Raw genomic sequence first — 115,343 nt, 5'->3', positions numbered from 1 at the left:
AAGCGAGACTGCGCGAGCATGCGGTGCAGTACGGGCACTGGACGTTCCTGCGCATCCTGTGGCAAACGGACGGCCTCACGCAGCGCCAGTTGAGCGAACAGGCGGGCGTCGCCGAACCCACCACGTTTTCAGCGCTGAAAGCGATGGAAGCGCTCGGATATGTGACGCGCCAGAAGCTGCCCGACAACCGCAAGCAGGTCCGCATCTTCCTGACGCCGAAGGGCGCGAGCCTGCGCGCGCTGCTTGTGCCCAAGGCGATCGACGTGAACCGCATCGCGCTCGCGGGCATCTCGCCCGACGACATCGCCGCGACGCGCCGCACGCTTCTCGCGATGATCGAGAACCTCGCCAACGACGAAGTCGCCACAGGCCGCAGCGAAGACGGCGACGCGACCAACACGCGCGCAGCGAACGGCAGCGCGAACTGGTCGGGCGATGCCGCAAACGGCGACGCACCATGAACATGTCCGCACACGATCGCGCCGTGCGCCCCGTACGCGTGGGCATCGTCGGCTTCGGCACGGCCGGCCGCGCGTTCGTGCCCGCCATTCAAGGGCATCGCGGTTTCGAACTGGCGGCGATCGTCGATCCCGCTGAAACCGTGCGCCGCGCGGCCATCGCTGAATTCGGCGTCGTCGCTTACGACAGTCTCGACGCGCTGCTCGCGCAAGCGCAGGCGAGCGTCGATGCGATTTACGTCGCGTCGCCGACGGCATTGCATCGCGAGCATGTGTTGCGCGCCTGCGCCGCTCGCAAGCATGTGCTCGTCGAAAAGCCGATGGCCGCATGTCTCGACGATGCGCGCGCGATGGTCGATGCCGCCGACGCTGCGGGCGTGGTGCTGCTCGTCGGTCATTCGCACAGCTACGACGCGCCGATCCACGCGATGCGCGAACTGATCGACGGCGGCGAGCTGGGCCGCGTGCGCATGGTCAATACCTGGTGCTTCACGGACTGGATCTACCGCCCGCGCCGTGCCGACGAGCTCGATACGCAACAGGGCGGCGGCGTGACGATGCGCCAGGGCTCGCATCAGTTCGACATCATCCGTCTGCTGTGCGGCGGCGAAGCGCGCAGCGTGCGCGCAAAAACGTTCGACTGGGACCCCCGGCGCCGCGCTACGGGTGCGCATAGCGTGTTCATCGAGTTCGCGGACGGCGCCGCCGCCACCGCGATCTACAACGGCTATGGCCGCTTCTTCAGCACTGAGCTGTGCGAGGGCGTCGGCGAATGGGGCTTCATGAGTCCGGGACGCCCCGCAGCCGATGCGTCGATGCAGGCAGCCGCCGGCAAGCCCGCGCGCACGCCTGAAGAAGAATTGCTCGCCAAACAGGCGCGCGCGAGGCACGCGATTCCCGGCGATGCGCCGCATCAGCCGCACTTCGGGCTGACGATCGTCAGTTGCGAGCGCGGCGAGATTCGCCAGTCGCCGCAAGGCCTGATCATCTATACCGACGCGGGCCGCGCGGAGCTGCCGCTGCCGACGCACGCGTCGCCCCGCGCGCGCGTGATGGCCGAGTTTCACGACGCGATCAGCACACGCGGCATTGCCGTGCACGACGGGCACTGGGGTCTTGCGAATCTCGAAGTCTGCGAGGCGGCGATTGCTTCGTCGGCAAGCGGGCGCGATGTCGAATTGAAGCATCAGGTAGCGCTGCGCGCGCGTGGATGAATGCGCGGGAGACGGCGCACCTGATGGCGAACCAGCCGGATTTTTCCAGAGGCGGCAGCCTGCGCTGCCCGATTGACGATGACCGCTACCTTGACGCAAACCGCCTTCGCAGGCGAAGAAGACACTGACGACGTCGCCACGCTCGACGACCAACGCGCGCGCGCGGACGCCGCCGGCTTTCTGTCGCTCGAAGTCACGGCCCGCAGCGAGATCGCTGAAGACATTCATCTGTTCGAACTGCGCGCGTCGGACGGCGCGCCGTTGCCACCGTTCTCGGCAGGCGCGCATGTGCTCGTGCGCACGCCTGCCGGCATCGAGCGTCGCTATTCGCTGTGCAGTTCGCCCGTCGAGCGCGACCGCTATCTGATTGCCGTCAAGTTCGACGCGGATGGACGCGGCGGCTCGGCCAGCATGACACGCGATGTGCGCGTCGGCACGCGCCTGAAGGTCGCGCCGCCGGAAAACTACTTCGCGCTGACGGGCGACGCTGCGCGCTATCTGCTGATCGCGGGCGGCATCGGCATCACGCCGTTGCGCGCGATGATCGCAGAGCTCGACGCGCGCAACGCCGACTACCGCGTGCTGTATTGCACGCGCACGCCCGAGTCGACCGCTTTTCTCGATGAATTGCGCGCGTCGGACCGCGTGGTCGTGCATCACGACTTCGGCGAGCGCGACAGGTCGTTCGCGCTCGCACCGTATCTCGCGGCGCGCGACGGAAATACGCACCTGTATTGCTGCGGCCCGCGACCGTTGATGCAGGCGGTGCGCGAGGCCGCTTCGCATTGGCCTTCGTCGGCCGTTCATTTCGAGGACTTCGGCACGAGCGCACACGCTTGCAGCGGCGAATCGGGCGGCGACAAGCCGTTCGTCGTGCGGCTCGCGCGCAGCGGCCAGTGCGTGAACGTGCAGGCCGGCGAGTCGATACTCGACGCACTGCGCGCGCACGGCGTCGAGACACCGAGTTCGTGTGAAGCGGGCACCTGCGGCTCGTGCCGCACGCGGCTCGTTGCAGGCGAAGCCGATCATCGCGACTTCGTGCTCGACGAAGACGAGTACGACAGCGCGATCATGATCTGCGTGTCGCGCGCGAAGTCGGACGAGCTCGTGCTCGACCTGTGACGTGGCCAGCGGCGCAACCGGGCGCGCCGCCTCCCGCGCGAAGCGGGATGAACGTGACGCATCGCGTGCGCCGCGCGCTCAATAGAACTGGTCGAAGTGAACCTGCTCGAACGGCACCTTGCGCGCGAGCAGCGTGCGCTGGATTGCCTGGCCCATTGCGGGCGGCCCGGCGAAATAGATTTCCATGTCGCGCAAGCGCTCGCCGAACATCGCATCGGCAAGTTCATGAACGAAGCCTACATGCCCCGTCCACGGATCGCATGCATCGCCGGGCGCAGCGTCGGAAACGGCGGCCTCGAAACGGATGCGTTCGTCGAACCCCGGCAGCGATGCGAGCATGTCGCGGCCGCAGATGTCGCGGGGTGTGCGGCCTCCGTACAGGAAGTGAAGTTGCACGCCAGCGAGCGCTGGCTCCGCCACGATTCCCCGTGCGATCGAAATCATTGGAGCCAGACCCGAGCCGCCCGCGACGCACAACACATCGCGCGTCACGTTGCGGCGCAGATACGCCATCCCGTACGGCCCGTCGATCTCGACCTGCGCACCCGTTTCGAGCGCATCGAACAGCACGCTGCTGCCCCGCCCGTTCGGCACGCGCCGGACCTGGAAATGCAGCATGCGCGGCTCATCGGCGATATTGCTCATCGAGTAGGCGCGCACGCCGCTCACGCGCGGCAGGTTCAGAAGCGCGTACTGGCCAGGCTCGAACGGCATCTGCGCAGACAGCGCAAAGCGGAATTCCTCGATGTCGTGCGTGATGCTACGGCGGCCGGCGAGCGTGCCCGTCACGCGGCGCGGCGCATGAAGCGGCGCGTATTGCGGCGACGGTCTCAGCCTGATCGTGCAATCGCCGCGCGGCGCGCACTGGCAACCCAGATAGCGGTTGCGCGCGCGGTCCTTGTCGGTCCACGCGGGCGCATCGCTCCACTTCATGTCCACCGCGCCTTCGATCAACTCGAACTTGCAGTTGCCGCACGCCCCGACATTGCATTCATAAGGAAACGCGATACCCGCCCGCAGTGCCGAGCGCAACACGGTGTCGTGCTCATCGCAGTCGAACGAAACATCGGAGTTGGCGAGCGTGATGCGATGAGCAGCGTCGGACATGCGACTTTCCTTATCAGATGGACTTCACATAGGCGGCCGGTATCCCAGAGTGGACGAGATGCCTTCCGCCGCATTCAACAGGTGCGGCACGCATGCGCGCAGCGTCTTCTTGCTGAGCCGCTGCGACGGGCCACCGATGCCGACGGCGGCCACCACGCTGCCCGACACGTCGCGCACGGGCGCCGCGATGCCGCGCATGCCGACCTCCGACTCCTCGTCGTCGATCGAATAGTTCTCGCGACGCACCTTTTCGAGCGCCTTCAGGAACACCTGCGTATCCGTATTCGTATTCGGCGTGCGCGATACCAGCCCTGCCTTCAGCACGCGCGCGACCACATCCGGCGTGCGGAACGCCAGCAGCACCTGGCCTTCCGCGGTGCAGAAAGCAGGCTTGCGCACGCCGATGTACGAGCGCATGCGGATCGCCTGATCGCTTTCGAGGTTGAACAGATAGACGATGTTGGTATCGTCGAGCACGGCGAGATGCACCGTTTCGCCCGTTTGCTCGCGCAACACGTGCAGGAACGGCACAGCCTGCTTCGACACATCGAAACGGCGGCGCACCAGCGCACCCAGCGTGAACAACTGGATGCCGAGCCGATAGCGGCCGTTCTCCTCATTCTGTTCGAGCAACCCTTCAGCGACGAGCGTCGTCGCGAGACGATGGACCGTGCTCTTCGCAAGGCCCATCCGCTTCGCGAGATTGCTGATGCCGATTTCGGGCTCCTGCTCCGAAAACACCTTCAGCAAACGGATCGCCGCCGTCACCGACGACAGTCGGCCATCTCCCGCTTCGCCCTTTCCTTCAGACGCTGCCTGCACATCCGAACTTTGCATGAATATACCCCACCTCTCGTTATTCGGAACAACGTTCCGTATATAAGAACAAACTTATCTTCAAATCGACTCGCTGCCGGCGCGTTTGTACGCATCCGTGCAGCGCGCGGCCTCTCCGGCCCCATGATACAGGCGTCCCAGCACCCGCGACGATAGGGATTCCCATCGACACGCCCACTCTCTTCGCGTGTTCGTTTGCCGGTTCCTCAGGCTATGCGTTCCATATGCAGTGACGCGGTTCCGCCATGCGTAACAAAAACCGCAAAAATGAGTAGATACCCTGGCCGCTTCGTCCTTGACTTAGGTTCCTAAACAAAACACACTCTTCACACCCCTTTCAAGTGGACCGTCGTTCCTTATACAGGAACGACACGGACAGTGTACCGCAGTATTTGCTTCAGCTTCATCGAATACGGTCTGCCCGTCATCTGACGCCAGGCCGCGGACCACGAGCAGCGCCGCATCACGACCAGTCCTGCATAGCCGATGCATGTATTGCATTTAGGCATCCAGAACGTTCGTGCGAAGTTGCTGCCCACAAATGAATCAACCCGGCATCCGACCGGGACCCACATCTTTCATCGGGATGGAGACGCCATGAAGAAGACTGTCGCGCTACTCGCGTTGCCTGTTCTCGCGGGGACCGCGCACGCCCAGAGTTCGGTCACGTTGTACGGCATCGCCGATACGGGCATCGTGTATATCAACAATCAATCGGGGCACTCGAACGTCGAGACGGTGACGGGACAGACGAACGGCAGCCGCTTCGGCTTGCGCGGCGCCGAGGATCTCGGCTCGGGGATGAAGGCCATCTTCACGCTGGAAAACGGATTTGACATGTCGAACGGCAAGCTGCTGCAAGGCAGCCGCCTGTTCGGACGCCAGGCCTGGGTGGGCCTGCAGACGCCCTACGGTTCGCTGACGATGGGCCGGCAGTACGATCCGATGACCCGCTATATCGGCGAGATCGCAGCGACTTCGATATGGGCGTGGGTCGGAACCCACCCAGGCGACTTCGACAATCTGAACTCGAACTTTCGCGTCAACAACTCGATCGAGTATCGGTCGCCGACAATGTATGGCCTCACCATCGACGGCATCTTCGCGCCTGGCGGCACGCCCGGAAACTTCGCGACCAACCGGATTTACACGCTCGGCGCAAATTACCAGAACGGCCCCGTCACCATCGCGCTCGCCTACGACCATGTGAACACGCCCGCGACTTCGGCCTTTGACGGCACCGCCGCACCGGGGCAGCCCGGCTTCACGTCGCCCGGCAAGAGCCCCGTGTTCAGCGGCTACCTGTCGGCGAACTCGATGGACATCTTCGGCGCGGGCATCGCGTACACACTCGGCTCAGCCAAATTCGGCTTCGTCTATACGCATACGAGCTTCAACGACATTCTGCGCACGCCGACCACACCGAACACGGGCTCCGCAATCTTCAACAGCTATGAAGTGAATGCGCGCTACTGGTTCACGCCCGCTTTCCTCGTCGGCGCGTCGTTCAACTACACGAACGCCGAAACCGCCAAGTACGAGCAGGTCGATTTCGGCCCCGACTACTTCCTGTCCAAGCGCACCGATGTCCTCGTCGTCGGCATATGGCAGCACGCGTCGGGCATCGACTCCACCGGTCATCCCGCCGTGGCCGCGATCGGCTCGCTCGGCCAGTCGACCACGCCGAATCAGGTCGCTGTCAAGTTTTCGCTGAAGCATCGTTTCTGATGCCACGCCCACTCAACAGGAGCATCGGGTGAAGAGGATCGTAACGTTGTACAGGACCGCCGTCGCCGCCGCCGCACTATGCGGCGCGTGCGCAAGTCATGCGGCCACGCCGGTTGTCGTGCACGTCGGCATTGCGAACGCGAGCAGTGATGTCGCGTTTTTCATCGCCGACAAGAAGGGGTATTTCCGCGCCGAAGGCATCGACGCGCGCTTTATCCCGTTCGATTCCGGCGCGAAGATGGTTGCGCCGCTCGGCGCGGGCCAGCTCGACGTCGCGGGCGGCTCGCCGTCAGCGGGACTCTATAACGCGGTCGTGCGCGGCATCGGCATCAAGATCGTCGCCGACAAGGGATCGACGCCGCCCGGCTATGGCTATCAGCCGCTGCTGGTGCGCAAGGATCTCGTCGCGAGCGGCCGCTACAAGACACTTGCCGATCTGAAAGGGATGAAAGTCGCGGGCAGCGCGACGGGCAGCGCCTCGACCTCGACGATGAACGAAGCGTTGAAGAAAGGGGGGCTCAAGCCTGCCGACGTCGAACGCGTCTATCTCGGCTTTCCGCAGCATGTAATGGCCCTCGAAAACAAGGCTGTCGACGCGTCGCTGACAACGGAGCCGTCCGCGACGGAAGCCGTGCGGAGCGGCGCGGCCGTACGCGTGATGGGCGACGACGAGATCTACCCGAATCATCAGCTTGCCGTCGTGCTCTATTCGACCGCGTTCATCCACGACCATCCTGACACTGCAAAGGCCTTCATGCGCGCGTATCTGCGCGCGGTGCGCGACTACAACGACGCACTGAAGGACGGCAAGCTCGCCGGCCCCAATGCAAACGAAGTGATCGCCGTCCTCACGCAATACACGCCGATCAAGGACGTCAATGTCTACCGGACGATCGTGCCGCAAGGGACGAACCCCGACGGCAAGCTCAACATCGCGAGCCTCGAAAACGATCTCGCGTACTTCAAGAGCCAGGGTGTTGTGAAAGGCAACGTGAGCGTCGCGCAAGTGGTCGATACGACGTTCGTCGATCAGGCGGACGCGGCGCTCGGCCCCTATAAGCCCCGCATGAAATAGCAGCAACCATCCCGCACGGAGACGTTTGATGGCAACACCCCTGATCGAACCCGCATCGCCGCCAGCCGCGATAGAAGACTTACCTGTCAAGATCCGCCTGCACCAGCTGACCAAATCGTTTGAAACGCCGGGCGGCACCGTCACCGCGCTCGACAACGTTTCGCTCGATATTCCGACTGGCTGCTTCTTCATGATCGTCGGCCCGAGCGGCTGCGGCAAGACCACGCTGCTGCGCATTCTCGCCAACCTCGAATCGCCGACGAGCGGCAGCGTGGACATCGCCTCACCCGCGGAATTCCGGCCGGGCAATTCGATGGTCTTCCAGGGCGATTCGCTGTTCCCGTGGATGACGGTGTTCGACAACGCGGCCTACGGCCTCGCGCTGCGCCACGTGCCCAAAGCGGAGATTCGCGAGACGGTCGGCTATTACCTGAACCGCACGGGTCTGACGCGCTTCGCGAATGCGTATCCTCATCAGCTGTCGGGCGGCATGCGGCAGCGCGTATCGATCGTGCGCGCGTTCGCGAACGACCCCGATATCCTGCTGATGGACGAACCGTTCTCCGCGCTCGACGAACAGAACAAGCTGCTGCTGCAGGAAGAATTGCTGCGCATCTGGGACGAAACGCGCAAGACGGTGCTGTTCATCACGCACAGCGTCGATGAAGCCGCGACGCTCGGCGACCGCATCATGATCATGACGGCGCAGCCCGGTTGTGCCAAGCAGATTGTCGATGTGCCGTTCGCGCGGCCGCGCTCGGTGCTCGAACTGCGCGCGCGTCCCGAGTACGGCGAATTCGTTTATTCCATCTGGGGCCAACTGCGCGACGAAGTGGAGCGCGCGCGATCCCGCGATCTCGGCGAGAACAAAGCATGAAGACAGCACAACAACTGACGGCAAACACAGCCCCCTCACGCTGCCGCAAGGCACGGATCAACTGGACGAGCGGCAGGCAGCGCGACCGCCTCATCAGCATCGCTTCGCCCGTCGTGCTGCTGCTCGTGTGGCAGATCGCGGCGCAGGCCGGCATGATCGACGAACGCTTCTTCCCTGCACCGACGAAAATTTTCGCGACCTTCGTCTCGCTCGTGGACGACGGCTCGCTGTGGGCCAACACCTCCGCGACGCTGCAACGCCTGTTCTGGGGCGCGCTGATCGGCGGCATTCCCGCGTTGCTGCTCGGCGTCGCAACGGGCCTGTCGCGCCCGCTGCGCGCCGTGTTCGATCCGTTGATCGCGGCAACGTACCCGGTGCCGAAGAGCGCGATCTTTCCGCTGCTGCTGTTGATCTGCGGGCTCGGAGAAGCGTCGAAGATCGCGATGGTCGCAATTGGCGTGTTCTATCCCGTGCTCATCAACACCGCGACGGGCGTGCTCGAAATCAACAAGATCTATCTGGACGTGGGCCGCAATTTCCGTGCGAACCGCTGGCAAGTGTTTCGCACGATCGCACTGCCGGGCGCCGTGCCGCACATCATGAGCGGCATCAAGCTCGGTCTCGGGCTGGGCCTGATGCTGATCGCGATCGCCGAGATGATCGGCTCGAAAAGCGGTCTTGGCTACATGATCTGGAACGCGTGGGAGCTGCTCTCGGTGGAGCAGATGTATGTCGGCCTGCTCGTCATCGCGTTTCTCGGCTACGGCGTGTCGCTGTTGCTGACGGAACTCGAACGCAAGCTGATTCCATGGAAAGGAGCGCGCTAGACATGAGCGAATTCATCCCGCAAAAGCAGATGCTCGTCGATGCAATATTGATGCTCGAACGCGCGCAAGTGATCGACTTCAACGGTCATTTCAGCTGGCGCGTGCCGGGGCACGAGCGTCTATTGATCAATTCCGGCAAGTCCGTGCGCAGCGCGCTGACCATCGACGATATCGTCACGATCGATTTTGACGGCAATCTGATCGAGGGCGACGCCGTGCCGCCGATGGAGTTTCCGATTCACGCGGAAATCTACCGGCGGCGTCCCGACGTGCACTCCGTCGTGCATTCGCATCCCGTCTGGTCGACGCTTTTCAGCATGACGGACCGGACCGTCGAGCCCGTCATCATGCAGGCGGCCGTGCTCGGCGAGATTCGCCGCTTCGGCAAGACGGCGTCGATCAACAAGAAGCCGCTTGCGGAAGAACTGGCCGACGTGATCGGCCCGCATCGCGTCGCGATGCTGAAATCGCATGGTGCCGTCATCGCGGCCGAAGGGATACTCGAAGCGTTCGTGCTCGCGTTCTATCTGGAAGAGAACGCGCATCGCCAGTACCTCGCACTGCAACTCGGTGAGCCGATGGTGCTGTCGGCCGAGCAGATCGAGAGCATTGGGCGCAATCTGTGGAAGCCCAATCTGCTTCAGAAGGTGTGGGACTATCACGCAGGCAAGCTGCAGCGGGAGCGCGTGTCCAGCCGATGATCGAACGCATACCCGTCTATCTGCTGACGGGCTTTCTCGGCAGCGGCAAGACGACGCTGCTCGCGCGTTGGCTGAAGCAAGCGCCATTGCGCAACGCCGCGCTGATCGTCAACGAGGTCGGCGCGGTCGCGCTCGACCACGCGATGCTCGGTCACGCAGGCGAAGCGCCCGCGCTGATCGCCGATGCGTGCATCTGTTGCAGCGGGCTGCCTGCGCTGCACGAAGCGCTCGAAAATCTGTTCTGGGCGCGTCTTTATCGCAGCATCGAACGATTCGACTGCGTGGTGATCGAGACGACGGGATTGGCCGATCCGGCTCCCCTCGTCGCATCGATGAATAGCCACGCGTTCATTCACGAGCGGTATCGGCTGGCAGGGGTCGTGACGACAATCGGCGCGCCGACCGCCTTGCAGACCATCGATTCATTCAGCGAAGCGCGCGCCCAACTCGACGCGGCGAACGTGATCGTGCTGACCAAGACGGATGTGGCCGACGATGCGACGCGCCGGCAACTGATGCAAACGCTGCAACGCTCGCACCCTTCTACACGCGTTCTATGTTCGGCGAACGCGGATCTCGGCAGCGCCGATGTGCTGCGGTATCTCGACGACGCGCGCGCCGCACCCAAAGAGCCACTACGCACGAGCTGGCGGCCGCCCATTCGTCCGCGCATCGGCGCGGGGTTTTCACGCGACGGCAGCAGCGCGCGGCACGCTTCGCATACCCGTTTCGAAGCGATCGAAGGCATCGCCCGTCTCGACGCGCTGAACACGCAACTGGATGTGTTGATCGAGCGCCATCGCAATACGCTGCTGCGAATGAAGGGCATCGTGCGCATGCGCGATGGCGCAGCGTTCATCGTGCAGTTCGCGCGCGGCGATCGCCATGCATCGGTGACGAACGCACTTCCGCGCTCGGGCGGCCCTGAAGTGGCAAGCGGCGTCACGCTGATCTTGCGGGACCTGTGAACGCCGCAAACAAGACGCCGGACCCAAAGGCCCGGCTTTCATACCTGCGTCATTCGTCCGCCACGCTGATGCTCACCTCGTCACCTTCAACGCTAACGGGATATGTCTTCAACCGAATCATGCAAGGCGGCGCGACAACTTCGCCAGTGCGGATATTGAACGCGCCATTGTGGAAGTCGCATTCGACCGTATCGCCATCGATGCACCCTTCCGACAGCGACCCCGGACCATGCGTGCACGTATCGTCGGTCACGAAGTACTCGCCTTCGAGATTGAACACCGCCAGCACATAGCCGTCCTTTTCGATCCTGATCGCCTGTCCCTCGGCCACGTCGCCCTTGCGGCACAGCGCGATGCGCGCGCATGTCTTCTCCATCTCCATCCTCCGTTTTCCGATTCACCGTTTGACACACATCGGAGCCGATGATAACTTTGTTCATGTTGAAAGAACAGCGTTCCTATATCCGGAACGCAATGAAAAGCGGCTGGAAGGTTTCCGGCAACATCGGCACGAGGCAGCCAGTTCCGCCACCGGCATGCAAGCTGCGCGCATGCCGTCATGAAGAGCGCGCCGCCCCCGCAATCAATCGCCGCGCGCAATGTTGAGACACGTCGTCAGACGCACACCAAGAGGCAAACGAATGTTGAAGAAACAGGACAACGACCTGCTGACCCAAACAGGCCCCGGCACGCCGATGGGCGAACTTTTCCGGCGCTTCTGGCTGCCGGCGCTGCTTTCCGAGGAAGTCGCGGAAGCGGGCGGCGAACCCGTGCGTCTGCAACTGCTGTCGGAGCGCATGCTTGCGTTCCGCGACTCGAATGGCAAGCTCGGCCTCATCGACGAGTTCTGCGCGCATCGCGGCGTGTCGCTGTGGTTCGGGCGCAATGAGGAAGGCGGCATCCGTTGCCCGTATCACGGCTGGAAGTACGACGTGCAGGGCCAATGTATCGACGTGCCGTCCGAGCCCGTCGAAAGCGGCTATTGCAACAAGATCAAACTGAAGTCGTATCCGCTCGTCGAACAGGGCGGCGTCGTGTGGGTCTACATGGGACCGCCCGAGCATCAGCCGCCGCTGCCCGCGTATGAGTTCTCGACGGTGCCCGCAAGCCAATCCTTCATGACCAAGCGCCTGCAGGAATGCAACTGGCTGCAGGCGCTGGAAGGCGGCGTCGATTCGAGCCATGTGTCGTTCCTGCATCGCGGCGCGCTCAATTCCGATCCGCTCTTTAAGGGCGCGCGCGGCAACCAGTACAACCTGAGCGACTTCAGCCCGGTGTTCGAAGTGGTCGAAGCGACGGGCGGCCTGTATATCGGCGCGCGCCGCAACGCGGAAGACGACCAGTACTACTGGCGCATCACGCCCTGGGTGATGCCGTGCTTCACGATGGTGCCGCCGCGCGGCGATCATCCCGTACACGGCCACTTCTGGGTGCCCATCGACGACGAGCACTGCTGGGCATGGAGCTTCGACTATCATCCGACACGCGATCTGACCAGCGAGGAAGTCGACGCGATGAAGGACGGCAAGGGCATCCACGTGCGCTATGTCCCCGGCACGTACCGTCCGCTGCAAAACAGGGACAACAACTATCTGATGGACCGCGCGGCGCAAAAGGCGGGCACCACGTATAGCGGCGTCGAGGGCATCGGCATGCAGGATGCGTCGCTGCAGGAAAGCATGGGGCCGATCCAGGACCGTACGCGCGAAAACCTGGTATCGACGGACAACGGCATCATCATGGTCCGTCACCGGCTGATGAAGGCGGCGCGTGCGCTGGCGGAAAAGGGCGTCCTGCCGCCGGGGCGCGATCCCGAAGCGCAGCGCGTGCGTTCCGTCGCGATCGTGCTGCAACGCGACCTGCCCTTCAAGGAAGGCGCGAAAGACGCGTTGCACGCGGAAGCCGGCAAGGCCCACACGACGATCTAGCCACCCACGCGCGCGGCCGCATCGAATGTGGCCGCGCGCATTCATCAGGGCATCACGGCATGAACAACCCGCAACCGCAATTCGCGCAATCGGGCACAGCGCGGCCCGTCGCTTCGTTCGACGCCGCCGTTGCCGTCGAACCGGGCCGCACCGACGTGCGCACCTTCGCGCGGCCACTCATCACACCCTCGACGGGCCTGTTGCGCGTCGCGATCACGGGCGTGTGCGGCAGCGACGGACCCTACTATCAGCAATTGCCGCAAAGCCGTGGACCGTTGATTCTGGGCCACGAAACGGTCGGCCATATCGAGGAGGCCGGTGAACTCGCGCGCAAGCGCTGGGGTTTAAAAGAAGGCGATTATGTCGCGCTCGAAGAATACATTCCCTGCGGCCATTGCGAGTACTGCGTGAGCAACGAGTTCCGGCTGTGCGATGCGACCGACTGGCGACTCGGCGGCATGCGCTATGGCGCAACGGGCCTGCGCACCGCGCCCGGCTTCTGGGGCGGCTTCAGCCAGTTCCAGTATCTCGAGCTGAACACCGTGTTTCATCGCGTGCCGTCGAGCGTCGAGCCTCGCCATGCAGCTCTTGCATTGCCGCTCGGCAACGGCATCGAATGGGCGTATCTGCAAGGGGGTGCGGGGCCGGGACAAACGGTCGTGATCCAGGGGCCGGGGCAGCAAGGACTGTCGTGCGTCGTCGCCGCGCGCGAAGCAGGCGCGGCGCAAATCATCGTCACAGGTCTTTCGACGCCCACCGACCAGCGCCGCCTCGAACTCGCACGGCAACTCGGCGCCGACCACACCATTGCCGTCGATAGCGAAGACGTGCTGGAGCGGGTCGCCGATCTGACGGGCGGCGCGATGGCCGATCTGACCATCGACTGCGCGTCGGGCGGCACGGACACCGTCACGACGGCGATCAGGCTCGCGCGCAAGCGCGGCACCGTGATACTCGGCGGACAGAAGCGCAAGCCGATTCCCGAGTTCAATAGCGACATGATCATCGCGCGCTTTCTGACGGTCAAAGGCATGCGCGGCCACAGCTATCAATCGGTCGAGCTTGCATTGCAGCTGATCGCCGCCGACCGGCACCAGGTGCGCCGCATGAGCACGCATACATTCGGTCTCGCGCAAACCGATCTCGCGCTGCGCACGCTGCGCGGCGAAGGCGTCGAGAACGCGATTCACATGACCATCGACCCATGGAAATGACACACGCTTGCCTCGCCTTCGCGCAGGCGGACGCGTCACACGCGCCCGAGGTGCGCTTTCGCGTGCGTGCCGCGAACTCGTCGCCGCGGCAGGTGCGCGTCGTCGCGCTGTCCGCGCTCGATGACGAGCTGCGCGTATGTGCCACCAAGTATGGATCAAACGTGCGGGTTTCCTGCGCGAGCGAACTGGCCTCGATCATCGGCGCGCGCGATCCGCAAGCGGGCGACTGGACGCAAGCGATGAACGTCGCATCCGATGCCGTCGCCGGCTGGCTCGGTTCGCCGGATCTGGCGATCATCGTCGGCACGGAAGGCGACGATCCGCGCGCGGCCGCCTTTGCCGCGCAAGCGTGGTGCAGGCGCGGTGTGACGGTTTCCGCCGTGCTGCGCCCATTTGCGCATCACACACGCAGCGAAGCAGCCGGATGCGCGCGCACAGCCGATGCATTGCGCCCGTGGTGCACGATGCTGGTACTCGCGAGCGACAACGATTATCTTGTGGACTTGCTCGACGCACTCGGCGCATCGCGTGACACGTAGCCCGCAAGCGTTCGCACGCGTGACACGAGATCGGCACGACAATACAGCGGCACACATGAGACAAGCCGCGCACGCATAACCCCGCAGCGCGCCCGGCATTCGGCACGCCCGCGCGGACAAACGATGTGGAGAGAGACAGTTGAAACAGGATATCAATCGATGGTGGACCGTCATCGGCGGCGCGCTCTGCCTGTCGGTCGGCGCGGGCGTGATCTCGGCGTTCATGTTCGGCACTTTCATCAAGGCCATCGCGGCGGAAAACGGCTGGAGCCGCGCGCAGGTTTCGCTGGGTCTGACGATCTTCGAGTTTGCGATGGGACCGGGAACGATCGTGCTCGGCTCGCTGATCGACCGATGGGGCGTGCGGCGTCCGACGCTGCTGTTTCTCGCGATGTTCGCGCTGTCGATCGCGCTGGTCGGCGTGATTCCCGTGTCGCTGCCACTCTTTTGCCTCGTGTTCGTGATGGTCGGCTTCTTCGCGCCGGGCAGCAATGCGTTGCCGTATGCGAAGGTCGTGTGTGCGCGCTTCGATCACCGGCGCGGCCTCGCGCTCGGTCTCACGGTGGGCGGCACCGCGCTCGGCGCGATGCTGATGCCGCAATTCGCGGGCTATCTTCTGCGGCACTTCGGCTGGCGCACGGGTTATCTCGGCGTCGCGGCGCTGATGGCCGCCATTTCGATCCCCGCGCTCTATCTGCTCGTACGCATGCCGCCCGGCATCGACGAAAAACTCGCGCGGCGCACGCATCGATCCGCCGACAAGCTGCCTTCGCTATGGACCATCTTCAGGCACGACCGCACGTTCCGGCTGCTCGGCATCGCGATCTTCTGCATGTCGGGTGTCTTGCTCGCGCTGCTGTCGCAACTCGTGCCGATGATGACCGATCGCGGCGAGACCGTGCGCGCCGCTGCAAGCATGCTGTCGATCGCGGGCCTGACGTCGGCCGTCGGGCGGCTGTTCGCGGGCTATCTGATGGACCGCATTCATGCGCCGTATGTCGCGGCGATGTCATTCGCGCTGACCTTGTGCGGCGTGCTGATTCTGGCAGCGGGCGCGACGGGACGGCCGGCCATGGTATCGGCCGCGTTGATCGGCGTGAGCATCGGCGCGGAGGCGGACATCATCACGTTCATCGTCAGCCGCTATTTCGACCTGCGGCTGTTTGGCCGCGTATGCGGCGGCATGTGGGCATGCTGGGGATGGGGCGCGGGCATCATGATCTTCGGCTCGGGCCTCTGCTATGACCTGTTGCATTCGTATCACGCGGCGCTGTGGGTCTTTGCCGCGCTCGTGCTGCTCTCCGTCGTATCGATCTGCAGGCTTGGGCCGTATGTGTACCCTGAGCAGCGCAGTCCGCGCAATTCGGCAGACAAAATGCGCGAGGGCAACGGCGCGCAGACGGCTCACGCGAAGCCCGGTACGACGGCGAGTTGATGATCGTCGTGCCCGCCTGATGCCTCCCGCTTGATATCTCCCATTTGATACCTGCGATACAAAATGAGCGGCGCCTCGCGGCGCCGCTCATTTTTTCTCGATCGATACGCTTGTCGATCGATACTCGCCCCGTCAGAAATCGATCACGAGCTTGTCGCTCTTCGAGCCGGAACAGCAGATCAGCATGGTGTCGCCACGCTGCTTTTCGCGCTCCGACAGCACGCTGTCGCGATGATCGGGCGTGCCCGACATCACCTTCACCTGACATGCGCCGCAAATTCCCTCTTCGCACGAATAAGGCGCCGCGATGCCGGATTCGCGCAGCACCTGAAGAATCGTCTTGCCTTCCGGTATCGCAAACTTCTGCGCTGTGCGATGCAGTTCGACCACGAACCCGCCTTCGCATGCGGCCTGGGCCTTCGGCATGAAGTACTCCGCATGCACCTGGGCAGGATCGAGCGCGCAGGTCGCCCCTTCATAGGCCGACAGCATCGGCAGAGGACCGCAGCAGTAGTAGTGCGCATCTTGCGGCGCGCGGGCGACGATGGCCGCGATGTCGAGCGGCTTGCCGCCCCGCTCGGCGTCGACATGCAGATGCACTTGCGGCAGCGTTTCGAGCTGGTCGAGAAACGCCCCTTCGCGCCGTTCGCGGCACGCGTAGTGCAACTCGAACGAACGCCCAAGCTTCAAAAGCCGCTGCGCCATCGCCCAGATCGGCGTAATGCCGATGCCGCCCGCAACCAGTACCGTGTGGCTCACCGTTTCGTCGAGCGGAAAGTTGTTGCGCGGCCCGCCGACGCGCAGCGTCTGACCGACACGCAGCCGGTCGTGAGCGAAAGCGGACCCGCCGCGGCTTGCCCGGTCGCGCTTGATGCCGACGACATAGGCGCGCGGATCGCCGTCGGCCGTCACGAGCGAATACTGGCGCATGATGCCGTTCGGCAAGTACACGTCGATGTGCGCACCGGGCGCGACGGGCGGCAGCGCTGCATTGTCGGGGCGGCGCATCTCGTACAGGTTGATGTCGGCGGCGGCGTAACGGATCGAAGTCAGACGCATGTTCATCATGCCGTCCACTTCTGCATCGGCGACGCAGTCGTGCTCGATCGTGGGTGTGTCCATTCGAAACCTCAGGCTGCTTTCAGAATCTGGATGGCGCGTGGATCACGCGTTATGCGTCTGGTCGATGATGCGCAGCGGCGGCAAGCGCGGCCGCAATTCGTTCGCGGTATCGATCAGCAGTTTGCGAAACGTCTTGACCTGATCCGTCGTGAAGCGCGTGAGCAAACCGGACACCGTGAGCGCGCCGAGCAGCTCGCCGCCTTCGTTCGTCAACGGCACCGCAATCGCCGCGAGATCGGGATCGCGCTCGCCCTTCGACACCACCCAGCCGCGCGCGCGAGTGGCAACCGAGGTCTCGTCCTTTGCGTATTGCGGATCGTAGGCGCACAGCACGCGCCCTGCCGCGCCCGTCTTGTACGGATGACGCGATCCTTCTTCGAGATGATGGCGTGTCGAGCGCGGCGAATTCACCCGATACAGGCACACGCGTTCGTTGCCGTCGCGTACATAGAACGACGCTGTCTCGCGCGTGAACGACGACAGCTTCTGCAATGCGGGCCGCACCAGCGCCTCGACGCTAACGGGCGCTTCGCTCAACGCGCCGAGGCGCCTCAGCTCGGGCCCGAGCCGGTACTTGCCGGCCGCGTCGCGCTCCAGAAACTTCATGTACACGAGCGACGCTGTGAGGCGCAGGATCGTGCTCTTGTAGAACGACGAGCGCTGCGCGAGCACCGCGAGCGACAACGCCTCGCCGGGCTGGCGAAAGCACTGCAAAAGCGCGAGCGAACGTTCGACTGCTTCCACGCGGGTGCGGCCTTCGTCGCCGGGTTTCAGGTCCGCTGGCGCCTCGACTTCCATGTCCATCTTTCGTCTCCTCCGTGCATCCGATGGTCCCGTTATACGCCGCGAAAGATGTTCTGTCGAACAGAATTCGTGCCGCTTGACGGACCACCAGGCGAAACCTATTCTGAACCTGCCTGAACCTGCCTACTGACCTGCCCTCTGAATCTGCCGATATGGACAAGCGCCGGCAACGCGCCTGCACTGCCACCTGTATCGATGCCCCCACAACTGGAGACGACATGCTGACTGCAGCAATGAACGAGCGCCTGACGCGCGTGGGCCCCGGCACGCCCGGCGGCGAACTGATGCGCCGCTACTGGATTCCCATCGCCCCGTACTCGCAACTCGACGACAACTCTGTGCGCAAGGTGCGCGTGCTCGGCGAAGATCTCGTGCTGTACAAGGACAAGAGCGGCACGTTGGGACTGGTCGGCGATCGCTGCCTGCATCGCAATGTGGACCTGCAGTTCGGCATTCCGGATCAATGCGGGCTGCGCTGTCCGTATCACGGGTGGCTTTTCAATGAAGGGGGCCAATGCGTCGAGCGTCCGATGGAGGCGACGCCGCGCGGCGAGATCAAGCAGAAGCTGAAGGCGTATCCCGTGCAGGAATTGGGCGGCCTCGTGTTCGCGTATCTGGGGCCGTCGCCCGCGCCCGCTTTGCCGCGCTGGGACCTGTTCGTGTGGCCCAATGCGATCCGCCAGATCGGCATCATGCAGATCAACTGCAACTGGCTGCAATGCCACGAAAACACCGGCGACCCGACGCACAGCGCGTGGGCGCACGGCCATATGTTCCAGTACGTGCTCGAACAGCAAGGCCGCTATGAAGAGGCCGCGGCGCGGGCCGAGCACACATTGCACACGCGTCTCAAAACGGGTATCGGCATCAAGGAACTCTACGCGAGCGAAACGGGCACGGGCATGTCGAAGGGCGTGCGCTATTCGAAAGAACTCGGCGCCGAGTCCGACTACACGCGCGAGCATTCGACGGTGATCTTTCCGTTCTTCACGCAGACAGGCAAAACCGGCGCGCCGCGCAGCGAGTATCAGATCCGCGTTCCCATCGACGACACGCACACGTACCACATCTGCTACCAGGTGTATGCGGCGCCCCCCGGTGTCGAAGCGTCGAAGCAGGATTGCGTGCCCTGGTACGAGCCGCCGCGCCATGACGAGAACGGCAAGCCGATTCTCGACTACGTGCTCGCGCAGGATGCGCTCGTGTGGGACGCGCAAGGCGCGATCGCCGACCGCACGACGGAACTGCTCGGCCGCACCGACATTCCCATCGTGCTGCTGCGGCGTCAACTCGACGAGCAGATTCGCCGCGTCGAAGAAGGGCTCGATCCCATCAACTTCTATCGCGAGTCGCCCGACATCATCTACGGATCGGGCAGCGCGCCGGACTATAGCAAGCCGCTGTTGAAGCACAACTTCCGCATGCTCTATCACCGCGGCTTCTTCAACGACGATGCCGACCGTTACGGTCCCGCGATCGAACTGGTGAAGGATCTGCATCGCAAGATCGAGGAATTCGAGACCGCGCAGCGCGATGCGCTCGAAAGGGCCGAAAGGGCCGCTTCGGACGCGAGCTGATCGCGATTCGCCATGTGCGGCGCCGCGCCTGCTTGCGCGGCGCTTTTCGTCCATTCGAGGCGAGGAGACGTCGATGTTATACAGAACGATAGGCACGACAGGCGTCGCAGTGTCGGAGATCGGCTTCGGTTGCGGCGGCAACGCGGGTCTGATGGTGCGCGGCGGTTTCGACGAACAGTGCAGGATCGTCGCGCGTGCACTGGAACTCGGCATCAACTACTTCGACAACGCGCCTGACTACGGCGACGGCGCTGCCGAAGAAAATCTTGGCCGCGTGCTGAAAGCGCTTCATGCGCGGCCGCTGATCAATTCGAAAGTCGAGGTGCGCGCCCGCGATCTCGATGACATCGCGGGCCATGTCGTGCGTTCGGCGGAAGAAAGCTTGCGCAGGCTCGGCATCGATTGCCTCGACTTCCTGCAGATTCACAACGGTCCGCGCGCGGGCCCGACGACGCTCGAAGGACGTGGCTACAAGACCTTGAGTATCGACGACTTCATGCGGCCAGGCGGCGCGCTCGAAGGACTGCGGCGCGTGCTGCGCGACGGCAAGGCCCGGCATATCGGCTTCATCTGTCGCGGCGGCGATGCGCGTGAAGTGAAGGCGCTGCTGGATACGCGGCTCTTCAGCATGATCAACGTGTCGTACACGCTGCTCAATCCGACAGCGGGCATGCGCTGCCCGACGGGACTCGAAGTCGATCGCGACGGCGGCAATGTACTCGGCCAAGCAGCGACACGCGGCACGGGCGCCGCGATTTTCAGCGCGCTCGCAGGCGGCTTTCTCACTGACGAAAGCGTTGCGGGCGCCGATCGTCATCCGCTTGCGCGTGCCGTCGATCGTGAAGCCGACGCAACGCGTGAAGCACAACGCAAAGCCGCGCGATTGCTGCCGATCGCCGTCGAATGCGGCTGGACACTCGCACAGGCCGCCTACCGCTTCGTGCTCTCCCATCCTGGCGTCACAACGGTGCTCGGCGGCTTTTCCGCGCTGAGCCAGGTGGACGAACTATGCGCGGTGTCGGGCGCGCCACCGCTGAATACACGCGTGCTCAACCAGATCGACGCGTTATGGCGCAGCAATTTCGCGGCTGCGTAGCAAGCCCGCATTGCCTACACTATAAAACCCCCATGGAGACATCATGACAACCCGACGCTCAGTCGTGAAGCTGTGCGCGCTATGGCCTCTCGCCAGCGGAGCGCGGCTCGTGTTCGCCTCGAATACCGTCTCGCCGAATATGGCGCTGACCCAATACGCAGGCGCCGATCGCGACGACCGGATTCTGCGCGCCGCCAAAGATGAGGGCGAACTCAACTTCTATACGTCCATTGCACAGTCGGATATCGCGCCGCTCGTCGAGCCGTTCGAAGCACGCTACGGAATCAAGGTCAACGTGTGGCGCGCGGGCGACGAGCAGGTCGTGCAGCGATGCGTCGCTGAAACGCAGGGCAAGCGCTATATCGTCGATGCCGTGCATACGGGCTCGTCGTTTCTCGATGCGTTGCGCCGCGAGAAGATCCTGCAGCCCGTCAGCTCGCCCGTGCACGAGCAGTTGATGCCCGAGACGCTCCCCGCGCACCGCATGTGGGCCGCGACGATGCTGTCCGTGTGGGTGCAGGCGTACAACACGAATATCATTCGGCGCAGCGATCTGCCCACGCATTTCGAAGACCTGCTCGCGCCGCACTGGAAAGGCAAGCTCGGCATCGAAGCCAAAAGCGCCGACTGGTTCGCCACCGTTGCGACGCAAATGGGCCGGGAAACGGGCGTGCAATTCTTCCGCACGCTGGTCGAGAAGAACGGCGTGTCCGCGCGCGTCGGCAATTCGCTGCTGACGAACCTCGTCGCGGCCGGCGAAGTGCCGCTCGGCCTCGAGGTCTACAACTACATGCCCGCGCAGGCCAAGCGCAAAGGCGCGCCCATCGACTGGTTTCTGATGGAACCCGCCGCCGCGCGCGCAAATGGCATTGCCGTCACGAATCATGCGCCGCATCCCGCGGCCGCCCTGTTGATGTACGACTATCTGCTGTCGATCGACGCTCAACGCATTCTCGCTTCGCGCGACTATGTGCCGACCAACCGAACAGTTGCGTCGCCGCTGCAGGGCACGAAGGTCACCCTCGTCGATCCCGCCATGCCGCTAAAAGAGAAGATGGCGTGGACGCAGACCTTCAACCAGATCTTCCTGCACGCGTCGGCGTGAGCGGCGCGCGCATCGGCGGCAAATGATGCGCGCAAGAAAAAGCTCGCGTACGTCCCATCGTTGACGACGGAACTTCGCGAGCAAAGGACTTGCTAAAGGACGTTGTTTTTCTCGTTGCGGGCGACGCTCCGTCAGACCCGTTCGTGACGCAAGGCGATGCAACGGGCGGGATCGACGGAGAACCAGATTGGCTGGCCAACGGGCGACTTGTGCGACGGATGAACGCGCGCGAGCACGATCTGCCCGTTGATGCTGATCTGAAAGTCGAGCGTCTCGCCGAGAAAGACCTTTGCGTACACCGTGCCTTCGAACACGTTGCGCTGACCTTGCGCCGCTTCGCGTGTCTCGTGCACCATCACGTTCTCTGGGCGCAGCGAGATCATGACTTCTTCGCCTTCACGGCACGCCACAGCACTTGCGACGGCCATCGTGCCGATCGCGGAATCGATCACGATATTGCCGCTATCGTCCTCGCAATGGCGCACCGTGCCGTCGATGAAATTGGTCGTGCCCACGAAGTCCGCGACGAAACGGCTATTGGGCACATCGTAGATATCGCGCGGCGCGGCCTTCTGGACGATCTGGCCGTCCTTCATCACCGCGATTTCATGCGACAACGCAAGCGCCTCTTCCTGATCGTGCGTCACATAGATCGTCGTAATGCGCAGATCGCGCTGCATGCGCTTGAGTTCGAAGCGCATCTTGTCGCGCAGCTTCGCATCGAGATTGGACAACGGTTCATCGAGCAGCAGCAGCTTCGGCTCCATCACCAGCGCGCGCGCCAATGCGAGACGTTGTTGCTGCCCGCCCGACATTTTCGTCGCATCGCGATCCGCGACATGATCGAGCCCGACCGCTGTCAGCACGCGCATGACCTTCTCCTCGATCTCGCGCTTCGAGTACTTCTTCGCCCCCACTTCGAGCGGGAAGCTCGCATTGCGGAACACGGTCATATGCGGCCAGATCGCGTACGACTGAAACACCATGCCGAACTGCCGGCGATTCGGCGGCACGAACGTATCCGTTTCCGACGAGAACACCGTTACGCCGTTCACGCGTATCGCGCCTGCAACGGGCTTCTCCAGTCCGGCGATCGAACGCAGCGTCGTCGTCTTTCCGCAGCCGCTCGGCCCGAGCAACGTAAAGAGCTTGCCGGCGGGCACATCGAACGATACGTCGCGTGCCGCGCGCACGCGCAGGTTGTTGCCGTCGACGTATTCGGTATTGAGACCTTGAACATTCAGCACGTGTTTCTCCGGATGATTCGATGCTCGCGCGTCAATCGCATCAGCGTTGATTCGTCTTCACGCCGAACTTGCCGCCGATGTACTGCGCGATCGAAACCAGCGCGAGCAGCACGATCACCAGCATCACGCTGAGTGCCGACAGTTCGACGTATTGCCCGTTTTGCCACAACTCCCAGATGACGATCGACACCGTCTCCGAACCGGGGCTGTACAGCAGCACGGAACTCGACAGCTCGCGGATCGACACGATCATCACGTAGATCCATCCCGCCATGAGTCCCGGCTTCAGCAAAGGCAAGACGATCCGATAGAAGGTCGTGGTCCATGTTGCGCAACTCATGGCTGCGGACTCTTCGAGCTCCTTGTGGATCTGCGTCATCGACGTGGACGTGTAGCGCATTCCATATGGCATGAAACGTGTCACATAAGCGAGCAGCAGAATCCAGAGCGTGCCGTAGATGCCGATATCGATCTTCAGCGACACGATCATGAACGACAGACCCAGAACAAGGCCCGGAAACACGAGCGGCAACGATGCAAGGTTGTTCAGCAACGCGCGGCCCGGCAGCCTCGTCTTGATGACGATCCAGCTGATGACGGCGCTCACCAGCATCACCGCCGTCGCGCAACCGACGGACAACAGCAGGCTGTTCAAGACCGCACTGCGCAATACGGGCAGGTGCAGGATGTAGCGATACGCGTCGATGGACAGATGATGAATGGCGTCGAGCGACGGCGAGCGATAGTACTTTTGCAGCGACGACCAGAGCAGCACCGCGAACGGCAGTGCAACGAGCAGCAGAAAGTACAGAATGAAAATGCCTGCCGTCAGATAGCGCCAACGTCCGATATCGACGACGCGCGGCCTAAAGCCCTTGCCCGTCATCGTCGAGAAGCGGTCGCCGCGCCCCGTCACTCGCGATTGCACATACAGGCACAACGACGTGATGGCGACGAGCAGCATCGAATAGGCGGACGCGAGACCGACCTGGCTCGGGTACTGTTCGATCGCTTCGTAAATCGACGAGGTGAACACCTGAAGCTTGACGGGCAGGCCGATCAGCGCCGGCACTTCGAACGATTCGAGCGCGCGGACGAAAAGAATCAGCAGCGTGGACGCGACGGCGGGCAACGCAAGACGCAACGTGATGCGCCACATCGTACGGCCGATGCCCGCGCCGCACATCAACGACGATTCTTCGAGCGACGGGTCCATGCCCCGAAACGCCGCGGACATCAGCAGAAAGGCCATCGTCGAATAATGCAGGCCATCCACCCAGATCATGCCGCCGATGCTGTAGATATTGAACACCGGCTTCGTGATGCCGAACAGCGCGCCAAGCGCGACGTTGAGAACGCCGATTTTCGGGCTCGCGAGAAAGATCCACGAAATCGTGAACAGAATGCTCGGGATGATCAGCGGGACAATCGTGACCGCGTAAAACAGCTTGCGCCACGGCGTATTCGTGCGTTCGATGATCCACGCGAGCAGCGTGCCGATCACGAACGACACCAGTGAAGCACCGACCGCGAATCGCAGCGACGTGCCAAGCGTGCGCAACGTTTCGTTGCTGCCGAATGCCGTCACGTAGTTTTCGAACGTGACGACGGCGGGCGTATCGGCGATCTGCGGCGTGAAGAAGCTTTGCCAGAAAAGGAAGGTCAGCGGAATGAGCGCGAGCAACGCAACGATCGCAACCGCGACGCCGATGATGAACCACTTGCTGGACCATCGCGCGCGCCTGATCGTCCCTGATGCAGCATCGGTAGTCAATTCCACGCGCCGTCCCCTTCGTTGAAAGGAGTTTCAACTTTATTCTTAGGTATCTAAGTATCGTAGTAGAGGAAACCCCGAGGGAACGCGGTGTTTGGTTTGCGAAGATCGGCGCGGCGCAGGGATGCGGGGACGGGCGCGGCCTGAAAGGGCCCGTGGGAAGGCCATCTGGTCGTGTTTCGGCTCGGCTGGGGAGTTCTGTCTCGCGGAATCGGTGGGTCAACAGCGCTGCGTGAATACGTGGATGGGCTGGTCGAGGTAGCCATGGGCTCGATGTTCAGGATGGCAAGAACTAACCCGCCTGTGAGTTAGTTTCATAGCTGCCGTGAAAATCAGCTATTCCTTTTCCGAAGATGGTCCAATGAGGTTTATAGCGCAGTACTCTGCCGTCTTTTATCCAGACGAATTTGCGACGTGGACGCATTTCGAAATGTGCTGGCCAATAATCGCTCCGGCGCACTTCACCCTTTATAGTCCTAAGCACAATGGCAGAAGCATTTGTCTCATCTCTGATGTCGTCAAGCTTGGCCGATGTGAGTGTTGTTTGATTTTTTTGACCGGATCCCGTTGGCGCGAACAACTTCAAGCGCGAAACGGTCGAGACTAAGTTTCAACCAGGCATGGCTGCAAGCGCAATCCTGTCCGTTGCAATTGCATGCAACATCGAATCCCCGCTTTAAACACGTCGCCCGCGCTAATAACGGGCACAAACTCGCACGGCGCACGCCGGAACATCAGTTCAGACAATGCGCCCATCCGGAACGATTACGGCTGCTCGCATTCATCGAGTCGAAAAAGCGAAAGCTCCGTCTAACCCCTTGCCGTTTGCCCAAGTTCGTTCATCTCGGTCGGCCGCGGTCGCACAGATAGCGTAATTCTTATCCGCTCCGTTTCCTGCCAGCGATTCGATATGCCCTGAGCGCGATTGGGTACCGGCGTACATGTTTTTCCAGTGCATTTATGGAACGGAATAGCCCAGCGTGAACACTGGCGCGCGCCGCGCGGACGCGATGTGACGGCTGTCACACGTGCATGAGTGGATGCCGGTCAATCGGGCATAATCGCGCGATCGACAACATATTTACGGGGAAGCGCAATAAAAGCACGAGCCAGTGTTGCTGCTGTCCGCAATGCTGACGGCATGCGCAATTGAAGGCGTTGGTTTTTATGGCCGCGTCAACGCGTATCGAAACGCGGCGACAGACGGGCGCGAGTATGCACGCTTCGCCGGGTAAGCAATCTTCCCGGCCCCGGCGACCGTGGGCGACGCCAGATTTACGTCGCGGCCCTATCCTCAATTGGGCCCGGATCGGTGTTACAGCCGTCGATGAATCTTCGCGCTTGCCTCTCTGCGTACGCAAATGCGGCGTCATGTGAGAGGAAGCTGAGTTGCTCCGGCAGGCTCGCGACAGGTGTGGCCAGCGGATCCGCCGAGAGTATCGACCAGGAGACCGAGTATCGAAGCTGTTGGCCGTCCAGTGATGGCGACCTCTTGGTTATTACCCGGACGTCAATGGTGAATCCCCGATACGGCACGCAGGATTGGTTTTGCATGACTGTTCCATTTTCAACGATCGCCGGTATGCGAGCGGAATACAGGAGGCAATCGGCATGCCTGGTCATTCATCCGCTAGCGACGGATAACGGGGACAAAATGGGCCAATCCAAGGCGGGCCTATCGATCTCGAACGCCGCATGCCCGGACCCGAGCTTCGGCACGGTGGCGCGGTGCTTCGATCTGCCAGCCGTGGATGATCCAGAGCGGCATCGATTGGCGATCTGCGGTGGCGAAAGCGGCCATCGCGCGAAGCCCATGCTGCCGGCGTCCATACAACATGCGGCACAGTTACATTGATTTAATGGGATTTTGTTGGTGGGCCGGGTGGGATTCGAACCCACGATGTCCTTTCGGAGGCGGATTATGAGTCCGCTGCCTGCAACCAGCACGGCGTCCGGCCCAACGATGCTTCGCGACGGAAGCGAGGGGATATCAGCAAAGGCGACCAACAAAAAGACCCGGTCTGAAGGCCGGGCCTGTCCATTGATTGGCCGACATACTACACGAAAAAAGGGCTTCCGGGATCGCTTCGCTGAACAAAACGATCGGGAAGCCCTGGCATACTGCTACAAGCCCGCGACCAAGCTCGATCAGTTCCCTTCGAGGAACGATTTCAGCTTGTCCGAACGGCTCGGGTGACGCAGCTTGCGCAACGCCTTTGCCTCGATCTGACGGATACGCTCACGCGTCACGTCGAACTGCTTGCCGACTTCTTCCAGCGTATGGTCGGTGCTCATTTCAATGCCGAAACGCATGCGCAGAACCTTCGCTTCGCGCGGCGTCAGCGAATCGAGCACGTCCTTCACGACATCGCGCATGCTGGCGTGCAATGCAGCGTCCGACGGCGCAACCGTGTTCGTATCTTCGATGAAATCGCCGAGATGCGAATCGTCGTCGTCGCCGATCGGCGTTTCCATCGAGATCGGTTCCTTCGCGATCTTCATGATCTTGCGGATCTTGTCTTCCGGCATCTCCATCTTCTCGGCCAGCGTCGCCGGATCCGGTTCGAGGCCGGTTTCCTGCAGAATCTGACGCGAGATGCGGTTCATCTTGTTGATCGTTTCGATCATGTGAACCGGAATGCGGATCGTGCGCGCCTGGTCTGCGATCGAACGCGTGATGGCCTGACGGATCCACCACGTCGCGTACGTCGAGAACTTGTAGCCACGGCGATATTCGAACTTGTCCACGGCCTTCATCAGGCCGATGTTGCCTTCCTGGATCAGGTCGAGGAACTGCAGGCCACGGTTCGTGTACTTCTTCGCAATCGAGATCACGAGGCGCAGGTTTGCTTCCGTCATTTCGCGCTTCGCCTGACGCGCCTTGAGCTCGCCCGCGGCCATTTGACGGTTGGTTTCCTTCAGGTCCTTCAGCGGCAGCACGACGCGTGCCTGCAGGTCGAGCAGACGCTGCTGCTGCTCGCGGATAGCCGGCACGTTACGCGACAGGATCGCGCTGTACGGATGGCTTTCGGCGACGATCTTGTCGGCCCATTCGAGGTCCGTTTCGTTGCCGGGGAAGCGCGCGATGAACTCGGCACGCGGCATGCCGCACTTGTCGACCACCGTGTGCAGGATCTGACGCTCGACCTGGCGCACTTCGTCCACCTGCGCGCGCAGCGTGTCGCACAGACGCTCGACGGTACGCGCGGTGAAGCGGATCATCATCAGCTCTTCCTGAATGGTTTCCTGCGCCTTCAGGTAGGACTTCGACTTGTAGCCTTCCTTTTCGAACGCGCGGCGCATCTTGTCGAACCATTCGCTGATCAGCGCGAATTTCTCGAGCGACAGACGCTTCAGTTCTTCGAGCTGGGCGGCGTTGGCCGTCGCTTGCGCAGCGCCATCGTCGTCTTCCTCTTCTTCTTCGTCCGCCTCTTCCTCTTCTTCGTCTTCGTTCTCGATCGCCTCGGCTTCCTGTTCGGAGAAGCCGTCGGTATCTTCCGCGTTCGCATCGATCAGGCCATCGACGAGCTCGTCGATACGGATCTCTTCGTTCGCCACGCGCTCAGCCATCGCGAGAATGTCGGCGATCGTGGTCGGGCAAGCGGAGATGGCCATCACCATATGCTTCAGGCCGTCCTCGATGCGCTTCGCGATTTCGATTTCGCCTTCACGCGTGAGCAGCTCGACCGTGCCCATTTCGCGCATGTACATGCGCACCGGGTCGGTCGTGCGACCGAATTCGGAGTCGACAGTGGAAAGCGCGACTTCCGCTTCCTCTTCCACTTCGTCGTCCGACGAAGCGTTAGGCGCGTTGTCGTTCAGGAGCAGCGTTTCGGCATCGGGCGCCTGCTCGTAGACGGCGACACCCATGTCGTTGAACGTGCTGATGATGCCTTCGATCGCCTCGGTTTCCGTGAAGTTGTCCGGGAGGTGGTCGTTGATTTCGCCGTAGGTCAGGAAGCCACGCTCCTTGCCGAGCTTGATCAGCGCACGCAGTTTCGAACGGCGCTCTTCAAGCTCCTCGACGGTGCCCGGCTGCGAAGACGCGAACGCGTCCTTCAGCAGCGCCTTCTCCTTTGCGCGGCGGTCGCGTGCCTTGGCCTTTTCGCCTTTGCCCTGAGCGGGGGTTGCTTCTTCGCTCTGGGCTGCGTCGTCATCGACGGGTACTTCGTTCAGCTTTTTCGTCATGGAGTTCGCCATACCGGCTGTAGTCTCGACTGCCGGCTGCTGGACGGCAGCCGGTTGAACCGTGGATACCAAAGACTCGCGGGGAGCCGCATCGTCCTGCGCGACATCCGCTTCCCTTTCGCTTCTGACTCCTTGCCGCCTCGCGACCGATGCCACCGACTTCGAGGTCACCGATGCCGCTCGCGCGGCCGAAGAGGTCGAGGCTTTTTTCCGGGCAACTGGCGTGGCGGTCTCGGCAGACGTTTCTGGGGCGGAAGGAGCCGATCTGACTGCGCTAACCCTAGTGGTCTTTTTCGGCTCGTCCGAGCCTACGCCTGTCGCTTTTTTTCCGCCTGTAGTCTTTACCATTGCAATCGCCTTTTAATCGCCTTTTGCCTGGAGAAAAACAAAACCGCTGAAAACCTTTTATTATAGCACCCGGGTTTCAGCCCTTCCCTGTCACTGCCCGAGCTGACGCTTCATGTCAGCACGCTTCTTCATCAAGTCAGTCAATTCCGAAAACTCCTCGGGGGTGTGCCTCGACTGACGCGACAAATGATCCAGCCGCTCGCAATATGCGTCGTAACGCATCTTCAGAATGGCGGCCTTCAATTCCTCTCCGGCAAGACGCTCGTGTTCACGGCGCTCTTCCGCGACGGTCGCGTCTTCGGGATTCTTCAACAGCAGATCCCGAACGTTTTCATCATAGTCCAGAATTTCCCGGAAGATTTCCTCGAACGTGGGGGCGTTGGCGCCGTTTCGCAACAGGTCGGAAAGCAATTGAAATTCGGCCGTATCGCCGAGCCCGCGCGCATGCGTCGTCACTTCCTCGAACAGTTCGCCGTGGCGCGTGACCGTCAGCAACGCCTGCTCCTGCTCTTCGTCCAGCACCGCGACGATGCGCGGGTGCATCACCAGATTCCTCAGCGCCCGCTGTTCGATGCCCGTCACGCTGCGGCGATCCTTGCGAGCGGGCGCGCTGCGTGCTACAGCCGCGATCCGCGCATCGACTTCGCACAGCGCCGCCACTTCATCGAACGGCACATCGAGCCGGTCCGCGAACATATGCATGATCTGCGCGCGCAGCGCGTTAGCCGGCAGCATCTGCAACAGCGGCTTCGCGTCGAAAAGCGCCCGCGCGCGGCCCTCGGGCTGATCGAGCTCCTTGCCCGCCAGCACTTCGTTCAGCAGGAACTGCGAAAGCGGCATCGCGCGGCGCACCTGCTCGGCGAAGGCGTCGGCGCCGAATTCGCGGACATAGCTGTCGGGATCGTGTTCCGCAGGCAGGAACAGGAAGCGGATCGTGCGGTTGTCGGCGGCGTGCGGCAGACATGCGTCGAGCGCGCGGCGCGCGGCGCGCCGGCCGGCAGAATCGCCGTCGAAGCTGAACACCACGGTGTCCGTCTGCCGCATCAGTTTCTGCACATGAATCGGCGTGCAGGCGGTGCCCAGCGTCGCCACCGCATTCTCGAAGCCCAATTGGGCGAGCGCAACCACGTCCATATACCCTTCGACGACCAGCACATAGCGCTGTTCGCGGATCGCGAGCCGCGCCTCGAAGAGGCCGTACAGCTCGCTGCCTTTGTTAAATAAAGGCGTTTCGGGCGAATTCAAATATTTGGGCTCGCCGCCGTCCAGCACCCGCCCGCCAAAGCCGATCACCTGGCCTTTCACATTGCGGATCGGGAACATGACGCGTTCGCGGAAGCGGTCGTAGCGGCGGTTCTGGCCCTGAGCATCGGACTTCTCGCTGACGATCACGAGGCCCGCCTCGACGAGCGCGTCGTCCCGATAGTTGGAAAAGGCGGACTCGAGGTTCTGCCAGCCGTCGGGCGCATAGCCGAGGCCGAAGCGTTTCGCTATCTCGCCGGTAAGGCCGCGCTTTTTCAGGTACTGGACCGCGTTCGGCGCGCCGCGCAACTGGGTGCGATAGTAATCGCAGGCGGTCTGCATGACGTCGGAAAGCGCCGTCGTGACCGCCTTCGAGACAGCGGGCGCATGGCCTTCGCTGCCGCCGCCACCGCCCGCGCCGCCGCGCATCGGCGAAGGCTCCTGCGGCACGGTCAGACCGACGGACTGCGCCAGTTCGTTGACGGCTTCAGGAAAGGACAGCCCGGCGTGCTCCATCAGAAAGCCGATTGCCGTGCCATGCGCGCCGCAACCGAAGCAATGATAGAACTGCTTAGTCGGACTAACGGTGAACGAAGGACTCTTTTCGTTGTGGAACGGGCAGAGTCCCATGAAGTTCGCACCGCCCTTTTTCAGCTGCACGTACCTGCCGACCACGTCGACGATATCGACGCGGTTCAGCAGATCTTGCAGAAAGGAATGCGGGATCACAGTGGAGACGCAGCCTTAAAAGGAGTGTGGCACCTTGGATGAGACGCAGCAGACCGTGCGCGCAGCCGGAAAAACGGACACGCGCGCGGCAAAAGGCGAAATCGGCTTATTTCGACAGCGCAGCCTTGACTTGCGCTGAGACGGCCGTCATGTCGGCGCGGCCCGCAAGCTTCGGCTTCAGCACGCCCATCACCTTGCCCATGTCCTGCGGACCGGCAGCGCCGACCTGCGCGACGGCGGCCTGCACTTCGGCCGTGATCTCCGCATCCGACAGCTGTGCCGGCATGTACGCGATCAGCACGTCAAGTTCGGCCTTTTCTTTTTCGACGAGATCAGTGCGGCCGGCGGTTTCGAACTGCGCGATCGAGTCCTTGCGCTGCTTGATCATCTTGTCGACGACGGCTGTCACGCCGGCGTCATCGAGCTCCACGCGCTCGTCGACTTCACGCTGCTTGATTGCAGCGAGCAGCAGACGGATCGTGCCGAGACGCTCGGTTTCGCGCGCGCGCATCGCTGCTTTCATGTCGTCGTTGATTCGGACCTTGAGACTCATCGTTCACCTGAATGCGTGGGGTTTGAAAAAAACGGGTGAAGACGCAGTGCAGAGCGCAAAAACCCGCTTGGGATCGTTCCTCAAGCGGGTTAGTGCCAAATACGCGGTGAATCCGTGCACCTGGATGCGGCCTTGCAGGGCTTTGACCGAAGCGGCCTTCGGGCCATTGAGGCTTTCGGGACCGGCTGCCGCAAGCGCCGGCACACTCCCGCGCCGTCACCTGATGTGAACCGCCGCTTTCGCTGGAAACGCTGGGCGAGAGCCGCGACTTCACGTTGAATCAATAAAACTTCTTGGGCAGTTGCTGGCTGCGCAGGCGCTTGAAATGGCGCTTCACCGCAGCCGCTTTTTTCCGCTTACGCTCCGACGTCGGCTTTTCGTAAAACTCTCGCGCACGAAGTTCAGTCAAGAGACCGTTCTTTTCGATCGTGCGCTTGAACCGGCGCATCGCGACTTCAAATGGCTCGTTTTCTTTTACGCGAATGGTCGTCATCTTTCAATAACGGAGCTTGGCAAAGATTGGAAAGTATAGCAGCTGTTTCGCACAATAGCATGGCAGTGTCAACCCCCTTTCCCGTGCCACCGCTATGCGTTTCCGACGTATTCCGCCGCAGCCTGGCCGGCCGCCACGCCGGATGCCCACGCCCACTGGAAGTTGTAGCCGCCGAGCCAGCCTGTCACGTCGACGGCCTCGCCGATGAAGTAGAGGCCGGGCACGCGCGCGCTCATCATCGTCGCGGATGACAACTCGCGCGTATCGACGCCGCCGCGCGTCACCTCGGCCTTCTTGTAGCCTTCGGTCCCGTTCGGCGTGAGTGTCCAGCGCGACAGCGCTTCACCGACCCGCCTCAGCGCCTTGTCCGGCAGATCGGCCAGACGCGCGTCGGCGGGCACGTCGTGGGTCTGAAGCCAGACGTGCGCAAGGCGCGCGGGCACCCATTCGGCGAGCAGATTCGCGATCTGCCGCTTCGTCGTGCTCTTCGCCTCCAGCAGTGCGGCGACAGCATCCCGTTCGGGCAGCAGATTGATGTGCACGGGCTCGCCCGGCTGCCAGTAGCTCGAAATCTGCAGCACGCCCGGGCCGGACAGCCCGCGATGCGTGAGCAGCAGGTCTTCGACGAACTCGCCACCCGATTTCTTCACGCCCGTCGCCAGATGCACCTCCAGCGACACGCCCGACAGCTCCGAAAACGGCTGCCAGTCCGCATGAGCGAACGTCAGCGGCACGAGCGCGGGGCGCGTGTCGATCAGCTTGTGCCCGAACTGTTTCGCGACGCGATAGGCGAAATCGGTCGCGCCGATCTTTGGAATCGACAATCCGCCCGTCGCGATCACGAGCGCGCGGGCGCGGATGGGACCGTTCCGGGTATCCAGCGTGAAGCCGTCGGAACCGGCGTGCCGCACCTGTTCGACGGCGAGCGGCCTGCGCCACGCGACATTGCCCGCGTCACATTCGCTCTTGAGCACGTCGATGACGGCATCGCTCGACTGGTCGCAGAACAGTTGGCCCTTGTGCTTCTCATGCCAGGTCACACGGTACTGTTTGAGCAGCGCCATGAAATCGCGCGGCGTATAACGCGCGAGCGCCGAGCGGCAAAAATGCGGATTCGCCGACAGATAGTTGGCAGGCCCCGCGTACAGATTCGTGAAGTTGCACCGGCCGCCGCCCGAAATGCGGATTTTTTCGGCAAGGCGCACCGCGTGGTCGATCAGCGCGACGCGCCGGCCAAGTTGGCCCGCCACCGATGCGCACATCATGCCCGCCGCGCCCGCGCCGATTACGGCGATATCGAAGGATTCCATGGGGCTGCATTGTAACCGGCGCAACCGGCAGGCCGGACGCCGCAAGGTCCGCGCTGCTATACTTTCAGGTTCCTTTTCTGATGATTCAGGCGCGCTTTTCGGCGCCCGACCGGCGGTCAAATCATGCTCGTTCTCGGCATTGAAAGCTCCTGCGACGAAACCGGCCTCGCGCTCTATGACACCGGGCGCGGCCTGCTTGCGCACGCGCTGCATTCACAGATCGCAATGCATCGCGAATACGGCGGCGTCGTGCCGGAACTGGCGTCGCGCGACCATATCCGGCGCGCGCTGCCGCTGCTCGAAGAAGTGCTGGAGAGTTCGGGCGCCGCGCGCGGCGACATCGACGCGATCGCCTACACGCAAGGTCCGGGGCTCGCGGGCGCGCTGCTGGTCGGCGCGAGCATCGCCAATTCGCTGGCGATGGCGTGGAACAAGCCGACCATCGGCATTCATCATCTGGAAGGGCATTTGCTGTCGCCGCTGCTCGTCGACGAGCCGCCGCCGTTTCCGTTCGTCGCGCTGCTCGTGTCGGGCGGCCATACGCAGCTGATGCGGGTCACGGACGTCGGCGTCTACGAGACGCTCGGCGAAACGCTCGACGACGCCGCCGGCGAAGCCTTCGACAAGACTGCAAAGCTGCTCGGCCTCGGCTATCCGGGCGGGCCGGAAGTGTCGCGCCTCGCGGAGTTCGGCACGCCGGGCGCCGTCTCGCTGCCTCGTCCGATGCTGCATTCCGGCGACCTCGATTTCAGCTTCAGCGGCCTGAAAACGGCCGTGCTGACGCACATGAAGAAGCTCGGCAGCAATGTCTGCGAGCAGGCCAAGGCGGATCTCGCGCGCGGCTTCGTCGATGCGGCCGTCGAGGTGCTGGCCGCCAAGTCGCTCGCGGCGCTCAAGAAAACGAAGCTCAGGCGTCTCGTGGTGGCGGGCGGTGTCGGCGCGAACCGGCAGTTGCGCGAGGCGCTGTCGGCGGCTGCGAAAAAGCGCGGTTTCGATGTGCACTACCCGGACCTGTCGCTGTGCACGGACAACGGCGCGATGATCGCGCTTGCGGGCGCGCTGCGGCTGCAACGTTGGCCCGCACAGGCCGCCAACGATTACGCGTTCACCGTGAAGCCGCGCTGGGATCTGGGGTCGCTGGCGGGGTGAGAGGCCTCGCGGCACGAGCGCTGCCGTCCGGCTTTTTGCCTTTTTCGCGCTGGCGCCCGCGACGCGGTTCGCCTTGCCCGCCCAGCGCAAGAGCGAACCTCTCAAGCCCCTCAAGCCGTGCGCTTGTCCTTCTCAATCACCGCATACGCGCTGTGATTGTGGATCGACTCGAAGTTCTCCGCTTCAAGCACATACGCGACGATCCGCGAATCGGCGTTCAGACGCTGCGCGACATCGCGCACCAGGTCCTCGACGAACTTCGGATTTTCGTAGGCACGCTCAGTCACGAACTTCTCATCGGGCCGCTTGAGCAAGCCCCACAGCTCACACGACGCTTCCTCTTCCGCGATACGAATCAGGTCTTCGACAGGCACATGGTCGACGAACTCGGCATTGATCGTCACGTGCGAGCGCTGATTGTGCGCGCCATACTGTGAGATCTTCTTCGAGCACGGACACAGGCTCGTGACCGGCACCATGACCTTCAGGAACAGACGCATCACGCCGTTGCGCGAATCGGCCGTCAACGTCACTTCGTAGTCCAGCAGACTTTGCACGCCCGACACGGGTGCCGTCTTGTTGACGAAGTACGGAAACGCCACCTCGATGCGCCCCGCGGGCGCCTCGAGCTTCTCCAGCATCGATGCGAGCATCGCGCGCAACGCCGCCGAACCTAACGGCGCGTCGTTCTCTTCGAGCAGCGCCACGAAGCGCGACATGTGCGTGCCCTTCGCCTCGGCGGGCAGATGCACATCGAGATTCCACGTGCCGATGGTCGGCTGAACGCTGCCGTCCGCCGCGCGGACGGTCAATGGATGACGCACCGCCTTCACGCCGACCCGCTGAATCGGGATCTGCCGGGTGTCGACCGTGCTTTGCACGTCGGGCATCACAAAGGCGGGGTTCATCTGGTTCATCTTCTTATCCTCAACTGACAGCGCTAATCGACGCGCAAAATGACAACCGCCGGCATGCGCCGGCGGAGCACAGCGGGTACCCGACCCGCCGATTCATATTCGAGTAGATGCAACGGACCGCGTCTTCGTTCCTGACAGCCCGCTATGTTAAGCGACGCGCTTCACGGACTTGCCGCTCGCGTGTTCCACAAATCGCTCGCGGATGGACTTCGCGATGCCCACGGCGTCGAGGCCGCACGACGCCAGCAACTTGGCGGGATCTCCGTGATCGATGAAGCGATCGGGAAGGCCCAATTGTAGTACGGGCCGGATAACCCCACTCTCCATCATGGCTTCCACGCAGGCCGAGCCCGCGCCGCCCATGACGCAGCCTTCTTCGACCGTGACGAGCGCATCATGCGTCTCCGCCAGTTCGCGCACGAGGTCCGCGTCGAGCGGCTTCACGAAGCGCATGTTCGCAACCGTCGCGTCGAGTTGTTCCGCTGCCGCGAGCGCCGGCGCGACCATCGTACCGAACGCGAGAATCGCGATGCGCTTGCCTGCCGGCTGCGTCGACTGGCGGCGAATCTCACCCTTGCCGAGCGGAATCGCGGCCATCTGCTTGACCGTCGCCACGCCCGTGCCCGCGCCGCGCGGATAGCGGACGGCCGTCGGATTCGGCTGCTGCAGCGCCGTGTACAGCATCTGGCGGCATTCGTTTTCGTCCGACGCGGCCATCACTGTCATGTTCGGGATGCAACGCATGAACGCGAGGTCATATGCGCCCGCGTGCGTCGCGCCGTCCGCGCCGACGAGACCCGCGCGATCGATTGCGAACACAACGGGCAGATTTTGCAGCGCGACGTCGTGGATCAGCTGGTCGTACGCGCGTTGCAGGAACGTCGAGTAGATCGCAACGACGGGCTTGAGCCCTTCCGTCGCGAGGCCGGCCGCGAACGTCACCGCATGCTGCTCGGCGATGCCGACATCGTAGTAGCGATCCGGGAAGCGCTTTTCGAACTCGACCATGCCCGAGCCTTCGCGCATCGCGGGCGTGATGCCGACCACTCGCGAATCGAGTTCCGCGGCGTCGCACAGCCATTCGCCGAAGACCTGCGTGTAGGTCTTCTTGGCGGGCGTAGCCGACGGCTTGATGCCTTCAGCCGGATTGAACTTGCCGGGACCGTGGTACAGCACCGGGTCGGCCTCGGCCAGCTTGTAGCCCTGGCCTTTCTTCGTGACGACATGCAGGAATTGCGGGCCACGCAGTTCCTTGATGTTCTGCAGCGTCGGGATCAGCGAATCGAGGTCGTGACCGTCGATCGGTCCGATGTAGTTGAAGCCGAACTCTTCGAACAGCGTCGCCGGAACGATCATGCCCTTCGCGTGCTCTTCGAGCTTGCGCGCGAGGTCCAGCACAGGCGGTGCGTGGCGCAGCACGCGTTCGACGCCCGCGCGCGCAGCCGCGTAGAAGCGACCCGACATCAGCCGCGCGAGATGGCGGTTGAGAGCGCCGACGGGCGGCGAGATCGACATGTCGTTGTCGTTGAGGATGACGAGCAGCGGCACGTCGTCCTCGACACCCGCGTTGTTCATTGCCTCGAAGGCCATGCCCGCCGTCATCGCGCCGTCGCCGATCACGGCGATCGCGAAGCGGTCTTCGCCGCGCAGTTTGCTGCCGATCGCCATGCCGAGCGCCGCCGAGATCGACGTGCTCGAGTGCGCCGTGCCGAACGTGTCGTACGTCGATTCGTCGCGGCGCGGGAAACCGGAGATGCCGCCGAGCTGACGCAGCGTATGCATCTGGTCGCGGCGGCCCGTCAGAATCTTGTGAGGATAGGTCTGATGACCCACGTCCCAGACGATGCGATCGCGCGGCGTGTCGAACACGTAATGCAGCGCGATCGTCAGTTCGACCGTGCCGAGGTTGGACGACAGGTGGCCGCCCGTCTGCGAGACGCTGTCGAGCACAAAGGCACGCAACTCGTCGGCAAGCGGTTGCAACTGGCGGCGATCGAGGCGGCGCAGGTCCGCGGGGTCGTCAATGGTTTTCAGCAAGTCGTACATCGTCGTTCCATTGTAGGAAAACTTACGCGCCCGCACTTCCTTCGCGCACACCTAAAAGCCTTGTGCGGGCGGCGGGCTTTCGCGTTACAGCTACTTCAGCTGACCCGGTTCACCACGAGGTCGGCCAACTCGGCGAGCCGCTGCGCGCGGGCGCCAAAAGATGCGAGTGCATCGTGCGCGTCGCTGCGCAACTGCGCGGCCAGCGCCCGCGAAGCGTCGAGCCCGATGATCGACACATAGGTCGGCTTGCCGTCCTTCGCGTCTTTGCCGGCCGTCTTGCCGAGCGTCGCGGAATCAGTCGTGACGTCGAGAATGTCGTCGACGACCTGGAACGCGAGGCCCACGGCAGCGGAATAGGCATCGAGCGCCTGCAGCGTCTTTGCATCGGGCGTTTCGCCTGTCAGCGCGCCCATGCGCACGGCGGCGCGCAGCAGCGCGCCCGTCTTCAGGCGGTGCATCGTTTCCAGTTGCGCACGCGTCAACGTATGGCCGACGCTCGCGAGATCGATCGCCTGGCCGCCCGCCATGCCGATCGAGCCGCTCGCCAGCGCCAGTTCGCGCACCAGCGCGGCCTGCTGCGCGGGCGCGAGCACATCCGAAGTCAGCGCAACGAAGGCCTGCGACTGCAATGCGTCGCCGACGAGAAGCGCCGTCGGTTCGTCGTACTTGACGTGCACCGTGGGCTTGCCGCGGCGCAATTCGTCATCGTCCATGCAGGGCATGTCGTCGTGCACGAGCGAATAGACGTGAATCATCTCCAGCGCCGCCGATGCCGCGTCGAGGCACTCCGCCTTCGCGCCCGTCAGTTCGCCTGCTGCATGACAGAGCAGCGGGCGTACCCGCTTGCCGCCGCCCAGCACGGCATAGCGCATCGCTTGATGCAGCGTTGCCGGCTCAGTCGATTCCGCCGGCAGGTATTGTTCGAGTGCGCCCTCTACGCGGTCCAGCACCGAGCGCATCCATTGTTCGAAGGTCATAGATCGTCTCCGCTGTCGGCAGCGGTTGTACCTGCTGTATTCACGGGAAGCGGCTTGAGCGTCTCGCCATCCAGGACGCGCACCTGCTGCTCCACCTTTTCGAGCTGTTGCTGGCAGAATGCCACGAGCACGGAGCCGCGCCGGTATGCCGCCAGCGACTCTTCCAAGTTGAGGCTGCCGCCTTCCATCCGTCCGACAAGCTCTTCCAGCTCCGCCAGCGCCGCCTCGTAGCTTTCGGGCAGCGGCGTATTGTCGGAACCTTCTGCGCTGGTGGGGGACAAACCAGCCGTATCCGTCGAAGCGGTCTTCGCCATGAATCGTCGCAAAATTAAAACAAGTCGGACATTCTACGGCAAAAGCAACAATTTCGACCTGGAAGCGCACCGACCGGTGCTGGCGCGACGCTTGCGCAACACTACCCGAGATAAAAAAAAATCTAATGTTTGCGGCTGGAAATCGCGAACTTCGGTGACATTTTTAACCGAAATCAGGTACTTAAGCGCCCCAACGAGGGGGAAACGGGTATAATCGCGGGCTCCCTAAATCGAATCTTCGATGGTTGGGTTGTTCACTGCTTTCACGTCTTCATCGGGAGTGGGAATGTCCAATCTGAGCAATGCATTGCAGCTCAAGGCTATCCACAGCCAGCTGCCAGTCACGGCTTACTTTGACCAGACGCTTCACCAGCGCGAACTCGAAACCCTTTTCAAGAAAGGTCCTCGCTACGTCGGGCACGAACTCATGGTTCCCGAAGCGGGTAACTATTTCGCCTTGCCCAGCGAACGCGGGGGGCGCGTGCTCGTGCGCAACCAGCAGTCGCAGGTCGAGCTGCTGTCGAACGTGTGCCGCCATCGTCAGGCGGTCATGCTGAACGGCCGCGGGATGACGGAGAACATCGTCTGCCCGCTGCACCGCTGGACGTACGATCTGAATGGCCAGCTACTCGGCGCGCCGCATTTCGCCGACAACCCCTGCCTGAACCTCGGCGCCACGCCGCTGCAAAGCTGGAATGGTCTGCTGTTCGAAGCACAGGGCCGCGACGTCGCGAAAGATCTCGTGCGTCTCGGCACGGCAAGGCACTTCGACTTCACGAACTACATGTTCGATCACGTCGAAGTTCACGAGTGCAACTACAACTGGAAGACCTTCATCGAGGTCTATCTGGAGGACTATCACGTCGTCCCGTTCCATCCGGGCCTCGGCAGCTTCGTCAACTGCGACGACCTGAAGTGGGAGTTCGGCGAGTGGTACAGTGTGCAGACGGTCGGCGTGCACAACGAACTCGCGCGTCCGGGCAGCCCGACGTATCGCAAGTGGCACGACGAAGTGCTGCGTTACCGCGAAGGCAAGATGCCGGAATTCGGCGCGATCTGGATGGTGTACTACCCGGGCATCATGATCGAGTGGTATCCGCATGTGCTCGTCGTGTCGTGGCTGATTCCGCGCGGTCCTCAAAAGACGACCAACGTCGTCGAGTTCTATTACCCAGAGGAAATCGCGCTGTTCGAGCGTGAGTTCGTCGAAGCGGAGCGCGCCGCCTATATGGAAACGGCGCGTGAAGACGACGAGATCGCCGAACGCATGGACGCCGGCCGCCTTGCGCTGCTGGAGCGGGGCGAGTCACAGGTCGGGCCGTACCAGAGCCCGATGGAAGACGGCATGCAGCACTTCCATGAGTTCCTGCGGCGGCAACTCGGCACGATCTGACGCGGGCCTTCGCGCGTGTCGATAGCGCTGCGACAAGCAAGTAAAGACGGGCTTCGGCCCGTCTTTTTTGTTTAGACTAGAGATATCGTTCGGCGCTGCCGAAGTCGTTTCTCAGGAGCCATCATGCCGCATACCCATTACACCACGCTGATCTCCGCAGCCAACCTCGCCGAGCGTTTGTCGGCCGCGCCGGGCACCGTGTTCGTCGCCGATTGCCGGTTCGATCTCGCCGATACCGGGGCGGGCGAGCAAGCCTATGCGGCGGGTCATCTGCCGCAAGCGCACTATCTGCATCTCGACCGCGACCTGTCAGGCGCGAAGACAGGCAGCAACGGTCGCCATCCGTTGCCGGACCGTCAGAAGCTGGTCGACCGGCTCGCGGGACTCGGTCTCAGGCAAGGCCAGCAAGTGGTCGCCTACGATGCGCAAGACGGCAGGTACGCCGCGCGCCTGTGGTGGCTGTTGCGCTGGCTGGGTCACGATTCCGTCGCGCTGCTGGACGGCGGCCTCGCCGCCTGGCAGGCGGCCGGCCAGCCGCTGACGCAAGATGTGCCGCCCGACGCAGCCGGCGACTTCAAGGCGGGCGCCCCGCTTGCCGTGACCGTCGATGCGCAGACCGTCGAGCGCAATATCGGCACGAAGGAGCGCGTGGTTCTCGATGCGCGCTCGCCAGATCGCTATCGCGGCGAGAACGAAACGCTGGACCGCGTCGGCGGACATATTCCCGGCGCGCGCAATCGTTACTTCGTCGACAATCTGACGGCCGACGGCCGCTTCAAGTCCGCGCACACGTTGCGTGACGAGTTCACCGCGGTCATTCCGGGCGTGTCCGCCGAGCATGTCGTGCTGCAATGCGGTTCTGGTGTCACCGCATGTCATAACGCACTGGCGATGGAAATCGCCGGCTTGCACGGTGCGGCGCTTTATCCGGGGTCGTGGAGCGAATGGAGTTCGGACACCTCGCGGCCGGTGGCGACGGGGGCGAATCCCTAAAGGCTCGCCGGGTCCCGCCCGCAACGACGCTGGCGGCTCGCTTCGCCCTTCGCGGACAAGCCGAACCGCAGCGTCGACGCCGCGACAGCCTCAGCCGACGCCGTGCTCCTTGAACCACGCGAGCGCGCGCCGCCAGCCATCTTCTGCATCGGCCTGCCGGTAGCTTGGCCGGTAGTCCGCAAAGAACGCATGCCCCGCGTCGTCATACACGACGAACTGCGACCCACGTCCCGCCTGCGGGCCTTGCGCAATCGCCTGCTTCATCTTCTCGAGCGACTCCTGCGGGATGCTCTGATCCTGCCGCCCATAAAGTCCGAGCACGGGCACCTGCAGATCGGACACGCGATCGATCGGATTGGCGGGCGTCACGGGCGTCTGGTTGCCGACCACTTGCCCGTACCACGCGACAGCCGCCTTCAAGCGCGGATTGTGCTCCGCATAGAGCCACGTGATGCGACCGCCCCAGCAAAAGCCCGTGATGCCCACCCGGTTCAGATCGCCGCCATGCTTGCCGGCCCAGTTGAACGTCGCGTCGAGGTCAGCCAGCACCTGTGAATCGGGGACCTTGCTCACGATCTCGTCGTTTAGCTGCTGCATCGACGGATACTTCGTCGGATCGCCTTGCCGCACATAAAGGTCCGGCGCGATGGCCAGATAGCCGAGCTTCGCGAAACGCCGGCAGACGTCTGCGATATGTTCGTGCACGCCGAAAATCTCATGGACCACGAGGATCACGGGCAGATGCGTTCTGCCCCGCGGCTGCGCGCGATAGGCGGGCACCTGTGTATCGCCCGACTGGATCTTGACCTCGCCCGCCTCGAGCCCGTCGGTGTCCGTGCGGATAGTCTGCGCGGACACGGGCAGCACGCACGCCGCAAAGCCGCTGCCGAGCGTCGCCTTGATGAAGGTGCGCCGGTCAAATGGAACGTGTGGAACGAGACTGTCGACTTCTGGCTTCAGCATTGCTGCGCTCCTTGATGGAAGGACAAGGGTGAACGGCAAAGACGCCAAGCAGAACCCTGTTGCATGAACGGAAGTAAGCGCCGAAGCGCTAAGGATACGCGCAAAGCGTATCCCGTTGCAGAAGCATCGATGTCGCTCCGTGAAGCATCAATGAAGCTTGACGCGCGGCAGCGTCGTGCGCCGCAGCCAGTGCGCGAAGGTATCGAGGACCATCCGCGCGTAGCCATGCAGCGCTGCGATGTGCAGCCGGTACAGCGACATGTACATGAAGCGCGCGAACAGCCCTTCGATCAGCATGTTGCCGCCGATCACCCCGCCCATCAGGTTGCCAACCGCGCTGAAGTGCCCGAGCGACACCAGCGAGCCGAAGTCGCGATACGTGAACTCGGGCAGCGGCCGGCCTTCGAGCCGGTTGCCGAGCGCACGCAGCAAGAAACTCGCCTGCTGGTGCGCGGCCTGCGCGCGCGGCGGCACGTTGCGCTCGTTACCGGGCCATGGGCACGCGGCGCAATCGCCAAGCGCGAAGATGTTGTCGTCGATTGTCGTTTGCAGCGTGCGTCGCACTTCGAGCTGGCCGAGCCGGTTCACCGGCAGTCCGTCCAGCTCGCTCAGCACGGGCGGCGCCTTGATGCCCGCCGCCCACACGGTCAGGTCCGCACGCACCGTCTTGCCGCTCGCCGTGCGCACGACGCCCGGCGCGACTTCCGCGACGGTCTCGCCGACCATCAGCTTCACGCCGAGCTTTTGCAGCAGTTCGGCCGTCGCGGTCGAAACGCGCTCCTGCAACGCGGGCAAGATGCGCGGCCCTGCTTCGATCAACACGATGCCTACGTCGTGACGCGGATCGAGCTTGTGCAGCCCATAGGCGGAGAGCACCTGCGCCGTATTGCGCAGTTCCGCCGACAGTTCGACGCCCGTCGCGCCGCCGCCGACAATCGCGACCTGGATGCGCGGCTCCGTCGATGGCGACGAGCCCGGATTCGACTCGACGGGTTCGTGCGCCTGGTGCTCGGCGCGCATGCAGGCGGCGATCAGGCGCTTGCGGAAACGTTCGGCCTGATGGACGGTATCGAGCGCGATCGAACACTCCGGTGCGCCCTTCACGCCGAAGAAATGCGTCGTACTGCCGATCGCGATGACGAGCGTGTCGTATTCGAGAACACGTTCAGGAAGAAGCTCCGCGCCGTCGTCGTCGAGCACGCGCGCGAGCGTGATGCGTTTGGCCGTGCGGTCGAGCCCGGCCAGTTCGCCCTGCTGGAATTCGAAGCCGTGCCAGCGCGCCTGGGCCGCGTATTCGAGTTCCTGTGTGAACGGGTCCATGCTGCCCGCCGCGACTTCATGCAGCAATGGCTTCCAGATATGCGTCGGATAACGGTCGACCAGCGTGACCTGCGCAAGGGGAGCACCGCTGCTGCTCTTTTTGCGCGCATAGCGATCACCAAGCCTGGTCGCCAGTTCCAGACCTCCTGCGCCACCACCCACGACGACAAAACGATGCATCAGAACTCTCCGTGTTGACCGATAAGTTGTGCGTCGATGCGGCTCGCGTCGCGCGCATGCGGCCGCCTTATTATTCGCGTTCTATCGATTGTCGGCGAGCAACGGGACAAGTCACAAGTCCGTCAAAACCAACTGTGACATGCGAGCGACGTTATCCCATTGACCTGGAGAAGCAACAATGCTGTGTCAGTGTGCTGAACAAAGCATGACTGACATGTCAGTGCGCCGTCAGTGCGCTTCCTCCCAGTTCGCCCCCGCGCCTACTTCAGCGACGAGCGGCACCTTCAGTTGCGCGACGCCGCACATCAGTTCAGGCAAACGCTTACGTACGTCGGAAAGCTCTTCGTCCGGTACTTCGAGGATCAGTTCGTCGTGCACCTGCATGATCATGCGCGTGCCGATGCGGGATTCTTCGATCCACTTCTGCACCGCGATCATCGACATCTTGATCAGATCGGCAGCCGTGCCTTGCATCGGCGCGTTGATCGCCGCGCGCTCGGCGGCCTGGCGGCGCGGACCATTGCCGCCGTTGATCTCGGGCAGCCAGAGCCGCCGGCCAAACACAGTCTCGACGAAACCCTTCGCCTTCGCGCTCGAACGCGTGTTCTCCATATAGGCGGCCACGCCCGGATAACGCGCGAAATAGCGGTCGATATAGAGCTTCGCCGCATCGCGCGTGATGCCGAGGTTCGACGCGAGACCGAACGAGCTCATCCCATAGATCAGACCGAAGTTGATGACCTTCGCAATGCGCCGCTGATCGTTCGATACTTCGAGCGGCGTTACGCTGAACACTTCCGAAGCCGTTGCGCGGTGGATGTCCTCGCCTTGCTGGAACGCGCGCAGCAGCGCTGCGTCGCCGGAAATATGCGCCATGATGCGCAATTCGATCTGCGAATAGTCCGCCGACACGAGCTTGTGCCCCGGCGGCGCGATGAACGCCTCGCGAATGCGGCGGCCTTCGCCCGTGCGCACGGGAATGTTCTGCAGATTGGGATCGTTCGATGCGAGCCGGCCCGTCACCGCGACGGCCTGCGCATAGTTCGTATGCACGCGGCCCGTGGTCGCGTTGACCATGCGCGGCAGCTTGTCAGTGTAGGTGGACTTCAGCTTCGACAGGCCGCGATGCTCGAGCAGCACCTTCGGCAGCGGGTAATCTTCGGCGAGCTTTTGCAGCACTTCTTCATCGGTGGACGGCGCGCCGCTCGGCGTCTTCTTGATGACGGGCAGTTCGAGCTTTTCGAAGAAGATCTGTCCGATCTGCTTCGGCGAGCCGAGATTGAATTCGCCGCCCGCGAATCCGTACGCCTGCTGTTCGAGCTCGATCAGACGGGCGGCGATCTCGTTGCTTTGCACGCGCAACTTTTCCGTGTCGATCAGCACGCCGTTGCGCTCCATCTTGCGCAGCACGCGCGAGGTCGGCACTTCGATGTTCCGGTACACGTGATCGAGCGGCGCTTCCGCGGCAATCTGCGGGTACAGCGCCTGATGCAGACGCAACGTGATGTCGGCGTCCTCAGCCGCGTATTCGGCGGCCTTGTCGAGCGCGACCTCGTCGAAGCCGATCTGCGCCGCGCCCTTGCCCGCGACGTCTTCATACTTGATCGTCTTCAGGCCGAGATGGCGCAGCGCGAGGTTGTCCATGTCGTGCGGACGATGCGATTCGAGCACGTACGACTGCAAAAGCGTGTCGTGCTCGATGCCGTCCATCGCAATGCCGTAGTTAGCGAGCACCTGTTCGTCGTACTTCAAATGCTGGCCGACTTTTTTCTTGTCCGCGCTTTGGAGCCACGGCTTGAGCTTCGCGAGCACTTCGTCGCGCGGCAACTGCAAGGGCGCATCAGGCCCGCGATGCGCGAGCGGAATATATGCGGCCTTGCCTGCTTCAACGGCAATCGAAATGCCGACGATCTGCGCCGTCATCGGATCGAGCGACGTGGTTTCCGTATCGAACGATGTGATTGCGGCGGCATTGATCCTGTCGAGCCACGCGTCGAACTGCCCCCACGTCTGCACGGTGTCGTACTCGCGCTCGCCGCCGCCGTCGATAGTGGGCGCGGGCGGCACATCCGTCTCGGGCCCTTCGACGGCGTCGGCGATTTCGACTTCACGCAGCCACGTCTTGAAGCCGTGACGCGTAAAGACGTCGCGCAGTTCTTCGCGCGCTTCGGGGCGCGTCGCGAGCGTGCCTTCGAACGAATTCACATGTTCGGTCAGATCGCAGTCCGTTTCAACCGTGACGAGCTTTTTCGCCATCGGCAGAAAATCGAGCGCGCGCCGCAAATTGTCTCCTACCGCACCTTTGATTTCGCTTGCATGTGCGACGATGCCGTCGAGGGTTTCGTATTGCGTGAGCCATTTGAGCGCGGTCTTCGGTCCGCATTTCTCGACGCCGGGCACGTTGTCGACGGTATCGCCGATCAACGACAGATAGTCGACGATGCGCTCGGGCGGCACGCCGAACTTGCCCATTACGGCTTCGCGGTCGAGCTTCTCGTTCGTCATCGTATTGATGAGGGTGACATGATCCGTCACGAGTTGAGCCAGATCCTTGTCCCCCGTGGATACGATCACGTTCATGCCGCGCGCCTCTGCGCGCTTCGCGAGCGTGCCGATCACGTCGTCTGCCTCGACGCCTTCGATCATCAGCAAAGGCCAGCCGAGCGCGCGCACCGCGATGTGAATCGGCTCGATCTGCCGGGCGAGATCGTCGGGCATCGACGGACGATTCGCCTTGTATTGCGGATACCAGTCGTCGCGAAACGTCTTGCCTTTGGCATCGAACACGCACGCGCTATACTCTGCCGTAACCTCCTTGCGCATACGGCGCAGCATGTTGATGATTCCGTAGAGCGCACCTGTTGGCCCGCCATCGGGACCGCGCAAATCAGGCATCGCATGGTAGGCCCGGTACAGATAACTCGAACCGTCAACCAATAGCAGGGTCTTACCTTCCAGGTTCTGTTCTTCAGGCATTATGACTAAGAGAAAAGTGATTCCGAGTCTGCGATCGCTCGCAGATCAAGAGCGCGCAACAGCCAAGAAGGCCCGCGCATCGTGGCAGATGTTCACGATTATGGCAGAGTTTATCGAGGCGACCGAGTACCTGTCGGAGATCCGCCCAGCCGTGAGCATCTATGGTTCGGCGCGTCTGAAGCCGAACTCGCCATACTACAAACTGGCCACGACGATCGCGCGCAAGCTCTCCGACGCGGGCTTCGCGGTGATCTCCGGCGGCGGCCCCGGCATCATGGAAGCGGCCAACAAGGGCGCGCACGCAGGCAAGGCGCCGTCCGTCGGGCTGAACATCGAGTTGCCGCACGAGCAGTCGGGCAACCAGTGGCAGGACATCTCGCTGCGCTTCCGTCACTTCTTCACACGCAAGGTCACGTTCGTGAAGAACTCGGATGCCGTGATCGTGATGCCCGGCGGATTCGGCACGCTCGACGAACTGGCCGAAGTGCTCACACTGATTCAAACGAAGAAGTCGCGGCACGTGCCCATCATTCTCGTCGGCGCCGAGTTCTGGAAGGGGCTGCTTGCGTGGTTCGAATCGCAGCTGGTGCCGATGGGCCTCATCAATCCCGACGACATGAATCTGATGCAGGTCATCGACGAGCCCGACCAGGTGCTCGAAGCGGTGCTCGCGTTCTATGAAGAGCGCGAAGAGCCGGAGCAGCATCCCGTCAAGTCGGATGAGGATCGGATGTTCTATTTGTGATCGCCTGATGCACTTGCATCGCGGAGCTGGTCAAGGCCGTATCCGCGATGCGCTCTCGCGCGACGCGGCGTGCGTCTTGCGCTGCGCTGTCTGTTGCATGTCATTGTGTTGGGCTTGCGTCCCCTGCGCTTCGAGCCAGCGGCAGAACTGCTCGACGAGCGGCGCATTCGCCACTTCGCGCCGCGCGACCCACCAGTAGCCGCGCGCATCGACGTGCGGTCCATCCAGCGGCGTCACGAGCCGCCCCGACGCAAGTTCGTCGCCGAGCAGCGGCATCCGTCCGAGCGCAACGCCCAGGCCATCGACTGCCGCCTGCAACGCCATGTAGAAATGATCGAACGACTGCTTCTTGCGGCACTTCATCTTGACGCCCGCCGCCTGTAGCCAGTGATGCCATGCGTCCGGCCGCGTATCGGCGTGCAGCAGCACGTGACGCGCGAGATCGTCGGCGGTGTGGATCGGCAGGCGCTTTAGCAGCGCCGGACTGCACACGGGCATCTCGCTTTCATCCAGAAACTGGCCGCTCGCGCAATTGGGCCAATGTGCCGGTCCGCGTCGCACGGCAACGTCGAAGCTGTCCAGATTTTCGACGGGCTCATTCGATGTAGCCAGCCTCAGTTCGACATTCGGCGCCATCCGCTGGAATTGCGAAAGCCTGGGCAGCAGCCACTTCATCGCGAACGTGGGCAGCGCGTTGACGCGCAGCACGTGGACGACGCCCGTATCGCGCAACTGCTCGGTCGCGGCAGCGATGCTGTCGAACGCCGCCTGCACAGCCGACAGATAGCGCCGGCCGTCTTCCGTCAGCCGCACCCGCTTGCCGATGCGATCAAACACCTGCACGCCGACCCAGCTTTCGAACGCCGACACTTGCCGGCTGATTGCACCGTGCGTCACATGGAGCTCGGCGGCGGCAGCCGTGAAGCTGTTGTGCCGCGCCGCGGCCTCGAAGGCGCGCAGCGCTGCAAATGGGGGAAGCTTGCGGTTCATCCTTGTGATTCTAGATCACAAAGAGCTGCCCCAGAAATCGTTTTGAGCAGACGGGAAACGGCGCTAACCTTCCCGCCTGAACTGAATAGTGAACGCGATGGATCAACATCCGAACGCGCCGGAGCATGCCCCCCTTCCGACCACGCGCGAAATCTTCATGGGCTTTCTCGGCCTCGGCCTGACGTCGTTCGGCGGCGCGCTGCCGCTCGCGCGGCGGACCGTCGTCGAACAGCGCCGCTGGCTGACGGCCGCCGAGTTCACCGATCTGCTCGGCCTGTGTCAGTTCTTGCCGGGCGGCAACGTGATCAATCTGTCGGTCGCGCTCGGCATGCGCTTTCGCGGCCTGCGCGGCGCGTTGGCGGGCATTCTCGGCCTGATCGCGGGGCCGTCGCTGGTAGTGATCGCGCTCGGTGTGCTCTACGAGCACACGCAGAACGATCCTCACATCAGGCATCTGTTCGCCGGTCTCGCCGCGGCGGCGGCGGGTCTGCTGGTCGCGATGGCCGTAAAGATTCTGATGCCGCTGCGTCACGATCCGCGCGCCGCGACGATCGCCGCGCTCGGTTTCGTCGCGATCGCGCTGCTGCGCTTCCCGCTGCTGCCGACGATGCTCGTGCTGACGCCGCTCAGCATCTTCGTTGCATCGCGCGTGGAGAAAGCCCGGGCAGCCGCAGCATCAACAAACACGAACGAGGTGTCGAAATGACTGAAACGCTGATCGCGCTCGCTGTCATCTTCAGCCAGCTATCGCTGCTCGCATTCGGCGGCGGCAACACCATCTTGCCGGAGATGCAGCGGCAGGTCGTCGAAGTGCATCACTGGATGCCCGCCAGCGAGTTCAGCGCGCTCTTCGCGCTCGCGCAGGCAGCGCCGGGGCCGAACATGATGGTGGTGACGCTGGTCGGCTGGCACGTCGCCGGTTGGGCGGGCGTGCTGGTTACGTCGCTCGCGAAGTTCGGGCCGTCGTCCGTCGTGACGATTCTCGCGATGCATGCGTGGAACCGCTTCAAGGACCGCCCGTGGCGGCGCGTCGCGCAGAAAGGGCTCGTGCCCGTGACGGCGGGTCTCGTCGCCGCGAGCGCGATGCTGATCGCGCAGTCGTCGGATTCGTCGTGGCTCGCATGGGCGATCACGGGCGCCTGCGCGCTGCTCGCGTTCAAGACGCGCATTCATCCGTTGTGGCTGCTCGGAGCCGGCGCGCTCGTCGGGCTCGCCGGACTTCCATACGTCTGAAGCGCGGCGCAGCGCTTACTGGAACGCCACTTCTGCGAAGCTTCGAAGCTTGCGGCTATGCAGCTTGTGCAGGCCGTTGGTGCGCAGAATCTCCATTGCCTTGACGCCGATCTGCAAATGCTGATCGACCTGCGCGCGATAGAACTGATCGGCCATGCCCGGCAGCTTCAACTCGCCATGCAGCGGTTTGTCGGACACGCACAGCAGCGTGCCGTACGGCACCCGGAAGCGGAAACCGTTCGCGGCGATCGTCGCGCTTTCCATGTCGAGCGCGATCGCGCGGCTTTGCGACAGACGCAGCACCGGCTCGCGATGATCGCGCAGTTCCCAGTTGCGGTTATCGACGCTCGCCACCGTGCCCGTGCGCATCACGCGCTTGAGTTCGGTGCCGTCGAGCTGCGTGACCTGCGCGACGGCCCGCTCCAGCGCGACCTGCACTTCGGCGAGCGCCGGAATCGGCACCCATAGCGGCAGATCGTCGTCGAGCACGTGATCCTCGCGCACATAGCCGTGCGCGAGCACGTAGTCGCCCAGACGCTGCGTGTTGCGCAGCCCCGCGCAGTGGCCGAGCATGATCCATGCATGCGGGCGCAGCACCGCGATGTGATCGGTGATCGTCTTCGCGTTCGATGGGCCGACGCCGATGTTGATCATCGTAATGCCGCTGCCGTCCGCGCGCTTCAGGTGGTAAGCCGGCATCTGCGGCAAGCGCGGCGGCGCATTGCCCTCGTCGTCCTGCTCACCGAGATTCGCGTTATACGTGATCACATCGCCCGGCTCGACGAACGACGTGTACTCGCTGCGGTACGCGCGCAGATCGGCGTCGTCGGTCTTCGCCATCATCGTGCGGCCGAGCTTCACGAACTCGTCGATATAGAACTGGTAGTTCGTGTACAGCACGTAGTTCTGGCAGTGCGTCGGCGAGGTGGCCGTGTAGTGCTTGAGCCTGTGCAGCGAGAAGTCGACGCGCGCCGCGGTGAAAAGCGCCAGCGGATGCGGCTCGCCGGGCAGCGGCTCGTACGTGCCGTTGACGATGCGATCGTCGAGCAGCGCGAGATCGGGCGCGTCGAACACGTCGCGCATCGCGAGCAGACGCTCGCGGTCCAGATCGCCTTCGAGGTGAATGCCTTCGGCGAACGCGAAGTGAATGGGAATCGGCTGATCGGACACGCCGACTTCCACGGACACATGATGATTCTTCACCAGCAGACGCAACTGCTCGCGATAGTAGTTGCCGAACAGATCGGGCCGCGTGACCGTGGTTTCGAACATGCCCGGACCGGCGACGAATCCATACGAACGGCGTGAATCGACACGCGTGTTGGTCTCGGTGCGCACGCGCACGAACGGATAGCACGCGCGCACGCGCCTGTCGAACGGCTCGTTGCGGCGATAGCGCGCGAACGCATCGCGCAGGAACGAGGTGTTCGCTTCATAGATGGCGGACAGGCGCGTGACGGCGTCGGCGGCGTCGTCGAACGCCTCGGTCGGGAACGCGTTGGCGGGCATATGCAACGCACGTTGATTGGTCTCGTAGTTCATTTTCATTCGCCTCGATTGATGCAACGACATTACCACGGAACCCGCGCTTTCTGATGACCCGGCGCCCATGCGCCGCCTCGTTGCGTGAGGTCGCGCACGCATCGATCCGGCTCGCTGCATGCCGCGCGGGAAGCGCGCAAAATAAGGCCCACGCCCGCTCGTCGCGCCCGAGGGCAGCAGTGGATTTGCTAGAATTGGGCCACCTTTCCGGAGAAACATCATGAAGCCGCTCTTCCCCGTCGCAGTTGCGCTGATGCTTGCCGTCAGCGGCGTCGCGATGGCTGCCCAGCCTGGCCAGCCGGCAAAAGACTCGCAGGCGGCCGCCGACGCCCAAGCCGCAGCCAACGAACGGGCCGGCCTGCCGGATCTGAGAGCGATCAACCGTCCGGCGGCCGAGGTCAGCTCGAAAGTCGAGATCAACCAGCCGCGCACGCCGAGCTTCTATGAGCGCAGCGGCAACGGCACCGAAATCACCGAATACCGCGACAAGGGCAAGCCCGTCGAAATCGACGTGCGCTCGAATTTCGGCACGCGCTACCAGATGAGCGCACCCACCGACACATCGCCGAAGGTGTACGAATCCGGCAAGCCGCCTGCGCGCCTGCCGTCCGTGAACCTGCATTACTGAACCGAATCCGTCGAACCGGCGCGTGTCTTCGCAGATGCGCGCCGGTTTTGTTTCACCTGGATGCGCCGACAAAAATCCCGGCAACGCTTTCAGCCCGCTTGTCACCCATCCCGCACTGGCGCCGCGCCAGCCGATCAACCTGAATCGACGCCCCCACGCATGGCCGTTTTCACCGCTGTCACCGAAGCCCAACTCGCAGACTGGATGCGCCACTACGATCTCGGCGAAGTCGTCGAATTTCGCGGCATTACATCCGGCATCGAGAACAGCAATTTCTTTCTGACGACCACGCGCGGCGAGTACGTCCTGACCATTTTCGAGAAGCTGACGGCGCAGCAGCTGCCGTTCTATCTCGACCTGATGCGCCACCTTGCGTCGCATCGCGTGCCCGTGCCGGACCCGATGCCGCGCGAAGACGGCGCCCTGTTCGGCATGCTGAACGGCAAGCCAGCGACCATCGTCACGAAGCTCGACGGCGCACCTGAGCTGGCGCCGGGCGTCGCGCACTGCGTCGAAGTGGGCCAGATGCTCGCGCGACTGCACCTCGCGGGCCGCGGCTTCGCCCATCATCAGCCGAATCTGCGCAGCCTGCCGTGGTGGCGGGAGACCGTGCCGAGCATCGTGCCGTATCTGACGGACGCGCAGCGCGCACTGCTCACTGACGAGCTCGCGCACCAAGAGGCATTCTTCGCGTCGGCGGATTACGCGTCGTTGCCCGAAGGGCCGTGCCATTGCGATCTGTTCCGCGACAACGTGCTGTTCGCGCACCCCGCGCCCGGCACGCACCACGAAGTGGCCCTCGGCGGCTTCTTCGATTTTTATTTCGCGGGCTGCGACAAGTGGCTCTTCGATGTCGCCGTGACCGTCAACGACTGGTGCGTCGATCTGGCCACGGGCAAGCTCGACGACGCGCGCGTCGAAGCGATGTTGCGCGCCTACCAGACCGTGCGGCCGTTCACTCCCGCCGAAAACCGGCACTGGGGCGACATGTTGCGCGCGGGTGCGTATCGCTTCTGGGTGTCGCGCCTGTATGATTTCCACATGCCGCGCGCCGCCGAACTGCTCAAGCCGCACGATCCAGGACATTTCGAGCGCATTCTTCGCGAGCGCCTCGCGGGCGCCGCACTCCCAGGCATTCATACCTCATGCAACTGATCGAAGTGCCGGCGAAAACCGGCTACGTGTGGTTCCGGCAAGGCATCTGGCTGTTTCGCAGGAACCCGCTTGCGTTTCTCACGCTGTTCTTCGCGTACCTGCTCGCGATGACGGCCATCTCGCTGATCCCCATCGTCGGCGGCGTGCTGCCGTTGATGCTGATCCCGGGCGTCGCGGTCGGCTTCATGGCGGCCTGCCGCGACACGATCGCGGGCAAGCCGGTGCTGCCCACGATACTCGTCGATGGGTTCCGTTCGTATGGCGGCCAGGTCGCGAGGCGCCTGCTGCTGCTCGGGGTGCTCTACATCGTCGCGATGGCGGTCGTGCTGATGGGCTCCGCACTCGCGGACGGCGGCGTGCTGCTGCATCTGATGATCAGCGGCGAATCGATGCAGCCGGAAGCGATCGCCAACAGCGATATCCCGCTCGCCGTGTTGACGGCGCTGGCGTTCTACGTGCCCGTCGCGATGCTGTTCTGGTTCGCGCCCGTCCTTGCCGCGTGGCATGACGTGCCCACCATCAAGGCGATGTTCTTCAGCATCGTCAGTTGCTGGCGAAATCGCGGCGCGTTCGTCGTATACGGAGCGCTGTGGTTCGCGGTCGCGACGACGGTGTCGATCGGACTGTCGGCGCTGCTGCAGGCGCTCGGCGCGGGCGACCTCGCGCTCGTGATCCTGATGCCCGCGTCGATCATCGTCACGACGATGCTCTACTGCTCCTTCTATGCCACCTATCGCGGCTGCTTCGGCGTGCAGTCGCCCGGCCAGCCGCTGCCGCCCGCGCCTTCTTCATCGTCTTCATAAGAGACGCGTCCTGTCCGCGCCGTTTCTGCGGCGCGCAGAGAGCTCCCTTGGATTTCCGTTCCCGTTTCGTATCGATCCATCGCGCTGCTTTTTGCGGCACAATAGTTTGCACGCAATCCATTCGCACGCTTTGCTTCAAGGGGACGCACATGACCCAGCGCACCGCATTTCCCACCACGCTCGACGAGCAACTCTGCTTCGCGCTCTATTCGACGTCCCTCGCGATGACGAAAGCCTATAAGCCGATTCTCGACCGGCTCGGCCTCACCTATCCGCAGTATCTGACGATGCTGGTCCTGTGGGAGACCGACGACGTCACCGTCAAGGACATCGCCGCGCGCCTGAATCTCGATTCGGCGACGGTCACGCCGCTGCTCAAGCGTCTGGAATCGCAGGGCTATATCGAGCGCGCGCGCGGCACCGAGGACGAACGGCTCGTCTTCATCCGGCTGACGAAATCGGGCGTTGCGCTCAAGCGCACCGCGCGCGACGTGCCCGCCGAAATTTTCTGCGCGACCCAACAGCCGGCTGAATTCCTCACCCGATTGCGCAACGACCTGACGCAATTGCGCGGCACGCTCAACGACTACCTCGAACGCTACTAAAAAAGCGTTGCCATCGCCCCTATCGCACCGATAGGCAATTTAGTTTGTACACTAATGATTTGCACGATATCTTTGTCACATGCCAATTCGATGACGAAGGCGCGAAGAACTGGCAAGTGACGATCAACTACTGGGACCCGATCAAGGAGCATCAAGATGAACGTACTGTACAAGGCAACGGCAACGAGTAACGGCGGCCGCGACGGCCGTGCGGTTTCGTCGGACAATGCGCTCGACGTGAAGCTCGCCGCGCCGCGCGAACTCGGCGGGAATGGCGCGCAAGGCACGAATCCGGAGCAACTGTTCGCAGCCGGTTACTCGGCGTGTTTCCTGAGCGCGATGAAATTCGTCGCGGGCCAGCGCAAGCAGGCCGTGCCCGCCGACACGACGGTGACGGCAGATGTCGGCGTCGGTCCGAACGACAACGGCGGCTTCGCGCTGGATATCGAACTGCGCGTATCGCTGCCCGGCCTCGACGCAGCGGCGGCGCAAGAGCTGGTGAACGCCGCGCATCAGGTGTGTCCGTACTCGAATGCCACGCGCGGTAACGTCGATGTGCGAGTGAAGGTCGTATAAGCCTGCCGACATCGTTGGGCTTCAATGGCGCCCGCCTTTCGCACGAGAGGCGGGCGCTGATTCATTTTTGCGTCGGTTCCCGGCGCGCCGGGCATTGGGTTCGCGCGCGAACGACACTATCATCGGATGTCCGCATCGATGGACGCGCAACAACTCACCACATCCTATGACCCGCGCCCGCCAACTCGACGCACATTTTCAGAACGGACTCGTCTGGTTTCGCCGCGACCTGCGCACGGGCGACAACGCCGCGCTGTATTACGCGCTCAAGCATTGCAAGCGTGTCTGGTGCGTGTTCGTGTTCGATACGGCGATCCTCCAGCCGTTGATCGAACGGGCTCACAGGCACGATCCGCACGCGGGGAAGGTGCAGGACCGGCGGATTGAATTCATCCGGGCTTCCGTCGAAGAACTCGATCGGTCGCTTGAGGAAGGCGGCGGCCATCTGCTCGTGCTGCACGGCGATCCGACCGAGGCGATCCCAAGGCTCGCCGCGCAACTCGACGTCGAAGCCGTTTTCGCGAATCACGACTACGAGCCCGCCGCGATCGAACGCGATGCAACCGTCGCCGAACGTCTGCGCGACGACGGACGGCAATGGCTCCCGTTCAAGGATCAGGTGATCTTCGAGCGCGATGAATTGCTCAATGGACAAGGCAAGCCGTTCGCCGTTTTTACGCCATACAAGAACGCGTGGCTCAAGCAACTGACGCCGTTCGACCTGAAACCTTACGCCGTCGAACGCCATGCGCAAAGTCTCGCGAAGCCGCCGCGCAAGCTCGACCACGCCTCACCGACGCTCGCCGCAATGGGCTTCGCGCCCGGCCTGCTCGACGACGCGCAATTGCAGGCTGGCATGAGCGGCGCGCAGACGCTGCTCGCGGACTTCATGACCCGCATCGACAGCTACGCCGAGCGGCGCGACTTTCCTGCCGCGCGCGGCACGAGCCATCTGTCGGTGCATTTGCGCTTCGGCACGGTGTCGATTCGCACGCTCGCGCGGCTCGCTTATCAGATGTCGCTTCAGCCGGATGGGAACGGTGCGGCGACGTGGCTATCGGAGCTGATCTGGCGGGACTTCTATTTCATGATCCTCGCGCATCATCCGCGGATTGCGGACGGCGCGTCGTTCAAGCCGGAATTCGACACGCTGCGCTGGGAAACGGGCACACACGCCGACGCAGCGTTCGCCGCCTGGTGCGAAGGGCGTACGGGCTATCCGCTCGTCGATGCCGCGATGCGGCAGTTGAATCGAACGGGCTTCATGCACAACCGGCTGCGCATGGTTTCGGCGAGTTTTCTGGCGAAAGACCTGGGCATCGACTGGCGTCGCGGCGAACGTTACTTCGCCGAAAAGCTCAATGACTTCGACTTCGCGGCGAATAACGGCGGCTGGCAATGGGCGGCGTCGACGGGCTGCGATGCGCAGCCGTGGTTCCGGATTTTCAACCCGGTGACGCAATCGGAGAAATTCGATCCGCAAGGGCTCTTCATCAAGCGCTTCGTGCCGGAACTGGAGAAGGTGCCCGCAAAGTGGATTCACGCACCGTGGCGAGCGAATACCGATGAGCTGATGGACTGGGGCGTCGTGCTGGGGAAAGACTATCCGCAGCCTGTGGTCGATCACGTGAAAGCGCGCCAGCTTGCACTGGCGCGCTATGGCGTGCTGCGCTCGCGTTGAGCGGCTCGCAACGGCCGGCGTATGCGCCGGCAAGTCTGTTTTCAGCTTAGTGCTGGCTCATCCACGACGGATGACGCAGTTGCGCGTCACGGTCGACCTTGCGCATGCGGAATTCGAGGTCGTATAGGTCTGTGGCCTCCGCCAGATACGCGTCGTTGCGCTCTTTGGCGATCTGGTCGTAGGACTTCGTCAGGAACAGGAAAAAGCGGCTGATCAGATACATGGTGGACCTCGAATTTGGCGTTGGGCGTCTGGCGACCTAGGGATAACCCCTATTATAGGGAAAACCCTAGGTTTGCGCCAGCCCCCGATTCGAAGTGTGTCAATTTGTCAACTGGCGCGGTGCCGGGGGCCGTCAGCCGCGCGAGCAGCCGGACGCGCCGCGTCCGCACGCCGCTGATGCCGGAAGAAGTCCCACAGCAGACTGGATGCGTCCGGTCCCTTCGACGAATGAAACGGCACGGCGTCGTCGCCGCCGCTCCACGCATGGCCGAGTCCGTGCACGCGGCACAGGCGCACGACGCGCCGGCCGCCGCGCGTGTAATCGCGGGTCGTGACAGTCGCCTTGCGGTCCTCCTTCACGTCGCCGACCCTGCGCGCGCCTTGCGCATCGACGATGCCGTTGAGCCGCAGAAACTGCCCCGTCAACTGCTCCGCGTTGACGGGCGCGACGACGCGATCGGCTTCGCCCTGCAAAATGATGGCCGGCATGCCCGGATAGGCCGTCACGTCCGCGACGGCATCGACGAGCGCCACGGGATCCTGGCGGGTGCCGCGCCGCATGACGTCCATAGCGGCGATGCCGGAGTGCGCTTCGCCGAACGCCGGCCCCGAGTGCAGCGCAACGGCCGCGAAATGCTCGGGAAAATGCAGCGCCAGCAACGCCGCCAGGCCTGCGCCCGCCGACAGCCCCGCCACATAGACCCGCTCGCGGTCGAAGCCGTGCGTATCGACGAGCGCATCGACGAGCGATACGACGGAGCGCGCCTCCGCACGGCCTGCGCGGTCGGTGTCGTCGTACCAGTGCCAGCAACGGTGCGCATGCGCATGCTTCGACTGCTCGGGGTACACGACGGCGAAGCCGTAGCGGTCGGCGAGCAGATTCATGCGGGTGCCCTCGGCGAATTCGTCGATGGACTGTTTGCAGCCGTGCAGCATCACGATGAGCGGCGCGCGTTTGAGCGGCTTGCCGGAGGGCAGATACAGCCCGTATTGCAGATGGTTGACCAGGCTGCCCGGCGCGGCGGGCGCCGAGTGGAAAGAGCGCGTCCAGGTGCCGCTCGCCCATGCGGCGGCGCGCGGCCGTACGCGCGACTCGCGCGCGCCGCGCTGCGGCACGTCACGTGTGACTGTCGGGCGCACTTTGGCCGACGGCTTCGCGACAGTCGACGCAGACCGCGTCGCGGGCCGCTTGGCTGCGCGCTTGGTAGTCGCGCGCGCGTGCTCCGTTTGAATCGCAAACAGGCGCTTGAGGCCGCCTAGCCAGATTTTCGTCAGGCTTTTCGGCATAGGATTTCCTCGCAAATAGGGATCGATGCTGCCTGCTCATTGAGCAGAGTTGTGCAATGCACAATAACATCAATCTCCGTGCGATGCTGAGATCGCTCCGCCCGCTTTCAGACGAAAGCCCCGACACGACGGGCTTGGCTCTGACGATTTCCGAATTGTCCTAATATCTGTCAGTTTTAAGCGCTTTCCGTTCGCGTCTGCGGCGGAACTCCTACCTCTATACTTATAGAATACGTCCCGGGCGATATGTTCTGCTCGATTCGGCACCGCCACCTGTCGTCCTGAATCGCCGGGCTGCATTGCTGCAAGACTGCGCCCGCCCAAATCGTCGACCGCGAATTGCCCATGCCTAACCTGCCCTTTCATCTCTGGTATCTGATTACGAACTTCGGCGGCGCCGGGCTGACGCTGCCGCTGGCCTTCGCGATCGCCCTCTGGCTGGCGTTCGGCTATTCATGGCGGCTCGCCACGAGCTGGCTGTTTCTGCTCGGCGTCGCCGTCGCGCTCGTCACGGCGACCAAAGTGGCGTTTCTCGGCTGGGGGGTCGGCGTGCGTGTCTGGGATTTCACCGGCCTGAGCGGACACGCGATGCTCGCCACCGCCGTCTTCCCCGTCGCCACCTTTCTTGTCCTGCTGCCCGCGCCGCCTGCCGTGCGCATCGCGGGCGTGACGCTCGCGCTGTTGTGTGGCGCCGTGGTCGGCTTTTCGCGCGTCGTCATCGAGGCGCATTCGCCTTCCGAAGCAATCACGGGCTGTATCGTCGGTGCGCTGACGGCGCTCGTGTTCATCCGCATCGCATGGAGCGCGACACCGGGGCGCCTGCCCATCGTGCCCGTCGCGTTGAGCCTGCTAGGCATTACGTTCGGCCTGCATAACGTGCACGTGCCGACTCATCGCTGGGTTACGCACCTCGCGTTGAAAGTCTCCGGCCACGACCGGCCGTTCGTCCGCGCCCGCTGGAAGGCGTCGCGCGACATCGACTCACCCGTATCGCCTCCTTCCGTCCTCACGCCGTTGCAGAAAACGCGCAACGTCGCGGTCCCGTTCTACGAATCCGACGCATAAATCGCACGATAACCGCCATTTCAACGGCAACATGTTCCACATCGAGCGCTATAACCCTACATATATTACGATAGCGTTTTCGACTCCTGTTCCTGCCAGTCCCGCGCCGCCATGTCACTTCCGTCGATGAACCACTTCTGGAAACCCGCCGTGCTCGCCGCATGCGCGATTTCATTTGTCGTCAGCGCGCCGGCACGCGCGGACGAGATCGTCGTGTCGGCCGCAGCGAGCCTGACCAATGCGTTCAAGGCGGTCGGCGACGCGTACGAAAAGGATCATCCGGGCACGAAACTGCTCTTCAACTTCGGCGCGTCGGACGTGCTGATGCAGCAGATCGCGAAGGGCGCGCCCGCCGACGTCTTCGCTTCCGCCGACCAGAAAGCGATGGACAAGGCCGCCGAACAAAAGGTGGTCGTGCCGTCCACGCGCAAGGACTTCGCGGCGAACTCGCTGGTGCTGATCGTGCCGACGGACAAAAAGCTCCCGCCGTCGAGCCTGAACGAACTGACGACGGCCAGCGTGAAGCGCGTCGCGTACGGCGACCCTGCGTCGGTGCCCGTGGGACGCTACACGGAAGGCGCGCTGAAGGCTGCGGGCGTGTGGGATGCCGTCAGCGCGAAGGGCGTGCTCGCGTCCAACGTGCGCCAGAGCCTCGACTACGTGTCGCGCGGCGAGGTCGACGCAGGCTTCGTGTTCGGCACCGACGCCGCCGTGATGCCCGACCGGGTCAAGGTCGCGCTGACCGTGCCCACCACCGCGCCGATCACCTACCCGATCGCTCAGGTCGAAGGCAGCCGGCACGCCGCCCAAGCGCAATCGTTCATCGCGTATGTGCTGTCGCCGGCGGGTCAGGCCGTGCTGGCGAAGTACGGCTTCAAGCCGGCGCATTGAGAGCGCCGGCCCCTCTCGCACCAAGCCGAGCGCCATGGAACACGCCTGGATTCCGCTGCTGCTGTCGCTGAAGGTCGCAGGCTGGGCGACCGCGCTGAACATCGTGTTCGGTGTCGCGCTCGGCCTCGGCCTGTCGCGCTGGCGCTCGGGCGCGCGCGACGTGATCGACTCGCTGCTGACACTGCCGCTCGTCATGCCGCCGACGGTGCTCGGCTATTACCTGCTCGTGCTGCTCGGCCGGCGCGGCGTGGTCGGCGCATGGCTCGACCGCTGCGATATCCAGTTGGTGTTCACGTGGCAGGGTGCCGTAGTCGCGTCGATGGTCGTCGCGTTTCCGCTCGTGCTGAAGTCGGCGCGCGCGGCGTTCGAATCGGTCGATCCGCAGCTCGAGCGCGCGGCGCGGACGCTCGGCGTGAACGAAACGGCGATCTTCTTTCGCGTGACGCTGCCGCTCGCATCGCGCGGCATTCTCGCCGGCGCGCTGCTTGCATTCGCCCGCGCGCTCGGCGAATTCGGCGCGACGCTGATGATCGCGGGCAATCTTCCGGGCCGCACGCAGACGCTGTCGGTAGCCGTGTACGCCGCCGTGCAGGCCGGCGACGACACTACGGCCAATTTCCTCGTGCTCGTCACCTCGGTGACGTGCGTCGTGGTGCTGCTGCTCGCGGGCCGGCTCGTGCCGCAACATTCGCTGATGACGTCCCGCTGACATGCCCCTTTCCGTCGATATCCGCAAAACCCTGCACGCGGCCGAACGCCAGTTCACGCTCGACGTGTCGTTCACTGCGAGTGCGCAGCGCATGGTGCTGTTCGGGCCGTCGGGCGCGGGCAAGAGCCTGACGCTGCAGGCGATCGCCGGCCTCTTGCGCCCCGACGCAGGCAGAATCACGCTGCACGGCGACACACTTTTCGACAGCGAACGCGGCATCGACCAGAAGCCGCAGGCGCGCCGCCTCGCTTATCTGTTTCAGGATTACGCGCTATTCCCGCATCTGAACGTGCGGCAAAACATCGGCTTCGGCCTGCACGCGGGCTGGCTGAATCCGGGGCGGCGTTATTCGCACCCTCAGATCGACTACTGGCTCGACGCGCTGGATCTGATGAAGGTCGCCGGGCATCGCCCGATGCAACTGTCCGGCGGGCAGAAGCAACGCGTGGCGCTGGCGCGCGCGCTGGTTGCGCAGCCACGGCTGCTGTTGCTGGACGAGCCATTTTCCGCGCTCGATTACGCGCTGCGCGAGCGCATGCGGCGCGAGCTGTCCGATCTGCAGACGCGCCTCGACATTCCGATGCTGCTAATCACGCATGATCCCGACGATGTCGCCGCATTCGGCGACCAGGTGGTGCAGATGTACGACGGCAGCGTGCGCGAGCACGCGCCCTATCCGGGCTACGCGCGCACGTTTTCGTAACGGACCGCGTCGCCCCCGGACCATCACGCGGTCACGCCGACAATCACGCTCGACGCCTTGAACGCAGCCACGAGCGCCTGCCCCTCCTCGACCGCTAGCGCAGCGAGGCTCTCGTTGGTGACGACGGCCGTCACGACTGCGCCGCCGTCGAGCGTCAGCGACACCTCGGCATTGACCGCCCCGCGATGCACCGCCGACACCTTTCCGCGCAGGCGATTGCGCGTCGACAGCCTGTCCGCGGTGCCGTCATCGGCGACGAGCAGCACCGACGACGCCTTGACGAGCGCCACCGCCTGCGCGCCCACGGCAAGCCCGAGCGTCTCGGTGCTTTCATGCGTGACGATGGCGACGACGCAATGCCCGCCCGGCAGCGTGAGCGAAATCTCGTCGTTGACGGTGCCGCGCGTGATCGCGCTGACCTTGCCGTACATCTGGTTGCGCGCGCTCGTCTTCATGCCGATACGGCCAATCAGTTGCCAGTCATCGGAGAATCCGGCAATCGCCTGACCCGCGCGCTCCAGAAATAGCCGGTGCTCGCGCTCGATCGCGCGAAACGTATCGATCAGCGCCAGCGCGCGCGGCGTGAGCATCGTGCCGCCGCCGCCCTTGCCGCCCGTCGAACGAATGACGAGCGTCTCGCCGGCCAGGTTGTTCATCGCGTCGACGGCGTCCCACGCGGCCTTGTAGCTCATGCCGACGGCTTTCGCCGCGCCCGTGATCGAGCCCGTTTCGCCGATCGCCGCGAGGAGCGCGATGCGATGCGCGCCACCGAGCGTCTGTTCGCCCGCACGGAACCAGACGGAACCGCCAATCTGTAGAGCATCAGGTGAAATGTCGTGGTGGTCGGTGGTCATGGCTCGCGTGTGCGCCGAACAACAGGCGGTGAAGGGTGCGAGCCATTATAGCGACGCATCCCTTCGTAGAACCCGCGCGAGCCGCCGCGCTGCCACGCTCAACGCGTGTACTGCGCGATTCCGTTGCCGAACGACCAGTTCTCCTTCTGCACTTCGACGAGATTGACGAACACGTCCTCGCGGCGCACGCCCGGGTGTTCGGCGAGATTGTCGGCGATGCGCTGGTAGAGCGCCTTTTTCTGATCTACGGTGCGCGTGTTGCTCACGGTGAGCTGGATGATCACGAGATCGTCGCTGCGCGTGATGCCGAGATAGTTGCGTCCATAAACGAAGTTGCTGTCGTCGTACTCGTTGATGAGCATGAAGATGTCGTCGTCGGGCACGTCGAAAGTGGCGATCAGCGCGCGCTGGATGCCTTGCGTGAGCGCTTGACGATACGCGGCCGGCTTGCCGGCTCGCACTGCGATACGGGTGAACGGCATGGCGAACTCCTTTGAATCGAAGAGAAAGTGCATCCAGCGTAGTTCGCGCGACCTATAATAAACAGACATGTATTGATATTTCATCTATTTACGTCTGAAATGAAAGTGCTCGACCTCGACGCGGTGCGCGCTTTTGTGCTGGTCGCCGACCTGCGCAGCTTCACCCGCGCCGCCGATGCGCTCGGCACCACGCAATCTGCCGTCAGCCTCAAGCTGAAGCGGCTGGAAGCGCATCTGGGCAAGCATCTGCTGGAGCGCACGCCCCGCGTCGTGCGGCTGTCGGCGGATGGGCAAGCGTTCGTCGAAGGCGCACGCGATCTGTTGAGCGCGCACGACCGGGCACTCGGCGCGTTGACGGAGGACAAGCGGCGTCTGGTGCTGGGTCTGAGTGAGCACGTAGCGGGAACCGATCTCGCGGCGCTGCTGGCGCGCGTCAATGCGCACGATCCGGGGCTCGTGCTGGAGCTACATATGGGCTTGTCGGCGACGCTATTGCAGCAGTTCGACGAACGGCGGCTCGACGCCGTGATCGTGCGCGCCGAGCCCGACGACATACCGCGCGACGATGCCCAGTTGCTCTTCACCGAGCCGCTGTCGTGGCTTTCGACACCCGAATGGCAGCCGCGCGCCGGCGAGCCGCTGCCGCTCGCGCTGCTCGCCGCGCCCTGCAACGTGCGCTCGATTGCGGTGCGCACGCTCGACCGCGCGGGCATCGCCTGGCGCGAGGCGTTTGTCGGCGGCGGGGTGCTCGCGGTCGGCGCGGCGGCGGCGGCGGGGCTCGCCGTGTCGCCGCTCGCGCGGCGGGTCGCGCCGCGCGGCCTTGTCGATTCAGGCGTGCGGCTCGGCTTGCCGCCGCTGCCGGAGTCGCGCGTGACACTGCATTCGCGTGTGCGGGACGCGCGCTCGGCGGATTCGTTGCGGCTCGTGACGAACGGGCTCAGCGCCCAATGATCGGCGGCAGTTCACGCGGCGTCGATGCGTTGCCGGCCTGAAGCGCCGGCTGTCTGGCGCGGCGGGCTTGACGGAAGCGGCGGCGGGTTTCGCGAGCGCCGCCTTGCGGGGAGCCGCCGAAGCGCGCGCCGTTTTGATCGCCGCGCCGCTCGCCTTTTTCTCCGGCGACGCCTTGGGCTTCAGCGTCACCTTCACCTTCGGCGCGACTTTATCGCGATGCGCACTGTTCGCTGCGCCCGAATCAACGGGCGCGGCATGCTTCGAGTGCTTGACGCCTTGCGCGGCCTCGGGCGGATTCCAGACTTCCTTGTACTCGGCGTGCGCGGCCGGCCATCGACATGCACGGCAATCCCGCCATCCAAACCCTCCAATCGAACGACACGGCCTTCTCCGCGCACACATTTAGACGCGCGAATCATACGGGCCGCCTTGCTATAATCCATATATAGACTAACATTGATAAAAAGTTCAACTCAGGACTCCAATCATGTCTTCTGCCGCGCATCTTTCGAGCGCCGAACGACGGCTCCGACGACCGCCCGCCGAACCTTCCGTCGCGGACATGTCCGCCGCCGGCCTGCGCGCGTTCTTCAAAATCGCCAGCGCCTGGGACCTGAGCACGGAAGAGCAAATCATCCTGCTCGGCTCGCCCGGCCGCTCGACGTTGTTCAACTGGAAGCAAAAGCCGCAAACAGCGCGCCTTGGCCGCGACACGCTGGAGCGTCTTTCTCTTCTGCTCGGTATCTACAAGGCGCTGCAGATCCTTCTGCCGCAGCCCGCCGCCGCCGACGCGTGGATCAAGCGCCCCAACAGCGCGCCGCCGTTCGGGGGCCGCCGCGCGCTCGACCGTATGCTGGCCGGCAACATCAGCGACCTCGTCGCCGTGCGGCAGTATCTCGATGCAATGCGAGGCGGCTGGGCGTGACTGAACCACAATGGCAAGACGGCTGGCGCGCGGCACCGCTCGCGTGGACGCCTGCGTATCGCGTGATTCCCACGCGCTATCCCGCCGTCAATCTGTTCGACCGCGTCGCCTCACCCGAAGATTTCGAAGCACTCTACGCGCTCGAAGCAATGACCAACGACCGCATCCGCACCGAAATCGGCGATCTCGATCTCGTGCCGCGCGACGAGCGGCGCTTCGGCCCCGGCTATGGGCCGATCATGGCCGCGCTCACGCATCTGAATCCGCAAGGCAGCCGCTTCTCGGACGGCACGTACGGCGTGTTCTACTGCGCGCGGTCACGCGAAACCGCGATCGCCGAGACGCGCTATCACTCGGGACTCTTTCTCGCCGCGACACAGGAGCCGCCGATACGCCAGCAGATGCGGCTATACACGGTGATCGCGCAAGGCGACGTCGTCGATCTGCGCGGCGACGGCGCGGTCGATCCTTCCGTGCTGTCGCCGAACGACTACGCGCCGGGCCAGGCGCTCGGCCGCGCGGCACGCGAGGCGGGCGTGCCGGGCATCGTGTATCCGTCGGTGCGGGATGCGGCGGGCGAATGCCTCGCCGCGTTCAAGACGACGCTGCTGCGCGACTGTCATCACGCCGCGTATCTCGAATACAACTGGAACGGCCGCGCCGTCGACATGGTCTTCGAGCTGAACCGGGTCGTGTGACGCTTCGGATGACCATTCCAGCGACGCTTCGGGCGATGCGCTGCGGGGCAATGCTTACGGCAGCGCCATCGCCGAAGCCCCGACGGAGCGCGCGATCTCGTTCGTCACCGACCAGCGCTTCGTCGTACGCGCCTCGACGACCGTCAGCTTGCCGCCCGGCCCGAACGCGCCCGTATCGATGAACATCTGCGCGCCGAACTGCTGCACCTCGCGCACGGGCGTATGGCCGCAATACGTCAGCGACAGGCCCCGCTGACACAGCGGGTCGCCCGTGCCCATCGCAAGGCTGCGGCCCCACAGCAATTGCTGACGGACTTCGTCGGAGAAGTTGTCTGCGTCGAGTTCGGCGTCGGTGCCGAGAAACTCCGCGTGCAGCACATTGAATCGCTCGCTGCCCGAGCCGATCACGCGCACGAGCGGCAGCGTGCGCAGACGCTGCGCGTAGACGCTCAGCTTTTCGATCGACAGTTCAGCGCTCCACACGCCGCCGATGCCGTACCACCACTGCCGCTTCAGCTTCCCTTCAGCGACGCCGCAAAGCGTGTCCTCGTGATTGCCGAGCACGGCATGAAACCAGGGCTTGTCGAGCAGCGCCAGCGCCTCCTCCGACTGCGTGCCGCGATCGACCAGATCGCCGACCGAAAACAGCCGGTCTCGCGACGGATCGAACTCGATCTCGCGCAACAGGAAACGCAGCGCATCGACGCAGCCGTGCAGGTCGCCGACGACGAAATCGCGTCCGGTGCGGTTGACGGGATGATGTTGGACGACGGTGACAAGTGTGGAATCCATTACTGCATGATAGTGCGAGCGAGCAAGCCCGTATGCGCGGCATCTCGCGTTCGCGCGATTATCTTCAGCGGGATTCGCGCGGCGCCGACGGCGTCTGATGCCCGGCGCGCAATATATGCGCGATGCACACGATCGCCCGGGCGCCGGGCGCGCGTGGCGTCACTGCGCCGTCGCGCGCAGCCTGCCGACCTGCTCGGCGCTCACCGTCGATTGCGGATTGCCGAACTGTTTCGTCACGTAGTTCGTGACGGCCGCGACCTGCTCGTCGTTCAGTTCGCGGCCGAACGCGGGCATCAGGACATCGGCGTCTTTCGTGGTGCGGCTGACCCCGTGCAGGATCACCATCGCCAGATTGTTCGCGTCGCTCGCGCCCGAGACGCTGTTATGGATCAGCGAAGGATACGCGCCGGGCGCGCTCGCGCCGGGCGCGCTCGCGCCGATGCCCTCGCCCGTCCAGTGGTGGCAGCTCGCGCAGTTCGCGACGAACAGTTGCCCGCCGTTCACGCCGTCTATGCGGGTGCCGCGCCATGCAACCACATCGCTCGCGGGCGCGCCCCATTCGGTGCGCGGCCTCGCTTCGCCCCTGTCGATCGGCTCGAGCGAGCGCAGGTAGGTTGCGATCGAACGCAGGTCTTCGCGGTTCAGATACTGAGTGCTGTCCTCGACCACTTCGGCCATCGGTCCCGCCGCATTCGCGCGTCCGTGCGCGACGCCCGTCGACAGATAGCCGATCACGTCCTGATCGGTCCACTTGCCGATCCCGCTCGTCCTGTGCGGCGTGATGTTGTACGCGTGCCAGCCGGCCTGGATCGCGCCTGAGAAAGGTTCGTTCGTCTTGAGCCCTTGCGTGAAGTTGCGCGGCGTGTGGCATTCCCCACAGTGCGCAAGCCCTTCGACCAGATACGCGCCGCGATTCCATTCGGCGCTTTGCTTCGGCTCCGGCACGAAGCGCCCTTCATCGAAGTTGAACAGGTTCCAGAAGAACATCAGCCAGCGCTGGTTGAATGGAAAGCTCAGATTGTTCGACGGCGGCGTGTAGTGCACGGGCACGACCGTGTTCAGGTACGCGCGGATCGCCTGCACGTCCTGATCGGTGACTTTCGTGTACTCGACATACGGGAACGCCGGATAGAGCCGCTCGCCTTCCTTGCCGATGCCTTCGTGCATTGCGTGCATGAAGTCGGTGTCCGTCCAGCGGCCGATGCCCGTGTCCGGGTCGGGTGTGATGTTCGGCGTGTAGATCGTGCCGAAAGGCGTGCTGAGCGCGCGTCCGCCCGCAAACGGGCGTCCCTTGTCGGATGTATGGCAAGCGACGCAGTCGCCCGCGCGCGCGAGGTACGCGCCGCGCTTGACGAGATCGGGCCCCGGTCCCGCCGCCCGGCCCGCAGACGCCGCGCCTTGCGCGACGGCTTCGGCAAGCGGCGACTCGTCGTTGTGATGCGGCTGCGCGTCGTACGCTTCGAGCCACGCGAGATATAGCGCGAACACCGAGAACGCCGCGGCGAGTGTCGCCGTCTTCCAGATGCGGCGGCGGCTTCGGAGCGCCGCGCGCACGCTGTGTGAAAAGACCGTGTCCAGGTTGCCCGTCCTCCCGCCCGACTGGCGAGACCTGTGCTGTTTCATCCGTTGTCTCTCCGTGGTTTCGGTCAAAGTTCGCTCTTCAGCTTGTCGGCGAGCTTGAGCGACAGCGCGGCGATGGTCAGCGTGCAGTTCACGGACGCCGCGCTCGGCATCACGGCGCTGCTCGCGATGAACAGATTCTGGTGATCGTGCGTGCGGCAGTCGGCATCGACGACGGAATCGGCGGCATCGTCGCCCATGATGGTCGTGCCCATGATGTGGTTGTTCGGCGCGAAGTGGTCGTCGAACGACACCTCCGTGCCGCCGAACAGGCCCGCGATCTTCGCATAGACTTCGTGCGTGTGCGCGGCGCTTTTTGCAACATAGTCGTTGATCGAGTAGTGGATCTCCGGCTGCGGAATGCCGAGCGCGTCCTTGTGATCGGCGCAAGGCACGATGCGGTTCTGCGGCTCGGGCAACTGCTCATGGAAACTGTTGACGAGCACCATGCGCGCGGCGCGATCGCGAATCTGCCGGTCCAGCTCCGCGCCCGTCAGCCCTGCTTTGAGCAGCGACGCGGCGATCGCAATGGTCGGCACGCCGTTCGACACGTGCAGCTTCTTCGACGCATAGTCCGAGCGGAACGCGCCGTCGCGGAAGTTCACCACCGACGTCATCTCCATCGGCCCGCGCCCCGGCCATAGCGATTCATTCGCGAGAAAGGAGACACCCGTGCCCGGATGGTCCATCAGATTGCGGCCGACCTGATCGGAGCTGTTGCCGACGCCGCGCGGGAACCTGTCGGAAGTCGACATCAGCATCAGCTTCGGCGTCTCGATGCCGTTGGCCGCGAGCACGAACAGCTTGCCCGTGATGCGCGTGCTGTTGCCGTTCGGGTCCTTGTAGTGAACGGCCGTAATGAGCCCTTTGTTGTCCGCCTCGACCCGGTAGACGACCGCTTGTGAAATCAGCTTCGCGCCCGCGCGCTCGGCCTTGTCGGCGTGGACGATGCCGTTGTACATCGCGCCGATCGGGCAGATCGGCATGCAGTTGTTGTTGCCGCAGCAGGTGGGGCGCGCGTCAAAAGGTCGGCTGTTGCGCGCGACGGGCTCGGGCACGACCTTGAAGCCGTTCGCATTCAGCACGTCGGAAAAGCGCTGGTCCATGTACGACAGCGGCAGGGCCGCCATCGGATAAGGCTTCGAGCGCGGCGAGCCAAGATCGACGGACGCGTCCGGCCCGGACACGCCCAGTTGCACTTCGGCGGCGTAGTACCACGGCTCGAGCGTTTCATACGGATACGGCCAGTCGCGGCCGACACCATAGCGCTTCTTCAACCCGAAGTCCGACGGCAGAAGACGCCAGGTCGCGGCCGCCCAGTGCCAGGTCGTGCCGCCGACGAGCCGCAGATACTGCACGTTGTACGGATAGTCGCCCTTCTGGATCAGATAGTTGTTGGCGGGCGTGTACTGCGGGTGCGGCGCGTGGGGCGTCGACGGATACGGCGTCGCGAAGTCCAGTTTCGCCGGCGAGTTGCGGAAGTTCTCGACGATCTGCCCTCGCTGCAAGCGCGGCCCGGCTTCGAGCAGGATCACCGACGCGCCTGCGAGCGCCATCTGATGCGCAACGAGACCGCCCGCCACGCCCGAGCCGACTACGACGATGTCGGCGGAATTTGCGTTTGCCATGCTTGCCTCTTGTTTGCCTTCTTCCGTTGGCTTGATCTGCTGGCCTGGTTCTTTTCGTGTATCGGACAACCCCGCCGCGCGCCGCAGGCGAGCGGCGTGCGAGACGCGTGTGTGCCGCAGGCGCCCGTTCAGGCGCGGGCGCTCATGCATTCGCTGGCTTCCGGGTCCAGTAAAACGGCACGTCGCGGCAATACGACGGGACCGTCAGGATGTCCTTGACGGGCTCGAACATCAGTGCGCGTTCGAACGCGATCACCTGCACGTTCGGCAAATCGCCGACGAGGCCCAGATACCACGCGCGCGTGATCGCGCTGACGGTCTTCGCAAGCTCCGGCTGCTCGGCCTGCAGCGCCTGCGTGACGGTATCCGACGGCACGCCGCCGTGCGTCTGCAGCCAGGTGTTGAGCGTGGCGACGTGCTGCGTGAACTGGCTGTCCGCCTTCGACAGCGCCTCATAGGCGCGCCTGCGGTGCACGGGATCGAAGCTGGTGTGCCCCGTGAGCTTGCCGGACAGCGCGATGAATGCGTCGATCCCGCCGCCTGCGGGCGGCAGCGTATCGGCAAAGGCGGGCGAGATGCCCGCAACGCGCGCGACGCCGGGCGCCGCGCCATCGCGCGCTGCTGCAAACGCAAGGCTCGCCGCCGACGCGAGTGCGCCGAGCAACCACGCGCGGCGCTGCGGCGAGCGCGCGCGGGATAGCATACCCGGCTGCATACCCGGCACCGCGTTCGCCATGTCCGCCGCCCGCGCCGCCTCGTGAGCGCGCTGACCGGCGTGCGCGGCATCGGCACGCGCAGCGTGGTGTTCAACATCTGTCATGGGGGCTCCAGATGATGTTTGTATTCGACCGGCGCGCCGTCGGCTGATGGCCGACCCATGCGAGTGCGCCGGGCGTCCGCCCCAATACGGGTCTTGCGCCGCTGTGCTGCGGTCTCTGGTTAGTCTCCGTACGCTGCGCGTTCCGACTACGCGCCTATGCTGGACATCTGGCGCTGCGCGTTCGGACTCACGCCTCTGCTGCACAACTGGCGCTGCGCCTGCGCCCCCGATCTGGCCGTCGCCCGGCGCGGCGCCAGCGGTTGCGCCGCACGAGCGTCGATGCCCGATCGTCGAAATGCTGAAGCCGCTGCAGGCACGCGGCACGCGGCACGCGGCACGCGGCACGCGGGAATGAAGCGCCCGGTGAAAGCCGCATGCAAGGCCACTGAGCAAAACTGCGGGAAAACTATAACGTCAGGCACTCATTTCGACAAATCATGCCGCATGCAACCGTAGAACCGCCGCAACCTTCGATGTCACATCTCGACATCGCCATGTCACAACCTCTTGTTAGCCACACGCGCCCATGAACGTCTATCCACAAGTACTGCGCAACCGCCCGCGCATGGTCACGGGCGTCGTGTTCGGCGTGCTGCTCGGGGTGCTGCTCGCGGGCACGCCGATGCGCCCGGTGATCCGTGTGCTCGTCTCGTGGGATGCCGCCGTGTGGGGCTACCTCGCGCTGATGTGGATCCAGATGGCGCGCGCCGATCACGTGCGCGCGCGCGAAATCGCCCAGCGCGAGGACGAGAACGCGACTGTCGTGCTCTTCATCGTCTGCCTCGCGACGGTCGCGAGCGTCGCGGCCATCGTGCTGGAGCTGGCGTCGTCGAAGGGCGGCTCGGGCTCGTCTGGAACGGGCTTCGCGCATTACGTTGTGACGGCCGTCACACTGATCGGCGCGTGGTTTCTGGTCCCGACCATTTTCACGCTGCACTATGCGCGTCTCTACTTCGCGGAGGACCGTCACGAAACGGCGCTGCAGTTTCCCGATCACAAGCTCGATCCGAACTATTGGGATTTTCTGTATTTCTCCTTCACGATCGCCGTTGCATCGCAGACCTCGGACGTCGTGCTACGTTCGCGCGAGATACGCCGCGCGGTCCTCGCGCAGTCGGTACTGTCGTTCTACTTCAACGTCGCCGTGCTCGGCCTGTGCATCAACATGGCCGCGGGGCTGCTCGGCTCGTAGCACGCGATCGCAGCCGGCGCCTGCCAGCGGGCCAATCGTGCAGAGCGGCTTGTGCGCGATGTGCGCCATTGCGCGCCGATTTTTTCCCGTCATGCAACCGTCATCGCGCACACGCGAGACGCGCCCGGTGCGCTCTCCTGTCGCGCTCATCCGGCTGTGGCAACATGCCATGTAACAGCCGGCGCACGACACCCCGAATTACACGTCTTCCGTCAGGTGCGCGCCGTCATTCGTATGAACGACGGCGCACCCGCTTCTGTTGCATCGCGCCATACCCGGCTGCGCCAGCCGTCGTTGCATGCATGTCGCCGTTTCAGCCGCGCCGTTGCCGTGCATTTGCCGTCAGCTTTCTGGCACAACGCTTGCTGCTTTACCGCCTGTCGATGGGTCCCGACCTGCGACATGCAGCGCTTCAGGTTCGGCTTTTTGTCCGGTTCGGACGGCTTGAACTGGCGCGCGGCATGTCGATCAATGCACTACATTGAGCAGTACGCGCCGTCGCAGGACGCATCGCGCGGCATCCGGCTCTGAAGCCTAATAGGCGGTGGTGATCGTACGGACGTGCATCCACGCCGCGAAGCAGGACGAATCTGGAAACGACCGATGGAAGCTCCTCACGCCTATGCGCCGCGGATCTACTTTGTTCATTCCCCCCTCGTCGGACGGCTGGATGCCTGGCCCGCGCAATTCGAACATGCGGCCGCGCTGGGCTTCGATCATGTGCTGATCGGCGGCCTGTTCCAGCCGGGGCAGGCCGGGCATGCGCAGATCGTCAGCGATCACGAGCGGCTGCATCCCGCGCTCGCCACCGATCAGCCCGCACATGAAGTGCTGCAGCGTCTCGCGGAGACGGCAAGCCAGCATGGCCTGACGTTGCTCGTCGATCTCGTGATCGATCGCGCCGCCGCCGACGGCCACCTGTATCGCGAGCATCGCGACTGGTTTCATCCGTTCGAGCCGGAAGAAGCGCGGCTCGACCCGCGCCACGCGCGTCATGAAGACAACGTCGCGTATGCGAACTTCAGCAACGAGCATGTCGCCGCGCCGCTGATCGACTGGTGGGCGAACACGCTCGATACGCTCGCGGACGCGGGCATCGGCGGATTCCGTTTCGATTCGCCGCATCGCGTGCCCGCGTTCGCGTGGCCGCGTCTCGAAGCAGCCGTGCGCGCGTCGCGGCATCCGTCGACGCGCTTTCTCGCCGCGACACCCGGCCTCGCGCGCCAGGACATCGCCGCGCTCGAAGGCATCGGCTTCGATGCCGTGTTCTCGTCGTCGCGCTGGTGGGACTTTCGCGCGCCGTGGCTGCTCGACGAGCACGTGGCGCTGATGCGCGTCGGCTCGCCCATTGCCTTTCCCGAAGCGCCGTACGGCACGCGTCTCGCAGCGGATCTGGAGCAGGTGCACGATTCGGCGATCGTCGAGCGCGCTTACCGGCGCGCGTTGCTGACGGCGGTATCGACAGGCACCGGCTGGCTGATGCCGATGGGCTTCGAATACGGCATCGCCGAGCCGATCTCGCATACGCTCGGCAGCGCCGATCACTACGCGAACCTGCGCGGCGCGGCGCGTTTCGATCTTGCCGAGCGCGTGCGTCATGCGAACGCGATTCAGCGCGATACGTGGTCATTGCAGACGAACGGCGAACTGCGCTCGCTGTCCGGCCCGGACACGCACGCAGCCATCCTGTTGCGCGGCGACCAGCGCGACCTGCGCGACGCGGACGAGGCCGTGCTGATTGCGATCAACCCCGAGCTCGGCACGCCCGTGCGCGTCGATCCAGCGCGCTTCCTCGATGGCGTGCCCGGCAGCTTCACGCGCTTCATCCAGCTCGGCACCGAAACACGCGGCGCGCCGCAGCCGCTTGGCGCGTTCACGCTCGCGCCGGGCGCGTGCCGGCTGTTCCGCGCGGTCGCCGACAAGCCCGTCGTGCTCGCGCCGCCCATCGACAAGGCAGGCAGCAAGACCTCGGGGCACAAGAGCGTGCTCGATGCGATCGCGACCTCGCGCGTGGCAATCGAAAGCGTGTCGCCCGCCGTCGATCACGGGCGCTTTCCCGCCAAGCGCATCGTCGGCGAGCGCGTGCCCGTCACGGCCGCCGTGTTTGCCGAGGGCCACGACAAGATCGCGGCCGCCGTCATCTGGCGCGCCGCCGACGAAACGGCATGGCACGAAGTCCAGATGACGCCCGCGCAGCCCGCCGGCAACGACATCTGGGAAGCGCGCATACCGCTTGAGCGTGTAGGGCGGCACGAGTTCACGGTGATCGCGTGGCGCGACGACTTCGCGTCGCTCGTCGATCATATGCAGAAGAAGCTGAAGGCGGACCAGGCGGTCGATCTCGAACTCGAAGAGGCGAAGCATCTGTTCGCACTCGCGCTGGCCGAAGCGGAAACGGCCGATGGCTCGCAGCCCCAGCAACTCGAAGAAATCGTCAATGAATTCATGAAGGCGGACCTGGGCGAACGGCTCGCAATCGTGCTCGCGCCGACCACGGCGCAAGCATTCGCCGCCGCGCGTCACCGGCCGGGACTGTCGCGCGACCCGATCGTCTATCGGATCGACGTCGAGCGCGCCGGCGCGCGTTTTGGCAGCTGGTACGAGATCTTCCCGCGCTCGATGAGCGACGACGAGCATCGCCACGGCACGTTCGACGATGTGATCGCCAAGCTGCCGCGCATCCGCGACATGGGCTTCGACGTGCTTTACTTTCCGCCCATCCACCCGATCGGCATGGCGAACCGCAAAGGCCGCAACAACTCGTTGACGGCGGCCCCTGATGATGTCGGCAGTCCATATGCGATCGGCGGCGACGCGGGCGGGCATGACGCCGTGCATCCACAGCTCGGCACGCTCGACGATTTCAGGCGCATGCTCGCCGCCGCGCACGAACACGGCCTCGAAATCGCGCTCGACTTCGCGATTCAATGCTCGCCCGATCATCCGTGGCTGAAGCAGCATCCGACGTGGTTCGCGTGGCGCCCCGACGGCACGCTGCGTTACGCGGAGAATCCGCCGAAGAAATATCAGGACATCGTGAACCCGGACTTCTATGCGCGCGACGCGAAGCCCGATCTATGGATCGCGTTGCGCGACGTGATCCTGTTCTGGATCGACGCGGGCGTGCGCATTTTCCGCGTCGACAATCCGCACACGAAGCCCTTCCCGTTCTGGGAATGGATGATCAACGACGTGCGCGCGCGGCACCCCGACGTGATCTTCCTGTCGGAAGCGTTCACGCGTCCGCGCGTGATGGCGCGCCTCGCGAAGCTCGGCTTCTCGCAGTCATACACGTACTTCACATGGCGCGAGTCGAAGCGCGACTTCACCGAGTATCTGACGGAGCTCACGCAGAGCAACCTGCGCGAATTCTTCCGGCCGAATTTCTTCGTCAACACGCCGGACATCAACCCGCGGCACCTGCAATCGCAAGGGCGTCCGGGTTTCCTGATCCGCGCGGCGCTGGCGACGATGCTCTCGGGGCTGTGGGGCGTGTATAGCGGCTTCGAACTGTGCGAAGCGGCCGCGCTGCCGAACAGCGAAGAGTACCTGGACTCCGAGAAGTATCAGATCCGCGCGTGGGATTGGAACCGGCCGGGCAATATCGTCGGCGAGATCTCGGCGCTCAACCGCATCCGCCGCACGAACCCCGCGTTGCACACGCATCTGAACCTCACGTTCCTGCCGGCGCACAACGATCACATCCTGTTCTTCGAGAAAGCCACGGAAGCACGCGACAACGTGATCGTCGTCGCGATCAATCTCGATCCATACAACGAACAGGGCGCGGATATCGAGTTGTCGTGGGGAACATTCAACCGCTGGGGCCTGCACGATCACGGCACCATCGACGTGATCGACCAGATGACAGGCGAGCGGTTTCAATGGCAGGGCCGATGGCAACACGTGCGGCTCGATCCCGGCATGCGGCCGTTCTCGATCTGGCGCATCGCGCCGGCGGGCGGCCTGCCGCGCGAGGCCGTTCCCGACGCAGTTGCCGACGATGTCGACGCGCATCGGGCCGCGCATGACACGACAATCAATGGATGAAGGTGCGATATGAAACGTGACGATCCCGCTGAAAGCACGTCGCAGGCCCATATCACCGACACGACGGCCGCCGCCGCGCCGACCAAGGCGCGCACGTCGCGGCGCGGCAAGGTCTCGATGCTTTCCGACGATCCCCTCTGGTACAAGGATGCAATCATCTATCAGGTGCACATCAAGTCGTTTTTCGATGCGAACAACGACGGTGTCGGCGATTTCCCAGGCCTGATCGCAAAGCTCGACTACATCGCGGAGCTCGGGGTCAGCGCGATCTGGCTGCTGCCGTTCTATCCGTCGCCGCGCCGCGACGACGGCTACGACATCGCCGACTACAGGAGCGTGCACCCCGACTACGGCTCGATCGGCGACGTCAAGCGCTTCATTCAGGAAGCGCACGCGCGCGGCCTGCGCGTGATCACCGAGCTCGTCATCAACCACACGTCCGATCAGCACCCGTGGTTCCAGCGCGCGAGGCGCGCGAAGCCCGGGTCGAATCATCGCAATTACTACGTGTGGTCCGACACGGACAAGAAGTACGAGAACACGCGCATCATCTTCATCGACACGGAGCCGTCGAACTGGACGCATGATCCCGTCGCGGGCCAGTACTACTGGCATCGCTTCTATTCGCACCAGCCTGATCTGAACTTCGACAACCCCGCTGTGATGCGCGAAGTGCTGCAGGTGATGCGCTTCTGGCTCGACATGGGCATCGACGGTCTGCGGCTCGATGCCGTGCCGTACCTCGTCGAGCGCGAAGGCACGAACAACGAGAACCTGCCGGAGACGCACGCGATCCTGAAGAAGATCCGCGCGACCATCGACGCCGAGTATCCGAACCGGATGCTGCTTGCCGAGGCGAACCAGTGGCCGGAAGACGTGCAGGAATATTTCGGCAATGAAGACGAATGCCATATGGCGTTCCACTTCCCGCTGATGCCGCGCATCTACATGGCGATCGCAAGCGAAGACCGCTTCCCGATCACGGACATCATGAAGCAGACGCCGGATCTCGATCCGTCGTGCCAATGGGCGATCTTCCTGCGCAATCACGATGAGCTGACGCTCGAAATGGTCACCGACTCCGAGCGCGACTACTTGTGGAACACCTATGCGAGCGACCGTCGCGCGCGCCTGAACCTCGGCATCCGCCGGCGTCTTGCGCCGTTGATGGAGCGCGACCGCCGCCGCATCGAGCTGATCAATTCGCTGCTGCTGTCGATGCCCGGCACGCCCGTGATCTATTACGGCGACGAACTCGGCATGGGCGACAACATCCACCTCGGCGACCGCGACGGCGTGCGCACGCCGATGCAATGGTCGTCGGACAGGAACGGCGGCTTCTCGCGCGCGGACCCCGAACAGCTCGTGCTGCCGCCCGTGATGGGCACGCTATACGGCTTCGACGCCGTCAACGTCGAAGCGCAGAGCCGCGACCCGCATTCGCTGCTCAACTGGACGCGCCGCATGCTGGCGACGCGCCGCGCGAAGCATTCGTTCGGGCGCGGCACGATCCGCTTCCTGAAACCGAGCAATCGCAAGATTCTCGCGTACCTGCGTGAAATGCCCGGCGAGGCGCCCATTCTGTGCGTCGCCAACCTGTCGCGCGCGCCGCAGGCGGTCGAGCTCGACCTCTCCGAATTCAACGGCGCCGTCCCTATCGAGATGACGGCGGATTCGGTGTTCCCCGCGATTGGCCAGTTGACCTATCTGCTGACGTTCCCGCCGTACGGCTTCCTGTGGTTCCTTCTTTGCGAAGGCGGAGGCCGTCCGACATGGAGCCAGCCGCCGTCCGAGCCGCTGCCCGATTTTGTGACCATCGTGATTCGCGAAGGGCAAACGGGCCCGACGCCTGAAAACGTGCGGCTGCTCGAATCGGAAGTGCTGCCTTCATGGCTCGGACGCCGCCGCTGGTTTGCGTCGAAGGATCAGAAGATGCACGCCGTGCGGCTCGCCGCGCTCACGACGATTCCCGAAGCAGGCTTCGCGTTCACCGAGATCGAAGCGGACGTCGGCAAACATACCGAACGTTATGTGCTGCCGATCGCGATCACATGGGGCACCGACACCACGACGCCGCTCTTCATGCAGCTCGCGCTCGCGCGCGTGCGGCGCGGACGCAATGTCGGCCACCTGACGGACGCGTTCTCGCTGCCGCAGTTCGCGTATGGCGTGCTGCGCAAGCTGCGCGCGCGCGCGGCCGTGCCGACCGTGCAGAAGAGCACGATCCACTTCATCCCGACCGACCGTTTCGCCGAGCTCGATCTCGGCGACCAGCCGGAAATCCGCTGGCTCGCCGCCGAGCAAAGCAACAGCTCGCTCGTGATCGCCGACAAGATCGTGTTGAAGCTCGTGCGGCGGCTGCTGAAGGGCATGCATCCGGAAGCCGAAATGAGCCGCTATCTGACGCAGCTCGGCTATGCGAACACCGCGCCGCTGTACGGCGAAGTCGTGCGCGTCGACCCGGAGGACGTGCCGCATACGCTGTGCATCCTGCAAGGCTTCGTCGACAACCAGGGGGATGCGTGGAACTGGGCGCTCGACACGCTGCGCCGTTCGATCGACGAGCTCGCGCTCCCTGTCGACGCCGCGGCCAGCGAGAATCAGGCGAACCAGGACCGCGTGGACGAGGAAGAAGCGATCGAAGGCTACGCGTCGTATATGGGCATCATCGGCAAGCGGCTCGGCGAGCTGCATGTGGCGCTCGCGACGCCGTCCGACAACCCCGCGTTCGATCCCGAGCCCGCCGACGGCAAGCACGTGCAGGCGTGGATCGACGGCACGCAGAAGCTGCTCGCCACGGCCCTCGAACTGCTCGAAAAGAATGTCGACCGGCTCGGCGAGGACGCGGCGCTGCTTGGCCGCAGCATTCTCGAGCGCAAGGACAAGCTGGTCGAAGCGGTATCGAATCTGGTGAAGCCGGACGCGCACGCGCTGCGCACGCGCATTCACGGCGACTTCCATCTGGGCCAGGTGCTCGTGTCGCAGGGCGACGCATTCCTGATCGACTTCGAGGGCGAGCCTGCGCGCGAACTCGAAGAGCGCCGCGCGAAGTCGAGCCCGTTGCGCGACGTGGCGGGCCTGCTGCGTTCGCTGTCGTACGCGAGCGCCGCCGCGCAATCGACGATGGAAGCCGCGCCGCAAATGACGGCCGATCGCAAGCGCGCGCTCTTCGAGCGCTTCCGCTTCGCGGCCGCCGAAACATTCCTCAACGAATATCGCGCGGCGACGGCGGCGGCATCGCAACCGCTCGTCGCGCCGGAACATGAACAGGCGCTGCTCGATCTGTTCCTGATCGAGAAGGCGGCCTACGAAATCCGCTATGAGGCGGCCAACCGGCCGGCATGGCTCAGCTTGCCGGTGCGCGGACTTGCCGCGCTGACGAGCCGCCTGCTCGGCGACACGGGCGCACCGCCGCAGTCCTCGGCAAGCGCCTCGGCGCCTCCAGCGGCATCAGAGGGTGACTATGAGTGAGCAAAGCAGCGTTCAACTGGAAGCCGCCGGCCTGCACCGGGTAGACCTCGATGCACTGGTCGATGCGCGGCATCACGATCCGTTCTCGCAGCTCGGCATGCATCAGACGGACGCCGGTCCTGTCGTGCGCGTGATGCTGCCGAACGCAGCGCGCGTATCGGTGATCGCGCGCGACGACGGCAGACTGCTCGGCGAACTGGAGCAACTGAGTCCCGTCGGCCTGTTCGCGGGACCCGTGAAAGAGGCGGTGCCGTATCGATTGCGTATCGACTGGCATGGCGCCGTTCAGGAGATCGAGGACACGTATTCGTTCGGCCCTGTGCTCGGCGACGAGCCGTTGCAGCGCGTCGCATGGGGCGATCCGTATGCGGTGCTCGAATGCCTCGGCTCGCGGCCGTACACGATGGACGGCGTGCCCGGCGTGCGCTTCGCCGTATGGGCGCCGAATGCGCGGCGCGTGTCGGTGGTGGGCGACTTCAATTCGTGGGACGGCCGCCGTCATCCGATGCGTCTGCGGCATCAGGCGGGCGTGTGGGAGCTGTTTGTGCCGCGCATCGGCGCGGGCACGCGCTACAAGTACGAGATGCTGACGAGCGACGGGCATCCGTTGCCGCTCAAGTCCGACCCTTGTGCGATGCAGACGGAGAAGCCGCCCGCGACGGCGTCCGTGGTCGCGCACGTCGATGAAGTCGAGCACTTTGCATGGACGGACGGCGACTGGATGCAGACACGCGCGGCAAAGCAGACCGCGCAATCCGCGATCTCGATCTATGAAGTGCACGCGGAATCGTGGCTGCGCATCGCGGAGGAAGGGCATCGCGGGCTGAACTGGTCCGAGCTTGCGGACCGCCTGATTCCGTACGCGAAGGAAATGGGCTTCACGCACATCGAGTTCATGCCGATCGCCGAGCATCCGTTCGGCGGATCGTGGGGTTATCAGCCTTTGTCGCAATTCGCGCCGTCGGCGCGCTTCGGCACGCCCGAGCAGTTCGCGGGCTTCGTGAACCGCGCGCACGAAGCGGGGCTCGGCGTGATTCTCGACTGGGTGCCCGCGCACTTTCCAAACGACTCGCATGGGCTCGTGCAATTCGACGGCACCGCACTCTACGAGCATTCCGATCCGCGCGAGGGCTATCACCAGGACTGGAACACGATGATCTACAACCTCGGCCGCAACGAGGTGAGCGCGTTCCTGATCGCATCGGCGCTGGCGTGGCTCAAGCGCTATCACGTCGATGGCTTGCGCGTGGATGCCGTCGCGTCGATGCTGTATCGCGACTACTCGCGCGCGGCGGGCGAATGGGTGCCGAATGTCTACGGCGGCCGCGAGAACCTCGAGTCGATTGCATTCCTGAAGCGGCTCAATCATGAAGTGCAGCACATGCCCGATGTGCACGGCGCGATCACGGTGGCGGAGGAATCGACGGCATGGCCGGGCGTGACGGCGCGCATCGACGATGGCGGGCTGGGCTTCCAGTTCAAGTGGAACATGGGGTGGATGCACGACACGCTGCATTACATGCACGAAGACCCCCTCCATCGACGGTGGCATCACCACAACATGACGTTCGCGATGGTGTACGCGTACTCCGAGAAGTTCGTGTTGCCGCTTTCGCACGACGAGGTCGTGCATGGCAAGGGCTCGTTGCTTGGCAAGATGCCCGGCGACCGCTGGCAGAAGTTCGCGAATCTGCGCGCGTACTTTGCGTTCATGTGGACGCATCCGGGCAAGAAGCTGATGTTCATGGGCGGCGAGTTCGGGCAGATGGCCGAGTTCGACCACGATGGATCGCCGCATTGGAATCTGCTCGACGATGAGTTGCATCATGGGGTGCAAAGACTCGTGCGAGACCTGAACCGGCTTTATCGCGAGGAGCCGGCTTTGCATTGGCTCGATTGCGAGCCGGGCGGATTCGAGTGGATAGTCGGCGACGACACGGAGAACTCCGTTTTTGCGTGGCGGCGCGTGGATGGGGCCGGACGAGAGCTGATCACGGTTTGCAACTTTACGCCGGTGCCGCGGCAGGGATACCGGGTTGGGATGCCCCGTCCGGGGCGCTGGATCGAGGTGGTGAATACGGATGCCGGGGTTTATGGCGGGTCGAATGTGGGCAACGCGGGTGTGATCTATACCGAGGAGGTGGCGGCGCATGGGCGGCCGCAGTCTGCTGCATTGGTGTTGCCGCCGTTGGGGACGATCGTGCTGAGGGCTGACTAAAGCGGTTCGTTCTTTGTCTGCGACGCTGGTGGTTGGGGTTTTGTTTTCCTTTGCCCTTGCGCGGGCATTCGCGATGCGGTGTGTTTTGCCGCTGTCGCTGGCATCCGCGATAGCGCCTCGCGGCGCGGACGTTGCCCCTGTGCGGGGCGGCACCTACTTTCTTTGCCGCGGCAAAGAAAGTAGGCAAAGAAAGCCGCTCACACCGCCAATGCTTGACGTCGATCCACGGGCTCGCAACGTCCCCGCACTTCGCATGGCAGCGTGCTTGCCGATGTTCGTAGCCAACCTATCTGGTAATTGCCTCACCCGCTTCATGCGCTCGCACAGCAGCTAGCCGCCCCTGATGGTTTAGTGCCCTGTGCGGCAAACCTATGTTGGCCGTCGCGCACTACAGGGCGGCGCCCGCACGGTGGTGGCGCATCGCGCAACAAAGGTGTTCTGATGGTGCGAATGCCTACATAAGTTTGCCGCACGGGGGCGGTGGATAGTCGAGGCCGTATTCTGCAACGCGGGGGCATGAAGCGATTGAGGCGTTCAATCAGTGCGCTGGCACGGACATGGACCAGCGCGTTGCCGTGAGAACAATGGGGATGTTGAGGGCCCGTGGGTAACGGTCAAGGGTTGGCGGTGTGAGCGGCTTTCTTTGCCTACTTTCTTTGCCGCGGCAAAGAAAGTAGGTGCCGCCCCGCACAGGGGCAACGCCTGCGCCGCGAGGCGCTATCGCGGATGCCAGCGATATCGGCAAAACGCACCGCTATCGCGGATGCCAGCGATATCGGCAAAACACACCGCATCGCGGATGTCCGCAATAACAGCAAAGCAAACCAATCCCAACAGCGTCGCAGACAAAAGGAAACCCATGTCTCACGTACTGCCAGATCGACTGTTGCCGGGCAACCCCTATCCGTTGGGTTCGAGCTGGGACGGACTCGGCGTGAACTTCGCCGTCTTCTCCGCGAACGCGCAGAGAATCGAGCTATGTCTCTTCGAGCCGACGGGCAGAAAAGAACTCAAACGCTATGCGCTGCCGGAATGCACCGACGAGGTCTGGCACGGCTATCTGCCTCATGCGCATCCCGGCACCGTCTACGCGTTGCGCGCCCACGGCCCCTATCAGCCGCAACACGGTCATCGCTTCAACCCGCACAAGCTTCTGCTCGACCCCTACGCGCGAAAACTCATCGGCCAGTTCCGATGGTCCGACGCGCTCTTCAGCTATCGCGTGCATTCGAACAGAATGGACCTGTCGATCGACAGGCGTGACTCGGCGCCCGCGATGCCGAAATGCGTCGTCATCGACGAAGCCTTCGACTGGTCCCACGACAGGCGCCCCGACGTGCCGTGGAGTGAAACCGTCATCTACGAAACCCACGTGCGCGGCGCGTCGATGCTGCGCAAAGACCTGCGCACGCCAGAACGCGGCACCTTCGCCGCGCTCGCGTCGCCGGAGTTCATCGAACATCTGCTCAAGCTGGGTGTCACCGCTGTCGAACTGCTGCCCGTTCACGCGTTTCTCAACGACCGCTTTCTCGTCGAACGCGGGCTGCGCAACTACTGGGGCTACAACACGGCCGCATTCTTCGCGCCGGAGCCGTCGTATCTGTCGGCGCACCGGCTCGACGAAATGCGCATCGCCGTCCGTCAACTGCACGCGGCGGGAATCGAGGTGATACTCGACGTCGTCTACAACCACACGTGCGAAGGCAATGAAATGGGCCCCACCGTATCGTGGCGCGGACTCGACAATGCCAGCTACTACCGCCTCATTCCAGGCGACGAACGTCATCACATCAACGACACCGGCTGCGGCAACACGCTCAACCTGCCCCATCCGCGCGTGCTGCAAATGGTGATGGACTCGCTGCGCTACTGGTCGACGGCGTTCAATATCGATGGCTTTCGTTTCGATCTCGGCGTCACGCTCGGACGCGAGCATTCCGGTTTCGATCCGGGCTCGGGCTTTTTCGACGCGTTGCGCCAGGACCCGATCCTGTCGCAGCGCAAGCTGATCTCGGAGCCCTGGGACATCGGCCCCGGCGGCTATCAGCTCGGCAATCATCCGCCCGGCATCAGCGAATGGAACGACCGTTTCCGCGATTCCGTGCGGCGCTTCTGGCGCGGCGACGCCGGCATGCGGCCCGATCTCGCCGCGCGCCTGACGGGATCGGCGGATCTCTTCAACCGGCGTTTTCGCAAGCCGACGGCGTCCGTCAATTTCGTCACGTCGCACGACGGCTTCACGCTCGCCGATCTCGTCTCATACTCGCACAAGCACAACGAGGTGAACGGCGAACACAACAACGACGGCCACAACGAAAACTTCAGCTCAAACTGGGGCGTGGAAGGTCCAACCGACGAGCCCGCAATCGCCGAAAAGCGCGAGCGCGTCTCGCGCGCGCTGATCGCGACGCTCTTCATCGCACTGGGCACGCCGATGATGCTCGCCGGCGACGAAATGGGCCGCACCCAGCGCGGCAACAACAACGCCTATTGCCAGGATAACGAAATTTCCTGGCTAGATTGGGAACGTGCCACGCTCCCACACGGACGCAAAATGACTATGTTCTTCGCGCGCATCATCGCTTTGCGAAAACGGCATCCGTTGCTGCGCGAAAACCGTTTCCTGTTCGGCGACCGCGAGGTGCTGCCCGGCCTCTACGACGTCGGCTGGTTCGACACGCACGGCGAAGCGCTGACCATCGAAGCCTGGCAAGACCCCGAAGGCCGCGCGTTCACGCTCAGGCGCGCGGGCACGGGTCTGAACGGAGAAACGGAAGTATTGTTGATGATGTTGAACGCATCGGCGGCGGCGCTGCGCTTCACGCCGCCGCCGCCGCACCTGGAATGGCATGTGCTGCTGGATACGGCGAATCCCGACGCGCCGCCCGAGCCGTTCGCCGCGCCCGAACTGCAAGTCGCCGCGCACAGCATGGTCGTGATCGCGGCGCAGCCGACGGGCGACGCGGACTGGCAGGCAAGCTGGCGCGCGGGTGCGCAGTACGGTCCGCGCCTGCTGACGGCGCTGCCGCCGGACCCGGGCACGTCGATGCCGGAGCCCGAGGACTCCGGCGGCGAGCACCCGTAGGCGACGGCTGGAAAGCTCAATGCCGGAAGCACACTAACCCATGACGATGGCGCGCGGCAGTGCGCCAGACAGCATGTCGATGAATGGTGACCATCATGCATGAACGTCCGATCGACCCTCACGCGCATCATCACGCGCACTGCCTGCCGTTCAGCGCGCAGCTGCTCGGCGCGGCGAGCGCGAAGCCGCGCACGCGCTTCCGGCTGTGGGCGCCGTCGTGCGCGAAGGTGCAGGCGGTCATCGAGAACGGTCCCGCTCAAGGCGCGCACGAGATGAGCGCGACGGGCAACGGCTGGTTCGAGACGGAAGTCGAATGCGGCGCGGGCACGCTGTACCGCTACAAGCTCGACGGCGCGCTGTTGATACCCGACCCCGCGTCGCGCTTCCAGCCGCAGGACGTGCACGGCCCGAGCGAAGTGATCGACCCGCGCGCGTATGCGTGGCAGCAAACGCACTGGTGCGGCCGGCCGTGGGAAGAGACGGTGCTGTACGAATTGCATGTCGGCGCGCTGGGCGGCTATGCGGGCGTCACGAAGCGGCTGCCCGCCATCGCCGCGCTCGGCGCGACGGCCATCGAGCTGATGCCGCTCAACGATTTTCCGGGCACGCGCAACTGGGGCTACGACGGCGTGCTTCCGTATGCGCCCGACTCCGCATACGGGCGCCCCGAAGACCTGAAGGCGCTGATCGACGCAGCGCACGGTCTCGGTCTTGCCGTCTTTCTCGACGTCGTCTACAACCACTTCGGCCCGGACGGCAACTATCTGCATCAGTATGCAAAGCCCTTTTTCCGCGAGGGCACGCATACGCCGTGGGGCCCCGCCATCGACTTCGAGCGCAGCGAAGTGAGCGAGTTCTTCTGCGACAACGCGCTCTACTGGCTCAACGAATACCGCTTCGACGGCTTGCGCCTCGACGCCGTGCATGCAATCGACAACGACACGTGGCTGCGCCGTTTTGCCGATCACGTCCGCGCACATGTGCAGCATGGGCGTCACGTGCATCTGGTGCTGGAAAACGAGCGCAATACGGCGAGCCTGCTCGACGGGCATTTCACCGCGCAATGGAACGACGACGCGCACAACACGCTGCACGTGCTGCTGACGGGCGAGCATGAAGGCTATTACGCGGCCTACGCCGACCAGCCGATTCAACGTCTTGCGCGGATACTCGTCAGCGGCTTCGGCTATCAGGGCGATCCGTCGCCGATCCACGACGGCGCGCCGCGCGGCGAGCCGAGCGGCCATCTGCCGCCCACGTCGTTCGTGATGTTTTTGCAGAACCACGATCAAATCGGCAATCGCGCGATGGGCGAGCGTTTGCGCGGGTTGTGCAGCGACGAAGCGCTGCTTGCCGCGACGGGCCTGTTGCTGCTTTCGCCGCAGATTCCGCTGCTGTTCATGGACGAAGAGTACGGCTCGAAGCAGCCCTTCCTCTTTTTCACCGACTACAGCGGTGATCTCGCGGACGCCGTGCGTGAAGGGCGCCGCAAGGAATTCGCGCGCTTTTCCGCCTTCGCCGACGAGAAGCGCCGCGCGCTGATTCCCGATCCGAACGATGCGCAGACGCTCGTGGCATCATCGCCGCCTGCCGAACGGCACAACGACACGCCCGAAGAGCGCGAAGCGCTCGAATGGATGCACTTCTATAAATCCGCGCTCGCCGTGCGCGCGAAGCTGATCGCGCCGCGGCTCGCGCGCGCGAAGGCGCTCGGCTCGACAGTGCTGAAGCGACGCGCCGATGAGGACGCCAATGCGCTCGTCGCGCGCTGGAAACTCGACGACGGCGAAACGCTCTCGATCGTGCTCCACCTCGGCGATGAACCCGTGAAGCTCGACGACAGACCGGCGGGCAAAGTGATCTTCGAAACGCCGCCGCGCGTGCGCGACCGCGTCGATGCGGGCGAACTGCCGCCGAATGCGTTCGTCGCGTGGCTCACGGGCGACATCAGCGAGTACGCGGTCGGCCACGACGCGCGCAAGCACACCGACGCAACCGAGGAGTGACGCGTGGCCACCACCCGACGCCCCGGCATTCCCATCGACACCCTCGCCGCGCGCGCAGGCTTCGAAGTCGAATGGGAAGACGCACATCGCCGCAAGCAACGCGTGCCCGACAGCACGCTCTCCGCGCTGCTCGAACGCATGGGCCTGCCGTGCGGGAACGCCACGCAGATCCGCCAGAGCGCGGCAGCGCTCGAAGCCGAGCTGTCCGGGCGCAAGCTGCCGCCGCTGATGACGGTCGAATGCGGGCGCGGCATCGCGCTGCCCGCGGCTGCCGTCAAGTCGGGCAGCCATTACCGGATCGAACTGGAGAGCGGCTCGCTGATCGACGGCCGCTTCACCGCGCCCAAAGGCGAAGCGGCGCTGCTCTCGCCCATCGACGAACCCGGCTATCACACGCTCCTGCTCAACGATCACCGGATGACGCTCGCCGTCGCGCCCGCGCGCAGCTACACCGTCGCCGACGCGTGGCGCGCGATGCGCGGCGGCGACGCCAAACCGCCGCCGCTGTGGGGCATCGCGGCGCAGATCTATGGCTTGCGCCGCGTCGGCGACGGCGGCATCGGCGATTACACCGCGCTGACCACGCTCGCGATCGAAAGCGCGAAACGCGGCGCGCACGCGCTCGCGATCAGCCCGGCCCACGCGATGTTCAGCGCGTTGCCGCAATCCTTCAGCCCGTATTCGCCGTCGTCGCGTTTGTGGCTGAACGTCACGCATATCGACCCCGCCGCCGCATTCGGCGCGCAGGCGGCGCAGGCCGCGCTTGACGCGGCAGACGCCAGGCAAGCATGGGCGCAACTCGAAACGCTGCCGCTGATCGACTGGAAGACGGCGACGCCGTTGAAGCTCAAGGTGCTGCGCGTGCTGTTCGAACGCTTCTGCGCGAACGACCGCGCGCAGGACTCGCCGCGCGCGGTCGAATTCCACGGCTTTTGCGAGCGAGGCGGCCGCGCGCTCGAAGATCACGCGCGTTTCGAAGCTCTGCACGCGCATCAGTTGCGCGAAAGCGGCGAAGGCTACTGGCGCAAGTGGCCCGAGCCGCTGCGTGACCCGCGCAGCCCGCAGGTCGAAGCTTTCGCGAACGAGCACCGGCACGAAGTCGAGTTTCATCTGTTCCTGCAATGGCTCGCCGCGAAGGGTCTGTCGCACGCGCAACATGCATCGCGCGACGCGGGCATGGCCGTCGGCCTGATCGCGGATCTCGCCGTCGGTTGCGATAGCGCGGGCAGTCACGCGTGGTCGTACCGGGACGACATGCTGCATGGCGTGTCCGTCGGCGCGCCGCCCGACCTGTTCAACCAGGCGGGCCAGTCGTGGGGGCTCACCACGTTCTCGCCGCGCGCGATGCGCAACCAGGGCTTCTCGGCGTTCATCGACATGCTGCGCGCCGCGTTCGCCTACGCTGGCGGCATCCGCATCGATCACATCCTCGGGCTGCGCCGCCTGTGGCTCGTGCCCGAAGGCGAGCCCGCGAAAAACGGCGCGTATCTGCGCTATCCGCTCGAGGACATGCTGCGGCTGATCGCGCTCGAATCGTGGCGGCATCGCGCGATCGTGATCGGCGAGGATCTCGGCACCGTGCCGCCGGGCTTTCGCGAGCGGCTCACGGAGCACGGCCTCGCGGGCATCCGCGTGCTGTGGTTCGAGCGCACGAAGGACGGCAAAGGCTTCATGCCGCCCGCCGAATGGGACCGCAACGCCGTCGCCACGACGACCACGCATGACCTGCCCACCGTCACGGGCTGGTGGCGCGGCGAGGATATCGTGTGGCGCAACCGCGTCGGCCAGACGGCCGCGCGCGCCGACGGCCGCGACCCCGTCGCGCTCGCGCAGGCCGAGCGCGCGGAAGACCGCGCCGCGCTGTGGCAGGCATTCCAGCGGGCGGGCGTCGCCGCGCGCGACGTCGAGCCGCCGCCGCCCGACGATGCGCCCGTCGATGAAGCACTGGCGTTCGTCGCCATCACGCCGTCGCCGCTCGTCACGTATCCGCTCGAAGATCTGCTCGGCCTCGCGGATCAGCCGAATCTGCCCGGCTCGATCGACGAGCATCCGAACTGGCGCCGCCGTGTGAAACAGCCCGTCGACGCGCTGTTCGCCGATCAAACGTTTTGCGATCGTCTGCTCGCGATCGAGCAGGCGCGCACCGACTCAACCTCCGCATCTTCGTTGTCCGACACACCATGACCGTTCCGCGCGCCACGCTCAGACTCCAGTTCCATCGCGGCTTCACCTTCGACGATGCGCTCGCGCACGTCGACTATTTCGCCGCGCTCGGCGTGAGTCATCTGTACGCTTCGCCGATCACGACGGCCACGCCGGGCTCGATGCACGGCTACGACACCATCGACTACAGCCAGGTCAGCGCCGAATGCGGCGGCGAGACGGGCCTGCGACGCCTCACCGACAAGCTGCACGAGCTCGGCATGGGCCTGATCGTCGATATCGTGCCGAATCACATGGGCGTGAGCACGCACAACGCATGGTGGCAGGACATCCTCGAATGGGGGCGGCACAGCGCGTTTGCGCGTTACTTCGACGTCGACTGGCACTCGCCCGACCCCGCGTTGCGCGGCAAGGTGCTGATGCCCGTGCTCGGCGCGACGTACGGCGACGAGCTGGCCGCGGGACGCATCGCGCTGCGCTTCGATGCCGATAGCGGGCGCTTCAGCATCGTCTATGGGGAGCACGCGTGCCCCGTGTGCCCGATCGATTACGCGGCGATCTTGCAGTCGGCGGATCGCGCGGATCTGAGCGCGCTCGCCGAGCGCTTCGCGCACGTCACGACGCAGCCCGCCGATCATCCGCGCGCCGCCGAAGGCCGCGAGGCGCTGTGCGAGTTCGTGCAGCACAACGGCCTATCGGCGATCGAGTTCGTGCTCGAAGCGTACTCGCCCAATGAGCCCGTCACGCGCGACCGGCTGCACCGGCTGATCGAGCGGCAGCATTTCCGGCTCGCGTGGTGGCGCACGGCATCCGACGAAGTGAACTGGCGGCGCTTCTTCGATATCAGCACGCTCGCGGCCGTGCGCGTCGAGCGCCCCGAAGTGTTCGACGCCGCGCATGCGCTGATCTTCCGCCTCTATGCGCAGGGCGTGATCGACGGCGTGCGCGTCGATCATGTCGATGGGCTCGCGGAGCCGCGCGAGTACACGCAGCGGCTGCGCCAGCGGCTGTCGGAACTGCGCGAGGGTGCAACGCCATATATCGTCGTCGAGAAGATACTCGCACGCGGCGAGGCGCTGCGCGACGACTGGCCCGTCGACGGCACGACGGGTTATGACTTCATGAACGACGTTGGCGCGCTGCTGCACGATCCGGCGGGCGCCGAGCCGCTCGCGGACACATGGGCGGAACTGAGCGGCCGCCCCGCGCACTTCGCCGACGAAGCGCTGCGCGCGCGCCGGCAGATTCTCGCGGAAAATCTGCCGGCGGAACTGGACCGCGCCGCGCGCGCGCTACATCGCATTGCACGCGACAGCATCACGACGCGCGATTACACGTACACCGCGATCCGCCGCGTCGTCAACGAGCTTGCCGCGCAATTTCCCGTCTATCGCATCTACCCGCAAAACGGCCTGCGCAGCGCGGCCGACAACGTGTATTTCGACATCGCGCTCGATGCCGCGAAGAACGCGCTGTCGCGCTCCGATCTCGGCGTGCTGGCGCGCGTCGATGCGTGGCTCGGCAGCGGCGCGGACGAAAACGGCAACGGGCGCAGCGCATCATTCCAGCAAGGGCAGCATCAAGGCAACAACGCCGGCGGGTTCAACCACGCAACGTCGGCGCGCCGCACAGTGCAGACGCTGTTCTCGCAACTGACGGCGCCCGTCGCCGCCAAGGCCATCGAAGACACGGCCTGCTATCGCTATGGACGCCTGCTGTCGCGCTGCGAAGTGGGCGCTGACCCGGGCGAGTTCGCGCTGTCGGTCGAGCAGTTTCACGCGGGCAATCAAGAGCGCGCGCGGCGCTTTCCTCACGCGATGCTGGCGACGGCGACGCACGATCACAAACGCGGCGAGGACACGCGCGCGCGGCTTGCCGTGCTGAGCGAAATCGCCGACGACTGGATCGCGACGCTGCGCGCATGGACGACGCTGAACACGCCGCACCGGCGCACGCCCCGCGGCGACGCAAACGATTGGGCGCCCGGCCCGGCCGCCGAAGCGATGCTGTATCAGACGCTGGCAGGCTGCTGGCCGCCCGGCCTGTCGCCCGACGACGAGGCGGGCGTGAAGGCGCTTGCCGAACGCGTCGCGCAATGGCAATTGAAAGCGCTGCGCGAAGCGAAGCTGCGCACGACATGGCTCGCGCCCGACGAAGCGTTCGAGAACGGCTGCCGCGAATTTCTGTTCGACATTCTGGCGCCGCAGCGGCGCGACGGCTTCCTGCGCGAGCTGAGCGAGTTCGTGGCGCGCATCGGCCGCGCGGGCGCCGTGAACAGCTTGCAGCAGACGGTGCTGCGTCTCGCGTCGCCCGGCGTGCCCGATCTGTATCAGGGCACCGAGCTATGGGATTTCAGCCTCGTCGATCCCGACAACCGCAGGCCCGTCGATTTCGCGCGGCGCGCGGCGCTGCTCGCCGAAACGCCGCCTTCCGACTACCTCGCGAGCTGGCGCGACGGCCGCGTGAAGCTCGCGATCATCCAGCGCATGCTCGCGCTGCGCTTGCAGATGCCGGAGCTGCTGAGCAAGGGCAGCTATCTGCCCCTCACGGTGCAAGGCCGGCACGCCGAACGCGTGATCGCGTTCGCGCGGCGACATGGCAATAGCTGGGCGGTGGTCGTGGCGACGCGGCTATCGATGGCGCTGCTCGACGGCAACGGCGACCTGCCGCTCGTCGACGCCATCAGCTGGGACGATACGGCCGTGCTGATGCCTGAAGAACTGTTCGGGCGCGCGCTGTTCGACTGGCTGAGTCCGGGCGCGCCGAAGGTGGAAGATACGGGGCGGCTCTATCTGCGCGATGCGCTGGCGGCGATGCCCGTCGCGGTGCTGGTCGAGGACGGCGTGCCGCGCGTGTGACGTTCAACCGCCTTCGTCGTCGAATACCTTCGGGTACACGCGCACCAGCACGATGCGCGGCCCCTTCATCTTCTTGACGACCACGTCGAAGCGGTCGAAATCCACGCGCTGCCCTTCTTCCGGCAGATCGCCAAGCGCGTTGATCACAAGGCCGCCGACCGATTCGGCGCTGCCTTCGTCGATGTCGATACCGAGGGCGCGCTCCAGCGACACGACGGGCAAGCTGCCCTTGCCCATCAGCGTGCCATCGTCCATGCGGGTCCAGTCGGCGTCGCCCTGGCGGAACTCGTCGTGAATCTGGCCGACGAGCGCGCCCAGCAGATTGTCGAGCGTCAGAAAGCCTATTGGCTTCGCATTCTTGCGGCCGACCAGCGCAAGATGCGGCGCGCCCTTGCGAAAGCGCCGGAACAGTTCGAGCGCGGGCATGTCAGGCTTCACATACTGCACGGGACGCACGTAGTGTGACAGGTCGTCGAGCGTGCTGCCCGCGTGACGCGCAAGCAGCAGGTCCTTCAGGTGGATCGTGCCCGCGACGCGATCGCCCGTTGCGTCTTCCAGCAACGGGTAACGGCTGAAACGATGGCGCGCGACGATCTGCATGTTGTCGCGCCAAGGCAGATCGCGGCGCAGGCTCACGAGTTCATGCGCGGGACGCATCAGGTCGGACACCGTCATGCGGGAAAAGTCGAGCGAATGGGCAATCGTATTCCATTCGTCCTGCGAATAGGCGTCCTTCGAGCCGTCGAGTTCGTTTGCGACGCTGCCGCGCCGGCCGCGCAGGATCAGCTTGAGTTCTTCCGTCGAGTAATGCGTGTCGCCGCCGTGATCGGCCGCGAGGCCCGCGATGCGCAGCACGGCATTCGCGCTCGTGTTGAGCACCCAGATGGCGGGATACATCGCCCAATAGAACCCGTAGAGCGGCATCGCGACCCATAGCGAAATCTGCTCGGACTGGCGGATCGCAAGCGACTTCGGCGCCAGTTCACCAACGACGATATGCAGAAACGAAATGCACGAGAACGCGAAGAACAGCGAGATGCCGTGCATCAGTTTCTCGTTGCCGATGCCGAGCAGATGGAACACCGGATTGAGCAGCTCGGCGAAAGCGGGCTCGCCGATCCAGCCGAGTCCCAGCGACGCGAGCGTAATGCCGAGCTGGCAGGCCGACAGGTATGCATCGAGCCTGCCGTGCACCTTCGCGAGCAGCTTGCCGCGCACGCCGTGCTTCTCCGCGAGCGTCTGCACGCGTGTCTGCCGCAGCTTCACGAGACCGAATTCGGCGGCAACAAAGAAACCGTTGAGAGCGACGAGCAACAACGCGCCAATGAGGGCGACGACCTGGATCAAAGCGAAGGACTCCGGCAACAAAAGCCGTCAGTATAGAGCGCGAAAGGCGCGTGAAAGAGGCGAGCGCGCATGACCTGGCCATCCGGCCAGGTCATGCGCCTGCGCTGACATCTGTGGATGCAGCCGTTCATGCACCCGAAAGCGGCACGCGCAACCTGAGGGTCGCCGGCTGGCCGTCCGCCCATTCGCCTTGTTCGAATGCGCCGTCGTGCGCTTCCGCGACGCGCTTGCACAGTCCGAGCACCCACGAAATGCGGCTCGCCTCGCGCGCATGTGTCGCTTGTGCGCGAGCGAAGTTCTCGAGCACATGGGGCAGCGCGGGGTCCGTCAGCGCGGCAGGCGAAGGCCGGTACGTGACGGTCGTCTGGAACATCGATGCGTCGACGCTGGCATCCACCGTGACCGTTGCGCCGCTCGCGCTCGCTTCGACGGCGAATATGACGAGCAGCCACAACGCAGCGGCGAGACGCTCGCGGTCGCCGTCGAGCTGCTGCGAATCGAGCGACGAACGGGGCTCGATCGTGACATCGCGGCGCGCCGCGAGCGCCTCACGCGCGTCGCCGATCGTTTCGTCCAGCAATGGACGCAGCGCGAACGGCGCGCTCTCCAGTACGAGCGTCCTTGTTTCTGCGCGCGTCGTATCGACGATCGATTCGAGCAGCTTCACCTGCTGGTCGACGCCGTTGCGAATGCCTTCGAGCGCGCGCTGCGCGGTGGCGTCGGTCGCATCGATCTTGCGCTCGAGCACGTACGCCCAACTATGAATGGCATTCAGCGGACTGCGCAGATCGTGCGAAACCAGCGACAGCACATGGTCGCGCATGAACAGCGCGGCTTCCGCGCAGCGCCGCGCAGTGCGCTCGGTGACGGCATGCATCCCCTCGTTGCTGCCGGAAGAAGACGGGTTGGACGTAGTCACGATCGACATCCTCGTTGGCGGTTCATCGGTTGATTGCAGTCCGATCATTATAGGCATGGCCGTTCGGCCAATCTTCGCGACAGCACGACAACACGCCTACAATAGCGGTTTCGAACGATTACAAGGAGCTTCGCATGACCACTGTCACCACTGCCTCGGGCCTCAAGTATGAAGACTTGACGGAAGGCACCGGCGCGGAAGCAAAAGCCGGGCAAACCGTCAGCGTGCACTACACTGGCTGGCTGACGGACGGCCAGAAGTTCGATTCGAGCAAGGACCGCAACGACCCGTTCGCGTTCGTTCTGGGCGGCGGCATGGTCATCAAGGGCTGGGACGAAGGCGTGCAGGGCATGAAGGTCGGCGGCGTGCGCAAGCTCACCATTCCGCCGCAACTCGGCTACGGCGTGCGCGGCGCAGGCGGCGTGATTCCGCCTAACGCGACACTCGTGTTCGAAGTCGAATTGCTCGGCGTCTGAGCGTTTCTGCGTTTTTGATCTGAACGCCGCATGGGCCACGCCATCATCGAAACGCCCAAAGTCTCCCTGCGCCGCTACGACGCTGTGGAAGCCTCGGACGTACACGACTTTCATCAGATCGTGCTCGGCCTGGACGGGTCGATGGTAATGGCCGTGGACGGCGTCGCACACCAGATCGATCGCACGTCCGCGTGGCTCGTTCCGGCTGGCTCGCGGCATGACTACGCGGGCGTCGGCGAGAACCGGCAGCTCGTGCTCGACTTGCCCGCGTCGTCGGTTGCCGTGCCGCAGCGTCTGTTCGACCGGGCGCGCGCCGTCACGATCGACTCGTCGCTCACGCAACTGGTCACGCATGTCGCGGGCCGCGCAGCGGGTGATATCGATGGTGACGCCGCATGGCGGCACTTCAACTGGGACGCGGCCGCGCGTCTATGCGCGGCGATCGTCGAAGACACGGGCATCGCGTATGCTGCGCCGGACGCGGGCCTCGACTTCGCGCGCATCGACGCCTGGCTGCGCACGCATCTGTCCGAGCCGCTGCGCATCGCGGACCTTGCCGCGCATTGCGGCTTCGGCATGCGGCGCTTTCATCAGTTGTTCATCGAGGCGTTTGGCGAAACGCCGCATCGCTATCTGCAGCGTTTGAGGCTGGACACGTCCGTCACGCTGCTCGCCCATCCGGAACGTTCATTGACGGATGTGGCGCTAGCAGTCGGCTTCGGCGACCAGAGCGCGTACACCCATGCGTTCACGCGGCGCTTCGGGATGGCGCCCGGACAGTGGCGCGCGCTGCTGCACTGATTTCTTCGTGACAAACCGGGCGATGCGCAGGCACGCCCGGTTTTTCTCTTCCAAACGGTCAGCCCGACAGACCGCGAGCCAGATCGTCACGAATGTCGCTGGCATTCTCCAGGCCAACCGCGACGCGGATCAAACCTTCCGTAATGCCCGCTGCCGCGCGCGCTTCGGGTGTGATGCGGCCGTGCGTCGTCGTCGCGGGATGCGTGATCGTCGTGCGGGTGTCGCCGAGGTTGCCGGTGATCGAGCAGATCTTCGTGCTGTCAATCACGCGCCATGCGTTCGCGCGCATCTGTTCGGGCGTGTCGCCCTTCAGTTCGAACGAAACGATCGCGCCGCCCGCCTTCTGCTGACGCTTGGCGATCTCATACTGCGGATGCGATTCGAGGCCCGGATAGAACACGCGGTTCACGGCCGGATGCGTATCTAGCCAGCGCGCGATTTCGAGCGCATTCGCCGACTGGCGCTCGACGCGCAGCGACAGCGTCTCCATGCCCTTCAGCAGAATCCACGCGTTGAACGCGGACAGCGTCGGGCCCGCGCTGCGCACGAACGGGAACACCTTTTCCATGATGAACTGCTTCGAGCCGACCAGCGCGCCGCCCAGCACGCGGCCCTGGCCGTCGAGAAACTTGGTCGCCGAATGCATCACGACATCGGCGCCGAGCTTCAGCGGCTGTTGCAGCGCGGGGCTGCAAAAACAGTTGTCGACGACGAACAGCGCATTCGCGGACTTCGCGACCTTGCTGATCGCTTCGATATCGGCGATCTCGGTCAGCGGATTCGACGGCGTTTCGAGGAAAAACATCTTCGTCTCGGGTCGCACCGCGCTTTTCCATGCATCGAGATCCGTCGGATCGACGAAAGTCGTCGTGATGCCGAACTTGCTGAAGATCTGCGAGAACATGCCGAGCGTCGAACCGAACAGGCTCTGCGAGCTGACGAGATGATCGCCCGCCTGCATCGCCGACATCACCACCGACATGATCGCCGCCATCCCCGACGCCGTCGCCATGCACGCCTCGCCACCTTCGAGCGCCGCGAGACGTTCCTGGAACATCGTGACCGTCGGGTTCGTGAAGCGCGAGTACGTGTAATAGTCTTCGGAATTCTTAAAGCGCTCGGCGGCTTCTGCGGCATTCGCAAAGACAAAGCTCGACGTCAGAAAAAGCGCCTCGGAATGCTCGCCGAAATCGCTTCGCAACGTGCCCGAGCGGACTGCGAGAGTGTCGAAGTTGAGGGAGTCGTCCATGTTCGTTCTGTTCCGTTTTTTCATGCGGCACACGTTTTCCACCGAGGTTCACGCGCGCGAGAGCAACAAAAAAGCCCGCTTTGCGTCGGCATAAGCGGGCTTCGTGTGCGGGGATGCTGTGAGCGTCGATGGCTGTATTGCTGCCCCACCGTTCGCTTTAGCTGTTTTGGGTTTCCCCGCGTCCGCAAGCTGAGATCAAATCGACGCAAGCCCCGATAGTAACACTGCGCTCCGCCTTATGGGCCGAAACGCGGCGCGCATGCGTCGATGACTTCAGGCTCGCGCGCCCGGGCAGCGCCATTACACCGACAGTTGCAGATGCAGCTGCGAACGCGCGGCGCCGCCATCCATCGCTTCGCTCGCCGCATCGCGGTCCGATTGCGCGGACGGCGCGAGGCGTGCCGTTTCGATGCGGTCGAGGTATTCCGTCGTCACGTCGCCGGTGATGTAGTTGCCGTCGAAGCACGACGCCTCGAAGTCCTTCAGCGCCGGGTTGATGTCGTGCACGGCTTTTTTCAGCGCATCGACGTCCTGATAGACGAGGAAATCGGCGCCGATCAGACGTGCGACTTCTTCGTCCGAGCGGCCGTGCGCGACGAGTTCGCTGCGCGTCGGCATGTCGATGCCGTAGACGTTCGGGAACTTCACGGGCGGCGCCGCCGACGCGAAGATCACCTTGCTCGCGCCCGCATCGCGCGCCATCTGCACGATTTCATGCGAGGTCGTGCCGCGCACGATGGAATCGTCGACGATCAGCACGTTCTTGCCCTTGAACTCGATGCCCATCGCGTTCAGCTTCTGGCGCACCGATTTCTTGCGCACCGCTTGCCCCGGCATGATGAACGTGCGGCCCACGTAGCGGTTCTTGAAGAAGCCTTCGCGGTATTCGACGCCCAGCTTCGCTGCCACCTGCATCGCCGCCGGACGCGACGAATCGGGAATCGGCATCACGACGTCGATCTTCACGTCCTTCGGCAGCTCGCGCAGGATCTTCTCGGCCAGATAGTCGCCCATGCGCAGACGCGCGTTATAGACGGGCACGCCGTCGAGCACGGAATCGGGACGCGCCAGATACACGAGTTCGAAGATGCAGGGGTTCAGGCTCGGGTTCGTCGCGCATTGCTGCGCGTGGAAATTGCCTTCGAAGTCGATGAAGACGGCTTCACCCGGCGCGACGTCGCGCACGAACTCGAAGCCGATGCCCTCCAGCGCCACCGATTCCGACGCCAGCATCCATTCCGTACCCGACGCCGTTTCCTGCTTGCCGATGCAAAGCGGACGGATGCCGAACGGGTCGCGGAAACCGAGCAGGCCATAACCGGAGATCAGCGAGACGATCGCGTACGAGCCGCGCACCCGACGATGCACGCCCGACACGGCCTTGAACAGCGCAGCGGGATCGAGCTGAAGGCCCGAGCTTGCCGTCTGCACTTCGTGCGCGAGCACGTTCAGCATCACTTCGGTGTCGGAATTCGTGTTGATGTGGCGGCGATCGACGCGGAACATCTCGTCTTTCAGCTGCTGCCAGTTAGTCAGGTTGCCGTTGTGCGCGAGGATGATGCCGAACGGCGCGTTCACGTAAAACGGCTGGGCTTCTTCTTCGCTCGACGCGGAACCCGCCGTCGGGTAACGCACCTGGCCGATGCCGCTAGTGCCGGGCAGGCTGCGCATGTTGCGCGTGCGGAACACGTCGCGCACCATGCCGTTGGCCTTGTGCATGTGGAAAGTATTGCCGTTCGCCGTAGCGATGCCGGCTGCGTCCTGACCGCGGTGCTGCAGGAGCAGCAGGCTGTCATAGATCAGCTGGTTGACCGGGGATTGGGAAACTACGCCTACGATGCCGCACATGGCATGTCCTTCAAAGGGTACGAAATTCGATCAGTGACGGCTGCCGGGGAGGCGGCCGCGCGTGCCGTGGTCCTGCCTGCTTCCCCATCGGCCCGCCGTGTTCGTCGCCTTCGTCCCTTGCGTGCAACGCGATCGTTACACGTGGACGTAGGCGGCGAGCGTTTCGGGAAGCAGCGGCTTCAACTCTCGCACGCCCTGCTCGGCGTAAGGCCGCAGCAGCGCGTCGCGCCAGAATTCCTGTTTGGGCAATTCGGTCAAGCCGGCGAGGGCGACCAGAATCAGCACCAGTATGACCCCGCGTACGAGGCCGAACATCAGTCCAAGCGAGCGGTCGACACCGCCCAGGCCGGACACCTGCACCAGCCGGCTCAACAGCGCATTCGCCACGCTCGCCACCAGCATCACGCCGACGACGATGATCGCGAACGCGATCAGCCACTGCGTCAATGCGCCGCCCGGCAAGTTCGCCGGAATGAACGGCACCAGCAGGCCGACAAAGCGCGCCGCGACCAGAAACGCGACGATCCAGCCGATCAGCCCGAACACCTCGGACAGAAAGCCGCGCCACGTTCCGCGCAGCGCCGACAGGCCGATCACCGCCATTACAGCGTAGTCGAACGCGGTGAACATCGCCGGATTACTGCGCCGCGCCGTTGTTCGCACCCGACGTCAGTCCCGCCTCGCGCACCTTCGCGATTGCCGCCGACGCCGCCGCGCGGTCCGCGAACGGACCAGCACGCAACAGGGTACGCGAGGAGCCGTCAGCCTGCTTGCGGCGCTCCGTATATGCGGGCACGCCCGCCGCTTTCAACTTGGTCGCCCACGAGTGCGCACTCGAATCGTCCTGGAACGAGCCTAGCTGAACCGCGAAACGGTTGCCGGGAGGCGCCGCGGGCGTGCCCGTTTCGGTGCCGGAGGCGGCTGCCTGCGTGGATTCGGCGGCTGCGGGTTTCTGGTCGGGTTTTGCCGTAGGTTTCGATTCAGCTTGCGGTTTCGCTGCGGGCTTCGCAGCGGGGCTGGTTGTCTGAGCCGCTGCGTTGTTTGCGACGACGGCGGGCACGTGCGGCTTCGCGGGCGTCATGGCGATCGGCGCGCTCCTGCTGTCGCCCTGCGCCGCGACGGCACCGGATGCTGCCGTCCCCGACGCAGCGGCGAGGCTCGAAGCCGCCAGCGCGGCGTCCGGCGCGGCCGGATTGTCGGGCGCCACGCCTGCTTGCGTGTCGGCGTCGTCCGCGGCCGCGCGCTGCTTGGGCGCCGGGCGGCTCGGAATGTCGACAGAGATGTCGTCCGTGACGGGCTTCGGATGCGAATCGAGCACCATTGGCAGAATCACGACGGCGGCTATAACCAGCGCGATTGCGCCGACGAGGCGGCGTCGCGCCCGCTGCTTTTCAGGAAGCGTGGGATCGAGCAGCATCGCGTCGGCGTCGCCGGAACGGTCGGTGCGGCGGCTGCGCCTGTCGACCCGCTCCGCGCGTTCAGCGCGCTCGGCACGGCTACCGCGACTGGAACTGGAGTTTGCGCCGCGCCGGGAAGGTGCGTCGTCTTTCTTGCCGAACGAGAAAATACCCATGAATGGCTTGGTTCGAGGCCCGCGCGTTCAGTGTTGCTGCGATTTACGGTAGGCCATCACGCCTGCAACCGTATAGAAACTGCCGAAAACCACAATTCTATCATTGTCAGACGCGCGTTTTAGCGCTTGCTGGAAAGCTTCTTCGGGTGTGGCGAAACGCGTCACGCTGCTATCCGGCCCATCCGTGACGCCCGCGTCGCGCAGCGCCGTTTCCAGTTCTTCGGCGCTCGCCGCGCGCGGCGTCGGCAGGTCGGTCACGCACCAATGATCGATTTCGCCTTTCAGGTGGTTCACCACGCCCGCGATGTCCTTGTCGCGCATCGACCCAAACACCGCGTAAGTGTACGGAAAGTAGCCCATGTTGCCCAGATTTTGGCCCAACACGGCGGCGGCGTGCGGATTGTGACCCACATCCAGCACGATCGACGGCTTGCCCGGCAGCACCTGGAAGCGGCCCGGCAATTCGACGTTGGCAAGACCCAGACGAATGTCCTGCGCCGACACGGGCAGACGGTCGCGCAGCGCTTCGAGTCCCGCCAGCGCCGCCGATGTGTTGATCAGCTGATTCGCGCCCCGCAGCGCGGGATAGGCAAGCGCCGACCGGCGCATCGTCGGCCCGATATAGCTCCATTGCTGCCGCTCGCTGCCCGCCTGTCCTTCGTAACGGAAATCGCGGCCAAAAAGCCACAGGTCCGCGCCGATTTTCTCCGCATGGTCGATCAGCGCTTGCGGCGCAACGGGATCCGCGCAGATCGCCGGTTTACCGGGGCGGAATATGCCAGCCTTCTCGAAGCCGATTTTCTCGCGCGTATCGCCGAGGAAGTCGGTGTGATCGATGTCGATGCTGGTGATGATCGCGCAGTCGGTATCGACGATGTTCACGGCGTCGAGCCGCCCGCCCAGTCCGACTTCGAAGATTACGACGTCGAGCCCGCGCTCGGCGAACAGGTGCATGATCGCGAGCGTCGTGAACTCGAAATACGTCAGCGAAACGGGCTCAGCCAGCGACTGGCGCGCCTTCTCGACGGCTTCGAAGTGCGGCAGCAGCTCGGCATCCGTCGCCATCTGTCCGTTGATCCTCGCGCGCTCGTTGAACGACAGCAAATGCGGCGACGTATGGCAGCCCACGGTGTAGCCCGCGCGCAGCAGGATCGATTCGAGGATCGCGCAGGTGGAACCCTTGCCGTTCGTCCCGCCGACGGTGATCACCGGGCACGCAAATGACAGTTGCAGCGCGTCGCGCACCTTGCTGATGCGCGCGAGACCCATATCGATGCCGACGGGGTGTGCCGATTCGAGATGCGTGAGCCACGCGTCGAGAGTGGGGAAAGTGGTCATCGGATGAAACTGAAGTGCGGACCCGAATTATCCTGGAAATGACAACGCGCCGCTTGAAAGACGTCTCGCGGCGCGTTGTTTATTACCTGCCTGCCGTGCACTGCGTCACGGCGCGAACGCGTTCAGGCGACCGCGTCGGCCGGCTGGCGCGTGAGCAGCGCCATCAGCTTCGCGAGTTCTTCGCGCAGCTTGCGGCGGTCGACGATCATGTCGATCGCGCCCTTTTGCAGCAGGAATTCGGCGCGCTGGAAGCCTTCCGGCAGCTTTTCGCGCACGGTCTGCTCGATCACGCGCGGGCCGGCGAAGCCGATCAGCGCCTTCGGCTCGGCGATCACGACGTCGCCGAGAAACGCGAAGCTCGCCGACACGCCGCCCATCGTCGGATCGGTCAGCACGGAAATGAACGGCAGCCTGGCTTCAGCGAGCTTGGTCAGCATCGCCGTGGTCTTGGCCATCTGCATCAGCGACAGCAGGCTTTCCTGCATCCGCGCGCCGCCCGAGGCGGTGAAGCAGATGAACGGTACATGCTGCTCGATCGCGTTCTGTGCGCCGCGCGCGAAGCGCTCGCCGACCACGGAGCCCATCGAGCCGCCCATGAACGCAAACTCGAAGCATGCGACGACGACGGACAGCGTGTGAATCGCGCCGCCCATCACGACCATCGCGTCGGTTTCGTCGGTTTCGTCGATCGCCTCTTTCAAGCGATCGGGATATTTGCGGCTGTCCTTGAATTTGAGCGCGTCGACTGGGAGGATTTCCTGGCCGATCTCATAGCGGCCTTCCGGATCGAGCAAACCGTCGAGCCGTTCGCGCGCGCCGATCCGCATATGGTGGTCGCACTTCGGGCAGACGTGCAGATTCGCCTCGACGTCGTTGCGGTACAGCACCGCTTCGCACGACGGACATTTGATCCACAGCCCTTCCGGAATGCCCTTGCGGCTCTTCGGATCGGTTTGCTTGATTTTCGGCGGCAACAGTTTGTCGAGCCAGCTCATGATGATTCCTTCCAGGATTCGCGATATACAAAGCGGCGCGGTCTGGACCGCGCCGCCATGCTAACCGCGACAAAAATTATTGTTTATCGGGCAGTCGCGCCGATGCTGTCGAGCGCCTGGCGAATCTCGGCGATGAAATTCGTCAGTTCGCCCGCAGCGGACTCGGGTGCTGCTTCTTCGAGCAATTGCACGATACGGCTACCGATCACGACGGCATCGGCAACCTCGGCCACTGAGCGCGCCGACTGCGCGTCGCGAATGCCGAAACCGACGCCCACGGGCAACGGCACGCGCGACTTGATGGCGGGGATTTTACCCGCGATGCTCAAAACGTCCAGATTTGCGGCGCCCGTCACACCCTTGAGCGACACATAGTAAACGTAACCGCTCGCGATTTTACCAACCTCGGCGATCCGCTCGTCGGTCGACGTCGGCGCAAGCAGGAAGATCGGATCGATCCCCGCAGCCTTCATCTTTTCGGCGAAGTTAGCCGATTCCTCGGGCGGATAGTCGACGACCAGCACGCCGTCCACGCCCGCTTCCTTCGCGGCCACCGCGAACGCATCGGCGCCCATGCGCTCGATCGGGTTCGCGTAGCCCATCAGCACGACGGGCGTCTTGTCGTCGGTTTCGCGAAAACGCTTCACGTCGGCCAGCACGTGCTTTAGCGACACGCCCTTCGCCAGCGCGCGCTCCGACGATTGCTGGATCACGGGACCATCGGCCATCGGATCGGAGAACGGCACGCCGAGCTCGATGACATCGGCGCCGCCGCTGGCGAGCGCGTGCATGAAGTCGACGGTGCGCGCGGGATCAGGGTCGCCGGCGGTGATGAATGGAATCAGACCTTTCTTGCCCTGCGCGGCCAGCGCCGCGAACGTGGATTGAATACGGGACATGGAATTTTCTCGAAGTCGATAACTGCGCGCTTTAGCGTCAAGCCGTCGTCGCGTTCGCGGCGGCCGCCTTTTTTCGCGAGGCAGGCGCCGGCGGATTTGCGGCTAAACCGACGCGTTCTCGCGCTATTGCGCAGTAACTTTCATTGATCTCATAACCGACGAATTGGCGCTTCTGACGGGCGCAAGCGACGGCCGTGGTGCCACTGCCCATGAAGGGGTCCAGCACGCGGCCCCCCGGAGGACAGCTCGCGAGCACCATCCGCTCGACGATTTCCAGCGGCTTCTGGGTCGGATGCGCGACGCGCTCGGCATGCTGCCGATGCAGACGCGAAACCGACCAGACGTCCTTCGGGTTGTAGCCCAGCTCCAGCCACTTGCTTCCTTCGAACAACTTACGCGAACGCGCTTTCTTCGTGGCGGCATCGTACGGGATGCGGACGGGATCGAGGTCGAAATAGTAGTCTTTCGATACCGCGAAGTAACCGATGTTGTCGTGCACCGACGTAAAGCGGCGCGTCGTTCCGCCCATGCTCGGTACGCGCCGGTCCCAGATGATCTCGTTGATCATCATGAGCCGGCCCTTCAGAAACACGAAGATTTCCGGCGCGTACTGCCATGTGCAGAAGATATAGAGCGAACCCGACGGCTTGAGCTTCGCGATGGCGAGATCGAGCCAGCCGCGCGTCCAGGCGAGAAAATCCTCGCCCGTGCGCATGTCGGAATCGTTGCCATAGTCCTTGCCGAGACCATACGGCGGATCGGCGACGATCAGATCGATCGAGCCGTCCGGCAGGTTCGCTGCATCGGTCAGAAAATCGCGGTTCAGGAGCTGGATGCCTGCGGGGACAGGCAACAGCGGCGCAGCGCCCACTGGCCGCAACGCGTCGGCGACACCTGCTTCGGCGTCGCCGTTCAGCGCGGGCGGCTGCGGCTCCTCGAACTCGTCACGCATCGTCGGGGCGCTCAGAACTTGATGCCCGATCGCTCTGCGACCGTGTGCATGTCCTTGTCGCCCCGGCCCGACAGGTTCACCAGAAGGATTTTGTCCTTCGGCAGAGTCGGTGCGAGCTTCGCCGCGTACGCAAGCGCATGGCTCGACTCCAGCGCGGGGATGATGCCTTCGATCCGGCAGCAGTCGTGGAACGCCTTGAGCGCCTCTTCGTCGGTGATGCCGACGTATTCGGCGCGGCCGCTGTCCTTGAGCCACGCGTGCTCAGGACCCACGCCCGGATAGTCGAGGCCCGCCGACACCGAATGCGTCTCGATGATCTGGCCGTTCTCGTCCTGCAGCAGATACGTGCGGTTGCCGTGCAGCACGCCTGGGCTGCCGCCAATCAGCGACGCCGCATGACGGCCCGTATCGATGCCGTCGCCTGCCGCTTCGACGCCGATCAGTTTGACGGAAGTGTCGTCAACATACGGATAAAAAATTCCCATCGCGTTCGATCCGCCGCCAACGCACGCGATCACAGCGTCCGGCTGGCGACCCGCCAGCTCGGGCATCTGTACCTTGCACTCGTCGCCGATCACGCGCTGGAAGTCGCGCACCATCATCGGGTACGGATGCGGACCCGCCACCGTGCCGATGATGTAGAAGGTGTTTTCGACGTTCGTTACCCAGTCGCGCATCGCTTCATTCAGCGCGTCTTTCAACGTGCGCGAGCCGGACTCAACGGGCACGACGGTCGCGCCGAGCAGCTTCATCCGGTAGACGTTGGCGGCCTGGCGGCGCACGTCTTCCGCGCCCATGTAGACGACGCACTCCATGCCGAAGCGCGCCGCGATCGTCGCCGTGGCGACGCCATGCTGGCCGGCGCCCGTTTCGGCGATCACACGCGGTTTGCCCATGCGCTTCGCGAGCAGCGCCTGGCCGATCACGTTGTTCACCTTATGCGCGCCCGTGTGGTTCAGGTCTTCGCGCTTCAGATAAACCTGTGCGCCGCCGAGCAGTTCGCTCCAGCGTTGCGCGTGATAAATCGGCGAAGGACGACCGACGAAATGCTTCAGTTCGCGCTCGTATTCGGCGATGAAGTCAGGGTCTTTGGAGAATTTCTCGTATGCGCCGCGCAGTTGGTCGAGCGCATGCATCAGCGTTTCGGCGACGAACACGCCGCCATATTGGCCGAAATGGCCACGCTCATCAGGCAAGTTGTACATATTCCGTCACTCTTCTCAGTTTGCCGCGGCAACCACGCAGGGTGGTTGCGCAAGGCCTGGGAATCACCGGGCGTCCGCTTCGCGCACCGCGCGCACGAACGCCGCCATCCGGGCGTGATCCTTCACGCCCTTTGCGCCCGTCAGCTCGATGCCGCTCGAGACATCGACCGCGTACGGACGCACGCGATGAATCGCATCACTGACGTTTTGCGTGTTCAACCCACCACTCAAAACGACCCGACGCGCGAGTTCTGCTGGAATAAGTGACCAATCGAAGACCTTCCCGCCGCCGCCATAGCCTTCGACATGCGTGTCGAACAGAAGACCGCTGGCAGCTGAATAGTTAAGCGCCGATTTTACCAAATCGGCCGGTCGAGTATCAGGCGCAATGCGCAATGCGCGCAACCAAGGCAAACCCGCAACGCCCGCCAGCTTCTCGCACTGCTCCGGCGTTTCGTCGCCGTGAAACTGAAGCATCGTCAGCGGCACGTTGCAGGTGACGTCGCTGAACCATTCGGGCGTCGGATTCACGAACAGCCCGACCACGGATACGAACGGCGGCACGACGCGCGTCATCTCGACCGCCTGCGCGATGCTCAACGCGCGCGGGCTGGGTGGATAGAACACGAGGCCGATCGCGTCGGCGCCGAGGGCGACGGCATGCGCGACATCGGCGGCGTTGCCGAGCCCACACAGCTTGATGCGCGTGCGGTGCGGGACGGTGTCGTCAGCGGACGAGCCGCCTGCGGCTTGGGTATCGGCGGAAGTCATGAGTCGGTCCAAACGGTGCTCCACGGAACGCTGCCGGCCTGGGGCGCAGGCACGGCGAACGTCTCAGGATAGCCCACTTGAGCAAGATACAGCCCGTCGGGCATGAAAGTCGGTGCCGCGAAGTTGCGGTCGCGGCTCACGAGCACGCCGGCGAGCCAGCTTGCCGGATAGCGCCCGCGCCCCACGGCCACGAGGCAGCCCATCAGGTTGCGCACCATATGATGCAGGAATGCGTTCGCCCGGAAGCGGAAATGGATGAAGTCGCCCTGCGGGCGGATGTCGATCTGGTACAGATGCTTGACGGGCGTCTTCGCCTGGCATTCCGACGAGCGGAACGCCGAAAAATCGTGCTCGCCGATCAGACAGGCGGCGGCTTCGCGCATCGCGTCGACGTCGAGCGGCGTGTGAATCCAGCCCGCGCGGCCTGCGAGCATCGGTGAGCGCACAGGATGCACATAGAGCACGTAGTAGTACGTGCGCTCGAAGGCGGAGAAGCGCGCATGGAACGCGTCGGGCATTGGCTTCGCCCATTGCACGGCGACCGTCTTCGGCAGGAAGGCGTTGGTGCCGCGCACCCACGAAAACTCCGCCCGATCGAGTTCCGTATCGAAATGCACCACTTGCCCGAGGCCGTGGACGCCCGTATCCGTGCGCCCGGCAACGATCGTCTGTAGCGGCGTCTGCGCGAATTCGCGCAGTGCCCGCTCGAGTTCGTCCTGCACCGTCTTGCCGTGCGGCTGCGACTGCCAGCCGCAAAACGCGGCGCCGTCGTATTGGATGCCTAGTGCGATGCGCTTCACGAAAGACATCACGAAAGCGGCGCGAGCGTCGACAGCAGCGCGCGGGCGTCGGCGCGCGTGGCCGCATCGTTCGATTCGATGACTTCGTTGATCAGCGTGCGCGCGCCGACGACGTCCCCGAGATCGATATATTCCACGGCCAGATCGAGCTTGTTGCGGGCGATCCGCGCAAGCTCCTCCGGCGTGAACGCGGGCACGACCTGCGACGGCGACGGCGGCAATTCGAGGTCGAAATCGAGCTTCAGCGCACCAAAGCGCGACGCGCCGAGGCCCGCGACGGCAGCCGCACCCGCCGTGCCGGCGATGATTTCGTCGGCAGCGGCGCGCGGCTGGGCAACACTCGGCGGCACCGCTTGTTGCGCCGTGACTTCGGGCGCGACGACGGGCTGCGTCGCCAGCGAGACGGGCGGCGTCGCGGCAGCTCCGACGGGCGCGGCTGCGGCGGTTGATTCCGTGCGCGGCGGCAGCGCGAACTCGTCGATGCTGTCGAGCGCCCGCATTGCGTCGCGCGGGAATTCGTCCGGCACGACGGGTTCCAGCGGCGGCGGAGCGCCGAGAGGCAAAGCGTCTGGCGCTTCGTGCAGCTGGCTTTGCGCGCCGCGAGCCTGGTCGGCGGGCAGCGGCTCGATCCGTTGCTCGTGCTGCGCCGCCGGTTGCTCCTGGCTCAACTGGATCGGCGGCACCGAAGCCGCAAGCGGCTGCTCGAACGCGGGCTCTTGCCGCGTCGTGTCGGGCGCGGGTCCGAGTTCGAGCGTGATGGGCTTGCGCGTCTTCGCGCCCGGCGCATCGCGCGGCGCCTCCATCGGCTCGTCGAGATACGGCTCGCGCAACTCTTCCGCGAGAATCGGCACTTCGTCGAGCGAGTGCCCGGCCGAGGCCGAATCGGCGGCGGGTTCGACCTTCGTCAGTGCCTGTTCGCGCGCTGCCTGCTCCTGCTCGATGGCCTCGGCGGCACGCGCTTCGTCACGCGCGGGATCGAGCGATTCGCGCGGCAGTGCATCCGCGCCGAGCGTTGCCGCGGCCGCAAGCGCGGCTTCGGCGGCAGCGGCGTCGAACGTTTCGGGCTCGTGTTTCGGGCCGCTCTCCGGTGCGGGCGCAACGGCCGTGGCCGGCGCCTCTGCAGGCGCGGTGCGATGCGTATCTTGCGGCGGCTCTTTCACCGCCGAAGTCGGTTCCTCCGGCTCAACGGGGGGAGGCACGAAGGCCGGCGCTTCGTTCGCCGTCGCGACTTCTTCGCTCGCGGCCTCGGCGGCGCGCGCGGCCTTTCGGCGTCGGTGCATCGTCAGACCGGACAGCAGCGCAACGAGACCCGCGCCGACGATGGCCGCCGCGCCCAGATACTCTTGCGGAATGCCAGTTGGCGCGGTGGCGGGTTGAGCCGCTGACGGCGCCGCCTGTGTCGCGCTCGCCGATGCGCCGGCGCCGGGCGCCGCAGTTGGCGCAGTTACGGCATTGCCGCTCGCCGCCTGCTGCTTGCCGATGCCGTGCTTCTGCAATTCCATCAGCACGCGATTTTTCAGCGCCAGCAATTGCTGCAAGCTAGACACTTGCGGACGCGCCTGCGAAGCCGGCTGCGCGCCGTTCGCCGCCGATGCGGCTGGCGCGGTGGCGGCGGATTCGCTGCCCTGGATCGAGCCTGTCCACGTATGCGTGCCGCTCGCAGCGGATGCGGACGGCGCAACCGCGCCGCTCGTCGCCTGTCCGCCTGTGGCGGGTGCGAGAGGCACTTGCGCCGTCGACGGCGTGCTCGCGCCCTGCACCTCCGCCGCCGGCGACGATGCGCCCGCGCCAGCCGCCGCGCTCACGCCGGCATTCGGCGTCGTTGAAGGTGCGATCTGCTCGCCGACAGCGGACGCCGCCGCCGAAGTCGCCGCCGAAGCGCTATTCGCGGACTGCGCCGTCGCTCCCGGCGCCGACGCTGCCCCCGCCGCCGAAGCGGCGCTCGCAGGCGCCCCCGTCGCATCGACGGGCGGCAGATTCAGCACGGCGCCCAGCCGCAACCGGCTCGGGTCGTGCCCCATGAATGCATTCGGATTCGCGTCGAAGATTGCTTTCGCCGCGCGCGCCAGCACGGCGCGATCGTGCGACTGCGTCATCGCAATCGCCGCATCGTTCAGCGATTGCCCCGGCTGAACGGTAAATTGCGTGGCGCCAGCAACCGTCCCGGCCGGTGCGCTCGCCGCACTGGCGGCGCTCGCTGCCGCCGTCTGCCCGTAGGCCGCGCCGGGAATCGACAATGCACCGGCGAAAACCATCGCCATGACCATCGCGATCTGATGCGAGCCGCTGCGCGTGGCGGCTGGAAGCGGTTGGAATTGGGCCGTCATCGAGACCTTTTGCGCGTTGCCGCGGCGCATGTTGATTAGTGTTGGCGACAAGATTCTGAAATGCCCAATAAAAAAAGCGCCGCGAGAATCGCGACGCTCTTTGGAGTTTTCTACGCGTCGTATACCTGACCGCGCGTAGTTTACTTTACTTGTCGAGCAGAATGCGAAGCATACGACGCAGCGGCTCCGCGGCACCCCACAGCAGCTGGTCTCCGACGGTGAAAGCGGACAGATATTCGCCGCCCATCGCCAGCTTGCGCAGACGGCCGACGGGGACCGTCAGCGTGCCCGTCACCACGGCGGGCGACAGATCGCGCATCGACGCTTCGCGCTCGTTCGGCACGACCTTCACCCAGTCGTTCGCCGACGCGAGGATGCTGTTCACTTCGTCGAGCGGCACATCCTTCTTCAGCTTGATGGTGAGCGCCTGCGAATGGCAGCGCATTGCGCCGATACGCACGCACAGGCCGTCGACAGGGATCGAGCCCGGCTCGCCCATCGCGGGCTTGCCGAGGATCTTGTTGGTTTCCGCGCCGCCCTTCCATTCTTCCTTCGACATGCCGTTGCCGAGATCCTTGTCGATCCACGGAATCAGCGAGCCGGCGAGCGGCACGCCAAAGTGATCGGTCGGCATGCTGTCGCTATTCATCGCCGACAGCACGCGCCGGTCGATATCGAGAATCGCCGACGACGGGTTCGCCAGTTCATCCTTCACCGCGCCATGCAGCGTGCCCATCTGGCTGAGCAGTTCGCGCATGTTCTGCGCGCCCGCACCCGATGCGGCCTGATACGTCATGGCCGTCATCCAGTCGACGAGGTTTTCGCGGAACAGGCCGCCCAGCGCCATCAGCATCAGGCTGACCGTGCAGTTGCCGCCGATGAAATTCTTCTGGCCCTTGACCAGCGCGCTCTTGATCACGTCGAGGTTGACGGGATCGAGAATGATGACGGCGTCATCCTTCATGCGCAGCGCCGACGCCGCGTCGATCCAGTAGCCATTCCAGCCCGCCGCGCGCAGCTTCGGGAACACTTCGTTCGTGTAGTCACCGCCCTGGCAGGAGATGATCGCGTCGCACTTCTTCAGGTCGTCGATGCTTGTCGCGTCTTTGAGCTTGGTCTCGTTTTTGGCGAACGACGGCGCATTGCCGCCCGCGTTGCTGGTGCTGAAAAACACCGGTTCGATCAGATCGAAATCGCGCTCTTCCTGCATGCGTTGCATGAGGACGCTGCCGACCATGCCGCGCCAACCTACGAGACCTACGTTCATGACTTCATACCCTTCGAGTGGACACTTCCCCGCATCTTTGCCCGCAGTGACCGCGCGGGGAAGATGGGCGGGCACGACGGACGATCAGCGCTTCGTGATCGTTTTCGGGGTAATCGTTTTGATGGAAATGGCGAGCGCAACCACGCGGGCCGTTTTGCCGCGCAGTGTCGAAATCGAGGTGATTTGAGGAATCGTCGCCATTGCCAGAGTCTACACGAAAACCCGTTTTGTGCGGCGCGGGCGCCGCGATTTGCGTGAATCCGCGCCAGAATGGCAGATTCACGCGCATCGGCTCAACAATTACAGTGCAGCGACGACGGCATCGCCCATCGCTTCCGTGCCGACCTGCTTGCAGCCCGGCGTGAGAATGTCGCCCGTGCGATAGCCTTGCTCCAGCACTTTCTTCACGGCGCTCTCGATGCGGTCGGCCTGGTCGGCCTTGTTCAGCGAGTAACGCAACATCATCGCGGCCGACAGAATGGTCGCGAGCGGATTCGCAATGCCCTTGCCCGCGATGTCCGGCGCGGAACCGTGCGACGGCTCGTACAGCCCTTTGTTGTTCTTGTCGAGGGAAGCCGACGGCAGCATGCCGATCGAGCCCGTCAGCATTGCGGCCTCGTCGGACAGGATATCGCCGAACATGTTGCCCGTGACGATCACGTCGAACGACTTCGGCGCCTTCACGAGCTGCATCGCCGCGTTGTCGACGTACATGTGCGACAACTCGACGTCCGCATATTCCTTCGAGACGTCGATCATGATGTCCTTCCAGAACTGCGACGTTTCGAGCACGTTCGCCTTGTCGACGGAAGTCAGCTTCTTGCCGCGCTTCTGTGCCGCCTGGAACGCGACGTGCGCGATGCGGCGGACCTCGGGCTCCGAATAGCGCATCGTGTCGAAGCCTTCCTTCGCGCCTTCGAACAGGCCGTCCGGCGCCTGACGCACGCCGCGCGGCTGGCCGAAATAGATGTCGCCGTTCAGTTCGCGCACGATCAGGATATCGAGGCCCGACACGATCTCCGGCTTCAGCGACGAAGCGCCCGTCAGTTGGGGATAGCAGATCGCCGGACGGAAGTTCGCGAACAGCTGAAGATGCTTGCGCAGGCCGAGAATTGCCTGCTCCGGGCGCAGCGCGCGCTCGAGCGAATCGTATTTCCAGTCGCCGACTGCGCCGAACAGGATCGCGTCCGCGTCCTTCGCGAGCTTCAGCGTGGCTTCGGGCAGCGGATGTCCCGCTGCCTCGTAGCCCGCGCCGCCGACGGGCGCTTCTTCCAGCTCGAACTTTTCGCCGAGCACATTCAGAACCTTGACTGCTTCCTTGACGATTTCCTTGCCGATGCCGTCGCCCGGCAACACTGCGATCTTCATGCGTATTCCTTTGGTTTCTATCTGGCTTCGATCAGGCGCTTGCGCGTTTGTGTCAGTGACAACGACGGCTTCAGCGCTCGAGGCGATTGTTCAGCCACGGCTGCTTCGCAATACGTTCCGCTTCGAACTGACGGATCTTGTCCGCGTGACGCAGCGTGAGGCCGATATCGTCGAAGCCGTTCAGCAGGCAGTATTTGCGGAACGCGGCAACTTCGAACGGATACTCAGCGCTGCCATCCGTCGTGCGCACGACCTGCTTTTCCAGATCGACGCTCAGCTGGAAGCCGTTGAACGCGAACGTTTCGTTGAACAGATGGTCGACCTGCTGTTCCGTCAGCACGATGGGCAACAGGCCGTTCTTGAAGCAGTTGTTATAGAAGATATCCGCGAAGCTCGGCGCGATGATCGCGCGAAAACCGTACTGTTGCAGCGCCCACGGCGCGTGCTCGCGCGAGCTGCCGCAGCCGAAGTTCTGGCGCGTCAGCAGGATCGACGCGCCCTGATAGCGCGGCTGGTTCAGCACGAAATCGGGGTTCAGCGGACGCTTCGAGTTGTCCTGACCAGGCTCGCCGTGATCGAGATAACGCCATTCGTCGAACGCATTCGGACCAAAGCCCGTGCGCTTGATCGACTTGAGGAACTGCTTCGGAATGATCGCGTCCGTGTCGACGTTCTCGCGATCGAGCGGCGCCACGACGCCGGTGTGTACGATGAATTTTTCCATGACGCTTTAGCCTGTTCGAAGCCGGAAGCGCGCGCGTTGCGCTTCGGACGACGCGCATGCGCGCCGCCCATGCCTTCCGGCGAATCAAAAACGCTTACTTTGCCTTCTCGCTGATCGCCCCGCCGAGATGTTGCAGGTCTTCGCCAAAGCCATGCACCGTGTTGCAACCGGCGAGGCCGAGCAGGAGCCCGGCTAGCGCCGCGAGTGCGAATCGGCGCACAAGCGCGATGCGATCGATGTTCATGTGGCGTTCACCCCAGCTTGCGAATGTCGACGAAATGCCCTTCGATGGCGGCAGCCGCAGCCATTGCGGGGCTCACGAGGTGCGTGCGTCCGCCCGCGCCCTGACGGCCTTCGAAATTGCGGTTCGACGTGGAAGCGCAGCGCTCGCCCGGCTCCAGCCGGTCGGCGTTCATTGCGAGGCACATCGAGCAGCCCGGCTCGCGCCATTCGAAGCCGGCTTGCGTGAACACCTTGTCGAGCCCTTCGCGTTCGGCTTGCGCCTTCACGAGGCCGGAGCCGGGCACGACCATCGCGAGACGGATGTTCGACGCGACGCGGCGGCCAAGCTTCTTCACGACCCACGCAGCCGCGCGCAGATCTTCGATGCGCGCGTTCGTGCACGAGCCGATGAAAATCTTGTCCGGCTTGATCGATTCGATCGGCAGGTTCGGTTCGAGCGCCATGTATTGCAGCGCGCGCTCCATCGCGTCGCGCTTGACGGGGTCCTTCTCTTTCTCCGGGTCCGGCACCCTGCCGTCGATCGACGTGACCATCTCCGGCGACGTGCCCCACGTAACTTGCGGCACGATCTCGGCGGCGTTCAGTTCGACGACGCGATCGAATTGCGCGTCCGGATCGGACTTGAACTGCTTCCAGTACTCGACGGCCTGGTCCCATTCGGCGGCTTGCGGCGAGAACGGACGGCCCTTCAGGTATTCGACCGTCGTATCGTCGACGGCGACCATGCCGGCGCGCGCGCCCGCTTCGATCGCCATGTTGCAGACGGTCATGCGTCCTTCCATCGACAGCGCGCGAATGGTCGAGCCGCCGAATTCGATTGCATAGCCCGTGCCGCCCGCTGTGCCGATCTTGCCGATGATCGCGAGCACGATGTCCTTTGCGGTGCAGCCGCGCGGCAACTGCCCTTCGACCTTGACCAGCATGTTCTTGCTCTTCTTCTGCAAGAGCGTCTGCGTGGCCAGAACGTGCTCGACTTCCGACGTGCCGATGCCGTGCGCGAGTGCGCCGAACGCGCCGTGCGTCGACGTGTGCGAGTCGCCGCAGACGATGGTCATGCCCGGCAGCGTCGCGCCCTGCTCCGGCCCGATGATGTGGACGATGCCCTGGCGCATGTCGTTCATCTTGAACTGCGTGATGCCGAACGCGTCGCAGTTCGCGTCGAGCGTATCGACCTGCAGCTTCGACACGGGATCGGCGATGCCGTGGCTGCGATCGGTGGTGGGAACGTTGTGGTCGGACACAGCCAGATTCGCGCTGATGCGCCACACGGGGCGCTGCGCCATCTTCAGGCCTTCGAACGCCTGCGGGCTGGTCACTTCATGCAGCAGTTGACGGTCGATATAGAGAATCGCCGTACCGTCTTCTTCCGTGTGGACCACGTGCGTGTTCCACAATTTGTCGTAGAGAGTCTGTGCCATGGTATGCGGGGTAGTAATGACAACGGGCCGTTCGTGTCCCGTCGATTATGCCACGCAGTTGCCGCAAGAGGCTCACCACGCATCGAAAAAACCGATAAAAAACATGGAGTTGGCTGGTAGTGCCGATACCTGTATCGCCACTACCAGCGGTGCACGGACGCAGCGTGCGCCGCTCACGGCTCCGTCACAGGCCGATGCCGAGTTGGGCGCAGCCAAGCGGCGTCAGATCGCGTTGCGTCGCGCGCCCGACGAAGTCCGTTTCGAAGTGATCGGACGGAAAACGGGCGGGCTCTCGCCGCTGATAAAGCTCGCCAACTGGCGCCTCAGATACGCCTCGTTCTTCGCGCACCGCGGCGCGGACGCGATGTACATCACGTGTACCACCAGATAGGCATCTTCGGCCCGCGCCGGCAATGCAATCCCGCCATTTGTCGATAAAATCCAGACATCTAGCTGAAGGAAGGCTCGCAAGGCCCCCGCTGATGAAACCCCAATACGAACGCGTGCCGATTCGTGAAGGCTGCTCTGTGCGCGTCTATCATCGCAGCTCGCGCAGATTCCGGTCGAGTGGCATCACCATCCCGAATACGAACTCACGCTGACGCTGAACAGTCGCGGCCTGCGCTAATGATCGCGACGAAAGCGGGAATTCCGAATCTCGCCAACTTCAACCGGCAGTTCCTTTGTGCAAAAGGCATGACGCCAAGCGCGTATCGACAGTTCTTCCAAACGCATGGGCACACGCCCGCCGACGCGTCGCAGCCCACGCTTGAAATGCGGTCGCCTTCGCTGGAGCGTGGGACGTCGCCTCGAGCGCGCCGTTCTTCGAAATAGCAAGACCTCGCGTTTCGGATGTCCAAACGGCATCCAAAACAAAACACCCCAACGGCGAACCGCTGGGGTGTTTCACATGATGCTCGCAACGCGCCCGCATTGCGCAGGCACGAAAGTCAGCTTAGCGCTGCGCGATCGGCTTTGCTTCGCGCGGCGTTTCACCGATGAACAGCTGGCGCGGACGGCCGATCTTCTGCTCGGGATCGGCGATCATTTCGTTCCACTGCGCAATCCAGCCGACGGTGCGCGCCATCGCGAAGATACACGTGAACATCGACGTCGGGATGCCCAGCGCGCGCTGCACGATGCCCGAGTAGAAGTCGACGTTCGGGTAGAGCTTGCGCGATACGAAGTACTCGTCTTCCAGCGCGATCTTTTCGAGCGCCATTGCGAGCTTGAACAGCGGGTCGTCGTGCAAGCCCAGTTCGTTCAGCACTTCGTGGCACGTTTCGCGCATCAGCTTTGCGCGCGGATCGTAATTCTTGTAAACGCGGT

The 115,343-nt window shown here is 64.1% G+C and carries 96 protein-coding genes, 1 tRNA gene and 2 pseudogenes (1 of these 99 running past the window's edge); 48 read left to right on the top strand and 51 right to left on the bottom strand.

Annotated features, from left to right (window positions below; translation table 11 throughout):
- The 3 genes from J8I87_RS21025 to J8I87_RS21015 form a co-directional block, all read left to right on the top strand.
- A protein-coding gene (locus tag J8I87_RS21025; RefSeq protein WP_209933752.1) for a MarR family winged helix-turn-helix transcriptional regulator crosses the window boundary here: on the top strand, window positions 1-461 show its 3' portion. 130 nt of this gene lie to the left of the window's left edge; the window shows 461 of its 591 coding nt (coding positions 131-591); the start codon falls outside the window, past its left edge; the stop codon is at window positions 459-461.
- The gene (locus tag J8I87_RS21020) at window positions 458-1,672 is read left to right on the top strand and encodes a Gfo/Idh/MocA family protein (protein WP_245254049.1); all 1,215 of its coding nucleotides are present in this window, start codon (window positions 458-460) and stop codon (window positions 1,670-1,672) included. Before J8I87_RS21025 ends, J8I87_RS21020 begins: the two co-directional genes overlap by 4 nt.
- 78 nt (window positions 1,673-1,750) lie before the next feature.
- Window positions 1,751-2,794, top strand: coding sequence for a PDR/VanB family oxidoreductase (locus J8I87_RS21015; RefSeq protein ID WP_209933750.1), 1,044 nt, complete (start codon window positions 1,751-1,753; stop codon window positions 2,792-2,794).
- 78 nt (window positions 2,795-2,872) lie between these two features.
- On the opposite strand, the gene J8I87_RS21010 is transcribed toward J8I87_RS21015, so the two are convergent.
- The gene (locus tag J8I87_RS21010; RefSeq protein ID WP_209933749.1) at window positions 2,873-3,901 is read right to left on the bottom strand and encodes a 2Fe-2S iron-sulfur cluster-binding protein; all 1,029 of its coding nucleotides are present in this window, start codon (window positions 3,899-3,901) and stop codon (window positions 2,873-2,875) included.
- 24 nt (window positions 3,902-3,925) lie between these two features.
- Entirely contained in the window at window positions 3,926-4,738 is an 813-nt protein-coding gene (locus J8I87_RS21005; RefSeq protein ID WP_209933746.1) for an IclR family transcriptional regulator, read from the bottom strand.
- Between the two features lie 597 nt (window positions 4,739-5,335).
- On the opposite strand from J8I87_RS21005, the gene J8I87_RS21000 reads away from it, so the two are divergent.
- Genes J8I87_RS21000 through J8I87_RS20975 form a run of 6 tightly spaced genes read left to right on the top strand, consistent with a single transcriptional unit; the run spans window position 5,336 to window position 10,914 of the window.
- Complete coding sequence (locus J8I87_RS21000) at window positions 5,336-6,466, top strand: porin (RefSeq protein ID WP_209933744.1); 1,131 nt, start codon at window positions 5,336-5,338, stop codon at window positions 6,464-6,466.
- A gap of 28 nt (window positions 6,467-6,494) precedes the next feature.
- Window positions 6,495-7,541 carry an ABC transporter substrate-binding protein gene (locus J8I87_RS20995; RefSeq protein WP_313065336.1) on the top strand — a complete coding sequence of 349 codons (1,047 nt, stop codon included), beginning with the start codon at window positions 6,495-6,497 and terminating at the stop codon, window positions 7,539-7,541.
- A gap of 28 nt (window positions 7,542-7,569) precedes the next feature.
- A complete protein-coding gene (locus J8I87_RS20990) occupies window positions 7,570-8,418 on the top strand; it encodes an ABC transporter ATP-binding protein (protein WP_209933742.1) in 849 nt (282 codons plus the stop codon).
- Window positions 8,415-9,245, top strand: coding sequence for an ABC transporter permease (locus J8I87_RS20985; protein ID WP_209933740.1), 831 nt, complete (start codon window positions 8,415-8,417; stop codon window positions 9,243-9,245). Before J8I87_RS20990 ends, J8I87_RS20985 begins: the two co-directional genes overlap by 4 nt.
- Window positions 9,246-9,247: 2 nt before the next feature.
- Entirely contained in the window at window positions 9,248-9,946 is a 699-nt protein-coding gene (locus J8I87_RS20980) for a class II aldolase/adducin family protein (protein WP_209933738.1), read from the top strand.
- Entirely contained in the window at window positions 9,943-10,914 is a 972-nt protein-coding gene (locus J8I87_RS20975; RefSeq protein WP_209933737.1) for a GTP-binding protein, read from the top strand. Before J8I87_RS20980 ends, J8I87_RS20975 begins: the two co-directional genes overlap by 4 nt.
- Window positions 10,915-10,963: 49 nt before the next feature.
- Here J8I87_RS20975 and J8I87_RS20970 read toward each other — a convergent pair whose 3' ends face one another.
- Window positions 10,964-11,290, bottom strand: coding sequence for a non-heme iron oxygenase ferredoxin subunit (locus J8I87_RS20970; protein ID WP_209933735.1), 327 nt, complete (start codon window positions 11,288-11,290; stop codon window positions 10,964-10,966).
- Between the two features lie 265 nt (window positions 11,291-11,555).
- Here J8I87_RS20970 and J8I87_RS20965 point away from each other — a divergent pair, with 265 nt between their 5' ends.
- From J8I87_RS20965 to J8I87_RS20950, 4 genes are all read left to right on the top strand, one after another.
- Complete coding sequence (locus tag J8I87_RS20965; RefSeq protein WP_209933733.1) at window positions 11,556-12,842, top strand: Rieske 2Fe-2S domain-containing protein; 1,287 nt, start codon at window positions 11,556-11,558, stop codon at window positions 12,840-12,842.
- Window positions 12,843-12,901: 59 nt separating this feature from the next.
- Window positions 12,902-14,056, top strand: coding sequence for a zinc-binding dehydrogenase (locus J8I87_RS20960; RefSeq protein WP_209933732.1), 1,155 nt, complete (start codon window positions 12,902-12,904; stop codon window positions 14,054-14,056).
- The gene (locus J8I87_RS20955) at window positions 14,053-14,595 is read left to right on the top strand and encodes a hypothetical protein (RefSeq protein ID WP_209933731.1); all 543 of its coding nucleotides are present in this window, start codon (window positions 14,053-14,055) and stop codon (window positions 14,593-14,595) included. The genes J8I87_RS20960 and J8I87_RS20955 overlap by 4 nt, the downstream gene beginning before the upstream one ends.
- A 139-nt stretch (window positions 14,596-14,734) precedes the next feature.
- A complete protein-coding gene (locus tag J8I87_RS20950; protein ID WP_209933730.1) occupies window positions 14,735-16,030 on the top strand; it encodes an MFS transporter in 1,296 nt (431 codons plus the stop codon).
- A gap of 132 nt (window positions 16,031-16,162) precedes the next feature.
- On the opposite strand, the gene J8I87_RS20945 is transcribed toward J8I87_RS20950, so the two are convergent.
- Window positions 16,163-17,152: a PDR/VanB family oxidoreductase gene (locus J8I87_RS20945; protein WP_209933729.1), complete on the bottom strand. Its 990-nt coding sequence runs from the start codon at window positions 17,150-17,152 to the stop codon at window positions 16,163-16,165.
- A gap of 42 nt (window positions 17,153-17,194) precedes the next feature.
- Window positions 17,195-17,956: an IclR family transcriptional regulator gene (locus J8I87_RS20940; protein ID WP_245254048.1), complete on the bottom strand. Its 762-nt coding sequence runs from the start codon at window positions 17,954-17,956 to the stop codon at window positions 17,195-17,197.
- A gap of 218 nt (window positions 17,957-18,174) precedes the next feature.
- Here J8I87_RS20940 and J8I87_RS20935 point away from each other — a divergent pair, with 218 nt between their 5' ends.
- The 3 genes from J8I87_RS20935 to J8I87_RS20925 all read left to right on the top strand — a co-directional run bounded on the left by J8I87_RS20935 (window position 18,175) and on the right by J8I87_RS20925 (window position 21,734).
- Window positions 18,175-19,533 (top strand): Rieske 2Fe-2S domain-containing protein, encoded by a 1,359-nt coding sequence (locus J8I87_RS20935; protein ID WP_209933727.1) that lies wholly within the window; start codon window positions 18,175-18,177, stop codon window positions 19,531-19,533.
- 73 nt (window positions 19,534-19,606) lie between these two features.
- On the top strand, window positions 19,607-20,629 hold the full coding sequence (locus J8I87_RS20930; protein ID WP_209933726.1) for an aldo/keto reductase: 1,023 nt from the start codon (window positions 19,607-19,609) through the stop codon (window positions 20,627-20,629).
- 43 nt (window positions 20,630-20,672) lie between these two features.
- On the top strand, window positions 20,673-21,734 hold the full coding sequence (locus tag J8I87_RS20925; protein ID WP_209933724.1) for an ABC transporter substrate-binding protein: 1,062 nt from the start codon (window positions 20,673-20,675) through the stop codon (window positions 21,732-21,734).
- A 131-nt stretch (window positions 21,735-21,865) separates the two neighbouring features.
- On the opposite strand, the gene J8I87_RS20920 is transcribed toward J8I87_RS20925, so the two are convergent.
- Both J8I87_RS20920 and J8I87_RS20915 read right to left on the bottom strand, forming a co-directional pair.
- Window positions 21,866-22,981 (bottom strand): ABC transporter ATP-binding protein, encoded by a 1,116-nt coding sequence (locus J8I87_RS20920; protein ID WP_209933722.1) that lies wholly within the window; start codon window positions 22,979-22,981, stop codon window positions 21,866-21,868.
- A gap of 40 nt (window positions 22,982-23,021) precedes the next feature.
- Window positions 23,022-24,761 carry an ABC transporter permease gene (locus J8I87_RS20915; protein WP_209933720.1) on the bottom strand — a complete coding sequence of 580 codons (1,740 nt, stop codon included), beginning with the start codon at window positions 24,759-24,761 and terminating at the stop codon, window positions 23,022-23,024.
- A 1,546-nt stretch (window positions 24,762-26,307) separates the two neighbouring features.
- Between J8I87_RS20915 and J8I87_RS20910 the strand changes: the two genes are divergently transcribed.
- Window positions 26,308-26,610: a hypothetical protein gene (locus J8I87_RS20910; RefSeq protein WP_209933718.1), complete on the top strand. Its 303-nt coding sequence runs from the start codon at window positions 26,308-26,310 to the stop codon at window positions 26,608-26,610.
- A gap of 16 nt (window positions 26,611-26,626) precedes the next feature.
- Here J8I87_RS20910 and J8I87_RS20905 read toward each other — a convergent pair.
- Window positions 26,627-26,714: transfer RNA gene (locus J8I87_RS20905), tRNA-Ile, on the bottom strand.
- A 189-nt stretch (window positions 26,715-26,903) separates the two neighbouring features.
- Window positions 26,904-28,955, bottom strand: a complete 2,052-nt coding sequence (gene rpoD / locus J8I87_RS20900; RefSeq protein WP_409518782.1) for an RNA polymerase sigma factor RpoD — start codon at window positions 28,953-28,955, stop codon at window positions 26,904-26,906.
- A 49-nt stretch (window positions 28,956-29,004) separates the two neighbouring features.
- Here rpoD and J8I87_RS46035 point away from each other — a divergent pair, with 49 nt between their 5' ends.
- Window positions 29,005-29,307 (top strand): hypothetical protein, encoded by a 303-nt coding sequence (locus J8I87_RS46035; protein WP_313065327.1) that lies wholly within the window; start codon window positions 29,005-29,007, stop codon window positions 29,305-29,307.
- A gap of 74 nt (window positions 29,308-29,381) precedes the next feature.
- Here J8I87_RS46035 and dnaG read toward each other — a convergent pair whose 3' ends face one another.
- From dnaG to J8I87_RS20880, 4 genes are all read right to left on the bottom strand, one after another.
- On the bottom strand, window positions 29,382-31,262 hold the full coding sequence (dnaG, locus tag J8I87_RS20895; RefSeq protein WP_209933714.1) for a DNA primase: 1,881 nt from the start codon (window positions 31,260-31,262) through the stop codon (window positions 29,382-29,384).
- Between the two features lie 106 nt (window positions 31,263-31,368).
- Window positions 31,369-31,815 carry a GatB/YqeY domain-containing protein gene (locus tag J8I87_RS20890; RefSeq protein ID WP_209933712.1) on the bottom strand — a complete coding sequence of 149 codons (447 nt, stop codon included), beginning with the start codon at window positions 31,813-31,815 and terminating at the stop codon, window positions 31,369-31,371.
- A 280-nt stretch (window positions 31,816-32,095) separates the two neighbouring features.
- A complete protein-coding gene (rpsU, locus tag J8I87_RS20885; RefSeq protein WP_012403240.1) occupies window positions 32,096-32,308 on the bottom strand; it encodes a 30S ribosomal protein S21 in 213 nt (70 codons plus the stop codon).
- Window positions 32,309-32,400: 92 nt separating this feature from the next.
- Window positions 32,401-33,618, bottom strand: coding sequence for an NAD(P)/FAD-dependent oxidoreductase (locus tag J8I87_RS20880; RefSeq protein WP_209933710.1), 1,218 nt, complete (start codon window positions 33,616-33,618; stop codon window positions 32,401-32,403).
- 123 nt (window positions 33,619-33,741) lie between these two features.
- Here J8I87_RS20880 and tsaD point away from each other — a divergent pair, with 123 nt between their 5' ends.
- Window positions 33,742-34,767 (top strand): tRNA (adenosine(37)-N6)-threonylcarbamoyltransferase complex transferase subunit TsaD, encoded by a 1,026-nt coding sequence (gene tsaD, locus J8I87_RS20875; protein WP_209933708.1) that lies wholly within the window; start codon window positions 33,742-33,744, stop codon window positions 34,765-34,767.
- Between the two features lie 110 nt (window positions 34,768-34,877).
- On the opposite strand, the gene folE2 is transcribed toward tsaD, so the two are convergent.
- The 4 genes from folE2 to J8I87_RS20855 form a co-directional block, all read right to left on the bottom strand.
- Entirely contained in the window at window positions 34,878-35,684 is an 807-nt protein-coding gene (gene folE2 / locus J8I87_RS20870) for a GTP cyclohydrolase FolE2 (RefSeq protein WP_209933706.1), read from the bottom strand.
- Window positions 35,685-35,831: 147 nt separating this feature from the next.
- Window positions 35,832-37,730, bottom strand: a complete 1,899-nt coding sequence (dxs, locus tag J8I87_RS20865; RefSeq protein ID WP_209933705.1) for a 1-deoxy-D-xylulose-5-phosphate synthase — start codon at window positions 37,728-37,730, stop codon at window positions 35,832-35,834.
- A gap of 95 nt (window positions 37,731-37,825) precedes the next feature.
- A complete protein-coding gene (locus tag J8I87_RS20860; protein ID WP_209933703.1) occupies window positions 37,826-38,707 on the bottom strand; it encodes a polyprenyl synthetase family protein in 882 nt (293 codons plus the stop codon).
- Window positions 38,704-39,021, bottom strand: coding sequence for an exodeoxyribonuclease VII small subunit (locus J8I87_RS20855; protein WP_209933702.1), 318 nt, complete (start codon window positions 39,019-39,021; stop codon window positions 38,704-38,706). Before J8I87_RS20855 ends, J8I87_RS20860 begins: the two co-directional genes overlap by 4 nt.
- A gap of 286 nt (window positions 39,022-39,307) precedes the next feature.
- On the opposite strand from J8I87_RS20855, the gene J8I87_RS20850 reads away from it, so the two are divergent.
- On the top strand, window positions 39,308-40,414 hold the full coding sequence (locus tag J8I87_RS20850) for an aromatic ring-hydroxylating dioxygenase subunit alpha (protein WP_209933701.1): 1,107 nt from the start codon (window positions 39,308-39,310) through the stop codon (window positions 40,412-40,414).
- A gap of 123 nt (window positions 40,415-40,537) precedes the next feature.
- The gene (locus J8I87_RS20845; RefSeq protein ID WP_209933699.1) at window positions 40,538-41,407 is read left to right on the top strand and encodes a sulfurtransferase; all 870 of its coding nucleotides are present in this window, start codon (window positions 40,538-40,540) and stop codon (window positions 41,405-41,407) included.
- Between the two features lie 90 nt (window positions 41,408-41,497).
- On the opposite strand, the gene J8I87_RS20840 is transcribed toward J8I87_RS20845, so the two are convergent.
- From J8I87_RS20840 to polA, 3 genes are all read right to left on the bottom strand, one after another.
- On the bottom strand, window positions 41,498-42,370 hold the full coding sequence (locus tag J8I87_RS20840; RefSeq protein WP_209933698.1) for a dienelactone hydrolase family protein: 873 nt from the start codon (window positions 42,368-42,370) through the stop codon (window positions 41,498-41,500).
- A 147-nt stretch (window positions 42,371-42,517) separates the two neighbouring features.
- The gene (locus J8I87_RS20835; RefSeq protein WP_209933697.1) at window positions 42,518-43,870 is read right to left on the bottom strand and encodes an NAD(P)/FAD-dependent oxidoreductase; all 1,353 of its coding nucleotides are present in this window, start codon (window positions 43,868-43,870) and stop codon (window positions 42,518-42,520) included.
- A 228-nt stretch (window positions 43,871-44,098) separates the two neighbouring features.
- Entirely contained in the window at window positions 44,099-46,846 is a 2,748-nt protein-coding gene (gene polA / locus J8I87_RS20830) for a DNA polymerase I (RefSeq protein WP_209933696.1), read from the bottom strand.
- Window position 46,847: 1 nt separating this feature from the next.
- Here polA and J8I87_RS20825 point away from each other — a divergent pair, with 1 nt between their 5' ends.
- Entirely contained in the window at window positions 46,848-47,591 is a 744-nt protein-coding gene (locus J8I87_RS20825) for a TIGR00730 family Rossman fold protein (RefSeq protein ID WP_209933695.1), read from the top strand.
- A 30-nt stretch (window positions 47,592-47,621) separates the two neighbouring features.
- On the opposite strand, the gene J8I87_RS20820 is transcribed toward J8I87_RS20825, so the two are convergent.
- Window positions 47,622-48,581, bottom strand: coding sequence for a transcriptional regulator GcvA (locus J8I87_RS20820; protein ID WP_209933694.1), 960 nt, complete (start codon window positions 48,579-48,581; stop codon window positions 47,622-47,624).
- Window positions 48,582-48,678: 97 nt separating this feature from the next.
- On the opposite strand from J8I87_RS20820, the gene J8I87_RS20815 reads away from it, so the two are divergent.
- Both J8I87_RS20815 and J8I87_RS20810 read left to right on the top strand, forming a co-directional pair.
- A complete protein-coding gene (locus J8I87_RS20815; protein WP_209933692.1) occupies window positions 48,679-49,287 on the top strand; it encodes a chromate transporter in 609 nt (202 codons plus the stop codon).
- Window positions 49,284-49,814 carry a chromate transporter gene (locus J8I87_RS20810; RefSeq protein ID WP_209933691.1) on the top strand — a complete coding sequence of 177 codons (531 nt, stop codon included), beginning with the start codon at window positions 49,284-49,286 and terminating at the stop codon, window positions 49,812-49,814. The genes J8I87_RS20815 and J8I87_RS20810 overlap by 4 nt, the downstream gene beginning before the upstream one ends.
- Before the next feature lie 15 nt (window positions 49,815-49,829).
- Here J8I87_RS20810 and J8I87_RS20805 read toward each other — a convergent pair whose 3' ends face one another.
- On the bottom strand, window positions 49,830-51,356 hold the full coding sequence (locus J8I87_RS20805; protein WP_209933690.1) for an AMP nucleosidase: 1,527 nt from the start codon (window positions 51,354-51,356) through the stop codon (window positions 49,830-49,832).
- Window positions 51,357-51,576: 220 nt separating this feature from the next.
- Between J8I87_RS20805 and J8I87_RS20800 the strand changes: the two genes are divergently transcribed.
- The 6 genes from J8I87_RS20800 to J8I87_RS20775 all read left to right on the top strand — a co-directional run bounded on the left by J8I87_RS20800 (window position 51,577) and on the right by J8I87_RS20775 (window position 56,804).
- On the top strand, window positions 51,577-51,984 hold the full coding sequence (locus tag J8I87_RS20800; protein ID WP_209933689.1) for a hypothetical protein: 408 nt from the start codon (window positions 51,577-51,579) through the stop codon (window positions 51,982-51,984).
- Between the two features lie 159 nt (window positions 51,985-52,143).
- Complete coding sequence (locus J8I87_RS20795; RefSeq protein ID WP_209933688.1) at window positions 52,144-53,139, top strand: homoserine kinase; 996 nt, start codon at window positions 52,144-52,146, stop codon at window positions 53,137-53,139.
- Window positions 53,130-53,942: a BPSS1780 family membrane protein gene (locus tag J8I87_RS20790; protein ID WP_209933687.1), complete on the top strand. Its 813-nt coding sequence runs from the start codon at window positions 53,130-53,132 to the stop codon at window positions 53,940-53,942. Before J8I87_RS20795 ends, J8I87_RS20790 begins: the two co-directional genes overlap by 10 nt.
- A 149-nt stretch (window positions 53,943-54,091) precedes the next feature.
- Window positions 54,092-54,547, top strand: coding sequence for a MarR family winged helix-turn-helix transcriptional regulator (locus J8I87_RS20785; protein ID WP_209933685.1), 456 nt, complete (start codon window positions 54,092-54,094; stop codon window positions 54,545-54,547).
- Window positions 54,548-54,703: 156 nt separating this feature from the next.
- The gene (locus J8I87_RS20780) at window positions 54,704-55,123 is read left to right on the top strand and encodes an organic hydroperoxide resistance protein (RefSeq protein WP_209933684.1); all 420 of its coding nucleotides are present in this window, start codon (window positions 54,704-54,706) and stop codon (window positions 55,121-55,123) included.
- Window positions 55,124-55,289: 166 nt separating this feature from the next.
- Entirely contained in the window at window positions 55,290-56,804 is a 1,515-nt protein-coding gene (locus J8I87_RS20775) for a deoxyribodipyrimidine photo-lyase (RefSeq protein ID WP_209933683.1), read from the top strand.
- A gap of 46 nt (window positions 56,805-56,850) precedes the next feature.
- Here J8I87_RS20775 and J8I87_RS20770 read toward each other — a convergent pair whose 3' ends face one another.
- Window positions 56,851-57,027, bottom strand: coding sequence for a DUF3563 family protein (locus J8I87_RS20770; RefSeq protein WP_209933682.1), 177 nt, complete (start codon window positions 57,025-57,027; stop codon window positions 56,851-56,853).
- Between the two features lie 107 nt (window positions 57,028-57,134).
- Complete coding sequence (locus J8I87_RS20765) at window positions 57,135-58,313, bottom strand: PHB depolymerase family esterase (RefSeq protein ID WP_209933681.1); 1,179 nt, start codon at window positions 58,311-58,313, stop codon at window positions 57,135-57,137.
- 345 nt (window positions 58,314-58,658) lie between these two features.
- Between J8I87_RS20765 and J8I87_RS20760 the strand changes: the two genes are divergently transcribed.
- From J8I87_RS20760 to J8I87_RS20745, 4 genes are all read left to right on the top strand, one after another.
- A complete protein-coding gene (locus J8I87_RS20760) occupies window positions 58,659-59,378 on the top strand; it encodes a phosphatase PAP2 family protein (RefSeq protein ID WP_209933679.1) in 720 nt (239 codons plus the stop codon).
- A gap of 111 nt (window positions 59,379-59,489) precedes the next feature.
- Window positions 59,490-60,269, top strand: a complete 780-nt coding sequence (gene modA, locus J8I87_RS20755; RefSeq protein ID WP_209933678.1) for a molybdate ABC transporter substrate-binding protein — start codon at window positions 59,490-59,492, stop codon at window positions 60,267-60,269.
- 34 nt (window positions 60,270-60,303) lie between these two features.
- Window positions 60,304-60,978 carry a molybdate ABC transporter permease subunit gene (gene modB, locus J8I87_RS20750; RefSeq protein WP_209933677.1) on the top strand — a complete coding sequence of 225 codons (675 nt, stop codon included), beginning with the start codon at window positions 60,304-60,306 and terminating at the stop codon, window positions 60,976-60,978.
- 1 nt (window position 60,979) lies between these two features.
- Window positions 60,980-61,681 (top strand): ATP-binding cassette domain-containing protein, encoded by a 702-nt coding sequence (locus tag J8I87_RS20745; protein WP_209933676.1) that lies wholly within the window; start codon window positions 60,980-60,982, stop codon window positions 61,679-61,681.
- A gap of 23 nt (window positions 61,682-61,704) precedes the next feature.
- Here the strand turns inward: J8I87_RS20745 and J8I87_RS20740 are convergent, their stop codons facing one another.
- Complete coding sequence (locus J8I87_RS20740; protein ID WP_209933675.1) at window positions 61,705-62,535, bottom strand: TOBE domain-containing protein; 831 nt, start codon at window positions 62,533-62,535, stop codon at window positions 61,705-61,707.
- A 98-nt stretch (window positions 62,536-62,633) separates the two neighbouring features.
- A complete protein-coding gene (locus J8I87_RS20735; RefSeq protein ID WP_209933673.1) occupies window positions 62,634-63,017 on the bottom strand; it encodes a tautomerase family protein in 384 nt (127 codons plus the stop codon).
- 99 nt (window positions 63,018-63,116) lie between these two features.
- On the opposite strand from J8I87_RS20735, the gene J8I87_RS20730 reads away from it, so the two are divergent.
- The 3 genes from J8I87_RS20730 to J8I87_RS20720 all read left to right on the top strand — a co-directional run bounded on the left by J8I87_RS20730 (window position 63,117) and on the right by J8I87_RS20720 (window position 65,591).
- The gene (locus J8I87_RS20730; protein ID WP_209933672.1) at window positions 63,117-63,968 is read left to right on the top strand and encodes a LysR substrate-binding domain-containing protein; all 852 of its coding nucleotides are present in this window, start codon (window positions 63,117-63,119) and stop codon (window positions 63,966-63,968) included.
- Between the two features lie 562 nt (window positions 63,969-64,530).
- Window positions 64,531-64,893, top strand: a complete 363-nt coding sequence (locus J8I87_RS20725; protein WP_409518781.1) for an antitoxin Xre/MbcA/ParS toxin-binding domain-containing protein — start codon at window positions 64,531-64,533, stop codon at window positions 64,891-64,893.
- Window positions 64,890-65,591 (top strand): RES family NAD+ phosphorylase, encoded by a 702-nt coding sequence (locus J8I87_RS20720; RefSeq protein ID WP_209933669.1) that lies wholly within the window; start codon window positions 64,890-64,892, stop codon window positions 65,589-65,591. The genes J8I87_RS20725 and J8I87_RS20720 overlap by 4 nt, the downstream gene beginning before the upstream one ends.
- A 54-nt stretch (window positions 65,592-65,645) precedes the next feature.
- On the opposite strand, the gene J8I87_RS20715 is transcribed toward J8I87_RS20720, so the two are convergent.
- The 4 genes from J8I87_RS20715 to J8I87_RS20700 form a co-directional block, all read right to left on the bottom strand.
- Entirely contained in the window at window positions 65,646-66,383 is a 738-nt protein-coding gene (locus J8I87_RS20715) for a metallophosphoesterase (protein WP_209933668.1), read from the bottom strand.
- 159 nt (window positions 66,384-66,542) lie between these two features.
- Window positions 66,543-68,006, bottom strand: coding sequence for a c-type cytochrome (locus tag J8I87_RS20710; RefSeq protein ID WP_209933667.1), 1,464 nt, complete (start codon window positions 68,004-68,006; stop codon window positions 66,543-66,545).
- Between the two features lie 23 nt (window positions 68,007-68,029).
- The gene (locus tag J8I87_RS20705) at window positions 68,030-69,631 is read right to left on the bottom strand and encodes a GMC family oxidoreductase (RefSeq protein WP_209933666.1); all 1,602 of its coding nucleotides are present in this window, start codon (window positions 69,629-69,631) and stop codon (window positions 68,030-68,032) included.
- A 142-nt stretch (window positions 69,632-69,773) separates the two neighbouring features.
- Complete coding sequence (locus J8I87_RS20700; RefSeq protein ID WP_409518780.1) at window positions 69,774-70,451, bottom strand: sugar dehydrogenase complex small subunit; 678 nt, start codon at window positions 70,449-70,451, stop codon at window positions 69,774-69,776.
- A gap of 526 nt (window positions 70,452-70,977) precedes the next feature.
- Here J8I87_RS20700 and J8I87_RS20695 point away from each other — a divergent pair.
- The 8 genes from J8I87_RS20695 (at window position 70,978) to treY (ending at window position 91,494) form a co-directional block, all read left to right on the top strand.
- Complete coding sequence (locus J8I87_RS20695; protein ID WP_209933665.1) at window positions 70,978-71,643, top strand: DUF1345 domain-containing protein; 666 nt, start codon at window positions 70,978-70,980, stop codon at window positions 71,641-71,643.
- Window positions 71,644-72,246: 603 nt separating this feature from the next.
- A complete protein-coding gene (locus J8I87_RS20690) occupies window positions 72,247-75,693 on the top strand; it encodes a maltotransferase domain-containing protein (RefSeq protein ID WP_209933663.1) in 3,447 nt (1,148 codons plus the stop codon).
- Between the two features lie 9 nt (window positions 75,694-75,702).
- Window positions 75,703-79,164, top strand: a complete 3,462-nt coding sequence (gene treS, locus J8I87_RS20685) for a maltose alpha-D-glucosyltransferase (RefSeq protein ID WP_209933662.1) — start codon at window positions 75,703-75,705, stop codon at window positions 79,162-79,164.
- Window positions 79,157-81,382, top strand: coding sequence for a 1,4-alpha-glucan branching protein GlgB (gene glgB / locus J8I87_RS20680; protein WP_209933661.1), 2,226 nt, complete (start codon window positions 79,157-79,159; stop codon window positions 81,380-81,382). The genes treS and glgB overlap by 8 nt, the downstream gene beginning before the upstream one ends.
- Before the next feature lie 859 nt (window positions 81,383-82,241).
- The gene (glgX, locus tag J8I87_RS20675) at window positions 82,242-84,467 is read left to right on the top strand and encodes a glycogen debranching protein GlgX (RefSeq protein WP_209933660.1); all 2,226 of its coding nucleotides are present in this window, start codon (window positions 82,242-82,244) and stop codon (window positions 84,465-84,467) included.
- 95 nt (window positions 84,468-84,562) lie between these two features.
- A complete protein-coding gene (gene treZ, locus J8I87_RS20670; RefSeq protein WP_209933659.1) occupies window positions 84,563-86,473 on the top strand; it encodes a malto-oligosyltrehalose trehalohydrolase in 1,911 nt (636 codons plus the stop codon).
- A 3-nt stretch (window positions 86,474-86,476) separates the two neighbouring features.
- Window positions 86,477-88,657 (top strand): 4-alpha-glucanotransferase, encoded by a 2,181-nt coding sequence (gene malQ, locus J8I87_RS20665; protein WP_209933658.1) that lies wholly within the window; start codon window positions 86,477-86,479, stop codon window positions 88,655-88,657.
- Window positions 88,654-91,494 carry a malto-oligosyltrehalose synthase gene (treY, locus tag J8I87_RS20660; protein WP_209933656.1) on the top strand — a complete coding sequence of 947 codons (2,841 nt, stop codon included), beginning with the start codon at window positions 88,654-88,656 and terminating at the stop codon, window positions 91,492-91,494. The genes malQ and treY overlap by 4 nt, the downstream gene beginning before the upstream one ends.
- Before the next feature lie 3 nt (window positions 91,495-91,497).
- On the opposite strand, the gene J8I87_RS20655 is transcribed toward treY, so the two are convergent.
- On the bottom strand, window positions 91,498-92,841 hold the full coding sequence (locus J8I87_RS20655; protein WP_209933655.1) for a hemolysin family protein: 1,344 nt from the start codon (window positions 92,839-92,841) through the stop codon (window positions 91,498-91,500).
- A 127-nt stretch (window positions 92,842-92,968) separates the two neighbouring features.
- Window positions 92,969-93,769 (bottom strand): sensor histidine kinase KdpD, encoded by an 801-nt coding sequence (locus J8I87_RS20650; RefSeq protein ID WP_209933654.1) that lies wholly within the window; start codon window positions 93,767-93,769, stop codon window positions 92,969-92,971.
- A gap of 125 nt (window positions 93,770-93,894) precedes the next feature.
- Here J8I87_RS20650 and J8I87_RS20645 point away from each other — a divergent pair, with 125 nt between their 5' ends.
- Together J8I87_RS20645 and J8I87_RS20640 are read left to right on the top strand one after the other, a co-directional pair.
- On the top strand, window positions 93,895-94,236 hold the full coding sequence (locus J8I87_RS20645; protein ID WP_180731751.1) for an FKBP-type peptidyl-prolyl cis-trans isomerase: 342 nt from the start codon (window positions 93,895-93,897) through the stop codon (window positions 94,234-94,236).
- A gap of 30 nt (window positions 94,237-94,266) precedes the next feature.
- Complete coding sequence (locus tag J8I87_RS20640) at window positions 94,267-95,037, top strand: AraC family transcriptional regulator (protein WP_209933653.1); 771 nt, start codon at window positions 94,267-94,269, stop codon at window positions 95,035-95,037.
- Window positions 95,038-95,095: 58 nt separating this feature from the next.
- On the opposite strand, the gene J8I87_RS20635 is transcribed toward J8I87_RS20640, so the two are convergent.
- From J8I87_RS20635 to J8I87_RS20550, 18 genes and pseudogenes are all read right to left on the bottom strand, one after another.
- Window positions 95,096-96,286, bottom strand: coding sequence for an O-succinylhomoserine sulfhydrylase (locus J8I87_RS20635; protein ID WP_209933652.1), 1,191 nt, complete (start codon window positions 96,284-96,286; stop codon window positions 95,096-95,098).
- 300 nt (window positions 96,287-96,586) lie between these two features.
- Window positions 96,587-98,134 carry an amidophosphoribosyltransferase gene (gene purF / locus J8I87_RS20630; RefSeq protein WP_209933651.1) on the bottom strand — a complete coding sequence of 516 codons (1,548 nt, stop codon included), beginning with the start codon at window positions 98,132-98,134 and terminating at the stop codon, window positions 96,587-96,589.
- A gap of 135 nt (window positions 98,135-98,269) precedes the next feature.
- On the bottom strand, window positions 98,270-98,764 hold the full coding sequence (locus J8I87_RS20625; protein ID WP_209933649.1) for a CvpA family protein: 495 nt from the start codon (window positions 98,762-98,764) through the stop codon (window positions 98,270-98,272).
- A 7-nt stretch (window positions 98,765-98,771) separates the two neighbouring features.
- A complete protein-coding gene (locus J8I87_RS20620) occupies window positions 98,772-99,707 on the bottom strand; it encodes an SPOR domain-containing protein (protein WP_209933648.1) in 936 nt (311 codons plus the stop codon).
- Between the two features lie 27 nt (window positions 99,708-99,734).
- The gene (gene folC, locus J8I87_RS20615) at window positions 99,735-101,045 is read right to left on the bottom strand and encodes a bifunctional tetrahydrofolate synthase/dihydrofolate synthase (RefSeq protein ID WP_209933647.1); all 1,311 of its coding nucleotides are present in this window, start codon (window positions 101,043-101,045) and stop codon (window positions 99,735-99,737) included.
- A gap of 122 nt (window positions 101,046-101,167) precedes the next feature.
- A complete protein-coding gene (gene accD / locus J8I87_RS20610; RefSeq protein ID WP_209933646.1) occupies window positions 101,168-102,040 on the bottom strand; it encodes an acetyl-CoA carboxylase, carboxyltransferase subunit beta in 873 nt (290 codons plus the stop codon).
- Window positions 102,041-102,123: 83 nt separating this feature from the next.
- Window positions 102,124-102,939: a tryptophan synthase subunit alpha gene (trpA, locus tag J8I87_RS20605; RefSeq protein WP_209933645.1), complete on the bottom strand. Its 816-nt coding sequence runs from the start codon at window positions 102,937-102,939 to the stop codon at window positions 102,124-102,126.
- A 37-nt stretch (window positions 102,940-102,976) separates the two neighbouring features.
- On the bottom strand, window positions 102,977-103,891 hold the full coding sequence (locus J8I87_RS20600) for a DNA-methyltransferase (RefSeq protein WP_209933644.1): 915 nt from the start codon (window positions 103,889-103,891) through the stop codon (window positions 102,977-102,979).
- Window positions 103,892-103,902: 11 nt separating this feature from the next.
- The gene (gene trpB / locus J8I87_RS20595) at window positions 103,903-105,096 is read right to left on the bottom strand and encodes a tryptophan synthase subunit beta (protein WP_209933643.1); all 1,194 of its coding nucleotides are present in this window, start codon (window positions 105,094-105,096) and stop codon (window positions 103,903-103,905) included.
- Between the two features lie 63 nt (window positions 105,097-105,159).
- Complete coding sequence (locus tag J8I87_RS20590) at window positions 105,160-105,867, bottom strand: phosphoribosylanthranilate isomerase (RefSeq protein WP_209933641.1); 708 nt, start codon at window positions 105,865-105,867, stop codon at window positions 105,160-105,162.
- Complete coding sequence (gene truA / locus J8I87_RS20585; RefSeq protein ID WP_209933640.1) at window positions 105,864-106,667, bottom strand: tRNA pseudouridine(38-40) synthase TruA; 804 nt, start codon at window positions 106,665-106,667, stop codon at window positions 105,864-105,866. Before truA ends, J8I87_RS20590 begins: the two co-directional genes overlap by 4 nt.
- Before the next feature lie 8 nt (window positions 106,668-106,675).
- Window positions 106,676-108,994 carry a FimV/HubP family polar landmark protein gene (locus J8I87_RS20580; RefSeq protein WP_209933639.1) on the bottom strand — a complete coding sequence of 773 codons (2,319 nt, stop codon included), beginning with the start codon at window positions 108,992-108,994 and terminating at the stop codon, window positions 106,676-106,678.
- 145 nt (window positions 108,995-109,139) lie between these two features.
- Complete coding sequence (gene asd / locus J8I87_RS20575) at window positions 109,140-110,261, bottom strand: aspartate-semialdehyde dehydrogenase (RefSeq protein WP_209933638.1); 1,122 nt, start codon at window positions 110,259-110,261, stop codon at window positions 109,140-109,142.
- 300 nt (window positions 110,262-110,561) lie between these two features.
- Window positions 110,562-111,629, bottom strand: a complete 1,068-nt coding sequence (leuB, locus tag J8I87_RS20570; protein ID WP_209933637.1) for a 3-isopropylmalate dehydrogenase — start codon at window positions 111,627-111,629, stop codon at window positions 110,562-110,564.
- A 70-nt stretch (window positions 111,630-111,699) separates the two neighbouring features.
- The gene (gene leuD / locus J8I87_RS20565) at window positions 111,700-112,353 is read right to left on the bottom strand and encodes a 3-isopropylmalate dehydratase small subunit (protein ID WP_209933636.1); all 654 of its coding nucleotides are present in this window, start codon (window positions 112,351-112,353) and stop codon (window positions 111,700-111,702) included.
- A gap of 94 nt (window positions 112,354-112,447) precedes the next feature.
- Window positions 112,448-112,597 carry an entericidin A/B family lipoprotein gene (locus J8I87_RS20560; RefSeq protein WP_209933634.1) on the bottom strand — a complete coding sequence of 50 codons (150 nt, stop codon included), beginning with the start codon at window positions 112,595-112,597 and terminating at the stop codon, window positions 112,448-112,450.
- A gap of 7 nt (window positions 112,598-112,604) precedes the next feature.
- Window positions 112,605-114,014 carry a 3-isopropylmalate dehydratase large subunit gene (gene leuC / locus J8I87_RS20555; protein ID WP_209933633.1) on the bottom strand — a complete coding sequence of 470 codons (1,410 nt, stop codon included), beginning with the start codon at window positions 114,012-114,014 and terminating at the stop codon, window positions 112,605-112,607.
- Window positions 114,015-114,198: 184 nt separating this feature from the next.
- Window positions 114,199-114,392, bottom strand: a pseudogene (locus J8I87_RS20550) (YbiU family protein); the annotation flags it as partial.
- Between the two features lie 104 nt (window positions 114,393-114,496).
- On the opposite strand from J8I87_RS20550, the pseudogene J8I87_RS20545 reads away from it, so the two are divergent.
- Window positions 114,497-114,639 (top strand): annotated as a pseudogene (locus tag J8I87_RS20545) (AraC family transcriptional regulator); the annotation flags it as partial.
- A 330-nt stretch (window positions 114,640-114,969) separates the two neighbouring features.
- Here J8I87_RS20545 and J8I87_RS20540 read toward each other — a convergent pair.
- A partial coding sequence (locus tag J8I87_RS20540; RefSeq protein ID WP_280923087.1) for a citrate/2-methylcitrate synthase occupies window positions 114,970-115,343 on the bottom strand: 374 nt, incomplete at its 5' end.

This window comes from Paraburkholderia sp. LEh10 (genome assembly GCF_017814945.1).
Lineage (GTDB): Bacteria > Pseudomonadota > Gammaproteobacteria > Burkholderiales > Burkholderiaceae > Paraburkholderia.
This window is presented reverse-complemented; position numbering and strand designations above follow the sequence as displayed.

What these genes read in the sequence shown, in the direction of transcription:
- rpsU (WP_012403240.1), bottom strand. Translation starts at nt 32,308, where the DNA reads ATGACGACCATTCGCGTAAAAGAAAACGAGCCATTTGAAGTCGCGATG.
- purF (WP_209933651.1), bottom strand. Translation starts at nt 98,134, where the DNA reads ATGTGCGGCATCGTAGGCGTAGTTTCCCAATCCCCGGTCAACCAGCTG.
- J8I87_RS20650 (WP_209933654.1), bottom strand. Translation starts at nt 93,769, where the DNA reads ATGTCGATCGTGACTACGTCCAACCCGTCTTCTTCCGGCAGCAACGAG.
- tsaD (WP_209933708.1), top strand. Translation starts at nt 33,742, where the DNA reads ATGCTCGTTCTCGGCATTGAAAGCTCCTGCGACGAAACCGGCCTCGCG.
- J8I87_RS20620 (WP_209933648.1), bottom strand. Translation starts at nt 99,707, where the DNA reads ATGGGTATTTTCTCGTTCGGCAAGAAAGACGACGCACCTTCCCGGCGC.
- J8I87_RS20910 (WP_209933718.1), top strand. Translation starts at nt 26,308, where the DNA reads ATGACTGTTCCATTTTCAACGATCGCCGGTATGCGAGCGGAATACAGG.
- J8I87_RS20810 (WP_209933691.1), top strand. Translation starts at nt 49,284, where the DNA reads ATGACTGAAACGCTGATCGCGCTCGCTGTCATCTTCAGCCAGCTATCG.
- J8I87_RS20795 (WP_209933688.1), top strand. Translation starts at nt 52,144, where the DNA reads ATGGCCGTTTTCACCGCTGTCACCGAAGCCCAACTCGCAGACTGGATG.
- J8I87_RS21010 (WP_209933749.1), bottom strand. Translation starts at nt 3,901, where the DNA reads ATGTCCGACGCTGCTCATCGCATCACGCTCGCCAACTCCGATGTTTCG.
- J8I87_RS20690 (WP_209933663.1), top strand. Translation starts at nt 72,247, where the DNA reads ATGGAAGCTCCTCACGCCTATGCGCCGCGGATCTACTTTGTTCATTCC.
- J8I87_RS20705 (WP_209933666.1), bottom strand. Translation starts at nt 69,631, where the DNA reads ATGGCAAACGCAAATTCCGCCGACATCGTCGTAGTCGGCTCGGGCGTG.
- treZ (WP_209933659.1), top strand. Translation starts at nt 84,563, where the DNA reads ATGCATGAACGTCCGATCGACCCTCACGCGCATCATCACGCGCACTGC.
- J8I87_RS20600 (WP_209933644.1), bottom strand. Translation starts at nt 103,891, where the DNA reads ATGCGTGACGAGTTCGAGGAGCCGCAGCCGCCCGCGCTGAACGGCGAC.
- J8I87_RS20760 (WP_209933679.1), top strand. Translation starts at nt 58,659, where the DNA reads ATGCCTAACCTGCCCTTTCATCTCTGGTATCTGATTACGAACTTCGGC.
- J8I87_RS20765 (WP_209933681.1), bottom strand. Translation starts at nt 58,313, where the DNA reads ATGCCGAAAAGCCTGACGAAAATCTGGCTAGGCGGCCTCAAGCGCCTG.
- J8I87_RS20940 (WP_245254048.1), bottom strand. Translation starts at nt 17,956, where the DNA reads ATGGACATGGAAGTCGAGGCGCCAGCGGACCTGAAACCCGGCGACGAA.
- J8I87_RS20845 (WP_209933699.1), top strand. Translation starts at nt 40,538, where the DNA reads ATGCCGCATACCCATTACACCACGCTGATCTCCGCAGCCAACCTCGCC.
- J8I87_RS20980 (WP_209933738.1), top strand. Translation starts at nt 9,248, where the DNA reads ATGAGCGAATTCATCCCGCAAAAGCAGATGCTCGTCGATGCAATATTG.
- J8I87_RS20625 (WP_209933649.1), bottom strand. Translation starts at nt 98,764, where the DNA reads ATGTTCACCGCGTTCGACTACGCTGTAATGGCGGTGATCGGCCTGTCG.
- J8I87_RS20790 (WP_209933687.1), top strand. Translation starts at nt 53,130, where the DNA reads ATGCAACTGATCGAAGTGCCGGCGAAAACCGGCTACGTGTGGTTCCGG.
- treY (WP_209933656.1), top strand. Translation starts at nt 88,654, where the DNA reads ATGACCGTTCCGCGCGCCACGCTCAGACTCCAGTTCCATCGCGGCTTC.
- J8I87_RS20775 (WP_209933683.1), top strand. Translation starts at nt 55,290, where the DNA reads ATGACCCGCGCCCGCCAACTCGACGCACATTTTCAGAACGGACTCGTC.
- treS (WP_209933662.1), top strand. Translation starts at nt 75,703, where the DNA reads ATGAAACGTGACGATCCCGCTGAAAGCACGTCGCAGGCCCATATCACC.
- J8I87_RS20590 (WP_209933641.1), bottom strand. Translation starts at nt 105,867, where the DNA reads ATGACTTCCGCCGATACCCAAGCCGCAGGCGGCTCGTCCGCTGACGAC.
- trpA (WP_209933645.1), bottom strand. Translation starts at nt 102,939, where the DNA reads ATGTCCCGTATTCAATCCACGTTCGCGGCGCTGGCCGCGCAGGGCAAG.
- J8I87_RS20820 (WP_209933694.1), bottom strand. Translation starts at nt 48,581, where the DNA reads ATGAACCGCAAGCTTCCCCCATTTGCAGCGCTGCGCGCCTTCGAGGCC.
- J8I87_RS20785 (WP_209933685.1), top strand. Translation starts at nt 54,092, where the DNA reads ATGACCCAGCGCACCGCATTTCCCACCACGCTCGACGAGCAACTCTGC.
- glgX (WP_209933660.1), top strand. Translation starts at nt 82,242, where the DNA reads ATGTCTCACGTACTGCCAGATCGACTGTTGCCGGGCAACCCCTATCCG.
- J8I87_RS20960 (WP_209933732.1), top strand. Translation starts at nt 12,902, where the DNA reads ATGAACAACCCGCAACCGCAATTCGCGCAATCGGGCACAGCGCGGCCC.
- J8I87_RS20735 (WP_209933673.1), bottom strand. Translation starts at nt 63,017, where the DNA reads ATGCCGTTCACCCGTATCGCAGTGCGAGCCGGCAAGCCGGCCGCGTAT.
- J8I87_RS20945 (WP_209933729.1), bottom strand. Translation starts at nt 17,152, where the DNA reads ATGGACACACCCACGATCGAGCACGACTGCGTCGCCGATGCAGAAGTG.
- modB (WP_209933677.1), top strand. Translation starts at nt 60,304, where the DNA reads ATGGAACACGCCTGGATTCCGCTGCTGCTGTCGCTGAAGGTCGCAGGC.
- J8I87_RS20725 (WP_409518781.1), top strand. Translation starts at nt 64,531, where the DNA reads ATGTCCGCCGCCGGCCTGCGCGCGTTCTTCAAAATCGCCAGCGCCTGG.
- J8I87_RS20745 (WP_209933676.1), top strand. Translation starts at nt 60,980, where the DNA reads ATGCCCCTTTCCGTCGATATCCGCAAAACCCTGCACGCGGCCGAACGC.
- J8I87_RS20800 (WP_209933689.1), top strand. Translation starts at nt 51,577, where the DNA reads ATGAAGCCGCTCTTCCCCGTCGCAGTTGCGCTGATGCTTGCCGTCAGC.
- rpoD (WP_409518782.1), bottom strand. Translation starts at nt 28,955, where the DNA reads ATGGCGAACTCCATGACGAAAAAGCTGAACGAAGTACCCGTCGATGAC.
- J8I87_RS20965 (WP_209933733.1), top strand. Translation starts at nt 11,556, where the DNA reads ATGTTGAAGAAACAGGACAACGACCTGCTGACCCAAACAGGCCCCGGC.
- J8I87_RS20860 (WP_209933703.1), bottom strand. Translation starts at nt 38,707, where the DNA reads ATGACCTTCGAACAATGGATGCGCTCGGTGCTGGACCGCGTAGAGGGC.
- J8I87_RS20715 (WP_209933668.1), bottom strand. Translation starts at nt 66,383, where the DNA reads ATGGATTCCACACTTGTCACCGTCGTCCAACATCATCCCGTCAACCGC.
- J8I87_RS21020 (WP_245254049.1), top strand. Translation starts at nt 458, where the DNA reads ATGAACATGTCCGCACACGATCGCGCCGTGCGCCCCGTACGCGTGGGC.
- J8I87_RS20710 (WP_209933667.1), bottom strand. Translation starts at nt 68,006, where the DNA reads ATGAAACAGCACAGGTCTCGCCAGTCGGGCGGGAGGACGGGCAACCTG.
- leuB (WP_209933637.1), bottom strand. Translation starts at nt 111,629, where the DNA reads ATGAAGATCGCAGTGTTGCCGGGCGACGGCATCGGCAAGGAAATCGTC.
- accD (WP_209933646.1), bottom strand. Translation starts at nt 102,040, where the DNA reads ATGAGCTGGCTCGACAAACTGTTGCCGCCGAAAATCAAGCAAACCGAT.
- J8I87_RS21000 (WP_209933744.1), top strand. Translation starts at nt 5,336, where the DNA reads ATGAAGAAGACTGTCGCGCTACTCGCGTTGCCTGTTCTCGCGGGGACC.
- J8I87_RS20990 (WP_209933742.1), top strand. Translation starts at nt 7,570, where the DNA reads ATGGCAACACCCCTGATCGAACCCGCATCGCCGCCAGCCGCGATAGAA.
- J8I87_RS20635 (WP_209933652.1), bottom strand. Translation starts at nt 96,286, where the DNA reads ATGGACGACTCCCTCAACTTCGACACTCTCGCAGTCCGCTCGGGCACG.
- J8I87_RS20850 (WP_209933701.1), top strand. Translation starts at nt 39,308, where the DNA reads ATGTCCAATCTGAGCAATGCATTGCAGCTCAAGGCTATCCACAGCCAG.
- J8I87_RS20560 (WP_209933634.1), bottom strand. Translation starts at nt 112,597, where the DNA reads ATGAACATCGATCGCATCGCGCTTGTGCGCCGATTCGCACTCGCGGCG.
- J8I87_RS20840 (WP_209933698.1), bottom strand. Translation starts at nt 42,370, where the DNA reads ATGCTGAAGCCAGAAGTCGACAGTCTCGTTCCACACGTTCCATTTGAC.
- J8I87_RS20730 (WP_209933672.1), top strand. Translation starts at nt 63,117, where the DNA reads ATGAAAGTGCTCGACCTCGACGCGGTGCGCGCTTTTGTGCTGGTCGCC.
- J8I87_RS20695 (WP_209933665.1), top strand. Translation starts at nt 70,978, where the DNA reads ATGAACGTCTATCCACAAGTACTGCGCAACCGCCCGCGCATGGTCACG.
- leuC (WP_209933633.1), bottom strand. Translation starts at nt 114,014, where the DNA reads ATGGCACAGACTCTCTACGACAAATTGTGGAACACGCACGTGGTCCAC.
- glgB (WP_209933661.1), top strand. Translation starts at nt 79,157, where the DNA reads ATGAGTGAGCAAAGCAGCGTTCAACTGGAAGCCGCCGGCCTGCACCGG.
- J8I87_RS20700 (WP_409518780.1), bottom strand. Translation starts at nt 70,451, where the DNA reads ATGACAGATGTTGAACACCACGCTGCGCGTGCCGATGCCGCGCACGCC.
- modA (WP_209933678.1), top strand. Translation starts at nt 59,490, where the DNA reads ATGTCACTTCCGTCGATGAACCACTTCTGGAAACCCGCCGTGCTCGCC.
- J8I87_RS21005 (WP_209933746.1), bottom strand. Translation starts at nt 4,738, where the DNA reads ATGCAAAGTTCGGATGTGCAGGCAGCGTCTGAAGGAAAGGGCGAAGCG.
- leuD (WP_209933636.1), bottom strand. Translation starts at nt 112,353, where the DNA reads ATGGAAAAATTCATCGTACACACCGGCGTCGTGGCGCCGCTCGATCGC.
- J8I87_RS20805 (WP_209933690.1), bottom strand. Translation starts at nt 51,356, where the DNA reads ATGAACTACGAGACCAATCAACGTGCGTTGCATATGCCCGCCAACGCG.
- J8I87_RS20780 (WP_209933684.1), top strand. Translation starts at nt 54,704, where the DNA reads ATGAACGTACTGTACAAGGCAACGGCAACGAGTAACGGCGGCCGCGAC.
- J8I87_RS20985 (WP_209933740.1), top strand. Translation starts at nt 8,415, where the DNA reads ATGAAGACAGCACAACAACTGACGGCAAACACAGCCCCCTCACGCTGC.
- trpB (WP_209933643.1), bottom strand. Translation starts at nt 105,096, where the DNA reads ATGTACAACTTGCCTGATGAGCGTGGCCATTTCGGCCAATATGGCGGC.
- dxs (WP_209933705.1), bottom strand. Translation starts at nt 37,730, where the DNA reads ATGTACGACTTGCTGAAAACCATTGACGACCCCGCGGACCTGCGCCGC.
- J8I87_RS20975 (WP_209933737.1), top strand. Translation starts at nt 9,943, where the DNA reads ATGATCGAACGCATACCCGTCTATCTGCTGACGGGCTTTCTCGGCAGC.
- J8I87_RS20825 (WP_209933695.1), top strand. Translation starts at nt 46,848, where the DNA reads ATGACTAAGAGAAAAGTGATTCCGAGTCTGCGATCGCTCGCAGATCAA.
- J8I87_RS20855 (WP_209933702.1), bottom strand. Translation starts at nt 39,021, where the DNA reads ATGGCGAAGACCGCTTCGACGGATACGGCTGGTTTGTCCCCCACCAGC.
- polA (WP_209933696.1), bottom strand. Translation starts at nt 46,846, where the DNA reads ATGCCTGAAGAACAGAACCTGGAAGGTAAGACCCTGCTATTGGTTGAC.
- J8I87_RS20815 (WP_209933692.1), top strand. Translation starts at nt 48,679, where the DNA reads ATGGATCAACATCCGAACGCGCCGGAGCATGCCCCCCTTCCGACCACG.
- folC (WP_209933647.1), bottom strand. Translation starts at nt 101,045, where the DNA reads ATGACCACTTTCCCCACTCTCGACGCGTGGCTCACGCATCTCGAATCG.
- J8I87_RS20640 (WP_209933653.1), top strand. Translation starts at nt 94,267, where the DNA reads ATGGGCCACGCCATCATCGAAACGCCCAAAGTCTCCCTGCGCCGCTAC.
- J8I87_RS20645 (WP_180731751.1), top strand. Translation starts at nt 93,895, where the DNA reads ATGACCACTGTCACCACTGCCTCGGGCCTCAAGTATGAAGACTTGACG.
- J8I87_RS20580 (WP_209933639.1), bottom strand. Translation starts at nt 108,994, where the DNA reads ATGACGGCCCAATTCCAACCGCTTCCAGCCGCCACGCGCAGCGGCTCG.
- asd (WP_209933638.1), bottom strand. Translation starts at nt 110,261, where the DNA reads ATGAACGTAGGTCTCGTAGGTTGGCGCGGCATGGTCGGCAGCGTCCTC.
- J8I87_RS21015 (WP_209933750.1), top strand. Translation starts at nt 1,751, where the DNA reads ATGACCGCTACCTTGACGCAAACCGCCTTCGCAGGCGAAGAAGACACT.
- J8I87_RS20955 (WP_209933731.1), top strand. Translation starts at nt 14,053, where the DNA reads ATGACACACGCTTGCCTCGCCTTCGCGCAGGCGGACGCGTCACACGCG.
- folE2 (WP_209933706.1), bottom strand. Translation starts at nt 35,684, where the DNA reads ATGAACCAGATGAACCCCGCCTTTGTGATGCCCGACGTGCAAAGCACG.
- J8I87_RS20890 (WP_209933712.1), bottom strand. Translation starts at nt 31,815, where the DNA reads ATGAGTCTCAAGGTCCGAATCAACGACGACATGAAAGCAGCGATGCGC.
- J8I87_RS20930 (WP_209933726.1), top strand. Translation starts at nt 19,607, where the DNA reads ATGTTATACAGAACGATAGGCACGACAGGCGTCGCAGTGTCGGAGATC.
- J8I87_RS20770 (WP_209933682.1), bottom strand. Translation starts at nt 57,027, where the DNA reads ATGTATCTGATCAGCCGCTTTTTCCTGTTCCTGACGAAGTCCTACGAC.
- J8I87_RS20740 (WP_209933675.1), bottom strand. Translation starts at nt 62,535, where the DNA reads ATGACCACCGACCACCACGACATTTCACCTGATGCTCTACAGATTGGC.
- J8I87_RS20970 (WP_209933735.1), bottom strand. Translation starts at nt 11,290, where the DNA reads ATGGAGAAGACATGCGCGCGCATCGCGCTGTGCCGCAAGGGCGACGTG.
- J8I87_RS20835 (WP_209933697.1), bottom strand. Translation starts at nt 43,870, where the DNA reads ATGCATCGTTTTGTCGTCGTGGGTGGTGGCGCAGGAGGTCTGGAACTG.
- J8I87_RS20935 (WP_209933727.1), top strand. Translation starts at nt 18,175, where the DNA reads ATGCTGACTGCAGCAATGAACGAGCGCCTGACGCGCGTGGGCCCCGGC.
- J8I87_RS20880 (WP_209933710.1), bottom strand. Translation starts at nt 33,618, where the DNA reads ATGGAATCCTTCGATATCGCCGTAATCGGCGCGGGCGCGGCGGGCATG.
- J8I87_RS20925 (WP_209933724.1), top strand. Translation starts at nt 20,673, where the DNA reads ATGACAACCCGACGCTCAGTCGTGAAGCTGTGCGCGCTATGGCCTCTC.